Raw genomic sequence first — 113,069 nt, 5'->3', positions numbered from 1 at the left:
GCGGTCGTCGCCTTCGCTCGCCGTCACTGTCATTCGGTCCTGTCGCTCGATCCCTGTTGGTCGGCAGGTAATAAAAAAGAGCGGGACCGGGTGGACCCACTCTTCGTCATACCGACCAAGAATTTGAAGCTGATATAGACGATCATGGTCCTCGTTTCAAGCCCGTCCTGCATGACGGCAAGGCACCGAGTCCGCAGCGCTGCGCCAAATGCATGGCGCCCATGCAGTTATGCCCCTTTGAGCACCGGCCACGCACGACTATCTATGTTGCATTGCACAATTGGAGCGCTCACTGCGCTCGAAAGGGTACGATTATGAACAATCGTGGATTTTTTTCAGCCATAGGCGATGTCTTTAGCGTGTTCGGCAGCGCCGTAGCAGCGTCGCGGGCTGTGGAAAACGGTCGCAAGCCGCGTGCGCATGATCTGCGCAATCTCGGCATGGAGCCGGCAGCCTTCGACAAGATCCGTCGCTTCTGAGCCAAGTGAGCGCCGAGAGCCTTCGGCCGCTCGCCTTTACTCAGCTCTAATTTCCCGCTTATTTCCGCACGAAGGTCAGATAGGCGGGCCGTCGGCCTTCGCGAATGGCCTTGGCCTCATAGCGCGTCCCCGGCCAGCCATCATAGGGCCGATGCCAGTCGGCTGCTTCGTTTGCCTGCCACGTGAAGGCGCCGTGGGCCCGGCAATGCAGCAGCGTCCAGTTCACATAGCTGTCGATGTCGGACGCAAAGTGGAACTTTCCGCCGTGCTTCAGGACGCGCGCGAAGCGGTCGAGATTGACCGGGCTGACGAAGCGCCGCTTCCAGTGCTTCTTCTTCGGCCACGGATCCGGATAGAGGAGGTCAATGCCGTCAAGCGAAGCCTGCGGCAGCCAGTCCAGCAGGCGCGTGGCGTCGTCATCATAGACGCGCAGATTGGCAAGCGGCCGCTCCCGGACCGCCATCATCATCTTGGCCATGCCGTTGACGAAAGGTTCGACGCCGATAAAGCTGGTCGCCTGGCTGGCCGTAGCACGGTGCAGAAGATGTTCGCCGCCGCCAAAACCGATTTCGAGCTGGACAGCGGAAACTCCGGCTTCGAAAAGGCTGCGCAGATCGGCCGGTGGTCCAACCGTCAGATCGAGCTTGTAGGCGGCAAAGCCGCTCTCCAGCGCCGCTGCCTGCTGTGGTCGAATGGTCTTGCCGCGCCGGCGACCGAAAAAGGCCTCGGTCGCACGGCTTGGCCGGTCCTTCGGGTCCATAGGCGCCGCGGTTAGGCGGCGACTGCTTCGGCGACCGGTTCGGCGAGAGCGTCCTTGAGCGCCTTGGCGAGATCGGTCTTCTCCCAGGAGAAGGATCCGTCGCGGCCGGCCTTGCGGCCAAAATGGCCGTAGGACGACGTCTTGGCATAGATGGGCTTGTTGAGATCGAGGTGGCGGCGGATGCCGGACGGCGACAGGTCCATCACGGTGCGCAGTGCACGCTCGAGCTTTGCCTCGTCGACCTTGCCGGTGCCGTGGAGGTCGACGTAGATCGACAGCGGCTGGGCGACACCGATCGCATAGGAAAGCTGGATAGTGCAGCGATCGGCGAGCTTCGCGGCAACCACGTTCTTGGCGAGATAGCGCGCCGCATAGGCGGCCGAGCGGTCGACCTTGGTGGTGTCCTTGCCGGAGAAAGCGCCGCCGCCATGGGGCGCAGCCCCACCGTAGGTGTCGACGATGATCTTGCGGCCGGTCAGGCCGGCGTCGCCGTCGGGCCCGCCGATGACGAACTTGCCGGTCGGGTTGATGTACCAGTTGCAATTGTCGGCGATCTTCAGGTCGCCCAGTGCTTCGCGAATATAGGGCTCGACGACGTTGCGCACCTTCTTCGAATCCCATGTCTCATCGAGATGCTGGGTCGACAGCACGATCTGCGTCACTTCCGCCGCTTTGCCGTCGACATAGCGGACGGTGACCTGGCTCTTGGCATCCGGCCCGAGCCTGCCTGCATCACCGCTGCCTTCATGGCGCGCAGCGGCCAGCAGTTCGAGGATCTTGTGGCTGTAATAGATCGGCGCAGGCATCAGGTCCGGGGTTTCGCGGCAGGCATAGCCAAACATGATGCCCTGGTCGCCGGCTCCCTCCTCACCTTGCCGGTCGGAGGCGTTGTCCACGCCTTGGCCGATATCCGGCGACTGGCCGTGCAGCAGGACCTCGATCTTGGCCGTCTTCCAGTGGAAGCCGGCCTGCTCGTAGCCGATTTCGCGGATTGCCTTGCGGGCGACCGACTTGAACTTGGCCGGGTTGACAATCGGATGGCCGGCCGCATCCTTCAGGACATTGCCCTCCTTGTCCTTCTTGAGCAGCGTCTCGGGGACGCGCACCTCGCCGGCGATGACAACGCGATTGGTTGTCGCAAGCGTCTCGCAGGCAACGCGGACCTTCCACGGGTCCATGCCGGTCTTTCTGGCTTCGCGATAGACGAGATCGACAATCTCGTCGGAGATGCGGTCGCAGACCTTGTCGGGATGGCCCTCGGCAACGGATTCCGAGGTGAAGAAGTAATTGTGCCGCGTCACGGGTGTCCCCTCTTGAAAAAATATCGGCAGGCCGCCGATTTTGGCGCGCCAGTTGTTAACGGTGCCGGGCGCCGGTCGTCAAGCCATGCAGCCGTTCTGGCATGAATTTTGACGTTATTTATCTTTGCATCCCGAGACGGCGGCAGGGCGCACTGCGATCAGCCCTTGCGCCAACAGACTGAGGGAAAACGGCTTCGAGGAAGCGTGTCGAGCAAAATCGATCCGCGCTTTGGCGCATCTGCGGAATGCACATCCCTCGATGCGGGCAAGCGCGAGAAATTGCCTGCCCAGCCACGACGAACTCTACCTCTTTGAACTCTTCGCGAGCCAGTCAATCGACCTCGTCGGTGGAGAGCGACTTCACAAGCTCAATGATCTTACGGCGCACTTTCACGTCGGCGATCTTGACGAAGGCGCGATTCAGCTGGAGCCCTTCCGGGCTGCCGCAGAATTCGACGGCGGAGGTCATCGACGCATCCTCGGCAAATCCACGGTTGCCCACGGGCTCCTGACCGGGCGCATCCTCGAAAAAGAAGGCGACGGGCACGCCGAGTATGGAGGCGATTGCCTGCAAACGGCTGGCGCCAACGCGATTGGTGCCCTTTTCGTACTTTTGGATCTGCTGGAACGTTATGCCGAGGTTTTCGCCCAGTTTTTCCTGGCTCATTCCCAGCATATTGCGGCGAAGCCGGATGCGGCTTCCGACGTGGATGTCGATCGGATTCGGCTTTTTCTTGTTTTCTTCTGTCATTTTGTCCTCGCCGAATTTTTCCGGCTTTTTCTACTTTGCTGCCCAAACGACGCCGCGGCCCGTGCCCCAACAGAACGACCTTATCGACTTCGAAAATTTTCAGGCGCTTACAGTATGAGTTTCTAATGTGTCGGCTGTCAATTCGCCCGTAGCCTTTGCCTTACGTTCAAAATGCATGCCGCTACGGCGAGCAAAAACATGATCAGCATTCCGTTAATGCGTCGTTGGCTGGAGGAAACGATGGCTTGGTTGGAGATCGGCACACGCACATCGATGGCGCCGCGTGCATCGATTGCCAGCGCGTCGACGATGCGACCGTGCGGGTCGACAACGGCCGAAATGCCGTTATTAGCCGCGCGCAACAGGGGCACCCCATTCTCCACCGCCCGGATCTGCGCCTGCCTGAAGTGCTGGTACGGCCCCGGCGTGTCGCCGAACCAAGCGTCATTGGTGACGTTCACAATAAGCGCGGCTGTCGTAGCGTCAACCGCGACGAGATCGGGAAAGATGACCTCATAGCAAATAAACGGCAGCGCCCGCATACCGCCGGGCAGCGCGATCGGGTGCCGCTCATTGCCGGCCGCGAAGGTCATCGGACCGGCAACAAGCTGCTCAAGCCCGAGGCGGCCGAGCAGATCGGCGAAAGGCAGATATTCGCCGAAGGGGACCAGGTGGACCTTGTCCACGGCATCGACGATTTCGCCCCTTTCGTCGATCGCCACGACCGAGTTGTAGTAACGGCTGCGAGCCGCCGAGCCGCCTTCCTCGCGAACGACGCCGGCAAGCAGCATCTGGCCATCGCCAAGCATCTCTCCGATGGCAGGCAAGGCATCCGGACGTTCGGTGAACAGAAACGGCACGGAGGTCTCCGGCCACAGGATCAATTGCGGCCTGTCATGGCCGGGTTCCGGTGCCCTGGCCGAAAGCCCCATCATGGTGGCGAAGATGCGGTCACGCACCGAGGCATCCCATTTTTCCGTGAGATCGACGGCAGGTTGCACGATACGGACGTCGAGGCTATGGGCCGCCGGTTTTTCGGGGGCGGCGAGCCGGATATAGCCGAAGCCGGCATGGGCGGCGACGAGAACGACAAGCAACGCCGCGCCGAGGCGAAGATGCTGGCGCGCCGCAAGCAGCGCCGGCAGCGCGAAGACGAAGACCGCCAGCGCGTTCATGCCGACCATGCCGGTCACCGAGACGCTCTGCATCAGCAAAGGCACCGGCATCGCCGCATAGCCGACGGCATTCCACGGAAAGCCGGTGAACAGGAAGCCGCGCAGCCATTCCGCCAGCGCAAAGCCGAAGGCGAGCGCGGCGATGCGGCCGATGTCGTTGCTCCACAACAGCCGGGCAACCACGGCAGCGAAACCGTAAAAGAAGGCCAGCGCGAGGGGGATGCCGACCACCGCGAACGGCAAGGCCCAGGCAAAGCTGTCGGCCTCGACCAGAAGCGCCGAGCCGACCCACCAGAGACCGGCAAGAAAGTAGCCGAAACCGAACCACCAGCCGACGGCGAAAGCCGGCCGCAAGCGCCGCAGAAAACCGTCCGAGGCTTCGCCGGTCGCGCCATCGAGAAGCCACACCAGCAGTGGGAACGAAACGAAGCAGACGGCGAAGAAATCGTAAGGCGCCTGGGCAAGAACCGCCAGCGCCCCGGCAAGAAACGCCACCAGCGCGCGCCGCCAGCCCCAAAGCAGAATTATCCGGCCGGCCTGGCGCTCCATCAATGCTTCCGAGTCGTGCGAATCAGGACGCAAGATTTATCAGGCCGCGGGCTTGCCTCCAAACAAACCCTAAGCCTGCTCGGTGCGCACGGCGCGGCGCCGCCGCTCGCCCTTCAAGGTCTCGACGATGCGCACGCGCTTGACGCGGCGCGGATCGGCGTCGAGCACATGGAACTCGAAGCCGGGTATGGCCTGCACCACTTCGCCGCGCGCCGGCACCCGGCCAAGCGTATTGAAGATCATGCCGCCGATCGTGTCGACATATTCGCCGTGCTCGCCGGCGGCGAAATCCTCGCCGATCATCTTGGCGACGTCGTCGATCTCGGCCTTGCCGTCGACGATGAAGACGCCTTCGCCGGCCTGGGTGATCATCGGCTCGTCCTCGTCATGCTCGTCCTCGATGTCGCCGACTACCATCTCGACGATGTCCTCGAGCGAGACGAGGCCGTCGGTGCCGCCATATTCGTCGATGACCAGCGCCATCTGGGTGCGCGTCGTCTGCATTCGCCCCATCAGGTCGGAGGCGAGCATCGACGGCGGCACGAACAGCACCGGTCGGATCAGGTTGAGATCGCCGATGGTGCGCGCCAGATCGACCTGGGCGAGATCGAGAACCGTCGCGACCGGGGTTTTCCTGGTCGTCCTGCCCTTTCTGACGCGGGCGACCTTGGTGATATGCGCCAGCACGTCGCGGATATGAACCATGCCGCGCGGGTCGTCGAGCGTCTCCGAATAAACTGGCATGCGGGAGTGGCCGGACTGTTCGAACAGCCCCAGAAGATCGCCGAGCTTCGTCGTGATCTCGACCGCCTCGATGTCGGCGCGCGGCACCATGACGTCCTCGACCCGCACTTCGCGCAGGCGCAGGATGTTGTTGAGCATGGCGCGTTCGCCGGGCGAGAAGGATTCTGCATCGCTCGCCGTTTCGGCAAGCGCACCGGCAATCTCCTCGCGCAGGCTGGTGCCGTTGCGGTGCCTGAAAAGCCCGAGCACGCGATCGAACAGGGAAGGACCGGCAGGCGATGCCTCGCTGGCGAAGCTGCCGGTCGTGGTACTCGGACTCGAGCCCTCTTCCGTCGTTTCGGAAGGCTTGATCACACTGCCGGCGTCGGAGCGGGCGGCAGTCTCTGGTTTGTCGTTCATCATCGTCCGGTCAATTGGTCTTTTGTAATTACGTGTAGGGATCGGGAATGGCAAGCCTCGCAAGTGCTGCGCGCTCTGTCGCTTCCATCAGATCCGCTTCGGCATCCGTTTCGTGATCATAGCCCAGCAAATGCAGCAGGCCATGGATGACGAGATGGGAGATATGGTCCTCGACGGGCTTGTCTTCCAGTGCCGCCTCGCGCGCGACAGTCTCGGCGGCCAGCACGATGTCGCCGAGCATCGGCGGCAGAGGCCCGCCCCTGGTAAAGGGAAAAGCCGGAAAAGACAGGACGTTGGTGGGCTTGTCCTTGCCGCGCCAGCCGGCATTGAGCGTACGGATATGGGCATCGTCGGAGAAGACGATGCTGAGCTCGGAACGGCCGTCCGCACCGGTTTCGACAAAGGCGGCCGATACGGCGTGGTCGACCAGCCGCGTCAGCGTCGTCTCGTCGGGCCAGTCGCCCGCCTCTATGGCGATATCGATCTCGACGGGAAGCGGCCCTCCCGCCTTTTGCTCCTCAGCCATGCGGCCGCATAATCATATCAGCTTTCGACACCTAAGCCCCTGGCCAGCTTGCCGTCACGGTCGTAGGCCTTGACGATCTCGGCGACCAGCGGATGTCTGACGACGTCGCCTTCATTGAAGCGGACCGTCACCATGCCGGTAACGCCGTCGAGAATTCTCAGCGCCTCGACCAGGCCGGACTTGGTGTTCGGCGGCAGATCGATCTGGGTCGGATCACCGGTGACGATCATGCGCGAGTTCTCGCCGAGCCGGGTCAGGAACATCTTCATCTGCATCGGCGTGGTGTTCTGCGCCTCGTCGAGGATGACGGCGGCATGCGCCAGCGTACGGCCGCGCATGAACGCCAGCGGCGCGATCTCGATGACCTCGGCGGCAATCGCCCGCTCGACCTTGTCGGCCGGCATCATGTCGTAGAGCGCGTCATAGAGCGGCCGCAGATAGGGATCGACCTTCTCCTTCATGTCGCCCGGCAGAAAGCCAAGCCGTTCGCCGGCCTCGACCGCGGGGCGCGACAGCACAATGCGTTCGACCATGCCGCGTTCGAGCAGCATTGCCGCGTGCGCCACCGCCAGGTAGGTCTTTCCGGTGCCGGCCGGGCCGATGCCGAAGACGAGTTCCGACCGCTCCAGCGCGCGCATATAGGCGTCCTGGTTCAGCGAGCGGGCATAGATGGTCTTCTTGCGTGTCGATATCTGGGCGGCGGACACCTTGCCCTTGCGCTCCAGCGTCGGCAGCGTCAGCTGGTCGTCGGTGGCGATCGCCATGCGCACCGCGCCGTCGACATCGGACTGGCCGATATCAGTGCCTTTCTGCAGAATGCCGTAAAGATTGTCCAAGGCGCGGCGTGCCTGCTCGGCGGCTGAGGAAGAGCCCTTGATGGTCAATTGGTTGCCACGCGAGCGGATGTCGACGCCGAGCTTCTGCTCGAGCCTGGCCAGATTCTCGTCGAACTGGCCGTAAAGGGCGCTGGCAAGCTTGTTATTGTCGAAAGTCAGTACGATGTGCGCCATATCCGAGGCCCCGGAGGGTAGATTCTGGGGCAGGTTCTTGACTTCAGCAGCGCTCAACCGTCTCTCCTCATCTGCCGAGGCCTTCAGGCCAATTCGGCGAACAGGCTGTTGTAGCCCGCCTTCGTGATTCGTACCTGGATAATGTCACCGATTTCGCCGGCCTTTTCATCAACAATAACCGGCTGCAGCCACGGCGAGCGGCCAACCTTCTGGCCGGCCTGGCGGCCCGGCTTTTCGACCAGCGTGTCGATGGTCCTGCCGACCAGGCTTGCGCCGAAATGCTGCTGCTGTTTCAGAAGCAGCGCTTGCAATCGCTGCAGGCGCTCGTCCTTGACGGCCTCCGGCACCTGATCGTTCATTTCGGCGCCCGGCGTGCCGGGCCGCGGAGAGTATTTGAACGAGAAGGCCGAGGCATAGTTGACGTCTTCCACCAACTGCATCGTCGCCTCGAAATCCGCTTCCGTCTCACCGGGAAAGCCGACGATAAAATCGCCGGACAGTGCGATGTCGTTCCGCGCGGCACGGATGCGGTCGATCAACGTCAGGTAGTCCTTGGCCATATGCCTGCGGTTCATCGCCTTGAGTATGCGGTCCGAGCCGGATTGCACCGGTAAATGTAGATAGGGCATCAGCGCGGGCAAATCACGATGGGCGGCGATCAATTCATCGTCCATGTCGCGCGGATGGCTGGTCGTGTAGCGCAGCCGCGCCAGACCTGGAATCTCTGCGAGCCTGAACAGCAGCCGGCCAAGGCCCCATTCCTCGCTGTCTTCGCCTCTTCCATGCCAGGCGTTGACGTTCTGGCCGAGCAGCGTCACCTCGCGCACGCCGGCATCCGCCAGGCGCTCGGCTTCGGCGACGATCTGTGCCACCGGCCGCGAGACTTCCGAGCCGCGCGTATAGGGTACGACACAGAAGGTGCAGAATTTGTCGCAGCCTTCCTGAACGGTCAAGAACGCCGTCACGCCGCGCCTGATCAGTTCGGCGCGCTTGGGCTGCGGCAGATGCTCGAACTTGTCCTCGACGGCATAGTCGGTCTCGACGATCTTTTCTCCGCTCCGCGCCTTCGCCAGCACACCGGGCAGCCGGTGGTAGGTCTGCGGGCCGATGACCAGATCGACCACCGGCGAGCGACGGATGATCTCGGCGCCCTCGGCCTGCGCCACGCAGCCGGCGACGCCGACCAGCATTTCGCGCCCGGCCTTGGCACGTTCCGCCTTCAACTCACGGATGCGCCCAAGTTCGGAATAGACCTTTTCCGCCGCCTTCTCGCGGATGTGGCAGGTGTTGAGCAGCACCAGATCGGCCTCGCCAACGGCGTCTGTCGCGGCATAGCCGTCGATGGCCAGAGCATCGGTCATGCGCTGCGAATCGTAGACGTTCATCTGGCAGCCATAGGTCTTGACGAAGACCTTCCTGGTCGCGGCAGGCAGAACGACCAGGTCTTCGGCGGCAGCGCCGATGTCGTCGCGTTCTATCGTGTTCAATTCCATTTCGCGGCTTCTAGCGCCTTTCCCTGACAAAAAACAGACGAATCTGGCCGGTACCGAGCAGACTACCGGCTCGGGCGCGGTTCGGCGAGCGCCGCCTGCACCATCTCGCGCACCTGGCGTTCCATCTGCTTTGCCGTCTCCTTGCGGCTGGACCCCTTGGAGAAAGCAATCGCCTCGCCAAAATGCACCTCGACGTCGAGAGCGCCCTCGGCCATCAGCACCTTGAGGTGCGGCATCAGCTCCTCATCGCCGATCCAGGCGGCAACCGGCCGATGCCGGCGGCCGAGTGGCACGCCATGCAGGCGCGTATAAACGATCGCCACCGGCTGGATGAAGACCTGTTCGGCCGCCCCTTCAGCAATCGCCATCGTAGCGGCGCCGAACAGTGTGCTCTTGAACGGCAGGATCATGTTGCCGTCGCCGGTCGAGCCTTCGGCGAACAGCACCATGGCGTCCCCCTTGGCCATCCGGCGGGCGATCTCGCTCGCCTGGTCGCCCGACGAACGTTTGCGCTCACGTTCAATGAAGACGGTGCGTTGCAGCTTCGACAGCATGCCGATCAGCGGCCAGCCGGCCATGTCGGCTCTGGCGATGAACGTCACGTCGACCATCGATCCCAGCACCATGATGTCGGTCCAGGAGATGTGGTTGGCGGCGACCAGCAATGGGCGTTGGCCGGATAGCGCCCCTTTGACATGGATGCGCAGCCCGAGCGCCCTGATGATCATCCTGTGCCAGATCTTCAGGATGAAGGTCTCGCGCCAGAGCCCGGTCTTCATCGACAAGACCTGCAGCGGCACAAGCACCAATGAGCCGACGACAACCAGCCCCAGCGCCAGGAAAATCCTGATTTTTCCGATCATCCGCACCACCCCGGCGTTTGGCTAGCGAAGATCGCGGCGCATGACAAGGGCGCCGGTCGGGCCGTGCTCCGGCGACTTGTAATAGTTGGCGCGCTTGCCGACCTCGCGGAAGCCCAGCCGCCGGTAGAGCGCGATCGCGGCGACGTTGGTCTCGTCGACCTCAAGGAAAAGCGCCTCGGCGCGCTGTGCGTGCAGTTCACGCAGCACCGCATCCATCAATTGCCAGCCGAGCCCCCGGCGCCGGTGCGAGCGTGCCACTGCGACCGTCAGGATCTCCCCCTCGCCGGCGGCCAGCCGCGCCAGGACGAAGCCCACCGGCGGCTTGGCGCCCTGTCCGGTCTCGCGCGCGGCATAGCCGAACACCGTGTCCTGCTCGAGCAGCGCGGCGAATTCGTCGTCGGTCCACGGCCGCGCGAAATCCTCGCGATGCAGCACCGACATGGCCGCGCTGTCGGCAACCGTCAGCGGCTCGATCGCATAGTCCCTGCGACGCGGCTGGAGGAATGGAATACGCATCAGTTTTTTTGCCTGGATAGAACAAAGCCGGCCTGCGGCTTGGCGTCGGCGCCCCGCAGATAAAGCGGTTTCGGCTTTTCGCCCTCGCCGTGTTTACCGGCACCTTGGGCCGCGGCCAGCCGCGCATAGACAGCGATGTCGGCGGTGGCCGCCGTCTCACCGAGATCGAAGCTGCGTCCGGCCGCCGCGGCAATTTGGGTTGCCGCCGTGCCCGCCAGAACCGGAGAGATGTCGATCGCCATGGCTGCGGCGTGCGAGAGCGTGGTCACAGCCGGACCATAGATCAGAACCGACCTCTCATCGTAAAGTGCCGCATGGATCTCCTCGCGGCCTGCATCGAGCGCTGCGATCACGGCGCGGCGGGGAAATATCGCTGCGGTCTCTGCCGCCAGTGCCTCCAGAGTCGTCACGCCGATCGCCGGGATTTTCAGCGCCAGCGCCAGGCCGCGCGCCGCCGAGACGCCGACACGCAGTCCGGTGAAGGAGCCCGGACCGGTTGAAACGGCAATGGCGCCGAGGCTGGCATAATCGCTTCCGGCCGCCTTCAACGCGCCTTCGATGACACCCATCAGATGCTCGGCATGACCCTTGCCGAGATCGAGCACCGAACGGCCGAGTTCTTTCCCGGCCGCCGCGTCGTAGACGCAGGCGGCGCAGAGATTGGCGGCACAGTCGATGGCAAGCAACTTCATGAAGCGGCCGGTTGAGACAGTTTCGAAAACAGCTTCCCTCTGCCCGCCAGAGCTGATCCCCGCAAGGGAATAATGGATAAATCGTCAGGCGACTTGGCTTCGGCGCGGGTCCAAGAATGTAAGTTCCAACGCACGCAATCGCCACAATAGGTATCGGAACTAGCCGACCTGCTCGATACGCAGCAGGTGATTGTCCCAGACATAGTCCGGCTCGGAACGTATCGAGCCACCGGCCTCGACGATTTCGCCGGCGCCGGTCGTCGCCATGAAGCTTTCCCCATCGGGTGCAACGCCGCAGACCTCGACCAGCGCCTTGCTGGCGACGATGCGGCCGCTGGCCGTGTCGATCACGGCAAGCGAATTCCCCTCAGGCGAAGACACGGCGATGGTGCCGGCGGCAGGGTTGGCCGCGACCGAGCCGATATAATTTCTGAAGGCCGAGAGCACGTCCTGCGGCATGTCGAGCAATTTCAAGTCCATGCCGCGCGGCGCGCGGCCGAGCAGTGGGGGACGATCGGTACCCGGCCCCCTGTATTGACAGCCGAACCAGACGGTGCCGGAGCGGTCGGCATCCATATGGCGGATCGACAGTTGGTGCAGCGCTGGCGGCAATTCGTGCTTTTCGGTGAGATCGCCGGTAAGGCGGTCGACCAGAACATAGGAAGGCTTCATCGTTGCGATGTTGAGCTCGGCGCGGCCATAATCCGGATGCGTCTCGATGCCGCCATTGGCCACAGCAATCGTCCTGCCGTCGGAAAGCAGCAAAAGCTCGTGCGGGCCTGTGCCGTAGGTCGGGAACTCGCCGATGCGCTTGAATTTCGCATGCGCGTCATAGACGCCGACGACGCCGTCGGCATTGTCGAAATCGTTCTCGGTTGCGTAGAGCAGCGTGCCATCGGCCGAAAACACGCCATGGCCGAAGAAATGCCGGCCGGCAACGCTGGCAATGGTGTGCGGTTCATCGCGGCCGGTATGGTCGAAGACGACAGCAAAGGTGCCCGGCTGCCTGGCAAACACCACCGAACGCTTAGACACCGGGTCGAAGGTAACGTCGTGGCCCCGATCGGGCAGATCGATCGTGTGCAACAACTTGCCGGCCTCGGACAGGACGGCCGCGCCATAGCTGCCGTCGCGCTTGACGAAAGCCGTGGCGAAGACCGCGTCGGCGTCGAGTGTATTTGCCCAGGCCGACGGCGCCATCGCCGCCACGAAACCAGCGCCCGCGGCCCTCAGGAAATCGCGCCGATCGATCAGCGGCGTCCTCATGATCAGTCGCCATCCAGTGACGAGAACCCGGCGGTCAGGCCGAATTCGGCGGTCAGCCTGGTGCCGATCAGGGTCGTCAGGCTGGATGTCACCAGTGCGAAGTAGTCGAGCTTCTGGCGCAACGTCGGATCGGCTAGTGCCTTGTCGATCGGACCCCTGATCGCCTTGGCGGCCTCGATCCCGTTGGTGAATTGGATGTGGACCGATTCCGCCATCCAGCGTGCATCAGGCGGCAGCGCATCGCCAAGCTGGGAGGCCTGGAACAGCGCATCCATGCCCGCCAGATTGCCGGTCAGCGAGCGTGCGGTGTTCTGCGAGCGCCAATAAATCGCCTGTTTCGGTTTGTCGGCCTCCGGCTTGGCGCCCAGGAAGCCTTTCAGGCGCACGTCGCGAACCATTTCCAACTCGTTGATGAAGACGCCGACCAGTTCGGTCACCGCTTCGGTTCCGTCTTGATAGAGCGCGTTCTGCGGACCGGGATGGGCCCAGAGCGCGGCAAAGCCGTTGGGCTTGTTCCAGGCCTCGCCGACCTCGGCGGCAATCGTCTCGACATTGCCGGCAATGGCTGCACCATAGGCGCAGCGATAGGCGTCGCCCTTGCCGGCCAATTGACCGGCGTCATCGCCGTAGAGCACGAACTCCAATGCGCCGAGCCCTTGCATGGCGACACTCTTTGTCGCCAGTTGGGCCGGATCGGCGGCCGCCGGATCCTTGCCGGCCAGTGCTGCCTGCACCTGCTTCAGGCCGATGCTCTTGCGGTCCGGCCAAAACAGCATGCGCTCAAGCCGGTTGTTTTCGGCGATCGGCCCGAAACGGATGATTTCCACCACCGACCAGGCATCCACGACGCCTGAGAATTCGGCGCGTGCCGCATCGAGAGTATCTTGCGAAGGCGCCTGGCAAAGCGCGTGCATGGTCTTGGCCAAGCTGTCCGCGTGGTCATGCAGCCTGGTATAGGCCGGGCGGACGAAGCCGTCGATCGCCCGCTGGATCACATCCGAAGCCTTCACCGCGGCGGATGCCGGCAGCGCATCGGCGAGGACCAGCATCAGCGCGAGTGCAAGACGCTTCCGCATCAGAGCGACTCCAGAAACTTCATCAGCGCGGCGCGTTCGGCCGCATTGGCAGCGGCAAAGCGGTCACGCGCCTTCTCGCCCTCGCCGCCATGCCACAGGATTGCCTCGGCCAGGCTGCGTGCGCGCCCGTCATGCAGGAAGAAGGTGTTGCCGCTGACGGTCTGGGTGAGCCCGATGCCCCACAGCGGCGGCGTGCGCCATTCGCTTCCCGTGGCCTCGCCCACCGCCTGTCCGTCGGCAAGGCCGGGTCCCATGTCATGCAGCAAGAAATCGGAATAAGGCCAGATCAGCTGGAAGGCGTGCGCTCTGTTCGGGGTTCCGCGACGGGTGACGAATTTCGGCGTATGGCAGGAGATGCAGCCCATATCGTAGAACAGTTTTTTGCCGGCGAGCACATCCGGTCTGTCGAGATCGTGCCGAGCCGGCACGGCAAGGTTTTGCGAATAGAAGGTGACGAGGTCCACGACCGGCGGCGGCGCTTCGACCGGACCGAGGCGCTCCTGTACACCGTTGGGTAGGGCAAGGCAGGTCTTTTCTGCGGCGCTGCAATCGCCCCAGTGCCTCGGCACCTCAGGCGTCGAAATGCCGATATCGCCGGCAAAAGCGTCCGCCGATTGCTGACGGATCGAAGCCGCCTGCGCCTTCCAGCCGAAACGGCCGAGCGTCAGTTCACCGCTGCTGCTGTCGCGTATTATGTTGGGCCTGCCGGAAATCCCGTCACCATCGCGGTCGGTCGCATCGGCATGCGCAAGGATGTCGGCAGGAGCGATCTGCTCCACCAGGCCAAGGCCGATCATCGGCGGTGTCATGCGCGGCGACAGCGTGGTGTGCGGATCGAGCGGCCCGTAGGCGAGACCCTCGACCGAATAGCTCGGCTTGCGCAGCGACACGACGCTGCCGTCCGCCAGTTTTACTTTCTGCTCCTGATAATCGACATGCATCCTGCCTTCGCCCTGCAGGCCGGGAACGGCTAGCTCCTGAAGTTGTGTGCCATAGACCGGGTCGGGAAAGTTGAGCACCTTGTGATCGGCGAGTGCGGCTTTCTCCTCCTCGGTACTGGCTTCCCTTGCCAGGCGCAGGAACATCGAGGTGGTGCCGCTGTCGCCTTCGGGCGGATGGCCGCGGCCGTCCTTCAGATGACAGTTTTGGCAGGCGCGCTCGTTGAACAGCGGACCGAGCCCATCCGAGGCTTGTGTCGAGGATGGCGACGACACCCAGTTCTTGCGGAAAATGGCATTGCCGAGCTTGAAGGTACCCTCTTCCTCGAAGCCGATGTTGGCGGAGGATTGCGAGAAGGCATCCTTGTTGACGTCCTTCTTCGAGGTGCCGGCGCCGCCCTGCATCAATTCGAATTGCTCGGGCTTGGAGAAATCGCTGGTCGGCCTGGTGATCGCGATGACGCGCGCCAGATCCTTCGGCGTCAGATCGGTGCGGCTGGTGGCAAGCCCCGCCGGTTGCGGCGCTCCGGCCAGCGCCGAGGCTGTGAGCGTCGCCACCACGGCAAGAAAAGGGCCGCGAAGGATCCCGTACCGCGGCTTCTTCTGAGGCGGCAGGCCGCAATCTTCGGCCGGCAAGCGGCGCAAGAAATCTAGGGGGCGCCGCATTCCGGCATGTCCTTATTCCGCCTCGTCGGCCGACGCTGCGTTGAGTTGGCCGTACTTTTCCTCGCCGATGGAGGCGAGCAGGTCGAGTTGCGTCTCGAGGAAGTCGATGTGACCTTCCTCGTCAGCCAGCAATTCCTCGAACAGCTTCATCGTCACGTAGTCGCCTGCTTCGTTGCAAACCTCGCGCGAACGCTTGTAGGCGGTGCGCGCGTCATATTCGCCGGCAAGATCGGATTCGAGCACTTCCTTGACATTCTGCCCGATACGCAGCGGCGCCACGGACTGCAGGTTCGGATGGCCCTCAAGGAAGATGATGCGCGCCACGAGCCGGTCGGCATGGTGCATTTCTTCGATCGATTCAGCGCGTTCCTTCTTCGCCAGCTTGGCGTATCCCCAGTCTTCCAGCAGCCGGAAATGCACCCAATATTGATTGACCGCTCCAAGTTCCAGAAACAGAGCCTCGTTAAGCCGCTCTATGATCTGCTGTTCGCCTTTCATGGATTCTGCTCCCGTATTGGACGCGCAGGCCTCTGACGCGATCCAGGTGTGAAACGATGTCCACGCCGCTCGCCGCCGAGCGGGCGTGATAATTTTCGGTGACCCGAATGATCGTTTCGACCACATTTGGGAAGCAGCCGCAACAGCGACCGCGCTTGTGCATGGCATGGTAGACCTTCGCCGGCACGATCAGCTGCCAGGGGTCCTCATCCAGCAGTCCGACGATCGTCTGCTCTATCTCCTTTTCGGTGATGATGTTGCAATGGCAGATCAGCATTTGTCGCTCTGGCTAACGGCGCTCATTGCGCCGCGTGGCTGTTGGTTTCGAAGTTTACTGGAACACCTTGTCCGGTGAATCGAGGCTGTCCGAGCCCTCGAAGGCGATGGCATTGAGCTTCAGGGTGCCGACGGCGCGTTCGATCGACTTGGTCTGATCGACCAGCGCGTCGATCGCCGCCTGCACGGTGGCGTTGCCGTCAGCGTTACCCTCGGCGATCTGCTGGTCATAGGCCTCGCCGGCAAGCGCCCGCGCCTTGATGGCCTCCATCTTGGCGATGGTGATATCCAGTTTAGCCGACAATTCCTTGTCGATCGCCGGATCGGCCGCCTTGACCATGTCGGCCACCGACGGCCCCTCGACGACAGTGCCGTCAAGCCGCGTGTAGCTGCCGTGATAGGCGGCACGGATGCCGATCGCATCGTAGAGATGGGAGTTGTAGGTGTTGTCGGAGAAGCAATCATGCTCCTCTTCCGGATCGTGCAGCAAAAGGCCGAGCTTCATCCGCTCGCCGGCGAGTTCGCCATAGGACAGCGAGCCCATCCCGGTGAAGATGGTCGAAATGGCGGCGTTCGGCTCGCCATCGACAAGGTTCTTGCGGGCGGCGCCGCCTTCCTTCCAGTAGTCGACCATATCCTTTAGATCGGAAACCAGAAGGTCGCTCGCCGATTTCAGGTATCGCGCCCGACGGTCGCAATTGCCGCCGGTGCAATTGGCGAGGTCGTAATCGGTGTAGGGCCGCTCGCCGGCGCCCGGACCGGTTCCGTGCAGGTCCTGACCCCAAAGCAGGAATTCGATGGCGTGATAGCCGGTCGCCACATTGGCCTCGATACCGCCGGCCTCCTGCAGGGTGCCGGAGAGGAACTCCGGCGTCAGATTGGTGGCGTCGACCTTCTTGCCGTTGATCTCGATCGACTTATTGGCGATCACATTGGCGGTGTATAAAGCGTTGGCATCCGACTCGGTGCCGTAGCCCTTGGCGACATAGTCGATCAAGCCCTCGTCGAGCGGCCAGGAGTTCACCTTGCCTTCCCAGTCGTCGACGATGGCATTGCCGAAGCGATAGACCTCGGTCTGCTGATAGGGAACGCGCGATGCCTTCCAGGCCTCGCGGGCGGCGTTCAGCGTCTCGGCCGATGGCTTGGCGAGCAGCGCATCGACAGCCTTGTCGAGCGCCTCGGCCGTGATCAGCGAATCCTCGTATTTGGCGAGCGCGATGTCGGAATAGGTCTTGATGACCGCCTTGGCATCGGTTTGCGCCTTGGCCGGCAGCACGAACACAGCCGCCGTGAGCATCGCGGTGGCCCCGATCGCCGCAAGCCTGCCGCCATACCGTGCCCTGATCATCGTTCTCATGACTGTCTCTCCTCGGGAATCAATGAAATGCCGGCGCCGCGGCGGGCAGCTGCCAGCGGGCAAAGAAGGGTCGCGCCATCGCGCGGTTCGCGGAAGAAAGACACCGAAATGCCTCCAATCGAAAGGGTTCAAGGCCCAGACATCAAAGGGATGCGCTGACGCGCGAGCTTCCATAAAACGGCGAAGACACCGGATGTCAACTGGTGGCGTAGAAAAAATTCAATTGAAACAATAGTTTAGAATTATTCTAAACTAGAACTGTCAACTTTAACACCGATGTATAGGAATGCCGGCGCATGACGCGGTTGACAGGCGGCCGTTCCGGGTGCGACCCGGATCGGCGCTCTTGCGGCGGGACCAGACAATCGCCACCTGGCGTGACATCCTAGATTTGGGTGAGGAATCGGGCTGTTATGAAGATCGGGGTCGTCATTGTCGGTGCGGGTCATGCGGGCGTGCAAGCGGCCGCCAGTCTGCGCGAAGAAGGCTATGACGGGCCGGTAATCCTGATCGGCGACGAAGACGAATTGCCCTACCACAAGCCGCCGCTGTCGAAGACCTTCATCAAGGATCAGCAAGCAAAGCCGCAACCGTTGCGCGGCGAGGCTTTTTATACCGGCAGCGCCATCGACTACCGGCCAGGCCTGCGGGTCGAGCGGATCGACGTCGCCGGCCGCCGGCTGGAGATATCAGGCGGCGTGCTGCCGTTCGACCGGCTGATCCTCGCCACCGGCGCGCGTCCGCGCCTGCTGCCGCTGCCGGGGTCGGAGCTTTCTGGCGTTGTGTCGCTGCGCTCGCTCAGTGATGCCCGCCTGATCCGCGAATTAAGCGCGCAAAGCGAGGAGGTCGTCATCCTCGGCGGCGGCTTCATCGGCCTTGAGATTGCCGCAACGCTCACCGCCGCCGGCCGCAAGGTCACGGTGGTCGAGGCGGTCGACCGGCTGCTCGGGCGCGCCGTCGCGCCGGTCATCGCCGGCCATGTGCGCCAGCGGCTGGAGGCGACCGGTGTGCGCATCCTTACCGGCACCACCATCGAACGGCTGGAGGGCGAGAACGGCCGTGTTTCGGCTGCAATCACCTCATCTGGCGAAAGATTGCCGGCGCAGATGGTCGTCATCGGCATTGGCGTCGTGCCGAATGTCGAATTGGCCGAAGCCGCCGGCATTGCCATCGCCAACGGCATCCGCGTCGACCAGCAGATGCGCACGTCGGTGCCGGAAATCCTCGCCATCGGCGACGCGGCGTCCTACCGGCACTGGTTCACAGGCGGCGACGTGCGGCTGGAATCGGTGCAGAACGCCACCGACCAGGCGCGGCTCGCCGCTCGCACCATTGCCGGCCACACCGACAATTACTCGGCGGTGCCGTGGTTCTGGTCCGATATCGGCGACATGAAGCTGCAGATGGTCGGCCTGATTGCGGGCGGCGACAGCCATCTCGTGCTGGGCGACGTGGCCGAGAACAAATTCTCTATCTACCACTATGCCGGAAGCCGGCTGCTCGGCATCGAATCGGTCAACCGGCCCGGCGACCACATGCTTGGCCGCAAGATGCTCGGCGCCGGCTTTTCGCCGTCGCCGCAGATTGTCGCGACTGGGCCCGACGGGCTGAAGGCGGCGCTCGCCGCCTTCCAGGAAGAAGAGCCTGTCCGCGCTGCGGGATAAGATCAAACCCAATCACCCTGAATGACCTAGTCTAGTTCGACCGGGAGCTGACCTTCAAACATATAGCGAAGTAAAGGAAACAGCGGTATTTTGACCAATTGAAATCGTCGGGGGGTGCTCATGGCTCTATATGTCATTGGCGCAGGCATGGGTCGCACTGGCACATATTCGCTGAAGCTCGCGTTGGAGCATCTTGGGTTCGGGCCGTGTCATCACATGGCAGATGTCCACGCCAATCCCGAGCAGAAGACGCTGTGGCGCGCAGCCGGCCAGGGACAACTCCCGACCTGGGATGCGGCATATGCCCGCTATCTTTCCGCGGTCGATTGGCCAACGGCGCATTTTTGGCGCGAAGTGAGTGACCACTACCCTGATGCGAAGGTTATCCTGACAGTTCGTGACCCCGAAGCCTGGTATGACAGCATGGCGCAAACAATAGGGCTCACGATGGATGCTGCTACCAATGATCCACAGTCCTTTGGTGTGGCGGTGATTGGAAACACTGTCTTTGGCGGTCGATTTGATAACCGTGATTACGCAATCGCTGTCTATGAAGCACATAACGCTTCCGTGAAATCAACGCTGCCACCTGAACGCCTTCTTACTTATCAGGCCTCCGAAGGGTGGGAGCCGCTTTGTGCCTTTCTCGGTGTACAGTTGCCTTCCGAACCGTTTCCACGCACCAATTCGACTGCCGAATTTCGTGCTCGCATAGGGCGTTGAACGGCGGCTTGCCGCCTATCTCGGCCTTCGCCGCAGTTGAATCCCAGGCCATATCCTCGCCGCTCAGGCGGCGCGGGCGTCGCGGATCGAACTTTCCAGGATGTCGAGCGCCTCGTTCATGACGCCGTCCTGGATGGTGATCGGCGCGAGGAAGCGGATGACGTTGCCGTAGACGCCGCAGGTCAGCAGGATCAGACCCTTGTCGAGCGCCTTCAGCCGGACCGCATTGGCGAGTTCCGGCGACGGCAGGCCCTTCGTCACATCGTTGAACTCGACCGCGTTCATAAAGCCGGGGCCCCTGATATCGACGATCTCCGGCGCTTCGTCACGGATCGATTGCAGGCGCTGCTTCAGACGGTTGCCCAGCGTGTTGGCGCGGTCGCAGAGCTTCTCCTCGTCGATGACGTCAAGCACGGCATGCGCCGCGGCGACGCCGATCGGACTGCCGCCATAGGTGCCGCCGAGCCCGCCGGGGTTCGGCGCATCCATGATCTCGGCACGTCCGGTGACCGCCGCCAGCGGAAAGCCGCCGGCAAGGCTCTTGGCCATGGTGGTGATGTCGGCCGCCACCTCGTGGTGGTCCATGGCGAACATCTTGCCGGTGCGGGCAAAGCCGGTCTGCACCTCGTCGGCGATCAGCAGCATGCCATGCTGGTCGCAGATCTTGCGCAATGCGGTCATGAAGTCGCGCGGCGCCTCGTAGAAGCCGCCCTCGCCCTGCACCGGCTCGACGATGATGGCGGCGACGCGGGCCGGATCGACGTCGGCCTTGAACAGCCGGTCGAGCGCCGCCAACGAATCGGCGACCGACACGCCGTGCAGCGCAACCGGGAACGGCGCATGGAAGACATCCGCCGGCATGGCGCCGAACCCGACCTTATAGGGCACGACCTTACCGGTCAGTGCCATGCCCATGAAGGTGCGGCCGTGAAAGCCGCCGGAAAAAGCGATGACCGCCGGCCGGCCGGTGGCGTTACGGGCAATCTTGATAGCGTTCTCGACCGCCTCGGCGCCGGTGGTGACAAAAATCGTCTTCTTGTCGAACTTGCCGGGCAGCATGCCGTTCAGCCGTTCGGCCAGCCGGATATAGCTCTCGTAGGGCACGACCTGGTAGCAGGTATGGGTGAAGCGGTCGAGCTGCGCCTTGACCGCTTCGATCACCCTAGGGTGACGGTGGCCAGTGTTGACGACAGCGATACCGGACGAAAAATCGATATAGCGGCGGCCTTCGACGTCCCAGATTTCCGAGTTTTCGGCGCGATCGGCGTAGATCTGAGTGGTCATGCCGACGCCGCGCGAAATCGACTGGTTCTTGCGTTCGGAAATGGCTGAATTTGTCATCGTATCCCTCACCGGACCGGCGCCCGCTCTCGTTTGATGGCTGTTGAGACTCTTTTGGGCTTATTTCAGGTTTTCCTCAAGTTGGCACCGTCGCCCGGCGATTGGGCCTGTCGATGCCGATGTCGGCAACCGAACGCCCGTCGCTCAAGCCGTCCTGACAAACCCCACGCTCGCCCTCAGCAGATTGCGCGTGTAGTCCTTGGTGACGCGGCGCTCGACGAGGTCGCCGGCGGTGAGGTGCTCGACCGCCTCGCCGTTCTGCATCACCATCAGCCGCTCGCACATATGGGTGATGATGGCGAGGTCGTGGCTGACCATCAGGAACGTCAGCTTGCGCCGCCGCCGGATCTCCTCCAGCAGGTTCAGCACCTCCGCCTGCACCGAAGCGTCGAGCGCCGAGGTCGGCTCATCGAGCAGCAGGATCGACGGTTCGAGGATCAGGGCACGGGCGATTGCCACGCGCTGGCGCTGGCCGCCGGACAATTGATGCGAATAGCGAAAACGGAAGCCGGTGCCCAGGCCGACCTCGTCCAACGCCCGCTGGATGCGCTTTTCGCCGTCAGCAAAGCCGTGAATGGCGAGCGGCTCCTGCAGCAAGCGGTCGACGGTCTGGCGCGGGTGCAGCGAGCCGTACGGGTCCTGGAAGACCATCTGCACCTCGCGGTAGAACGCCTTGTCGCGGCGCGCGCCGAGCCGTTTGCCGTTGACGGCGATGGTGCCCGAAGCGGCCGGCGCCAGGCCGGCGATTGCCCTGAGTAACGTCGACTTGCCGGAGCCGGACTCGCCGACCAGGCCGAAGGATTCACCGGACTCGACTTCAAGGCTGACGCCCTTCAGCGCGCGAAAACGGTCGAAGACCACCTCCAGCCGGTCGACGGAAAGGGCTGCCGTCATGCCGCCCACTCCGGCTTGCGGTCGAGCACCGGCAGCGGGTGACGGTCGGCGCCGATCTTGGGCATGCAGTTGAGCAGGCCGCGCGTATAGGGATGCTGGGCACGGCCGAGCTCCGAGGCTTTGAGCTGTTCGACCACCTTGCCGGCATACATGACGATGACACGATCGCAGAAAGATGAGACCAAGCGCAGGTCGTGCGAGATGAAGATCAGCCCCATGCCGCGCTCGCTGACCAGCCGGTCGAGGATGCCGAGCACGTCGAGCTGCACGGTGACGTCGAGTGCCGAGGTCGGCTCATCGGCGATCATCATCTCCGGCCCGGCGATCAGCATCATGGCGATCATGGCGCGCTGGCCCATGCCGCCGGAAACCTCGTGCGGATGCAGGTCGAAGACACGGGCCGGATCGCGGATCTGCACAGCCTCCAGCATGGCAAGCGCGCGGTCGCGGGCTTCGGCCTTGGAGACTGTCTCATGCGTGCGCAGTGTCTCGACGATCTGGCGGCCGATGCTCATCACCGGGTCGAGCGAATATTTCGGATCCTGCAGGATCATGGCGATACGCTTGCCGCGCAGTGCGCGGCGCTCGCGCGGCGAGGCGGCCAGCAGGTCGATGCCGTCGAAAGCAAGCGTCTTTGCGGTCACCTCGGCCTGCGGCGGGGTGACGCCCATAATGGCGCGGCCGGTCTGCGACTTGCCCGAACCGCTCTCGCCGACGATGCCGAGCCGTTCGCGGCCGAGCGAGAAGGAAACGCCGCGCACTGCCTCGATCAGGCCGGTGCGCGTCGGGAAGGTGACGCGCAGGTCGTCGACTTCGAGAAGCGTGCTCATTGGTCACCGCTTCGCGGATCGAGCGCGTCGCGCAGGCCGTCGCCGAGCAGGTTGAAGCCGAGGCTGACGATGAGGATGGCAAAGCCCGGCGCGCCCGCCACCCACCACTGGTCGAGCACGAAGCGTCGGCCCGACGCGATCATCGCGCCCCATTCCGGCAGCGGCGGCTGCGCGCCGAGGCCGAGGAAGCCGAGGCCGGCGGCGGTCAGGATGATGCCGGCCATGTCGAGCGTCACCCTGATGATCAGCGAGGAGATGCAGAGCGGCATGATGTGGCGAAGCACGATGCGAAACGGCGAAGCGCCCATCAGTTGCACCGCCTTGATATAGTCGGAATTGCGCACCGTCAGCGTTTCGGCGCGGGCAATGCGGGCATAGGGCGGCCACGAGGTGATGGCGATGGCGAGCACCGCGTTTTCGATGCCGGGGCCGAGCGCGGCGACAAAGGCCAGCGCCAGGATCAGCTTCGGAAAGGCGAGAAAGATGTCGGTGATGCGCATCAGGATCGCATCGGTCCAGCCGCCGGCATAGCCGGCAACGGTGCCGACCAGCAAGCCGATGGGCGCGGCGATGATGGCGACCAGAATGACGACATAGAGCGTCCAACGCGAACCGAAGATGATGCGCGAATAGATATCGCGGCCGAGATCGTCGGTGCCGAACCAGTGCGCGGCACTTGGCGCCAGCAGCCGCGAGCCCTTGAGGTCGCCGAATGTCGGCGAATAGGGCGCCAGCACATCGGCGAAGGCCGCGACCACCAGCAGGGCGATGATGATGAGCAGGCCGACAAAGGCCAGCCGGTTGGCGGAAAAGCGCCGCCAGGCTACATAGGCGCGGCCGAGCCTTGCCTGCACGCGCGACGCCGGCCGCTCGCTGAGCAGCCAATCACGGCGGGTTTGAATCGCTTCTGCGCTCATCCTGCCTTGGTCCTCATCCTGCCTTGGTCCTTGGGTCGAGCAGCCGGTAGAGCAGGTCGGACAAAAGATTGATGCCGATGAAGACCGAGCCGATGATGATCGTGCCGCCAAGCACGGCATTCATGTCGGCGTTCTGCAGCGAGTTGGTGATGTAGAGGCCGATGCCCGGCCACGAAAACACCGTCTCGGTCAGCACCGAGCCTTCGAGCAGCCCGGCATAGGACAGAGCGATCACCGTAACCATCGGCACCGCGGCGTTGCGCAGCGCGTGACCCCAGATGATGCGCGTTTCCGACAGGCCCTTGGCGCGCGCCGCCACGATGTATTCCTGGGTGAGTTCGTTCAGCATGAAGGAGCGCGTCATGCGGCTGATGTAGGCGAGCGAGAAATAGCCGAGCAGCGAGGCAGGCAGGATGATGTGGCGGAAGGCATCGGCAAATACGTCCCACTGCCGCTGCCAGAGTGCATCCAGCAGGTAAAAGCCGGTAATCGGCGTGAAGGTGTATTCGTAGACGATATCGAGGCGGCCGGGAAAGGCGACCCATTGCAGCTTGGCGTAGAACAGCACCAGCGCCAGCAGCCCCAGCCAGAAGATCGGCACGGAATAGCCGACAAGACCGATGATGCGCACGATCTGGTCGATGATGCTGCCGCGCCGCACGGCCGCCAGCACACCAAGCGGCACGCCGATCACCGAACCGATCAGCGTCCCCAGTGTTGCCAGTTCCAGCGTCGCCGGAAAGGCGCGGCGGATGTCCGTCATCACCGGATTGGTGGTCAGCACCGAGGTGCCGAAATCACCATTCAAGGCATGTTTGACATAGATGTAGAACTGCTCGACCAACGGCAGGTCGAGACCCATCTCGCGGCGCGTTCGTTCGACGACATTGGTCGGCGCCCGGTCGCCGAGCACCGCCAGCACCGGGTCGATCGGGATCACCCGGCCGATGAAGAAGGTCACCGCGAGCAGACCGAGATAAGTCGTTATCGCGATGACCAGGAACCGGGCGATCGATGAGGCAATGGCAACGGCGCGAGCGCTGCCGCGCCCCGCCGTCGTTTCCCTTTCAGCCAAGCTCATGCGGCGCGTCCGCCGACATCACTCCTTCGAAACCGGGCCGACGAAGTTGGTGTCGAAGCTCGGGCCGAGTGCAAAGCCCTTGAGGTTCTTGCGCAGGCCAGCCACTTCCAGCTGCTGGTGGATGATGACGAAAGGACTGGTATCGAGGATCTTCCTCTGAAGATCCTGGTACATTGCGGCGCGCTTGGCCGAATCCTTCTCGAGCAGGGCAGCTTCGGTCTGCTTGGTCAGGTCCGGGATGTCCCAGGCGTTGCGCCAGGCCAGCGTCTTGGTCTTGCCTTCATCCGAATTGTCCGGGTTGCTGGCAAAGGTCTGGGCATTGGAATTCGGGTCGAAATAGTCCTGGCCCCATTGGCCGATATAGATGTCGTGGTTGCGGGCGCGGTATTTGGTCAGCGTCTGCTTGCCGTCGCCGGGGATGATCTCCAGCTTGATGCCGGCCTGTCCCAGCGTCTGCTGGATCGATTCAGCCATGCCTGTCTCCGGCTGTCTGCTGCGCACGTCCATAGTGACACTGAAGCCGTCGGCGAGGCCAGCCTTGGCGAGCAGTTCCTTGGCCTTGGCGACGTCGAGCTTGAACGGATTCTCGTCCAGCTCGCCGAGCACGCCTTTCGGCAGGAAGGTCTGGTGGATCTCGCCGATGCCCTTGAGGATGGTCGAGCTCAATGCATCATAGTCGACAAGATATTTGAAGGCCTGGCGAACCTCGGGCTTGGCGAGATTCGGGTTCTTCTGGTTGAGGCTGATGTAAAAGACCGTGCCCTTGGGGGCTGAGGTGGTGGTGAGGTCGGCGTTCTTGGCAATGGCATCGAGATCGTTCGGCTCGAGATTGCGGGCAACGTCGATGTCGCCAGCCTCAAGCGCCAGGCGCTGGCCCGAGCTTTCCTTCATGAAGCGATAGATGACGCGGGCAAACTTGGCTTTTTCGCCGTAGTAATTGTCGTTACGCTCCATAACGACGGCCTCGTTGGCCCGCCATTCGCGCAGCTTGAAGGCACCGGAGCCGGCATAGCCGGTCTTCAGCCAGGCATTGCCGAAATCATTGTCCCATTTGTAGTCGGCGCTCGGCGTGACCGCGGCGACATGCTCCTTGACCAGCTTGGCGTCGACGACCGAGGCGACCGTCGCCGACAGGCAGTTCAGCACGAAGCTCGGCGCATAGGCCTTGTCGACGGTGAACTGGAACGTCGTATCATCAACAGCCTTGGCCTTCTCGGTGACGTTGCCGCCGTCGATGCCGAACTGGCCGATAATAAAGGCCGGGGTCTTGTCGAGCTTGATGGCGCGCTCGAACGAATAGGCGACGTCCGCCGCCGTGATCGGATTGCCGGAGGCGAATTTGAGGCCGGGCTTGAGCTTGAACGTGTAGGTAAGGCCGTCGTCGGAAACGCTCCAGCTTTCTGCGAGATCGCCTTTGACCTTCGAGGTGTCGCTGAGGTCGAGGCGCACCAGGAGATCGTAGGTGTTGCCGGTGATTTCGGCGGTCGACAATTCGAATGCCTCGCCCGGATCCATGGAGATGATGTCGTCGATGGCCAAACCCTCGACCAGCGTGTCGGCGGGCGTGACCGCGAAGGCAGGCGCACCGGCCAGGAGCAGCGCGGACATTGCCGCGCCCGCGAGCAAGAAGCGGGTGCCTAGAGCAAACTTTTCCATCATCATTTTAAGTGTTCCCTGTTTTTGTTGACCTGAGTTCCCGGCTCAGGGTTGTGGCATTTCTTGCCGCGTCGAACGGTGATCCCCGGTCCGTCGATCGGCAATTTTTATGCGGTTCCGGCTCACCATATCCGGCGGTTTCGAGCGCGGCAACGAGCATTTGCAGAACGGTTGATTGGGCCAGACCGGCGGTGCGAAAATCCGGCTATTTCAGCGCGGTAACCAGGTCGGCGTCGGGAAAGCAGGTAGCGGAACGGCCGTTGCTGGCCTGCCACTTGCCGATCGAGCGGCGCGTCTTGAAGCCAGGCAGGCCGTCGGCGCTGCCGACATCGTAGCCCTTGGCTTCCAGCGCCCGTTGCAGGGCGGCGATGTCGGAGCGGTAGAGCCCGCCGACCGCGCCCCAATTGCCCGAGAAATTGCTGTCGCCATGGGCGATGCGATCGGCGCCATGGCCGATGAACAGGGCATAGAGATCGCTGGTGTTATACTGCTTTAGCACGTAGAAATTGGGGGTCACGATGAAGGCCGGGCCGCTACGCCCGGCCGGCATCAAAAGAAAGCCCTCGGCTTTCAGTTCGCTCGCCGGGAACGGTTTACCCGACACACGCCTGATGCCAATATCAGCCCATTGGGAAATCTTCTTGCCCTGGTCCGGACCTTCGAGCGAGCACGAGACGCTTTCCGGCACCGTCACCTCGAAGCCCCAGCCACGGCTCCTGACCCAGCCATAATGCACGAGATAATTGGCGATCGATGCCAGTATGTCGGGCGTCGAATTCCAGATGTCGGGGCGGCCGTCGCCGTCGAAATCGGCGGCATGCTTGAGGAACGACGTCGGCATGAACTGCGGCTGGCCGAGCGCGCCGGCCCAGGACGATTTCATCGCACCGACCGGGGCAAGCCCGCGCTCGACGATCTCCAGCGCCGCCAAGAGCTCGGTGCGGAAGAATTCCTTCTTGGTCGACATGAACGCCTTGGTGCCCAGCACCTCGAAGGCGTCAAAAGGCAGCTTCGCTGCGCCGAAGCCGCTCTCGCGGCCCCAGATCGCCAGCAGCACTTCGCCAGGCACGCCGTAGCGTTTCTCGATCGCTGCAAGGGTCCTAGCGTTGGCCGCCTCGCGGGTGCGGCCACCGGCGGTCACAGCACGGACGATCCTTTCGGCGAAATAGGCGCCGGGCGAACCGAACTCGGCCTGATGCTGTTTCCGCGGCGTCACCGCCTTCTCGCCCGGCTTTACCAGGTCGGGCAGCTTGAGGTTCGGCTTGACGCCGTCGAAGGCGGCATCGAAGGTTTTTCTGGAGATGCCTTTGGCGCTGGCTTCGGGCCAGAGGTCGTTGCCAAGCCAGGCGCGGAACTGGTCGTCGATCTTTGCCGCGGAGGCGGGGGTGGCGAGGATGAGGGCAAAGAGGACTGCAAGAAGAAACGCGACGGCTATTTTGCGAAAACAGCGATCCGTCCCACCCCCCTCTGTCCTGCAGAGGGGGGTGGGACGGAGTGCCAGCCTTAAAGAATGCTTAGCAACCATCATCCTCCCCGCAACTCGCCTCAAAACACCGTCCGCGAGCGCAGTGCCGCGGCGAGCGTGCCTTCGTCGAGATAGTCGAGTTCGCCGCCGACCGGAACACCGTGCGCCAGGCGCGTCACCTTGATGTCGAAGCCGGAAAGCTGGTCGGTGAGGTAGTGCGCGGTAGTCTGGCCCTCGACCGTAGCGTTGACGGCGAGGATCACTTCCTTGACCTCGCCGCCGGCGACGCGATCGACCAGCGAACGGATGTTGAGCTCATCGGGACCAATGCCGTCGAGCGGCGACAGCGTACCGCCGAGCACATGATAACGCACGTTCATGGCGGTCGCCCGCTCCAGCGCCCAAAGGTCGGCCACGTCCTCGACGACGATGAGCGTGGTGGGGTCGCGGCGCGGGTCGGTGCAGATCATGCATGGATCGGAGGTGTCGACATTGCCGCAGGTCGAGCAGATGCGCACCTTCTCGACCGCCTCGCCCATGGCGGCGGCGAGCGGCGCCAGCAGCTGCTCCTTCTTCTTGATGAGGTGGAGCGCGGCGCGGCGCGCCGAACGCGGGCCGAGCCCCGGCACCTTGGCCAGCAGCTGGATCAGGCGTTCGATCTCGGGACCGGCGATTCGCTTCGACATCGCTCCGGTTTAGGATTTTTCAACGGGTTTTGGAACAGCGCTGAGGCGCGGTGTTCAGCCTGCAAAGAGGCAATCGCCCGGCGTTGCGCCGCCCCTCATTGCCCTGCCGGGCATTTCTCCCGGTACAACGCGCCGACGCCGGCCGCCTCAGTTTTCCTCCAGCGGCCGGGTCTGGCCGGCGATCATCGCGCCGATGGCGTCGGTGTTCTCGGGCGTCGTCTCGAACGACATTGTCGGCTCTGCCGGCGCCGCCTGGAATGATGTGACCAGCCGGGGGTTCACGGTTCTACCGAAACGGGCCGCGTCCGGTTCGTGCATTGGCTCTTGCAACGCCACAAGGATTGGCTTCTCCGGTGCCGCCCTCGCCGCGGTCGCCATTCCTGCAGTCACCCTTGTCTGCCTTGCTGGCTGCGATGCGGCGGCGGTAACATAGGTTGCCTTGGCGAATGTCGGCTTGACCTCGCGAGCCGGCTCCGCCGAAGCGACAAGTATGGCCTGAGCGGCAGGCGCTTGCGGCTTGGCCTGGGCTATGGCGACCACCGTTTCGTCCGGCAACGGCTGCCAGTTGCGGCCGCGCTTTTCGTAAAAGGCATTGCCGCCGGCGACCATGGTGTAGTGCATGTTCTTGTAGGGGAAGCGCAGGCCGGCGGTGTGGAAATACATGGTGTTCTTCAGCTTGGCTTTGCGCTCGCCCTTGAGAACCGCCTCGGCGGCCTCCTCGACGTCGGGCATCGCCTTCGAATTCATCGGCCGTGTCATGACGCCCGGCGCGAACTGGCCGCGCTCGCCAACCACTTCGCAGATGGTGCTGCCGTGCTTGCCGGACCGCAACCGGTTCATCACCACCGTGCCGACCGCAATCATGCCGTCACGGCTCGACCGGTTGGACTCGAAGAACATCGCCCGCTCCAGGCATTCCTTCTCCTTCGGCGTGGAATTGTAGGAGCGCGAGCTCAGGAAACCCGGCGTAATGGCATCGGTCAGGCTGGACATGCCGTGCGAGGCGGTCTGACTGCAAGCGGCCAAAAACAGCGGTGAGATAACGACGCCGAGCCGCAACGGCGCCTTCCATCGGGTAGAGATCAACAGGTGTCCCCTCATTCTGCTGCCAGCCCGCCCCTGGTTGCGGCAAGAATGAGACACTTTCAGGCAAAAAGATGGCTAAAGCGTTATTAAGTTTGGGGCGTTGCCCAATAGACACAGCTGGCGGGCGAAGAGCGTTGGATCGCTGCCCTCTTCGGTCAGGTGCCGGCATGGTTCCAAGGATTCATGCCGTGACCTTGGAGCGCCGCAATCTCCGCAAGAGGGCTTGCCCAAGCCTGGAGAGATTGGTTCAGTCGACGCGGTAACTGTAAACATAGCTCGAGGTGTGCTGAGATTCAGGTCAGGCCGAGCCGAAAATGGCGGCTTCTGGGAACCGGAGCGGAGCGTACGTTTCGTACGTGAGCACCGGAAGCGCAGGAAGCCGCTGTTTGCAGGCCGGCATCACGTGAATATCAACACACCTTAGAACGGCAGCTTCATTCCCGGCGGGATCGGCAGTCCCGCGGTCAGCGCCTTGGTCTTCTCCTGCATGATCTGCTCGACCTTGGTCCTGGCGTCGTTGTGGGCAGCGAGGAGCAGGTCCTCGAGAATCTCGACCTCGTCCTCCTTGAACAGCGCCGGGTCGATCTTCAGCGACTTCATCTCGAATTTGCCGGTCAGCGTCACGCTGACCAGGCCGCCGCCGGCCTGTCCGGTGGCTTCCAGCGTGGCAATCTCATCCTGCATGGCCTGGAACTTGGCCTGCATTTCCTTTGCCTTGCCCATCAGGCCGAGAAGATCTTTCATCGCACGGTCCTTTGCAGTTGGTGCTGGTTGTTTCAGGTTTCGTCGTCGTCGGCCGGCGGCTCGACCGGCACTTCGGCCTCGTCGGCTTCCGGCGCGTCGGGAATGCGCACGTCGATGATCTTGGCGCCGGGAAAGCGCGCCAGGATGGCGGCGACCGTCGGGTCGCTCTTGGCATCGAGGAAGGCGTTTTCGCGCTTTGTCGATTCCATCTCGGCCAAGGTCTGGCCGCCCTCGTCCTTCGACAGCGACACCAGCCAGTTGCGGCCCGTCCAGGCGCGCAGCTTGGCGGTCAAATCATTGAGCAACATCTTCGGCGCATCGTCGGTCAGGCTGACGTCGATACGACCGGGCTCGATGCGCACCAGGCGCACGCAACGCTTCACCAGCACCTTGAAGGCCATGTCGCGCTGGGCGTCGGCAAGGGCGACAATGTCGGCCAGCGATTTCACCGGCACCGGCGGCGCCTCGACCGCCGGCTCCGGCGGAGCAACGAAGTTGGTCGGCACGGGCTCGGCCTCGACCAGGCGCATCGTCTCGACCAGGCGCATTGTCTGGGCGCCGCCATTGGCCGTCGGCATCCGCGCCTGCGCCACGGCGCCGGCACCACCGCTTGCAGGCGCATGGTTTGCGGGGCCGGGGCTTGCCGGCGTGCCATTCACGCGCGGCGCAGTGCCCGGCAGGGTACCGCCGTTCTCCAGCGATTTCAGCGCCTCGTCCAGCGTCGGCAGGTCGGCGGCATGCGCCAGCCGGATCAGCACCATCTCGGCGGCGCTGACCGGGCGGTTGGAAGTCTGCACCTCGGGAATGCCTTTCAGCAGCATCTGCCATGTCCGCGACAGCACCTTGACCGACAGCGTGCTGGCGAAATCGGCGCCGCGCCGGCGCTCGTCCTCGGACAGCGAGGCGTCGTCGACGGCCGCCGGCACGAAACGCAGGCGGGTGACCAGATGGTTGAACTCGGCAAGATCGGTCAGCACCGCGGCCGGATCGGCGCCGGTATCGTACTGGGCGCGGAATTCGGCGAGCGCGGCGGCGACGTCGCCCTTCATGACATGCTCGAACAGGTCGACGATGCGGGCACGGTCGGCAAGGCCGAGCATGGCGCGCACCGCTTCGGCGCTGACCGCGCCGCCGCCATGGGCGATCGCCTGGTCGAGGATCGACTGCGCATCGCGCATCGAGCCTTCGGCCGCGCGCGCGATCATCGCCAGCGCATCGTCTTCGACTTCGATGCCCTCCAGACCGGCTATCCTGGCAAGGTCGGCCTTGATCATTGCCGCATCGATGCGCCTGAGGTCGAAACGCTGGCAGCGCGACAGGACGGTGATCGGCACCTTGCGGATTTCGGTGGTGGCGAAGATGAACTTGACGTGCGGCGGCGGCTCTTCCAGCGTCTTCAGCAGGCCGTTGAAGGCCTGGTTGGAAAGCATGTGCACTTCGTCGATGATGTAGACCTTGTAGCGCGCCGACACCGGGGCGTAGCGCACACGCTCGATGATGTCCCTGATGTCGTCGATGCCGGTATGCGAGGCGGCGTCCATCTCGATGACGTCGACATGCCGGCCTTCCATGATCGCCTGGCAATGCTCGCCGAGCACGGCAAGGTCGACGGACGGCTGGTCGACGGTCGATGTTTTGTAGTTCAGGGCCCGCGCGAGTATGCGCGCGGTCGTCGTCTTGCCGACGCCACGCACGCCGGTCAGCATCCAGGCCTGGGCGATGCGGCCGGTGGCAAAAGCATTGGTCAAGGTGCGGACCATCGGCTCCTGGCCGATCAGTTCGGAGAAATTCGACGGTCGGTATTTGCGCGCCAGCACGCGGTAGGCGGCAGGCTTGTCCAATTTCCCGGCCTCGTTTCCGGCTTCGCTCATTCGCCCGTTAAGCTCCAAGGGCTGCCACTGGAGGCGGCCGATTCCTGCGCATAGTTTCGCCCGCACGGCTTGGCGCCGTCAATGTCGGGGCAAAAGGCGAAGAGGCGGGAGGCTGGAACAATGACCCGTTCCGGGCTCGTTAGGGCTGCTTCCTTCCGGACCTGACCCGGTTGGCGAGTGGACCGTCCACCACCAACCTCCCAGCCTCCATATCGGCAATCCGGCGATGAAATGCAAGTGCGGATGATAGGGGGCCTTGAGCGACGGCGAAAGCCGAAACCAAAAACCCGCCTCGGCGGGCGGGTCGTTGGTGCGAATAATCACCATAGCGGGATTAGTAGCATAGCTGCCGGCACAAAGCAAGAACAAAATGTGGCCACGATCAAAATCGTCGATCTCGGCGGGGCAGCGCCAACCTGATGCAATTTGCCCGGGCCTTCACTTCTTCGCGCACAATCAGCGCCGCGACGGCCAATGTTGCTTGCTCCCCCTTGCGGCCCTTCGGAAGCCGCTCTAGCGTCGATAGAGTTCAAAAAACGTCCAAAAGTGAGGGAAACGCCGATGCTGCCGGGCCTCAAGGCCGGATTCACGCTTGACGCCCAGCTGGAAGCCGACAGCGAACAGCTGATGTGGCTCGGCCTGTGCGAATTGCGCGTCATGAACGACCGCCGCTGGCCATGGCTGCTGCTGGTGCCGCAGCGGCCGGGCATCGAGGAAATCCACGATATGACGCCGCTCGACCAGGCGATGCTGACCTTCGAGACCAATATGGTGGCGCTGGCGCTGAAGCGGGTGACCGGCTGCACCAAGATCAATACCGGTGCACTCGGCAACATCGTGCGCCAGTTGCATGTACACGTTATTGCGCGCTCGGAAGGCGATCCCGGCTGGCCCGGCCCGGTGTGGGGGCACGGCCTGCGCGAGCCCTATCAGCGCTCCGACCTTCGCAAGTTTGCGGAAAAGATCAAGGCAGCGCTATAAGCCTCCCCCGTGTCCATCTTGAACCTTCCCGAGTCTGCATGAGCTTTCGCCTGTTTGACGCGCCCTTGCGCGAGCCGAGCCAGTTCGTCGGCTTCGCCGGCAACATTATCGACCGGCAGTCCGAAAACCGCGCCGACGATTCCGTTGAAAAGGCGCTCGCCGATCCTTCGGCGCGGCTTTTGCTGATGCGTGGCGGCCGGCTCTATCTGAAGCTTGCGCAAGGCGCATTCGACCCCTGGTTCGGCGTGGCCGAATGCCGGCCGCTCGAAGCATCGCTCGAAAACGGCGTGCTGCTCGGTTTTTCCGAAAGCGGCCCGGTGCTGGCGGTGCCGGCCGGAGTCGAGCCCGAGCAGCTTCCCGAGACGATCAAGGCCATCGACTATCGCTCGGTCTATATGCAGGGGCTGATCGACGAAGCGGCCGCCGGCGCGCTGGCGCAAGGGGCGGCGCTGCTTGCCTGGCATGCCAGCCATCGCTTCTGCAGCAAGTGCGGCACCGAAGCCGAGATGCGGGCGGGCGGTTACAAGCGGCATTGCCCGGCCTGCGGCACGGAGCACTTTCCGCGCACCGACCCGGTGGCGATCATGCTGACGGCGACGCGCGAAAAATGCCTGCTCGGCCGCGGCCGGCATTTCGGGCCCGGCATGTATTCGGCGCTCGCCGGTTTCATCGAACCGGGCGAGACGATCGAGGCGGCGGTGCGCCGCGAAACGCTGGAGGAAGCCGGCATCCGGCTAGGCCGCGTCGTCTACCACGCCAGCCAGCCCTGGCCGTTTCCCTATTCGCTGATGATCGGCTGCTTCGGCGAACCGCTCAACGACGATATCCACCCCGACTTCAACGAGCTGGAAGATTGCCGCTGGTTCTTTCGCGACGAGGTGCTCTCGATGCTGGCCCGCGAGCATCCGGGCGGCCTGGTGACACCGCCGAAGGGGGCGATCGCCTATAATCTCATCCGCGCCTGGGCCGACAGCGCGTGATACGAAGACATCGCAGGAGCAAAAAATGATCCGTCACACCGTCGTGTTCACGCTAAAGCACCCGCCGCATTCGCTCGAGGAAAAAAGGTTCCTCGCCGACGCCAAGACGATCCTCACGGCGATAAAGGGCGTCACGCATTTCGAGCAGTTGCGGCAGGTCAGCCCCAAGAACGACTACCGCTTCGGCTTCTCGATGGAGTTCGCCGATCAGCGGGCTTACTCCGGCTATAACGACCATCCCGACCACGTCGCCTTCGTCCGCGACCGCTGGATCCCGGAGGTCGAGGCGTTTATGGAGATCGACTACGTGCCGCTCGGCTGGGGCTGAGACTGGAAAGCGGCGCTCTAAAAAAATCAATACCCCGCGTCGCGATCCACCACATTTTCCAGCGCTTCGCCGCGCTCGAAGGCGTCCATCTGACGCAGCATGATCGGCGCCAGGTGGACCGGATCGGAAGTTGCCGCCGCGTGCGGCGTCACGAACACTTTCGGGTGACTCCATAGCGGGCTGGTCTTCGGCAGCGGTTCGACCTCGAACACGTCGAGGCTGGCTTCCTTCAGCGTGCCGTCGTCCAGCGCGCGCAAAATGTCGGCGTCCTTCTGCAGCCTTCCGCGCCCGGCATTGATCAGCACCGAGCCGCCGAGGCCATTGCGCTTGCGCAGCTCCTTCAGCACGCCGTGGTTGATGATGCCGTGCGTCTGTGGCGTCAGCGGCAACAGCACCACCAGGATATCGGTGGCATTGAGGAACGGGATCAGGCCGGCCTCGCCCGCGTAAGTCGAGACACGTTCCATCGGCCGATCGCTGCGCGACCAGCCATTAACGGGAAAGCCGAGCGACAACAGTACCGATGCCGCCGCGCGGCCAAGCGTGCCGAGCCCCATAATGCCGACCGAGATGTCGCCGGCCGGCCGCTGCTGCGGCTCGTGCCAGATCTTCTTCTGCTGCTGGGCGCGGTAGAGCATGCCCTGGCGATGGTGGTCGAGCACCCGCCAGACGACGTATTCGGTCATGTACTGGGTAAGGTTGTCGGCGACCACTTTGACGACCGGTACGTCGGGCAAGGTGGGATCGGCGAAAATGTGGTCGACGCCGGCGCCGATCGAGAAGATAGCCCGCAGATTGGGCAGCGACGACAACAGGTTCGGCCTCTGTTTCCACACCACAGCATAGGTGATCGAGGGATCGCCGGCGCCATTCGGCTCGAGCACCACTTCGCGCTCCGCGGACAGCAGTTCGCGCCAGCGCAGCGGATGAATACCGGTGAGGGCAAGCAGGATGCGGCCTTTTTCCATTGCGGATTGTTTTTCCCTTTTACCAACAGCGTTCGCGTCCGGACTCGCAGGGGCGCGGCAGCGTTTTGATTTTGTGCATGATCTCTGGCGAAAATCTACTCGCTGACGATACCGACCGGCGCCGTTTCGATCTTGAAGGCGGCCGAGATCAACGCCTTTGTATAGTCGGTCCGCGGGTTGCCGAAAATCTGTTCGGAAGGACCGGCCTCGACGATCCTGCCATTACGCATGACGATGACTTCGTTGGCGAGCGCGCGGATGACCCTCAGATCGTGGCTGATGAAGAGGTAGGCGAGATCGTGCTTGGCCTGCAGGCTGCGCAAGAGGTCGACGACCTGCGCCTGCACGCTCATGTCGAGCGCCGAGGTCGGCTCGTCCAGCATGACGAAACGCGGGTTGAGCACCATGGCGCGCGCGATGGCGACGCGCTGGCGCTGGCCGCCGGAGAATTCGTGCGGATAGCGGTTGCGCGTCGCCGGATCGAGGCCGACTTCCTTCAGGACGTCGACGACACGCTCGTCGCGCGCATCAGGAGACAGTTTCGGCTCGTGGATCTTCAACCCTTCCTCGATGATCTCGGCGACCGACATGCGCGGACTGAGCGAACCGAACGGATCCTGGAAGACGATCTGCAACTCGCGTCGCAACGGCCGCATTTCGCTGAAGGACAGCTGATCGATGCCGCGTCCGTTGAACTGGATGGTCCCCGTCGACGAGATCATCCTGGCCAGCGCCAGGCCGAGCGTCGTCTTGCCTGAGCCGGATTCGCCGACGACGCCAAGCGTCTGGCCGGCCCGCACGGTGACGTCGATGCCGTCGACCGCCTTCACATTGTCGACGGTGCGCCGGAAGAAGCCCTTCTTGATCGGAAACCAGACCTTGACGTCCTTGCCGACCATCACCGGCTTGGCGGCCTGGTTGGCCGCCGGCGGCTTGCCTTTCGGCTCGGCGGCAAGCAGATGCCGCGTGTAGGCGTGCTGCGGATTGGCGAATATCTCCTTGGTCGGGCCGGTCTCGACGATCTTGCCCTTGGTCATCACGCAGACCCGGTCGGCGATCTTCCTGACGATGCCGAGATCGTGGGTGATGAACAGCATCGACATGTTCTTGCGGCTTTTCAGGCCGGCCAGCAATTCGAGGATCTGCGCCTGGACGGTGACGTCGAGCGCGGTCGTCGGCTCGTCGGCGATCAACAGTTCAGGCTCGTTGGCGAGCGCCATGGCGATCATGACGCGCTGGCGCTGGCCGCCGGAAAGCTGGTGCGGATAGGCGTCGAGCCGTTTTTCCGGTTCGCGGATGCCGACCTCGTGCAGAAGTTCCAGCGTGCGCGCCTTGGCGTTGCGATCGCCCAGGCCCTGGTGCAGCTTCAGCACCTCGACGATCTGCTGCTCGATCGTGTGCAGCGGGTTGAGCGAGGTCATCGGCTCCTGGAAGATCATGGTGATCTTGTTGCCGCGCACGCGGCGCAAGTCTCTCTCGTCCGCGGCAAGCAGGTCGGCGCCGAGGAACAGGATCTTTCCCGACGGGTGGCTGGCGGTCGGATAGGGCAGCAGCTTCAGCACCGACAGCGCGGTGACCGACTTGCCGGAGCCGGATTCGCCGACCAGCGCCACCGTCTCGCCCTTGGCGAGGTCGAAGGAGATATGGTCGACGGCGACCGACTGGCTGCCGCCTTGCGTGAAGGCGACGCTGAGATCCTGGACCGAGAGGAGAGGGGGGGTCATAGCTCAACTTCCGCGACAACCCTGTCCAAGGCGGAAATTTCCGGTCGTATGATCGAAATTTTGGCTGCCATTTGAGGGGGGACGAGACGATTTGGTGCGATAGAATAGGTCTCTTTCAACCTCGTGTCCGCGGTCAGAAATTGGGTGCAGCCGAAGTGCATCGCTGTGGAAAGATGGATCGCGTCTGGTAATCTCAACGAAAGGAATTCCGAACGTAACTGTGCTGCGTGCCAGAGAACGTCGCGAGTTATCGTCCCAATTGAGATGAAGGCATTGCCGATTGAAATATTGTCGTAGAGCTCGATCAGTCGCTCATTGTTCTTTCTCAAGGGATCGACCATCAACTCCGCGAGCACGATCTCACTCGTCGCCAGGAAAGGCTGCTTTCTGCCCTCGTTCAGTGAAATGAGCTGAAGCAGTTTGTTTGCAAGCGCATCATTGTTTTCAAAGGCATAGATGAAAATGTTGGTGTCGACATAAAGCCGGACTGCAGCCATCAATCCTCCCACTCATCGCGGAGGGCACGAACACGCGCGACAGCCTCGTCGAGGCTTGTTCCCGGCGCGTTGGCCTGAGCATCCCGCATGAGTTCAAGCAATTGTTCGCGGCCAAGGGGCCTGTTGGCCTCCTCCTCCACTGTCACTCTGACCGAGGCGCTCGGCGCTATGCCTTTTCGCAGTTCATCCGGGAGCTTCGATGCCGGGTAGTGTTCAAGGATGATCCTATTCATAACCCTTCCTTCCCCAACGTGCGGATTGACGGACTGCACGGACGCCAACACACCGTCATGGCTCCGGGTTCGCTCATATCGGCCAATTTGCTCTCCAGTGATCGAGCGATGGCTGCCACTGGTGTTTCACCGATCAAAGCCGCCGGTCACTTGAGGGTACGTCCGCTTTTGTCCGGATTGCCATTTCCGGAATATAACATGCCGAATGCCAGCCTGCATCGCCCTCATCTGAACGTCTTGCGCGGATCGAAGGCGTCGCGGGTGGCCTCGCCGACGAAGACCAGCAGCGACAGCATCAGCGAGATGACGACGAAGCCGGAAATGCCGAGCCAGGGGGCGTTGAGGTTGCGCTGCGCCTGCTTCAACAGTTCGCCCAGCGAGGCGGAGCCGGGCGGCAGGCCGAAGCCGAGATAGTCGAGCGAGGTCAGCGTCGAGATCGAGCCGCTGAGCAGGAAGGGCAGGAAGGTCAGCGTCGCCACCATGGCATTGGGAAGCAGATGCCGGAACATGATGGTGATGTTGGGCACGCCGAGCGCGCGCGCCGCATTGACATATTCGAAATTGCGGGCGCGCAGGAACTCGGCCCGCACCACGCCGACCAGCGCCACCCAGGAGAACAGCAGCATCAATCCGAGCAGGATGAAGAAGCCGGGCGGCAGGATGGCGGCGACGATCAAGAGCAGGTACAGCACTGGGATCGCCGACCAGATCTCGATGAAGCGCTGGAAAAGAAGGTCGGTCCAGCCGCCGAAATAGCCCTGCAAGGCGCCGGCCGCCACGCCGATCAGCGCCGAGCCGGCGGTCAGGATCAGGCCGAACAGCACCGATATCCTGAAGCCGTAGATGACGCGCGCCAGCACGTCGCGGGCCTGGTCGTCGGTGCCCAGCCAGTTCCAGTTGCCGACGTTGCAATTGGGGTCCGCTTCGCCTTTCGGATACTGGTTGCATCGCGTCTTCTTGTCGTAGAGCCAGGACGGCTTGGTCGGTGCTGCTTCGGGAATGGCGTTGTTGACGGTCTGGTAGGAGTAGCGCACCGGCGGCCAGACCATCCAGCCATTGGCATTGATCTCGTCCTGGATGACCGGGTCGCGGTAGTCGGTGACCGCATAGAAGCCGCCGAACTTCTCCTCGGGATAGGCGACCAGGACCGGAAACAGGATCTCGCCCTTGTAGGAGGCGATGATCGGCTTGTCGTTGGCGATCAGTTCGGAAACCAGCGACAGCACGAACAGGAACAGGAAAATCCACAACGACCAGTAGCCGCGCCTGTTGGACTTGAAGTTCTGCAGGCGCCGCTGGTTGAGCGGCGACAGAAAGGGCCGCGCGATCCGAGGCGGCGCCGTTTCGGCTGTCGCCTGCTCCATCAGACGTCTCTCCGCTCGAAGTCGATGCGCGGATCGACCCAGGTATAGATCAGGTCGGACAGCAGCCCGACGAACAGGCCAAGCAGCGAGAAGATGTAGAGATTGGCGAAGACCACCGGATAGTCGCGCTGCACCACCGAGTTGAAACCAAGCAGGCCGAGGCCATCGAGCGAAAAGATGTTCTCGATCAGCAGCGACCCGGTGAAGAATGCCGAGATGAAGGCACCGGGGAAACCCGCGATGACGATCAGCATGGCGTTGCGGAAGACGTGGCCATAAAGCACCTGCCGCTCCGACAGGCCCTTGGCGCGGGCTGTGACCACATATTGCTTGCGTATCTCCTCAAGGAAGGAATTCTTGGTGAGCAACGTCGTCGTGGCGAAGGCCGACAGCACCAGCGCCGTCAGCGGCAGGGTCATGTGCCAGAAATAGTCGACGATCCGCTGCGGCCACGACAGCTGGTCCCAATTGTCGGAGGTGAGGCCGCGCAGCGGAAACCAGTCCCAGAACGAGCCGCCGGCAAACAGCACCATCAGCAATATGCCGAACAGGAAGCCCGGAATGGCGTAACCGACAATGACGACGCCGCTGGTCCAGACGTCGAAGGTGGAGCCGTCCTTGACTGCCTTGCGGATGCCGAGCGGGATCGAGATCAGATAGGACAAGAGTGTGATCCACAGTCCGATCGAGATCGACACCGGCATCTTTTCCAGGATCAGGTCGAGCACCGAGATGTCGCGGAAATAGCTGTCGCCGAAATCGAAGCGGAGATAGTTCCACAGCATCATGCCGAAGCGCTCGAGCGGCGGCTTGTCGAAACCGAACTGCTTCTCCAGCTTCTTGATGAATTCCGGGTCGAGCCCTTGCGCGCCGCGGTATTTCGAGCCGACGTCGCCGGCGACATCGAAATTGGCGCCGCCGGCATCACCGCCGCCGCCGCCTAGGCGATCGCTGCCGCCCTGGTTGGTCAGCCTGGCGATGACCTGCTCGACCGGCCCGCCCGGCGCGAACTGGATGACGGCGAAGGATACCGCCATGATGCCGAACAGGGTCGGGATCATCAACAGGATGCGGCGCAGTATATAGGCGCCCATCAGGTTCCCTGCCTCGCTTGTGCGAAAATCTCAGCCTTTGCCAATCTTTGCCGCCTTGTCTTTGTCGAACCACCACGACGTCTCGACCGGAAAGTCGTAATCCGGCTTTTGAGCGGGAAAGCCGAACATGTCCCAGAAGGCTGCTCGGTGATTCGCCAGATGATATGTTGGAATCCAGTCTAGCCGCGCGCGCAAGACCCGATCGAGCGCGTTGAGCGCGGTTACGAGTTCGATCCGGCTCTGCGCCTTGCCGGCTGCCTCGATCAGCGCGTCGATGGCTTTGCTTTCCGTACCCGGATAGTTGCGCATCCCCGGCGTTTTCGCCATTTGGGAAGCGTAGAGAATCTCCAAACCGTCGGCGGTGGGCGTCGCTCCGATCGACCATGCGAGCATGTTGAAGTCGAAGTCGAAATTGCTCTGCCGCGCTTCAAATTGCGTCGAGTCGACCTGCCGGATCGAAGCGTCGATGCCGATCGCCTTCATATTCTCGGACCATGGCGCGAAAATACGAACGAGACCCTCGTCCTCGGCAAGCATTTCCACGCGCAGGCGCTCGCCTTTGTCGTTGAGGACGAAATTGCCCGCTCGCTTCCAGCCGCCTTCGGCAAGCAGCCTCGAAGCCTCGCGCAGCAGCTTACGGTCGTGCCCGGAACCGTCGGAGACGGGTTGCATCACCGGTTCGCCGAAGGTCTCCGGCGGCAACTCGGCTCGAAACGGCTCCAGCAGGGCCAACTCCTTGGGTGAGGGCAGGCCCTTGGCCTTGTAATCCGATCGCTCGAAGTTCGATTGCGAACGCTCGTAGGAGTCGAAAAACAGAACCCGCCTGGTCCATTCGAAGTCGAAGCAATAGGCGATTGCCCGTCTCACGCGAATGTCGCGGAACTGCGGACGGCGCTGGTTCAGCGCGACAGCCTGCATGGATGGCGTTTTCTCGCCAGGAAATTCGCGTTTGACGACCCTGCCATCCTTCAGTGCTGGAAAGTCGTAGCCGGTCGCCCATACCCGCGAGGTGAACTCCTCGCGAAAATGCGTATCCCCTTTCTTGAATGCTTCAAAGGCTGCCTGGCGATCAAGGTAGAAATCGATACGGATGCGGTCGAAATTATGACTGCCGCGGTTCACGGCCAGATCGCGGCCCCAATAGTCGGCGACGCGTTCATATTCGACAGTCTGCCCGGCCACCACCCGTCCAACCCTGTATGGTCCGGAGCTGAGCGGTGGCGTCATCGTCGAGGCGTCGAAATCATTGGCGGTGTAGAACGCTTTCGACACGATCGGCATTACGACGATCGCGAGGATATTCTGCGCGGACTGTTGGCCGTTGAAGGTAAGGTTGACTGTAAGCGGATCGATTGCGACCGCTTCTGTCATGTGCCGCAGCGCTTGGGAAAGGTTCGGATGTCCCCGGTCTTTGTAGAGGTTCAAGGCGAAGGCAATGTCGTCGGCGGTCAGCGGCGACCCGTCATGGAAGCGCGCTTGTGGCCGCAGGCTGAAGCGGTAGCCATTGCGATCCTGCGACAAGGTAACGGATTCGGCAAGCAGGCCGTAGACCGCATCCGGTTCGTCGACTGCCCTTGCCATCAGCGAATCGAAGCAGAGCTCGGTGCGCGGCGGCGAATCCCCCTTCAACACCAGTGAGTTCAGTGTGTTGAAAGTCAGGAAGCTCTGATTGAGGGTGGAGTTCGGCGGGGCGAAATTCATCCGGCCGCCCTTGGGAGCGTCCGGATTGACACAGTCGAAATGCGTGAAATCCGGCCCGTATTTGAGATCGCCAAAAGCCGACAACCCGTGCAGTTTCACGCCGGTTGGAATGGCCGCGAAAGCCCGGCCGGGCAGCAGCGCTGCGGCCGCGGCGGCACCGCCCAGGGCGAGGAAGTCGCGACGGGGCAGCGCCGCCATCAATTGCCGCTCTTGTATTTGGCCGCCAGCGCCTTTTCCTTGGCCGGGTCGATCCACCAGGAATTCTGGTCGACGCCGCTATAGGCGGGCTGCTTTTCCGGCATACCGAACTTGTTCCAGTAGGCGAGCCAGACCACGGCGCGGTAATATTGCGGCACGACGTAGAAATTCCACAACAGCACCCGGTCGAGCGCATGGGTGGCGGCAACGAGATCGTCGCGGTCGGTGGCATAAATGATCCGATCGACCAGCGCATCGACGACCGGATTCTTGATGCCGGCGTAATTGCGCGATCCCGGCGAATCGGCGGCCTTGGAGCTCCAGAAGTCGCGCTGTTCGTTGCCGGGAGAGTCCGACTGGCCGAGTTGCCATATGATGACGTCGTAATCGAAATGCTTGACGCGGTTGATATACTGGGTCTGGTCGATCAGGCGCAGCGTCGCGTCGACGCCGATCTTGCGCAGATTGGCGATATATGGGCTGGCGATGACCTGGTCGGTGTCGTTCCAACCGAGGATCTCGAATTTGAACGGTTCGCCGGTCTTGGCGTTGACCATCTTGCCGCCCTTGATCACCCAGCCGGCCTTGGCGAACAGATCGACCGCGGTCTTCAGGTATTTGCGCTCCGCCTGCGGCGTGTCGTAGACCGGCAGCTTGAATTCCTGGGTGAAGACTTCGGGCGGCAGCTTGTCGCGGTACTGCTCCAGGATCTCCAGTTCCTTGCCTTGCGGCAGGCCGCTCGACGCCAGTTCCGTGCCCTGGAAATAGCTGCTGGTGCGGGTGTTGGAACCGAAGAACAGGGTCCGGTTCATCGTCTCGAAGTCGAACGGGTACATCAGCGCGGCGCGCACCAGGCGATCTTGGAACAGCGGGCGCCTGGTGTTGAGCATGAAGGCCTGCATCGGTTCGGGCGACGCGGTCTTGAATTCCTTCTTGATGACGTCACCGGCCTTGACTGCCGGAAAATCATAGAATGTGTTCCAGCGCCTCGAACTGTTCTCCGGCTTGATGTCGTCCAAGCCGCCCTTGGTAAAGGCCTGCCAGGCGGCGTTGTCGTCCAGAAAATAGCTGAAACGCTGCCTGTCGAAATTCTCGCGGCCGATTTTTACGGGCAGCTTGGCCGCCCAGTAATCGGGTACGCGCTGCCAGATGATTTCGGACCCCGGCTTGAAGCTGGCGATCTTGTAGGCGGCCGATCCCAGCGGCGGCTCCAATGTCGATTTGGTGACGTCGCGTTTCTTGCCGCTGGCGTCCGTGCCTTCCCACCAGTGCTTGGGCAACACGACGAGGTCGCCGATGATCTTCGGTAGCTCCCGGTTGCCTTTCTGACTGAAGTGGAACTCGACCTCGCGGTCGGAGATGGCGACGGCGTCGGTGACGTTTTCGAAATAGCGGCTGTACATCGGGCTGTTGGCCTTCAGTACCTGGAACGACCAGATCACGTCGTCCGTGGTGATCGGCTGGCCGTCATGCCATTTCGCCCGCGGGTCGAGCCGGTAGGTCGCCGAGGAATAGTCGGCCGGATATTTATAGGCGTCGGCGATCAGCGGATGGCTGGTGCTGCCCTCGTCGGTCGCCTGCTCCATCAGCGTGTCGTAGAGCAGGCCGCCGCCAAACTGCGCGAAGCCGGCGGCCGGCGAACCCTGCACGATGTAGGGATTGAAGCTGTCGAACGTGCCCAGCACAACCGAATTCAGCGTGCCGCCCTTCGGTGCATCCGGATTGACGTAATCGTAATGCTGGAAATTGTCGCCGTATTTGGATTCGCCGATCAGCGACGAGGTCGTGCGCCATTCGTCCGCGAAGGCCGCCTGCAGGCCGCCGGCAAAAGCAGCCAGCATCAGCACTGATTTCAGAAGCATCCGCGCTCGGCCAACCGTCATGCGTTCTCCTCTTCGCGATATAGCGCCGTCACCATAGCGTCTGGGCTCAATCTAGATCATTTGGCGGCGCTGAAAACCGCAACCGAGAAGCTTTGTCGCCGCATATGCATTTTTCCTAAGCAAAAAGCCGGGCTGAACCCGGCTTTTTCAAGGATTATGTCATTACGGTTTTGTTATTTTGCGGGTGCGGCCGGAGCGGCGGGCGCCGCGCCTTCTGCCGGCTTGGCAGGGGCTGCGCCTTCGGCCGGCTTGGCGGGCGCGTTTTCGGCCGAGGCGCCGGGCGCCGGCAGCGGCTTCGGATTGTCCGACAGCGTGCGCAGATAGGCGATGACGTTGGCGCGGTCCTCATCCTTCGGCAGGCCGGCGAAGCCCATCGCCGTGCCCTTCACGAACTTCTTCGGCGAGGTGATGAAGTGGTTGAGATTGTCGTAGGTCCACTTCTCGCTGCCGCCCTTGGAGAACTCCTTCATGCCGGCCGAATAGGCAAAGCCCTCATGCTCGGCGACCGGACGGTCGATGATGTCCCACAGATCGGGGCCAACCTTGTTGGGGCCGCCTTTTTCGCCGGAGTGGCAGGCCTGGCATTTCTTGAAGATGGCGGCACCCGCTTCGGCATTGGCGGTGGCCAGCAGCTCGGCGATCGGCTTGGCCTCCGCGGCTGGAGCGGCCGGGCCGCCTTCGGCGGGCTCGGTCGCCTCGATGGCGAAGCCGGGCTTTTCCGGCGTCGGCGAGGCAAACAGCGCGTCAGATACGATGCCAACGGAAAAGACGATGAACACCGTGCCGAGGAAACCGGCGAGGAGCTTGTTGACTTCGTTGGAATCCATACGCCCCAGGCTCCCTTTTCCGGCGGACCGATCCGTCCACTCCGTCCGTCGGTATCGTGAACCACCCTGCGAGGCGGTCAAATCGCGCGGAAACTAGGTCTTTTGCTCCAGCGTTGCAACACCTATAAGGGCGCTGCCAGTGAGACCTTTTGCCACTTTTGTCCCCCTCTTTTTCGAGCCCCTGCCCGCCTCATGTCCACGCTCATCCTGATCCCGGCCCGCATGGCCTCGACCCGCCTGCCGGGCAAGCCGCTGGCCGACATTGCCGGCACTCCGATGATCGTCCACGTCGCCCGCCGTGCTGCCGAGGCGGGGCTCGGCCGGGTGGTCGTCGCCACCGATACGCAAGGCGTTGCGGAGGCGGTGCGCGCGCATGGTTTCGAGGCGGTGATGACGCGGGCGGACCACGAAACCGGTTCCGACCGCATCTTCGAAGCCCTGACCATTCTCGACCCCGGCAAGACGGTCGAGACGATCGTCAATGTGCAGGGCGATCTGCCGTCCATCGACCCCCTTGTTATCGGTGCCGCGCTGAAGCCTTTCGAGAACGCGGCGGTGGATATCGCCACGCTCTGCGTCGAGATCGTCCGCGATGAGGAAAAGACCAATCCGAACGTCGTCAAGCTGGTCGGCTCGCCACTCTCGACGACGCGGCTCAGGGCGCTCTATTTCACCCGCGCCACCGCCCCTTGGGGCGAAGGCCCGCTCTACCATCATATCGGCCTCTATGCCTATCGCCGCGCCGCGCTCGAACGCTTCGTTGCGCTAAGGCCATCGCCGCTGGAGCGCCGCGAGCGGCTCGAGCAGTTGCGGGCGCTGGAGGCTGGCATGCGCATCGATGCGGAGATCGTGCAGTCGGTGCCGCTTGGCGTCGATACGCCGGACGATCTCGAACGCGCCAGGGCGCTCCTTTCCAACTAAGAAATTCTTCCCCCAATTCCCGAGACTCCGCGCATGCCTGAAAAGACCAACAAAATATCCTTCCAGGGCGAGCCGGGCGCCAATTCCGACACCGCCTGCCGCAACATGTTCCCGTCGATGGAGCCGTTGCCGTGCCCGACCTTCGAGGACGCCTTCAACGCCGTCGAGACCGGCAAGGCCGATCTGGCCATGATCCCGATCGAGAACACCATTGCCGGTCGCGTCGCCGACATCCATCACCTCTTGCCGGAATCGAAGCTGCACATCATCGGCGAATACTTTCTGCCGATCCACTTCCAGCTGATGGTGCTGCCCGGCGTCAGGCGCGACGAGATCAGGACCGTGCACAGCCACATCCACGCGCTCGGCCAATGCCGCAAATACATCCGCAAGAACGGCTGGAAGGCGGCGGTTGCCGGCGATACCGCGGGCGCCGCCAAGATGGTCGCCGCGATGAAGGACCGCACCATGGCCGCGCTGGCGCCGGCGCTGGCCTCGACCCTCTACGGACTCGACATCATCGAGGAGAATGTCGAGGACACCGACAGCAACGTCACCCGCTTCGTGGTGCTGACCAAGAACAAGCAATGGGCCGAACGTCCCTCGGCCGACGCCAAGATGATGACGACCTTCATCTTCCGCGTCCGAAACGTGCCGGCGGCGCTCTACAAGGCGATGGGCGGGTTTGCCACCAATGGCATCAACATGACCAAGCTGGAAAGCTACCAGCTCGGCGCGTTTACAGCGACGCTGTTCTACGCCGACATAGAGGGCCATCCCGACGATCCGCTGGTGAAGCTGGCACTCGACGAGTTGCGCTTTTTCTCGCGCGAAATGCGCATTCTCGGCGTCTATCCCGCCAGCGCCTCGCGCGAGCAGTGGAAGGTGGCGGATTAGGATCCGGTCAGGTCAGGCCGAGCTTGTTCTTTTTGGCCGGCTTGCCGCATTCGCGGCGGGCAATCGACCGGTTCATGGCGTCGATCTTGCCGCTTGCCTGGTCGGCGTCGCGCTTGGCTTTTGAGCGAATATCCGGCGTGAACGGGCCAAAGCCCGTCGCCGGGTTGGAGAAGGACGGCTTGGCGTCCACCGGCAGATGATATTGCTGCGCCAGGCCGTTTCGTTGCGCCAGCAATTGATCGCAAGGCACCTTGTCATACAGCAGCGAGGACTGGACGTTTTCGTCCTGCCGTTCGGACATCGAATTGCCGACGCAGCCGGCCATCGCCAGGCAAGATGCCAAGACCGTCATGTTCCAGCGCATGAACGTGCTCCTTGTCTTTCGCCGCTGCGGCTTCTCATGCGCAGCGGCAGAAGTCTTAGCCAGATTTTACGCTGCCGGAAAGCAAGCTTGCCACTACGGCCAGCCCTTCGACCGGTTCGCGGCGATCCTGCCGGATGATCGTTGCCTGCAGCGACAGGACCGAAAAGCCGTCGGCATCCAGAACCCGCTCTATATAGCCTCGCGAATGCGCGTAGCGGCGCGACGGCTGCAGGGCGAAGCCGGCACTGTCAGACGATTCTCCGCCCGGGAGCGTCTCGACGGAGAACGCAAACAGACCGCCGCCGGCAAGCATTCCGGCAATCTTGTTCACCACCCTGTCGAGTGCGCCGACATAGATAAACACATCGGCCGCCGTCACCAGATCGGCTTTCGGGCCAGAATAGCAAAAATCCTGCAGGTCCGTCTTGACGAGCAGATCGTAGAGGCCTTTGGCGCGCGCCTGCCTCAGCATGCCGGCCGAGATGTCGTAACCCTCCAGCCGATCGGCGATTGGCCGCAGCTTCTGGCCCATGAGGCCGGTGCCGCAGCCGAGATCGAGCGCCAGCGAAAACCGGCCCGGCCGTGCTGCCCGGATGGCGCGGTCGAGGCATTCGGGCAGACGGTAGCCGAGCCTGTCGACCAGCTCACCCTCGAAGCTTTCGGCATAGTGGTCGTAAAGCGTCTCGACAAAGGCGCTGGGCGGCGCCTGGGCAGCCGCTGCCCTGCCGATCAATTGCAGCTTGAGCACCGCGCCGAGCCTGTCCGCCGGGTCGAGCCGCAGTGCCGTCGTCCAGGCCTGCGCGGCACGATCGGGCGCGCCCGCCGCTTCCTGCATCTCGCCGAGGCGGAACCAGCCGGCTGGCCATTGCGGCGCCAGTTCGAGCGCGCCGAGCAGCAATTCCGCGGCTGCCGCATGATCGCCGGATGCATAGAGCATTTCGGCATAGTCGGCGCGGCGGTCGGCGGTCAAATCGCCGGACGAGGTCTGGAGCGGTTTCATCGTGATCGAGTTCCGCCGGGTGTTTGCAGCCCGGCTTGCGCTCTATGCTGGAGTCAGCAGTGACTTACAACAGGCTTCCCGCGCCGGAATTAGCGCCTATCTTGGGGCCATGCGCGCCAGCGACCTGCTTCATCCCCGGCCGGAAGGGTTGTATTGCCCGCCCGGCGATTTCTTCATCGACCCGGTGCGGCCGGTCAACCGGGCGCTGATCACGCATGGCCATTCCGACCATGCCCGCTCCGGCCACCGCTCGGTAATGGCGACGCAGCAGACGCTCGATATTATGGGTCTGCGTTACGGCGAAGGTTTTGCCGGAACGACGCAAGCCGCCGTGCTCGGCGAGACGATTGCGCTTGGCGGTGTGGCCGTCAGCTTTCACCCGGCCGGCCATGTGCTGGGCTCGGCGCAGATCAAGGTCGCGCATCAGGGCACATGCATCGTCGCGTCCGGCGACTATAAACGCCAGAACGACGCGACCTGCGACCCGTTCGAGCCGCTCCAGTGCGACGTCTTCATCACCGAGGCGACGTTCGGCCTGCCGGTGTTTCACCATCCACCCGATTCCGAAGAGATCGCCCGGCTGCTGAAATCGACCGAACAGTTTCCCGAGCGCACGCATCTGGTCGGCGCTTATGCGCTGGGCAAGGCGCAGCGTATCATGCGGCTGCTGCGCCATGCCGGCTACGAAAAGCCGATCTACATCCATGGTGCGCTGGCCAAGCTCAGCGAATATTACCAGAGCCAGGACATAGATCTCGGCACATTGGAACCGGCGACCGTCGAGACCGGCCAAAAAAGCGACTTTGCCGGCGCCATCGTCATCGGCCCGCCATCCGCCTTCGCCGATCGCTGGGCGCGGCGCTTTCCCGATCCGATGTCGTGCTTCGCCTCAGGCTGGATGCGCATCCGCCAGCGCGCCAAGCAGGGCGGCGTCGAGCTGCCGCTGATTATCTCCGATCACTCCGACTGGGACGAGCTGACAGCGACGATCAAGGAGACCGGCGCGGAAGAAATCTGGGTGACGCATGGCCGCGAGGAGGCGCTGGTGCGCTGGTGCGAACTCGAAGGCATCGCCGCCAGGCCGCTGCATCTCGTCGGCTATGAGGACGAGGGCGATTGATGGCAATTGTTGAACCACCAATCGCGGGCGCCGCGATCCTTCACACCCCCCTCTGGCCTGCCGGCCATCTCCCCCGCAAGGGGGGAGATTGGCTTCTTCGCCGCCGCGCTCATTCCAGCGACGTTCGAGATTGGCGAAACCAGTCGCGACATCCGATCTCCCCCCTCGTGGGGGAGATGTCCGGCAGGACAGAGGGGGGCGCGAAGGATCGCAAACTTCCCCCCTTGGCGCTCCGCTCATGAACCGCTTCGCCGAGCTTCTCGACCGGCTGGTGCTGACGCCGTCGCGCAACGGCAAGCTGACGCTTTTGACCGACTATTTCCGCAGCGTCGAGGATCCGGATCGCGGGCTGGCGCTGGCGGCCATTACCGGCGATCTTTCCATCGCCGCGGTCAAGCCGGCAATGCTGCGCACGCTGGTGATCGAGCGCATGGATCCCGTGCTGTTCGGCTATTCCTACGACTATGTCGGCGACCTGGCCGAGACCGTGTCGCTGGTCTGGCCGCAAGCGCCTCTCGATATTGCGAACCACGCGCCGACGCTGGCCGAGGTAGTGGCCAAGCTGCAAGCGGCAAGCCGTTCCGACGGGCCACAGGTGCTGGCCCGGCTGCTCGACAGCGCCAGCACGTCTGCGCGCTTTGCCATCATAAAGCTGGTCACCGGCGGCCTGCGCATCGGTGTCTCGGCGCGGCTCGCCAAGCAGGCGCTGGCCGATTTCGGCAAGGTCGATATCGCCGAGATCGAGGAACTCTGGCACGGGCTGACGCCGCCTTATGCGGCTCTGTTCGCCTGGCTGGAGGGCAAGGCGGAAAAACCCAGGAAGACGGCGCTGGCGCTGTTCAGGCCAGTGATGCTGTCGAACGCCGTCGGCGACGGCGACCTCGAAAAGCTCGACCCGGCCGACTACGCGGCCGAATGGAAATGGGACGGCATCCGCGTCCAGGCGGTTTGCGAAGGCGGCATTCGCCGGCTCTATTCGCGCACCGGTGACGATGTCTCCGGCGCCTTTCCGGATCTTGCCGAGGCGATGGATTTTTCAGGCGCCCTCGACGGCGAGCTTCTGGTCGGTGACCCCAGGCAGGCGACGGGCACGTTCTCGGACCTGCAGCAGCGGCTGAACCGCAAGAGCGTGTCACCCAAGATCCAGCAGCAATACCCCGCCTTCATGCGCTGCTACGATGCGCTGCAGATTGGTGACGAGGATGTGCGGGGATTGCCCTTCCGCGAACGACGCGGCCGGCTCGAGGCCTTCGTCAGGACGCTCGATCCGGGTCGCTTCGATCTGTCGCCGCTGGTCGAATTCACCACCTGGCGGGCGCTGGAGGAATTGCGCCGCAAGCCGCTGCATCCGGTCATCGAAGGCGTCATGCTAAAGCGCTGGGATTCGCCCTATGTGGCCGGGCGGCCGAAGGGGCCGTGGTTCAAATGGAAGCGCGATCCGCACACGGTCGACGCCGTGCTGATGTACGCCCAGCGCGGCCACGGCAAACGCTCGAGCTTCTATTCCGACTACACATTCGGTGTCTGGTCCGGGCCGGAAGGATCGGAGGAGCTGGTGCCGGTGGGAAAGGCCTATTTCGGCTTCACCGACGAGGAACTGAGGCAAATCGACAAATATGTCCGCGACAACACGATTGAGCGCTTTGGCCCGGTGCGCTCGGTACGGGCCGACCGCAGACAGGGCCTGGTGCTGGAGGTGGCGTTCGAAGGGCTCAACCGTTCGACGCGGCACAAATCCGGCGTCGCCATGCGCTTTCCGCGCATTTCGCGGCTGCGCTGGGACAAGCCGGCCGCGGAAGCCGACCGCATCGAGACGCTGCAGGCGCTGCTCGATAGTTAATGCATGTCGCGCAAAAAGCGTGCAGCGGTTTTGCGCGACATGCGCCAAACAAGAACCTAAACTGCGTCGCATGAGGCCCGTCCGAACGCGACGTGCTTTACGGAACGACCGAGACGCGAATCTCGTAGATGTCGACCGACTTGCCCTGCTTGTCGAAGTCGGAATTGATGGCGATGGTGCCGGCAGCACCCGGATGCTTGTCGGGAAAGCGCACGTCGAACAGATATTCATTGCGCTCGCGACCGACGGCATAGCGCTTGCGGCCGCAGTCGCCGAGTTCGCCGAAATTGCAATCGACGGAAATCTGCGTCTCCTGGCCCTCCTCGGAGCGCGCGATGATGTCGAATGTGGCATGCTTGCCGGCGAGTTTTTCCAGCACGCCTTGCCCGACGTCGAAGCTGATGGCCGAACCGGATGCACCCGAGCGGATGCGCAGGAAGGAACCGCTTTCGTCCTGGATAACGTCGGCCTTGGCGTCCGACGGTGCATTGACCTGCGTCGGGTCACCCGGCGAAAACACGTTGATCCAGTCGCGCGCCTGGTCCGCCTCGCCCTGCTTTGGCGGCGAAGCGGTGTCGTCCGGCGTGAAATCATCGCCGTCGACCGTTGGCGGCGCTTCCGGCGGCGCCGTGTCGAGTTCGGTCGCCGATTTGAAGACGCCGGTCTGGTTGGCGAAATAAAGGCCGATGCCGGCGGCTGCGAGCAGCGTCACGCCGAAGAAGATCGCGGTCAAAGGCAGGCGCCGCCGCCTCGCCCGCCGGTCGTCGCGGTCGGGCGTCACTTCCGCGTCGTCGGTTTCGGCTTCGGTCGGAGCCGAGGCTCCCATGTCGATCACCGGCGCCTCGGGAACAGGCGCATCGGGCATTATGTCGGGGACGACCGGCAGGACGCGCGACCGGGGCGCATCGGATTCGGGCGGCTGCGCCGGACCGTCAACGACGACATCGGGCGACGGCGCGGGCTCGGCTTCGGCCGGAGGCTCCACCTCCGGTGCTGCCTCCAAACTGTCGGTCGGCGCGGCGACGTCGGTAACCGCCGGCAGGAATTCCGATTCGATTTCGGTGATCTTCGCCTGGACCGCCTTGCGGCGCTTGATGGCGACCTCCACCGTGACGTTTGGATTGGCCTGCAGGGCACGGTCGAGTGCCGCGAAAGCCGATCGATAGACCCGCTCGCGAAACGCCCGGTCGTCGGCATTGCCTTTCTCGAAGGCATTGCGGATCGCTTTTTCGATCGCGTCCAAGCGAATTCCCTCTGCAATTTCATTCACATTGCCATGATCGTTAGCCGCAGGCGACCAATCAATCAACAAGCGAGCGGCCGCATTCTGCCTTGCCGAGGGGCACAAAGCTCATTTCGGCGGTTTTCGGTAAAGGAATCAACATTTTTCGCTGATTTTCCCGGTCACGGCCAACGTGGCGGTCGCGCGGCGTGCCGATGCGGCATCACGCGGCCAATGGTAGATCCGCGCGGCGGCGGCCCTTGCGCCCGGCCGGAGGCGGCACGAATTGCCTCGTCCTGAAATCGCGACTGCCATCTTGAATTCGCGGCCGGTTGCGTCTATCACGCAGCCCATCCTGGAAGCTCGGCTTCCCGGGCCGCTTTAGCTCAGTTGGTAGAGCACATCATTCGTAATGATGGGGTCAGGTGTTCGAGTCACCTAAGCGGCACCAAAACTTCCATTTGTTTTCAGTGGCTTCCTTTGGCCTAATTGTTTTTCCCCTTGGCCTAAGGGGTATTCTGATCTGGTCTGACAAGAAACGATCTATCCAAATCTATCATTTTTTCAGAAAAAGCCTCAATTTTTTCAGTTACTTGCCTGAGTGCTGAGGGGACCACAGTACTGAGAATATTAGGCTCTCTCGCGAGATTAGAGGTCGGCGCGGCTTGCAAAAGCCCACCGAAAAACCAAATCGACACGCGGACGCAGTGCTCTCTTGCCGGAGGCACCTGACTCGGCGGATAGCGCTTTAGGGAGCCAGAATATGAAGTTTGAGAAGCCCATCGCGGCGAACTTAGAGAGTGAGCGAGACGTCGAGGATAAACTTCTCTATCCGCTATTGGTGGGCGACACCCCGTCCGGGTTAGGAATTAACCCATCGCAGGTAAGGGGTCAGAAAAACCTGCGAAGCTTTGTCATCGGAAAGGGTAGCGATCAGAAGAGCTACATTCCCGACTATGTGGTAGTTCACGGCTCACTTCCAGTGATGGTTGCCGAGGGGAAAAAGCCTGGTGCGGACATCCTCGGAGCCTTTCGAGAAGCGAGACTATACGCGAGCGAGCTTAATGCGCTGCATCCTAGTGGGCTGAACCCTGTCACACGAGTGCTCGCAACCGACGGTAACCGACTTGTTGCTGGTTGGCACGACCAAGCTAATCCTGTGCTTGACCTTCCATTCGACGAAATCGACCCCTACTCCACAAAGATGAGCGAGTTGGTGAATCTCTTCGGAGCCGAGACCTTAAATCGGTACTATCTTTCGCTTCTGCCGCACTTCAAGCCAGTGCGATACTGGAAGCCAGTAAAGCTCGTGGGAGGCCTATCCAAGCAGAAAGAGCAGCTCCCAATCAACTCGTTTGCAACGACAATCACCGCAGATTTCGGTCACTTGTTCAATCCACAACTCGGGAGGAACGACGATACATAGCTCGCCATGCGTACATCAGTTCTAAACGCCGCGAGCGATATATTGAACCTATCGACAGGGTTATTCGCGCGGCCACTCCTGCCTCAGTAACAGATTCCAAGACCCTCGATGATACCGAGAAGCCGTCAGAAATCATAAAGCCATTTCGTGCTTCACGCTCTCTCGAACAAAAGATAATGCTCCTGATAGGAAGTGCTGGTGCAGGTAAGTCGACCTTTGTCGATTACCTACAAGAGATAGCACTTCCAGCAGACATTCGATCTAAGACGCTGTGGATTCGAATAGACATGAATCCTGCCCCGATCTCTCGGGATGAAATCTATCCTTGGTTGCGTGAGGAGATCATCAAGGGCTGTCTCACTGCACAACCAAAGATTAATTTTTCCGATCTGGATATCTTAAAAGCGGTGCATTCGGTGGAGGTTAACGAGTTTCGGAAAGGCGAGGGGCGGCTTTACCAAAACACTCCGGGTTTGCACGATTCGAAGCTTGGAGACCTACTCGGCAGTCTAAAACGAGATCGTCATAAGGTGGCAGTCAACACTGCTCGTTACAGCACGAACGAGCGGGGCATTCTGTTGGTTATTGTCCTCGACAACTCCGACAAGCGCTTAAGAGAAGAGCAATTGCTGATGTTTGAGGCTGCACAGTGGCTTCAACGCGAGTTCCGTGGGTTGATAATTTTACCCTTGCGAGAAGAGACTTATGACAATCACAGAAACGAGCCGCCTCTCGACACGGCTCTAAAGGACCTTGTCTTCAGGATCGAGCCACCACTCTTCCAGAGGATTCTAGCCAGCCGAGTTAATTTGGCACTCCGCGAGCTTACGCAGAAAGGCCAGAAGCTTCTTAGGTATAATCTCCCAAATGGAATGCAGGTGGAATATCCTTCATCCGACCAAGGCTTCTATTTTTCCTCTATTCTTTTGTCTATATTCGAGCACGATCGATATGTACGTCGGCTCATCGTTGGCTTATCTGGCCGCAATATGCGCCGGGCTCTAGAGATTTTTCTAGATTTCTGCAAGAGTGGCGCCATATCGGATCTGATGAGATTACCAAAATTCGGCTCTCTGAGGGTCGCTATGTTCTTCCCATTGGTCTTGTAACCAACGTTCTACTTCGTGCAAGCCAGCGGTACTATGACAGCGACACCTCTTATCTAAAGAACCTGTTTTCTTGTGATATTCGCGACCTGCACCCGAATTTCTTCTCTCGGCTTGTAATTCTACAGACCCTGAAGAGGCATTACGACGCACCCGGAAACGAGCGCCTGAAGGCCTATTTACGCGTGAAGGACTTGCGTTCGATCGTTGAAAGATTCGGTGTAGATGCGGATATCTTTGATCGCGAGCTAGAATATCTCGTCAAAGGTTTCTGCGTCATCTGTGAGGATTTTCGGCAATCAAATATTACCGATTCAGATCTAGTTTCTATTGCTCCAGCAGGCCATGTCCATTTGGAGGTCTGCATGGATCAATATTACCTTGCGGCGATCGCTGAAGATAACTGGTTCACCAGTGAAGCGCGCGCGCAAGGCATCGCACAGCGCATAACCGATACGAGACGACATTACACCAACGCAACGATTCTGGACAACGCCGAGGACGTTCTCGATGAGCTTGAGATGCTCCAGGCAAGGGAGGTGGCAGCCTATAGAGCGATGTTCAACAATGATGAGCTTGCAGACTTGATCAGTCTGTCCAAGGCGAGGAGTCGCTTAAGTCGTTTTGAAAGTGAGGTGGTCGGCGGTCCGTGGGTAGGGGCTAACAAGCGCCATCCAGTCGGGACGGTGTCTCGATGCAAGGTATCCGGCTCTGCCGCCTTTGGGGTGTTCGTCGAGCTAGAGCGGGATTTTAATGGACTGATACACTCGTCGAGATTGCCCCAGAACTTTGCTTCCGATCCCCGCCTTAAACGTGGCGAGGAGATTGAAGTGAGGGTGCTAAACGTGGATAGGGTTGAGCGGCGTGTCGAACTTGAATGGATTAGGTAGACACTCCGGGTTGCCCTCAATCGCTAATTTTCGAATCCTTGCAGAGTGGCGATGATGCGACCGACAATGGGCAATCGCGCGATGGGCACGTCAAAAGAAGCCAAGTTCATCGCCACCCATCGTCGGCCGTTCCGGCCTGGCGTTCAACAGGGGGAGAAAATTATGGAAGAGGAAGACGACATCCTAAGCGACCTGAGCTATGTCGCCGAAAATTTCGACGATGTGGCGAAGGAAACGATCGTCCTGGTGCTGGAGGCTGCGATCGCCGAGATCATCGGCCTGAGAATTGCCGTGCAGACTGCCGCGTCGAAGGCGACACGGACGACAGACTGAGTTGTCGCCGGGTCGAACGAGCGCCTCAGCTCGGCGAGGTGTCGCCCAGCGACGCCACGGTCTTCAGCGCGCCGTCGAGCATGTCGCCCTTTTCGTCCTTCAGCGCCGCTTCGCGCAGGCGCCGGATCCAGTCGGCGGCGTCCGGACGGCCCTTGACCAGGTCGAGCGCCGACAGCACCCGGTCGAATTTCGACTGCGCGCGGGCGTGGGTGTCGCTGTAGCCCTTGATCAGCCGGCGGCAGTTGAGGATCTCCGTGCCAAGCGCGTAGTCCTGGCCGACATGGCCGAGCGCCAGCGCATACCAGCGCTCGAGATGGGCGGTCTCGACCTTGTGGCGCAGCAGCCGGCGGCGCCAGCGGCGCAGGCCGCCGATGAACCACAATGCGGCAAAGCCGGCAAAACTGTCGGTGCGGATATGGCGGCCGCGGTTGATGCGGCGGTCGAGGAAGGCGGCGAGCTTCGGCCGCGCCTCGATGTAGCTGCCGAGCCCAGCCGGCAGCGTGCCGCAGAATTCCTCGATGCGCGGATGGAAATATTCGGTCACCTGCAGGACCGAGCCGTCCTTGACGCCAACCTCACGGCGTACGCGTCGGTCGCGGCTAGAGCGCGTCTTCAGGTCGGCGACGCGGATCATGTCGTCGTAGCACATGGCGTTGGCCAGATGCTTGGCGGCGGCGATCGACAGCGCGTAGGCGTGTTCGGCATCGTCCAGAGCGACGGCCCGGTCGAGCCGGTCGAGATACTCGCCGCCATAAGCAACGTCCTGATAGTCGACCACTTTTTTCAGGCCGCGAAGCGCCATGTCGCGCACGGGTACAGGCAGCATGGCGACGCGCGCCGCCAATTGTTGCCAGCCCTTCAACAGGCTTTCCGGGCCGCTGACTTCTGTCGCGGCGCCCGAGCCGGTTTCAGCGGCCGCCGGCCCTGCAGTCTTGTCGCCCGAAGGCGCACTCGCGATGCCGCGCGCCCGATCGTAGGCGGCGCCGAAGGCGGCGAGGCTGGCCTTGACACCACGGCCGCCGGCACTGACCGCCTGCTCATAGCTTTCGCGACTGAACGGCAAGGCGTCGGAGCCGGCCAGCGCGCCGAGCAGGCTGGCCGAGATCATCGAGCCATTGTCGGCGGCGATCTTCTCCATGTCGAAGGCAATGAAGCGCTTGGCCGCGGCTTCCGCCGTGGCATGCACCTTGGAGGACGAGGCGCGGCCGTCGCCGGGCTCGATCTTCTCCGAGACCGCGGCGATGCGGTGCGACGAGGCGATCAGCGTGGTGCGCTCGGGCGTGACGAAGCCGCGGATGATGGCGCGGCCGGCCTCCATCAGTTCGGCGGCGATCAGAATGTCGACGTCGCCCTGCGACGGCGACAGCGCGAAGACCGGCAGGCGGCCGGTGTCGCGGCACATTTCGACATAATAGATGGTGGCGCCGGTGCGCTGGGCGACGCCGGCGACCGAGGTCGATTGCGCGACGTAGCCGTTGCGCTCGGCGACGTCGGTGATCCAGTCGGCCAGCACGCCACCGCCCTGGCCACCGACCGCCAGCACGGCAAGCTTGATGACGCGCTCGTCGTCCGGCGCGCCGGCCTTTGAACGGGTTGATGGAACGGCGTCAAGCATCGGCGAATATCAGGCGCCGGCTTTCACGGCGCCGCTGCAAGCGGCCGATCGTGGCGCGGCGCGCGGCTTCAAGGAAACGGTCCCAGCGGCTCGGATTGTGCACGACATCGGCGCGGTAGAAGGACGGGCAGAGCACCGCCGCATCGGCGACCTCGCCGCAATTGCCGCAACCGACGCAGCTTTGGTCGATATGCGCCACCGGATCGTCGCGCAACGGATCGTCGAGCGACTTCACCGAAAGCGACGGACAGCCGGACAGCCGCATGCAGGCATGGTCGCCGGTGCAGATATCTTCGTCGACACCGAATTTCGGCTTGACTATGCGCGTCCCGCCCTTGATCGCCTTGTCGACCAGCGGCTTTTCGCGGCGCTGCCGGTTGAGCATGCATTCGGACGAGGCGACAATGACTTTCGGGCCCTTCTCGTCCGTCGTCAGCGCCTCGCGCAGCGTGTCTTGCATCTTGGTCACGTCGTAGGTGCGGTCGATGTGGCGCAGCCATTTGACGCCCATGCCCTTCACCGCCTCGGTGATCGGGTGCTTGGTCGACTTGGTCTTGTTGCCGGCGCGGGACGACAGGATGTCCTGCCCTCCGGTCGCGGCCGAATAGAAATTGTCGACGATGACGATGACGCCGTCATTCTTGTTGAACACGGCATTGCCGACCGAGGAGGTCAGGCCGTTGTGCCAGAAGCCGCCGTCGCCGACGAAGGAGATCGAGCGGCGCCTGGCATCGGGCGAATTGAACGCCGAGGCGGAAGCCGGCCCCAGCCCGTAGCCCATGGTAGTGGCACCTAGCTCGAAAGGCGGCATGATCGAGAACAGGTGGCAGCCGATGTCGGAGGCGATGTGGTGCTTGCCCAGCTCCTGCTCGACCAGCTTGGTGGCGGCGAAGATCGGCCGCTCCGGGCAGCCGACGCAGAAGCCAGGCGGCCGGCCCGGGACGACGTTGATCAGGTCGGCGGTGTCGAGCCCGTCGCCGATCCTGTTCGGCGCGCGGACCTCGCTTGGCAGCAGATGCGGGATGGTGGCACGCAGGAACGATCCGATGCCGTCGAGCATCACCTGGCCGGTATATTCGCCGGCCATAGGCAGATGTTCCTTGCCGACGAGCCTGGTGCCGCGGCCGGCCTTGTGCAGCATCGCGGCAAAGGCCTGTTCGATGTAGTTGGGCTGGCCTTCCTCGACGACGAGGACGGCGTCCTTGCCTTCGCAGAAAGACAGGAACTCGTCGTCGACTAAGGGATAGACGGCGTTGAGCACATAGAGCGGCACGTCGGTGTCGCCATAAGTGTCGGCGAGGCCGAGCCGCTGCAGCGCCCGGATGACCGAATTGTACATGCCGCCCTGCATGACGATGCCGACCGAGCCGTGCTCCGGGCCGAATAACTCGTTGATCTTGTTGGTGCGGATGAAATCCACCGCCGCCGGCCAGCGTTTCTGCACCTTTTCCTTCTCGTGCAGGAAGGACGCGGGCGGCAGCACGATGCGGCCGGTGTCGCGGCGCGGCGCCTCGAGCGCATCGGCCACAGTCATTGCCGGGCGCTTGTTGTCCTTGGCGATGAAATGGCCGTGGACATGGCAGCAGCGAATACGGACCTGCAGCATGACTGGCGTGTTGGAAACCTCGGACAGCTCGAAGCCGTCCTCCACCGCCTTGACGATCGACGGCAGGTTCGGTCGCGGGTCGAGCAGCCAGACCTGGCTCTTCATGGCAAAGGCGTGGCTGCGCTCCTGCATGATCGAGGAGCCTTCGCCGTAATCCTCGCCGACGATGATCAATGCACCGCCGGTGACGCCGCCGGAAGCGAGATTGGCGAGCGCGTCGGAGGCGACATTGGTGCCGACCGTAGACTTGAAGGTGGCCGCGCCACGGATCGGATAGTGCACCGATGCCGCCAGCATGGCGGTGGCGGTCGCTTCCGAGGCGCTCGCCTCGAAATGCACGCCGAGCTCGCCCAGGATATCCTGCGCGTCGGCCAGCACGTCCATCAAATGGCTGATCGGCGCGCCCTGATAGCCGCCGACATAGCCGACGCCGCATTGCAGCAGCGCCTTGGTGATGGCGAGAATGCCTTCGCCGGAAAACTCCTCGCCGGCGCCGAGCCTGAGCTTTTCGACTTCCTTGGCAAAAGACCGTTCGGCCATTTTGGGCTCCTTCCGTTACCGCCCCGATGGCGGCGCGTAAGATCAGATGTCGTGCTTGCGAATGTTCTTCAGCATCTTCTGCAATGTCGCGATCAGCGCCGCGTATTCGGCATCGTCGACATCGTCGAACATTGCCTCGAAAGCGTCGTGCATGGCCGGCCAGGCGCGCGCGAACTCGGCGCGGCCATCGTCGGTCAGGAACACATGGCGGATACGGCTGTCGGTGACCCCCTGCTCGCGCCGCACAAACCCTTGCCCCTCCAGCGTGTCGAGCGTGCGGCTCAAGGTCGACTGCTCGATGACGGTATAGACCGAGAGATCGTTGACGGTGACGCCATCGGTGACCGACAACACGGCCAGCGTACGCACCTGCGGAATGGTCAGGCCCTGCTTGCGGAAATTGTCACGCAAGGTGGCGTTGTAGCGGCCCATGATGCGGTTCATCAGATAGGGCGCGAATTGCTGCAGGCCGATCTGGCCCAAAGTCGAGATGCGCTGGCGCTTTTCAACCTTCTGTTCCATCACAGCCTCCCCGCCAGGAGAAAGCCGGAGCCGCCGCCCAAGCCAGCACCCGGATGGGTCGAGGCACCGATGTGGTAGAGACCCCTGACCCCGGTGGCGTGATTGCGGCTCGTCTTGAACGGCCGCCACAGAAACGACTGGTCGATAGCCGAGGAACCGCCATAGGGGTCGCCGCCGACCAGATTGATGTTCATCGCTTCCAGGTCGGCCGGCGAACAGGCGCGGCGTGCGATGACGCTGTCCTCGAACCCATCGATATGGCTGGCAAGGATCGCTTCGGCGCGGTCGGCATAGGCTTCGCGCAGCGCCTCGGTCCAGCGACCGTCTGCCGGTGTTTGCAGTTTGCCGGCGGCATCGCCCTTGATATGCCGTGGCGCCTCGGGCAGTTGCAGCCACAGGACCGCCTTGCCGTCCGGGCAGCGCGATGGGTCGAGCGCGTGCGGCTGGCCGATGCACATGGTCGGCACCTCCGGCAGCATGCCGCGCACGGCTTCGTTGCAGGCCTTCGAGACGCCGTCGAGCCCCGGCGTCAGATGCAGCAGCGCGACCTTGTCCAGGCCCTCGCCGCGCCATGCCGGCGGCTTGTCCAAGGCATAGTGGATCTGGAAATTGCCCTTGCCGTAGCGGTATTTTTGCGCTGCCTCGACGTCTGCTTTCGGCGCCGCGTCGCCGAGCAGCCGCTCGTAGAGCTGGGTCGGCGTGACCGAGCAGATGACGCTCTTGTTCACGTTGATCGTTTCGCCCGAAGCCAGCCGCACGCCGGCGGCGCGGCCTCCGCTTTGGACAATAGCCGCGACGTCGGCGCCGGTGCGGATTTCGCCGCCACGTTCCCTGATCAGGGCCTCGAAGGCGGCCAGCAGATTCCTGGCACCGCCCTTGACGATCGGCGCGCCGGCCGCCTCAAGCGCGAAGGCGATGACCTTGGCGATCTGGCCGGAGAACGCGTCCTCAGGCCCGAGGCCGGCATGCAGCACCCAGGGCGCCCACAGCGCGCGCATGGTTTCCGACTGGTAGGTGCTTTCCAACCAACCGCGCGCCGGCACCAGCGCGCTGCCGACAAAGGCGGCAAGGCCGCGCGGGCCGCGCCGCCAGGCTTCGCCCGCCAGCAGCTTTGCCGTCGGGTAAGACCACAGGCTTCCGCCGAGCAGACCGAACAGCAGGCCAGCATTGCGCTCGATCTCGCCGACATCATTTGCGTGCCGGTCGCCGTCGCCCGCGGCAAGCGCATTGGCCGCCGTGACATTGGCGATACGATCGGTGCGCAGGATGGCGTGGCTGCCGTCCGGGCGCAGCACGCCGGTCGGCGTGGAGGTGTTGCAAAACTCCAGGCCGTGCCGCGCCAGATCCTTGCCCAGCGCCGCATAGGCCGGCGAGGTGATGAACAGGACAAAGGTCGTCGCCATCACGTCGTGGATGAAGCCGGGCGCGGTGATTTCTTCGGTGCGCATGCAGCCGCCGATGCGGTTGTTGCGCTCGAGCACCAGCACCTTCGCCTCCTTGCCGCCAAGCATCGCCGCGCAGACCAGCGCGTTGATGCCGCTGCCGACGATGATGTGATCGATATCGCTCATCGAGGGTTGCTCCGGGTGAGCGGAAGGTGGAATTCATTTGCGTGAATTGCCGTTCCCTCGCGCCCCCCTCTGTCCTGCCGGACATCTCCCTCACTTGGCGGGAGAACGGCTGTCACCGCGGCCTTCGACACTCTCCTACGTCGCAGGAATGAGCGAGGCGCCGAAACTGCCAATCTCCCCCCAAGTGAGGGAGATGTCCGGCAGGACAGGGGAGGGCGCCGTAGAGCCGCAGCCTTGCAAGACTGCCGCTCCCAACCCGTCACCACAGCATTGCCTGCAAGCATGATCTTCTCCCGAAGACCGCCAGTTGCCCTATTGTCTCGGCACGAGCGCCAGTGCGCGGATCGGGCTGCCGGTGCCGTGCTCGATCTTGAGCGGTGCGGCGATCAGGATCGCGCCCTTCGGCGGCAGCCGGTCGAGGTTGCACAGGCTGGCGAGCCCATAGCGGTTGGCCTTGTGCATCAGGCTGTGCGCCGGGAATGGCGGCTCCATTCCCCCTGCTTTGCCAGCATCCGTGCCGATCGTCTCGCTGCCCCAGCCCTTGATGTCCTTGCTGATCAGATACTGGATGGCCTCGGCCGTCGGTCCGGGCGTGTGCGGTCCGGTCTCATTGGCGTTGAGGAACTCGGCTTCCGAGCCGTTGCGCTTGTACCAGTCGGTGCGCATCACCACCCATTCGCCCGCGTTGATAGCGCCATGTTTGGCTTCCCAGGCCTTGATGTGGTCGACGGTGAGCAGGAAGTCGTGATCGGCGGCGGCTTGCTTCGAGCAGTCGATGACATTGACCGGGCCGACGAAATTCTGAACCGGAATGGTGTCGGTGGCACCGTCCGGATAATCCTTGCCGGTGATCCAGTGCTGCGGCGCGTCGAAATGCGTGCCCGAGTGTTCGCCGAGCTTCAGCCAGTTCCAGGCCCACCACGGACCGTTCTTGTCATAGTGGGAGATGGCGTGGATCTCGACCTTCGGCGTGTCCACCGCCAGCTCCGGCGGCAGCTTAATCAGCGGCGTGTTGGGCCCGAGCGGCGCCGTCAGGTCGACCACCTGGATGGCGCCTGAAAGAAGCTGGCCGGCGACGTCGCCGAGGAGTTGTTGTGTGTCCATGGTCTCTGTTCCCTCTTTCTCGATGGTTCTGAAGGCTCTCGCGGCCCTTAATATCCTACTAGACGAAAACATATGCATCTGCAATTATCTTTAAGCATAAAGGAAATGGGACGGGGCGTGAGCGAGTTCGACGCCATATTTGTCGGGGCAGGCCACAACAGTCTGGCATGCGCCGCGCATCTGGCGCTCAAAGGCTGGAAAACAGCGGTTTTCGAACGCAATCCAATGATCGGCGGCGCCATCCAGACGCGCGAATTCACGCTTCCAGGCTTCCGGCACGATTTCGGCGCAATGAATCTGGGCCTGTTCGCCGGCTCGGCCTTTCACAAGAAATATGCAAATGAATTGAAAACCTACGGGCTGGAATTCGTGCCGGTGGCCGACTGTTTTGCCAGCGCCTTCCCCGACGGTCGCTGGTTCGGCGTCAGCAGCGACCTGGAGAAGACCACTGGACGGATGGCCGCCTTCTCCGCGACCGACGCAGCCACATGGCGCCGTCTGGTTGCGGCATTCCCGGCGGAGGCCGAGCATCTGTTCCGGCTGCTGGGCTCGCCGATGAGTGGGCGTGCGCTCGCCGGCACGGCCTGGAAGCTCTGGCGCAAGAAGGGTATTGGCGGCGCGCTCGATACCGGCCGATTACTGCTTTCCTCACCCCGCGCGTGGCTCGAGCAGACTTTCGAGTCACCGCATGTCAGGGCGACGCTGGCCATCTGGGGCATGCATCTCGATTTCGCGCCTGACATCGCTGGCGGCGCGGTATTTCCTTACCTCGAATCCATGGCCAACCAGTGCTTCGGCATGCTGCTCGGCAGAGGCGGCGCCGACACGATCATCCGCGCTTTGTCGGGCATGCTCACGGCCGCCGGCGGCAAGATCGTCACTGGGGCTGATGTCGCCGAGATCACGGTTTCGGCTGGCAAGGCGACCGGCGTGCGGCTCGCTTCCGGCGAGACTCACACCGCCACCAGGGCCGTCATCGCCGGTGTCGCGCCCAAGGCGCTGCCCGGGAAACTGTTGCCTAATGGATCGGGCGACGCCGGCTTCGACACGGCCATGAAAAAATTCCGCCACGCGCCGGGCACGATGATGATCCATCTGGCACTCGACGATTTGCCGGACTGGCGCGCCGGCGCCGAGCTTCGGCAGTTCGCCTATGTGCATCTCTCGCCTTCGCTCGACGCCATGTCGCGAACCTATCAGCAGGCGATGGCAGGCATGCTGCCGGACGAGCCGGTGCTGGTCGTCGGCCAGCCGACGGCGGTCGATCCGTCGCGCGCGCCCGACGGCAACCATGTGCTCTGGGTGCAGGTGCGCATGCTGCCGGCCGAGATTGTGGGCGATGCGGCGGGCATGATCGCGCCGGCCCACTGGGACGAGGCTAGGGAGCACTACGCCGAGCGCGTCCTCGACATTATCGAGCGCTATGCGCCCGGCCTTCGCCGGAAGATCCTCGGCCGCGCCGTGTTCTCGCCCATCGACCTCGAACGCGAGAATCCCAACCTGGTCGGGGGCGACCAGGTCTGCGGCAGCCATCATCTGGTGCAGAATTTCCTGTTCCGGCCGGCGCGCGGTTACGCCGGCTGGAACACGCCGATCGGCAATCTGCACCTGACCGGGGCGGCAACATGGCCGGGCGCCGGCACCGGGGCGGCGTCGGGCTTCATGCTCGCACAACAACTTGGCGGGAGGTAGGCTCCATTTTTCATCCAGGGTGAAGGAGGACAAGGCGCGGTTGCCCAAGGAGCCTGAACCCACCGATTGACAACGACACCGCGCATAAAAGCAACAGGGGAACGACCATGACAATCAACAGACGAGAATTGCTCGGATACGGCGCGGCCGCACTTGGCGCCACGGCGCTCGGCCTGCCGCGAATCGCCAAGGCTGCCGGCGAACTGACTATCGCCTACAACGTCAACCTGCCGTCCTGGGACCCGACCACCGGGCCTTCGGCGGTCAACCCGACCATCCAGGGTCTCTACCAATCGGTGTTCGACCAGTTCATCCCGCAGAAGCCGGATCTTTCTTTCGCGCCCGGCCTGCTCACCGAATGGGGCTGGAACGAGGATCGCAGCAAGATCATGATGACGGTGCGCGAGGGCGTCACCTGGCATGACGGTTCGCCATTCACGGCCGAAGACGTGGTCTGGTCGCTGCAGCGGGCGGGCGATGAAAAGACCGGCAACCCGATCCAGTTCGTCTGGAAGAACGTCAACAACTTCAAGATCGACGGCAACAAGATCACCGGCGACGTCGTGCAATTCGACCCGGTGTATTTCAAATGGATGTCGTTCCTCACCGGCTACATCATGCCGAAGGCCTATTACGAAAAGGTCGGCGCCGAGGGTTTTGAGAAAGCCCCGATCGGCACCGAGCCCTATATGGTCGACAAATTCGAGCGCAACGCCTTCCTGCGGCTCAAGGCCAACCCGAACTACTGGGGCGGCAAGCCGGCCTTCGAAAACGTAACCATCAAGTTCGTCACCGATGCGGCGAGCCGCGTCGCCGAGATCGAGTCCGGCTCCTCGCAGGTGACTCTCGAAATCCCCTATGAGGAATATGACCGCCTGATCGCCAAGGACGGACTTACCGGCTCATGCAAGAATGTTTCCGACATCGGCATGATCTTCTTCAACGACATCGACGTGATGCTGGACAAGAACGTGCGCCAGGCAGCGGTGATGGCGGTCGATAAAAAGCTTTTGGTCGACCGGCTGCTGCGCGGTTACGGCCAGCCCATCGATACGCTGGAGACGCCGGAATACGCCGCCTACGATGCGTCGATCAAAGCCGAGCATAACCCGGAAAAGGCCAAGGAATTGCTGGCCGCCTCCGGCTATTCGCCGGAAAAGCCGGTCAAGTTCACGATACAGACGACCAAGGGCTTCAAGCCCAAGGACTACGAGATGATCCAGGCGATCGTAGGCATGTGGCGCAAGGTCGGCATCGAGGCGACGATCGAGGTCTACGAGATCGCCAAGCACTATGAGTTGCGCGCCGCCGACAAGCTGGCGCCGGCCGCCTTCTACAATTGGGGCAACGCCATCGGCGACCCGACCACCTCGACCGGCTTTGCCATGTATGGCCCGAGCCCGCATTCGGTGTGGGACAGTCAGGATCTGATCGACATGATCAACCCGCTGTGGGGCGAGAAGGACGAGGCCAAGCGCATTGCCGGCTGGAAGGCCGTCGACAAGTACATTGCCGAGCAGGCCTATGTCCTGCCGCTGATCCAGTATGCGCAGCCGATCGTGCATGCCAAGGGCGTCAATGTCGTGCAGCATGTGTCGGGCGCGCTGTTGCCGGCGCTGATGAGCCCGGCCTGAGACAGTCTTCGGCTTGCCGCGCGCCGTCCGGAATGACGGCGCGCATTTTCTGTCACGGGCGACCATGCTGCTGCAAAGATTCCTGATCCGTCTTCTGACGATGGCGATCACGCTGTTCGGCGTGGCCGTCGTCGTCTTCGTCGTCATCCGTGTCGCGCCAGGCGATCCGATCGCGATGATGCTGCCGCCCGGTGCAACCGATGCCGACATCGCGCGTCTGCGCGCGCTTTACGGGCTGGACAAGACCATCGTCCAGCAATTTTTCATCTGGCTGGCAGGTGTCGTCAGGGGCGATTTCGGCACCTCGATTTCGCTCCGGCAGGATGTTCTGGGCCTGGTCCTCAACCGCCTGCCGGCGACGCTGGAACTCGCGATCGTCGCGCTCTTGATGGCGCTGGCAATCGGCGGCACGACGGCGATCCTCGGCGCGCGCGAACGCGGCACCGCAGTCGAGGCTGGCATCGACATCGCCAGCGGTGCGGCGCTCTCGATTCCCGATTTCCTGTGGGGTTTGGTGCTGATCCTTCTGTTCGGCGTGCTGGTGCCGGTTTTCGACATTTCCGGCCGGGTGTCGCCGCAGCTCGATCTGCCCTTCGTCACGCAGTTCTATTTGTTCGAGAGCATCGTGCGGCTGCGCTTCGACCTGACCAAGGACCTGCTGGCGCATATGCTGATGCCGGCCGTGGCTTTGGCGCTGCCACTCGCCGCAATCATCTCGCAGCTGCTGAAACAGTCGTTGAAGGAAGTGCTCGACCTCGACTATGTCGTGTTGGCGCGGGTAAAGGGCTTTTCGGAAACGCAGGTCATCCTGCGCGAGGCGTTGAAGAACGCCGCCCTGCCGACGCTCACTCTGGTCGGCGTGCAGTTCACCTTCCTGATCGGCGGCACGGTCATCGTCGAGCGGCTATTTTCCTATGAGGGTCTCGGCAACATGGCGATCGATGCCGTCATCAACCGCGACCTGCCGCTGATCCAGGGCATCGTGCTGGTGTTCGCGCTGTTGTTCGTGCTGATCAACCTCAGCGTGGACATGATATATGCGCTGCTTAATCCGAGGCTGCGCCGTGGATGAGGCCCGCATTTCAAGACATGGCTCGCGGGCACGCCTGTGGCTGGCCGGCGGTTGGCTGCTGATTGCGCTGCTGGCCGCGATTTTTGCGCCGTTGGTCGCGCCGCAGGACCCACTGGCGCAGGATTTGATGCTGGAGCGGCTGCCGCCGTTCTGGCTGAGCGATGCTGAGCCCGGCTACTGGCTCGGCACCGACAGCCTCGGCCGCGATCTTCTGTCACGGCTGATCTTCGGTGCCCGCATCGCCTTCATCGTCGCCTTCGCGGCAGCCCTTGCCGCCTGCCTGGTCGGCTCGACGCTGGGGCTGATCGCCGGCTATTTCGGCGGCTGGGCCGACCGCATCATCTCGCGTATCGTCGATGTCTGGATGGCGTTTCCCCCGGTGCTGTTTGCCATCCTTCTGGTCGCAGTGCTCGGCACCGGCTTGAGCTCGGTTATCATTGCCATTGCCGTCATCGACTGGACGCGCTTCTGCCGGGTGATCCGCGCCGAGACGATGGGCCAGTCGCGCATGGACTATGTCGAGAACGCCCGCATCGCCGGTTACGGCCGCATCGGCATCATGCTGCGCGAAGTGCTGCCCAATGTGGTGCCGTCGATCGTGGCGCTGCTGTCGCTGGAGATGGGCATTGCCGTCATCGTTGAGGCGATCCTGTCCTTCGTCAATCTGTCGATCTCGACCGACGACCCGACCTGGGGCGGCATCATCGCAGAGGGTCGCTTGTCGGTCCATCAGGCCTGGTGGGTGCTGGTGTTCCCGCTGGTCACCCTGATCCTTACGGTGCTGTCGTTCAGCCAGTTCGGCGAAGGTCTCAGGGCACGTTTCGATCCGGTGCTGCGATGAACGCGCTGGCGAAATCCTGCCTCGACATACGCGACCTTAGCGCGGTGCTGCCTAATGGCTTGCGCGTGTTGCGCTCGGTATCGCTTTCCGTTCAACCCGGCGAGGTCCGCGCGCTGGTCGGCGAGAGCGGCGCCGGCAAGACGATGATCGGCAAGGCGGTGCTCGGCGTGCTGCCACCCAGCGTGCGCATTGTCGAAGGCGACATGCTGCTCGAGGGCGAGGACCTCGGCAAGCTTCAGCCGAAGGCAAGGCGCCCGTTGATCGGCGCGCGCACCGCGCTGATCCCGCAGGACCCGCTGACCGCGCTCAATCCGTCACGGCGAATCGGCCCACAGATGACCGACCGGCTGGTGCGCATCCTCGGCTGGAGCGGTGAGAAGGCCGATACACGCATCCGCCAATTGCTGGACGAGGTGCAGATCCGCGACCCCGAGCGTGTCCTCAAATGCTATCCGCACGAGCTGTCCGGCGGCATGCGCCAGCGCGTGCTGATCGCCGCGGCGTTCGCAGCCGAACCAAGGCTGATCGTCGCCGACGAGCCGACCACGGCGCTCGACGTGACCGTGCAGAAGCAGATCTTGCGGCTGATCGCGCAATTGCAGCGCGAGCATGGTACGGCGATCCTGTTCGTTACCCACGATCTCGGCGTCGTCGCCAAGATAAGCCAGAAAGTTTCAGTGCTCTACGCCGGCAAGGTGGTGGAGGAGGCCGAGACGGCTGCTCTCTTCGCTGCCCCGCAGCACCCCTATACGCGGGCGCTGATGGCCGCGACGCCGCGCTACACCGATCCCCTCGCTTCGCTGAAACCCGTGGACGAGGCGGTACTGGCCGGGCTAGCCGCGGAGATCGCCGCCGCCGATCAGGCCTGGAGGCACCCGCATGGCTGAGCCGCTGTTTTCCGTGCGTGGGCTGAAGGTTGCCTTACCCGACATGACGCGCAAGCCGTTGTTTGGCCGCGCTCCGCTGGCCGAGATCCTGAAAGGCCTGGACTTCGATCTGCCCAGGGGATCGGTGACCGGCATCGTCGGCGAATCCGGGTCGGGGAAATCGACGCTCGGCCGCGCGCTGGTGCGTCTGCTGGAGCCCAGCGCCGGCAGCGTCAGCTTCGACGGCCGCGACATCACGCATCTGCCTGAGGCGGAGCTACGGCCCGTCCGCCGCGATCTGCAGATGATCTTCCAGGACCCGATGTCGTCGCTTAACCCACGCCGCACCATCGCCAGCATCATCGCCGCACCACTCAAACAGAATGGCCTCGGCGACAATCTGAAAGCCCGAGTTGCTGAAGCGCTTCAGCGCGTCGGCCTGCCTCAAGGCTTCGCCAGCCGCTATCGTCATGAATTGTCGGGCGGCCAGCGCCAGCGCGTCGGCATTGCCCGCGCGCTGGCGCTGTCGCCGAAATTCGTGCTGGCCGACGAAATCGTCTCAGGCCTCGACGTGTCGACGCAGGCACAGATCCTGACGCTGCTGGAAAAACTCGCCGCCGAGATGGGCCTGACCGTTGCGTTCATCAGCCATGACCTGTCAGTGATCCGGCGGCTCTGCCGGCAAGTGATCGTCATGCGCGAAGGCGCGATCGTCGAAGCCAGTGCGACGGATACTTTGTTCGAGAAGCCGCAGCAGGCTTACACGCGCGACCTCCTCGCCGCCATTCCGCTGCCCGAGATCGATGACGCCTGGCTGCTTCCCGCCGCAAAGGCGCCGGCATGAACACATTCCTACTCGCACGCCGAAGAGCGGGCCCCCGACGTGCGCCGACAAGTCAGCTCGCGAAACGGAGGAGAACTGGAATGAAATACGCAATCAGAAACACGATGCTTGCGGCCGCTCTGGCCGGCTCGATGGGAGCAGCCTCGGCTGATTCGATACCCGGCATGCGTGGCCACGACCACACCGGCGTCACCGTCCCCGACATGCAGCAGGCCGTCGAGTTTTTTATCAAGGTGGTCGGCTGCAAGAAGGCGATGTCGTTCGGCCCGTTCGCCGACGACAAGGGCACGTTCATGCAGGATCTGCTGGGCGTCGATCCTAGGGCAGTGATCGAGGAGATCACCCTGGTCCGCTGCGGACACGGGTCGAACATCGAGCTGTTCAAATACACCGCGCCGGACCAGAAGGACCTGACGCCTCGCAACAGCGACATAGGCGGCTTCCACATCGCCTTCTATGTCGACGATATCGCCGCCGCAAAAGCCTATCTTGACGGCAAAGGCGTCAAGACGCGGATGGGGCCGCTGCCGGTTACCGAAGGCCCGGCCGCCGGCCAGACCATCCTCTACTTCCAGGCGCCCTGGGGCTTGCAGTTGGAAGCGATCAGCTATCCCAATGGCATGGCCTATGAAAAAGATGCGGAGACGGTGCTGTGGAGCCCGAAGAACCCGGAGAAATAGCCCGGAGCTTCCCTGGCCAGCGCAAGCCGACTGCCGGCAAGCTTGGTTTCTGAGGCGGATTGTTTCAATCCTGAAACTTCAAGGTTGAATTAATCTGCTTCAGGCGTAAACTCGACAAACAGAAGCGAAGAGGAGATCGCACGATGAAAGTTGCGGTTCTCGGTGGCGGACCAGCCGGGCTCTACTTTGCAATCTCGCTGAAGCTCAGGGATGCCGCGCATGAGGTCACGGTATTCGAGCGCAACCGTGCCGATGATACGTTCGGCTGGGGCGTCGTGCTGTCGGCCGAAACGCTGGAGAACCTGACCAAAAACGACCCGGTCAGCGCCGTCTGGATCCGCAAGCATTTCGCCTATTGGGACGACATCGCCGTCATCCATGACCGCGTGCGAACGGTCTCGACCGGTCATGGCTTTTGCGGCATCGGCCGCAAGCGGCTGCTCACCCTGCTGCAACGGCGGGCGCGCGAGCTCGGCGTCAAGCTGGTCTTCGAAACCGACATCGCCGATCCAAAGCCGTTTATGGAGACGCACGACCTGGTTGTCGCCGCCGACGGGCTGAACTCGAAAGCGCGGGGCACCTTCGTCGACGTGTTCAAGCCCGATATCGACATCCGTAAATGCAAGTTCGTTTGGCTCGGCACCCACCAGAAATTCGACGACGCCTTCACGTTCATCTTCGAGAAAACCGAGCATGGTTGGGTGTGGGCGCATGCCTACCAGTTCGACAGCGATACCGCGACCTTCATCGTAGAATGCAGCGAGCAGACCTGGCAGCGCTTCGGCTTCGGCGCGATGTCGCAGCAGGAATCAATCGCCGTCTGCGAGCGCATCTTTGCCCGTCATCTCGGCGGCCACGCGCTGATGACCAACGCCAATCATATCCGCGGCTCGGCGTGGATCAATTTCCCGCGCGTCTTGTGCGAACGCTGGTCCTACAAGAACCTGGCGCTGATGGGCGACGCGGCGGCGAGCGCGCATTTCTCGATCGGTTCCGGCACCAAGCTGGCGCTGGAAAGCGCGGTGGCGCTGGCCGACTATGTCGAGTCCGAACCGGACCTCGAAGCAGCCTTCCGCAAATATGAGGACGCCCGCCGCACCGAAGTGCTGAAGCTGCAGTCGGCGGCGCGCAATTCGCTCGAATGGTTCGAAGAGGTCGAGCGCTATCTCGGCCTCGATCCGGTGCAGTTCAACTATTCGCTTTTGACGCGTTCGCAGCGCATCAGTCACGAGAATTTGCGGCTGCGCGATGCCGAATGGCTGGCCGGCGCCGAGGAATGGTTCCAGCGTCAGGCCGGCGCCGGCGGCAACAATCTGCGTCGCGCGCCGATGTTCGCGCCGTTCCGGCTGCGCGGCATGGCGCTGCAGAACCGCGTCGTCGTCTCGCCGATGGCGCAGTACAAAGCGGTCGACGGCTGTCCGACTGACTGGCATTTCGCCCATTACGCCGAACGGGCCAAGGGCGGCGCCGGTCTCCTCTACATCGAGATGACCTGCGTCAGCGCGGAGGGCCGCATCACGCCTGGCTGCCCCGGTTTCTATGCGCCCGAGCATGAGGTCGCCTGGAAGCGGCTGGTCGAGTTCGTCCATGCCGAAACCGAGGCCAAGATCTGCGCCCAGATCGGCCATTCCGGTGCCAAAGGGTCGACCAGGCTCGGCTGGCAGGGAACCGACGTGCCGCTGCCCTCAGGCAATTGGCCGGTCATGGCAGCCTCTTCCGTGCCGTGGTCGCCGGAAAACCAGGTGCCGAAGGCGATGGACCGCGCCGACATGGATATGGTGCGCGACCAGTTTGTCGCTTCGGCCGAGATGGCGGCGCGGTGCGGCTTCGACATGCTCGAAATCCACGCCGCGCACGGCTATCTCCTGTCCTCCTTCATCACGCCCTTGACCAACCGGCGCACCGACTCCTATGGCGGCTCGCTGGAAAACCGCATGCGCTATCCCTTGGAAATCTTTCATGCGGTGCGCGCCGCATGGCCGGCCGAGAAGCCGATCTCGATGCGCATATCCGCCAATGACTGGCTGGGTATCGAAGGCGTGACGCCGGCCGACGCCGTAGAGATCGCGCGGCTGCTGCATGAGGCCGGCGTAGACATCTGCGACGTATCGGCCGGCCAGACTTCGGCCGTGGCAAGACCGGTCTATGGCCGCATGTTCCAGACGCCGTTTTCCGATCGCATCCGCAACGAGGTCGGCATGGCGACGATGGCGGTCGGCAATATCTATGAGCCGGACCACGTCAACTCGATCCTGATGGCGGGCCGCGCCGATCTCGTCGCACTGGCTAGGCCGCATCTTGCCGATCCGTACTGGACACTGCACGCGGCCGTCACGCTTGGCGACCGCGGCGTCAAATGGCCGGATCCCTATCTGCCCGGCCGCGACCAGCTCTACCGGCTGGCCGAGCGCGAAGCGGCAGCGGGGTTGAAAGTATGAGTGCCGTGGCGATGATTTCGGGACGTCATGCGCTGGTCACCGGCGGCGGCTCCGGCGTCGGCCGCGCGATCGCGCTGGCGCTGGCCGGCGCGGGCATTAACGTGACCATCTGCGGCCGGCGCGTGGAGCCGCTTGCCGAGGTTGCCGCCGAGAACAAGCGCATCTTCGCAGTTGCCGCCGACGTCACCGACGAGGCATCGATGACGGCACTCTACGAGGCCGCGGAAGCGGCACACGGAGCGTTCGACATCGTCGTTGCCAATGCCGGAATGTCCGGCAGTGCTCCGGCGCAGCGGACCTCGCTGGCAGACTGGCAGCGCACGCTCGACGTCAACTTGACCGGTGCGTTCCTGACGGTGAAGCCGGCGCTGGCCGGCATGGCAGTGCGCAAGACTGGCCGTATCATCTTCGTCGCTTCCACCGCCGGACTGAAAGGCTATCCCTATGTCGCAGCTTACGTTGCCGCCAAGCATGGCGTCGTCGGCCTGATGCGGGCACTCGCCGTCGAGACCGCCAAGTCCGGCATAACAGTGAATGCCGTGTGCCCAGGGTTTGTCGAAACCGAGATGCTGGAGAGCACCGTCCAGCGCATCGTCCAAACGACCGGCCGCTCGTCCGAGCAGGCACGGACAAGCCTAGCCGCGACCAACCCGCAAGACCGCTTCATCCAGCCGGAGGAAATTGCGGCCGCGGTACTTTATCTGTGTGGCGACGCCGCCCGGTCGATTACCGGGCAGACGATTTCGATCTCCGGAGGTGAGACATGGTAGCCGGTCCCCTACCCGCCCCGTCCGGACCCGGCAAGGACCGCCTGCGGCTGTGGATTCGCCTGCTGCGCGCCTCGCGCACCATCGAGGCCGAACTGCGCGAACGACTGCGGCAAGAGTTCAACACAACGCTGCCACGCTTCGACGTGATGGCCGCGCTCTACCGCGCGCCGGAGGGCATGCTGATGAGCGATCTTTCGCGCTTCCTGCTGGTGTCCAACGGCAATGTCACCGGCATCATCGACCGGCTGGTCTCGGAAGGGCTGGTGATGCGGGCCCGACGCAATGGCGACCGCCGCACTTCGATGGTGCGGCTGACGGAAGAGGGATCGAAGACTTTCGCCGTGATCGCCGCCGCGCATGAAAAATGGGTCGGCGAGTTGCTGGGCAATGTGAGCGAGGACGAGGCGCGCCGGCTGACCGGCATGCTGACCTCCTTCCGCAGCAATTGGGAGGGACGGGAATGACGAAGCTGGCCGGCCGCAAGCCGAAGCATTTCCTCTGGCAGGTCGAAGGCAAGATCGCAAAGATCCGGCTCGATCGACCGGAGCGCAAGAACCCGCTGACCTTCGACGGCTATGCCGAATTGCGCGACATATTTCGCGACCTTGTCTACGCCGATGATGTCGATGCTGTGGTGTTCCTGCCCAATGGCGGCAATTTCTGCTCGGGCGGCGATGTCCACGAAATCATCGGCCCACTGGTCAAGATGGACATGAAGGCGCTGCTCGCCTTCACCCGCATGACCGGCGATTTCGTCAAGGCGATGCTGAATTGCGGCAAGCCGATTATTGCGGCGGTCGATGGCGTGGCGGTCGGCGCCGGCGCGATTATCGCCATGGCCTCCGATATTCGCATCGCCACGCCCCAGGCCAAGACAGCATTCCTGTTCACCCGCGTCGGCCTTGCCGGCTGCGACATGGGGGCCTGCGCGATCCTGCCGCGCATCATTGGCCAGGGCCGCGCCGCCGAGCTGCTCTATACCGGCCGCACGATGAGTGCCGAGGAAGGCGAGCGCTGGGGCTTCTACAACCGGCTGGTCGATACCGCAACGCTTGAGGCCGACGCGCTCGACATGGCCGCGCGCGTCGTTTCCGGCCCGACCTTCGCCCACGGCATGACCAAGACGCAGCTGAATCAGGAATGGTCGATGGGGCTTGACCAGGCTATCGAATCGGAAGCGCAGGCGCAGGCGATCTGCATGCAGACACGCGATTTCGAACGGGCGTACGAGGCTTTCGTCGCCAAGGAAAAGCCGGTGTTCGAGGGGAATTGAGGATGTTTTCTTCGATAAAGACCGACAGGTTCGCGGGACAGCGCCCCCCTCTGTCCTGCCGGACATCTCCCCCTCAAGGGGGGAGATCGACTTTGGTTCCCACCTTAGCCAATCGCAACCGCCGCAAGATGCGGGCGGACGCCGGAGCTGCCAATCTCCCCCCTAGAGGGGGAGACGGCCGGCAGGCCAGAGGGGGGCGCCGTAGAGCGCGAGGCCCGAAGCATAGCGGAGGCAGAAATGCCTGACCGCTCTTTCCTCAACTGGCCGTTCTTCGAGGACCGCCATCGTGAACTGGCCGAGCGGCTGGACGCATGGTGCTCCAAGACCCTGCCGGTCGCCCATGACGATGTCGACGCCGCTTGCCGCGAGCTGGTGGCCAAGCTCGGCCGGGACGGCTGGCTGAAGCCGACGGCGCTCGACACCGAAAACCCCTCGCCGCTCGACGTGCGCACGCTCTGCCTCACGCGCGAGACGCTGGCCCGGCATGATGGGCTGGCCGATTTCGCCTTCGCCATGCAAGGGCTCGGCACTGGCGCGCTCAGCCTGTTCGGCTCGCCCGACCAGCAGAGCTGGCTGGCGAAGACACGGGCCGGCAAGGCGATTTCGGCTTTCGCGCTGTCGGAGCCGCGCTCGGGCTCGGACGTCGCCAATATGGAAATGACGGCCATGCGTGACGGCGACAGCTATCTCCTATCCGGCGAAAAGACCTGGATCTCCAACGGCGGTATCGCTGACTTTTATGCTGTCTTTGCCCGCACCGGCGAAGCGCCCGGCGCCAAGGGGCTTTCCGCCTTTGTCGTGCCTTCCGACACCGAGGGGCTGATCGTTGCCGAGCGGCTGGAGGTGATCGCGCCGCACCCGCTCGCCCGGCTGTCCTTCGACAATGCACGCATTCCAGCCTCGGCGCTGATCGGCAAACCCGGTGACGGTTTTCGCATCGCCATGTCCGTGCTCGACGTGTTCCGTTCGACCGTCGGCGCAGCGGCGCTCGGCCTTGCCCGGCGCGCGCTGGACGAAAGCATCACAAGAGTGGCCGAGCGCAAGCTGTTCGGTGCACCGATGGCCGAGCTGCAGATGGTGCAGGGCCATATCGCCGACATGGCGCTGGATGTCGATGCCGCCGCCTTGCTGGTCTACCGCGCCGCCTGGACCAAGGACATGGGCGCGGCCCGGGTTACCCGCGAAGCCGCCATGGCCAAGCTGTTCGCTACCGACAAAGCGCAGGAGGTGATCGACAAGGCTGTACAGCTGCATGGCGGCGACGGCGTCCGCAAGGGCCATATCGTCGAAAGACTGTATCGCGAGATCCGGGCACTGCGCATCTACGAGGGAGCGTCCGACGTGCAGAAGGTGGTGATTGCACGGCAGGTGATGGGGGCGGCCTGAGACGGAGTTGTGTGGAAGAATTGATTGTCTTTGAGTTTTAAGCGACCGGATTTGAGCATTGGGAGGTTTTGACATGCACACCATCCTGCAGCCGGAAGGCTGGGCGAAACCCGTCGGCTACGCCAATGGCGTCGCCGCGCGTGGACAGCTTGTCTTCGTCGGCGGGCAGGTCGGCTGGAACGGACAGGGCCGCTTCGAGACGGATGATCTTGTCGGCCAGGTGCGGCAGACGCTGGCCAATATTGTCGCCGTGCTCGCCGAGGCCGGCGCCACGCCTGAGCATATCACCTCGATGACCTGGTACTTTACCGACAAGGCGGAATATCTGGCCAATCTCAAGGGGATCGGCGAGGCCTATCGCGAGGTGATCGGCCGGCATTTTCCGGCGATGGCCGCTATCCAGGTGATGGCGCTTGTCGAGGACCGCGCCAAGGTTGAGATCCAGGCCACGGCGGTTATTCCGGAGTGACGGCAACACGCGGCAAATTTTTTAAGCTTAAAACTTTCGCCTTGAAAAGCGCGGTACTTTGGATAGCATCCGATCTTACGACTGCCGTGCCGGGAGGGCTTTCCGGCAGTCCGGTCACTTGGCGTATCAAAGCCGTGCGGGGCCAACCCGTCCGATCACAACCAGAGGGAACGAAAATGAACTTCACCCGTCGCAACCTGCTGCTTCTTGCTGCCGCCATCGGCATCGCCGGCGGCCCGGCCTATGCCGAAGGCACGCTGAATGTCGGCGCCTATCCGACCAATCCGCCTTTTGAATACAAGAACGAGAGCGGCACGTTCGAGGGTTTCGAAGTCGACATCATCAATGAGGCGGCAAAGCGTATCGGCATGACCACTGATATCGCCGACCTCGGTTTCCAGGCGCTGTTCGCCGCCACCACCTCGAAGCGCATCGACGTCGCCATCTCGTCGATCACCATCACGCCGGAGCGGCTGAAGTCGCAGTCGTTCACGCAGCCCTACTATGATTCCGACATGGGCATCGCCGCGAAGGCCGACAGCCCAATCAAAGCCGAGGCCGACCTCAAGGGCAAGATCGTCGGCGTGCTGTCCGGCTCGACCGGCGAAGCCTGGGTCAAGGCCCACCAGGAAGCGGACGGGTTCAGTGACGTCAAAGGCTACGACACGCAGCAGAATTTGCTGCTCGACCTCAGCTCCGGCCGCGTCGATGCGGCGGTCAGCGATATTCCGGGCCTGGAATATTCTTTCACCAGGATGAAGGATCTCGCCGTAAAAGAGCGCATCAAGACCGGCGAGCAGTACGGTCTGATGATGACCAAGGACCACCCGCTGCTCGGCAAGCTGAACGACGCGCTGACCGCGATGAAGAAGGACGGCACGCTGGCCGCGATCCACAAGAAGTGGTTCGGCAGCGACGCACCGGCCGATTCCTCGACCGTCAAGGACATGCCTATGCCGAAGGCCTGAGCGGCAGTTCGCGCTTAAATGTCGTGCCGGCTTTCGTGCCGGCACGATTTCGGATTTCGGGCTCGGGCTCGAGCGTCGCGGGACGCCAAACGTTTCGGGAATGCTGCGATGTCGCTGCTGGACACCTTCTTCAACGCCGACGTCATGGTCTCCAGCCTGCCGGCGCTGCTGCGCGGTTTCCTGAACACCCTGCTGCTTGGAATCATGAGCATCGGCATCGGTATTCCCGTCGGCCTCGCGATCAGCCTAGTGCGGCTCTATGCGCCAAAGCCGCTTCGGCTGCTGGCTGTCGGCTACATCGACATTTTCCGGGCGATGCCGGTGCTGGTGGTGCTGATCCTGATCTACTATGCGCTGCCGTTCCTCGGCATTCGCCTGTCATCGTGGACTTCCGCGGTGATGGCCTTCGCCATCATCATGGCGGCCTATTCGGCCGAGGTGTTCCGCTCCGGCATAGAGAGCATTCCGCGCGGCCAGTTCGAGGCGGCGCAGGCGCTCGGCCTGCCGTTCTTGCTGACCTTGCGCAAGGTAGTGCTGCCGCAGGCGATCCGCGTCGTCATTCCGCCAATGACCAGCAATTGCGTGTCGATGTTCAAGGACACCTCGCTCGCCTCCACGGTAGCATTGCCTGAACTGCTGAAGGAAGCGACCAACGCGCAATCGCTCTATGCCAATCCCTCACCGCTGATCGGCGCGGCGCTGGTCTATCTGATCTTTCTCTGGCCGATGGTCCGACTCGTCAGCCTCCTGGAACGCCGCTTCCAGACCGAAAAGACCCGCTGAGGTCGCCAACGATTTCCGTCCGCCAATTCCCCGAATATCAACTTCCGTTAGGCACTTCGCAGGAGACGAGCTTGAACCAGCATCAGATTTCGAAAACCGGCGATGCCGCAGCTTTCCCGGTCGAGACGATCCGCGCCATGTTTCCCGCCTTGCAGCAAGCCGGAGACTTCGTCTTCATGGACAATGCCGCCGGCGCGCAGATCCCGCAAAGCGTGCTCGATGCGGTCACCAACCATTTGGTCGCGCATAATGTGCAGCGCGGCGGCCGCTATGGCCGCAGCGTCACCGTCGATCAAGCAGTGGCCGGCGCGCGCGAAAGCGTGGCCTTGCTGATCAACGCTACCAACCCGGCGGAGATCTGCTTCGGCATGAACGCCACTTCGTTCATCCGCCTGGTCAGCCTCGGCATCGGCCAGATGCTTTCCGAGCGCCCAAACGGGGAGCGTGACGAGATCGTCATCACCGACATGGATCACGACGCTAATATCGCGACGTGGCTGGCGCTGGCGCCCGCCGGCGCCAAGTTCAAATGGTGGCGGATGCGCGAGGACGGCAATCTGCATGTCGACGATTTGCGCCCGCTGGTCTCAGAGCGCACCCGGCTCGTCGCCTGCACGGTGACGGCGCATTCGATCGGCTCGATTGTCGACGTTGCTTCCGTGGCTAGGATTGCGCATGCGGCAGGCGCCGAAGTGTTCCTAGACTGCGTGCATTACGGCCCGCACGGGTTGATCGATGTGCAGGCCTGGGATTGCGATTATCTGGTCTGCTCCGGCTACAAGAATTTCTCGCCGCATATGGGCTTCCTGTGGGGCCGCTTCGAAACACTGAAGCGCTTGCCGACCTTCCGCGAGGATTTCATCCCCGACGAGCCGCCTTACAAGATCGAGGCCGGTACCTTCATTTACGAGAACGTCTCCGGCATGGATGCCGCGGTGCGCTATCTCGAGTCGATCGGCCGCAATTTCTTGTCCGAGAATAACCGGTCGCGTCGCGACAACATCGTCGCCGGCATGAATGCCATCCGCGATTACGAGCAGGTGCTGGCGCGCGAAATGCTGGCGGTGCTCAAGGGTTGCGGCGCGACGATCTATGGTGTCGCCGACGAAGCACGCCTCAGCGAGCGCGTGCCGACTTTCTGTTTCAACATCGGCACGCTGTCGCCGCAGAGGATCGTCGAGGAAATGGCCGAGATGCAGATCGGCATTCGCGACGGCCATATGTATGCGCCGCGCCTGATGAAGCGGCTCAACTTAAGCATGGACAGCGGCGCCGTCCGCGCCTCGCTGGTGCATTACAATACGATTGAGGAAGTTCGGCGTTTCGGCGAGGCGCTGCGTACCGTCATCGCCCGGCTGTCCTGATCGGGCTGTCCGGCTGCGCTTGCGCCGTTCTGGTGGAGCGCGAAAGCGGTTGCACCCGGGCTCTCCAGGCCGGGGCGCAACTGCATGCTTGGGATCAGGTAATCGCCGCCATTCTGCTGCCGATAAGGAATGGGCCGGATTGTCTCGAGCGTCCGCATCCTCTCGCGCAGCCGCTCCGCGACAGGCTCGAAATCGGCTTCCCCAAAACGGTCCACCCTGTAAACCACGAACGGCGGAAGCACGTCGTAGCCCGGATAATAGAGAATTCCGTGATTGATCGGGAACAGCACGTCGTCGATCGGGCCGTTGACGCCGCGGGCAGAATAATGCTCCTCCCAGCCGCCGGTGGTCACGATCAGCATTGCGCGCTTGCCGGCGAGCGTTCCCTCACCAAAGCGGTCACCCCACCGCTTGTCGCTGTGCTCGCCAACGCCATAGGCGAAGCCGTAGGCGTACACGCGATCGACCCAGCCCTTGAGGATCGCCGGCATGGCGTACCACCACAGCGGGAACTGGAGGATCAGGGTGTCGGCCCATAGCAGCTTGTCGATCTCGGCTTTGACGTCATCGGTCAGAGTGCCGCTCGCAAAAGCTTTTTTGGAGGCGCCGGCCGGCAGGAAACGTGCTTCCGGCGGCCACGACGGAAAGTCGGCACGGTCCACCTCGGATTTCCAGCCATCGGCATAGAGGTCGGACACCCGCACCTCGTGGCCCTGGGCCTGGAGTTCCCTGATGGCGACGTCACGCAGCGCGCCGTTGAGCGAACGCGGCTCAGGATGAGCAAAAACAAGCAGGACTTTCATGGGTCTACTCCGAAGAAGGACGATAGACACCAAAGATAGCCAGCCGCGGGCGGATCCACTATATGTAGGAAATGTATAAGATTATGCCGAATAATGGATAGATCGGACGTCACTCTCGAGCGCATGCGCACCTTCGTTCGCGTCGCCGAGCGCGGCAGCCTCTCGGCGGTGGCGCGCGAGCTCGGAGTTGGGCAGTCGACGGTCACACGGCATTTGCGAGAACTCGAGGAGGCCGTCGGCGTGCCCTTGCTCAGCAGGACCACCCGGCGTGTGACGATGACCGATGAAGGCAGCCGTTACTATGCCGACAGCGTCCAGATCCTGCGCCTCGTTGAGCAGGCCGGCGATGAGGCGCGGGGCACGCGCGGCGCGTCGGCCGGCACGATCCGGATATCCTGCACGGCGGCGCTCGGGGTCTTGCACGTCAGCCGGTTGATCTTCGCCTTTCAGGACCGCTATCCCGATATCGGCATCGATCTTAGCCTCACCGACGAGCGCATCGACCTTGTGCGGGAGGGCGTCGACATTGCGCTTCGCCTGGGTCCGCTCACCGACAGCTCGATGAAACTGCGGGCGCTCGGGCAATCCCGGCGTCTGCTGGTGGCGGCGCCGGCCTATCTGGCGGCGCGGGGCAGACCGGCTGTCCCGCAGGGTCTGCCTGGCCATGAAGGCATCCGGATGTCGAACATCGCGGGAAGCGACACACTCACCTTGCAGGGGCCAGGCGGCGAGACCTTTGCGGTGCCCTTTGGCGGTCGATTTCGAGTCGACCATGGGCTTGCCGCGCGCGAAGCCCTTGTCGCCGGACGCGGCATCGCACCCGCCCACCATTGGCTTGTCGACGATCTCCTGACGGCCGGCCGGCTGGAAGTGGTCCTGCCGGGCTGTTTTCCGCCCCCCGTCCCGCTGAGCATGCTGATCGTCCCGGAACGCGCCGGCATTGCCCGGGTGCGGCTGCTGGTCGACTTTCTCGTCGAGCAGATCTCCAGCATTCCGGGGATCGAGAAGCCGTAGCCGGCCGGCAAACCTCGCCGGATCAGGCGGCCTTCTTTTTCGCCAACCTTGCCTTGATGCTGGCGACGTCGGCACGCGGCGTCGCCGCGAACAGCGTCCTGGTGTAGCTGTGCTTGGGGTCGGCGAAGACCTCGTCGCGCGAGCCGTATTCGACCGCCTCGCCGAAATACATCACCATCACGTCGTCGGCGATATAGCGTACCACCGACAGGTCGTGGCTGATGAAAACATAGGTCAGCTGAAACTCATCCTGCAGGTCGGCGAGCAGGTTCAGCACCTGCGCCTGCACCGAAAGATCAAGTGCCGAGACGGGCTCGTCCAGCACCAGAAGGCTGGGGTTGAGCATCAGCGCGCGGGCAATGGCGATCCGCTGGCGCTGGCCGCCCGAAAACATATGCGGGTAGCGATTATAGTGCTCGGGGCCAAGACCGACCTTCTTCAGCATCTTCATGGCGAGATCGCGCCGTTCGTCGGCCGTGCTGTCGGTGTTGATGAGCAGCGGCTCGCCAAGCACGTCGCCGATCTTCTGGCGTGGATTGAGCGAACCATAGGGGTTCTGGAAGACGATCTGCACCTTGCGGCGCATTTCCTTCGACAGACCATCCCTCGCGATGTCGACGTTCTTGCCGTCGATGAAAAGCTCGCCGGAGGTCGCCGGGTCGATCAGGGTGATGATGCGGGCGAGTGTTGACTTGCCGCAGCCGCTCTCGCCGACGATGGCCAGCGTCTTGCCCTTGTCGACGCTGAACGAAACACCCTTGACCGCATGAACCGTACGGGAAGGGCGGAAAAGCCCGCCGCCGACATGATAGTCGCGCACGATGTTCTTGCCTTCGACTACCGTCACGCTCATGAGGCGGTTCCTCCTGCGGATCGGGCTGCGACTACAGATGGGGCCGGCTCGAACAGCATGTCGGAAACAGTCGGCAACCGGTCGCCGACGGCGTTTTCCGGCAGCGCCGACAGGAGCGCGCGCGTGTAATTGCTCCTGGGGGATTCGAACAGCGACAGCACGTCGGCCTCTTCCATCTTGCGGCCCTTGTACTGGACGATGACACGGTCGGCGGTCTCGGCAACCACCCCCATATTGTGGGTGATCATGATCAGGCCCATGCCGTATTTGGCCTGCAGGCCGACCAGCAGATCGAGGATCTGCTTCTGGATGGTGACGTCGAGTGCCGTGGTTGGCTCGTCGGCTATCAAAAGCTTCGGATTACAGGCGATGGCGATGGCAATCATGACGCGCTGGCACTGGCCGCCCGACATCTGATGCGGGAACGAGCCCAGCCGTTCCTCGGGGTCGGCGATGCCAACGAGCTTCATCAGTTCAATGGCGCGCGCCCGGCGCTGAGCACGGTCCATGCCCATATGAAAGCGCAGCACCTCCTCGATCTGGAAGCCGACGGTGAAGCATGGGTTGAGGCTGGCGACCGGTTCCTGGAAGATCATCGAAATGTCCTTGCCGACGATCTTGCGCCGCTCGGATGGGCCGAGCTTTAGCAGGTCGATGCCGTCGAAGGCCATGCGGTCGGCCCTCACCGTCGCCGTGTTGGGCAAGAGCCCCATCACCGCCAGCATCGCCACCGATTTTCCGGAACCGGATTCGCCGACGATCGCCAGCACCTCGCGCGGTTCGACCGACAGGTCGATGCCTTGTACCGCCATGAATGGTCCGGCGGCGGTGTCGAAGGAAACGGTCAGGTTCTTGATCTCGAGAAGAGGCATTGGATCATGACCTCTTCAGCTTGGGGTCGAAGGCATCGCGCAGGCCGTCGCCGATCAGATTGATTGCAAGCACAGTGATCAGGATGGCAAGGCCGGGGAAGGTCACCACCCAAGGCGCGCGCAGGATGAATTCGCGCGCCGAAGCGAGCATCGTGCCCCATTCCGGCGTCGGCGGCTGCGCACCGACACCGAGGAAGCCGAGCGCCGCAGCCTCAAGAATAGCGTTGGAGAAGGACAGCGTGGCCTGCACGATCAGCGGTGCCAGGCAGTTCGGCAAGATCGTCCTCACCATCAAGCGAAGATGACCGGCGCCGGCCACCTTGGCGGAGATCACATATTCGCGGTTCTTTTCGGCCATCACGGCGGCGCGGGTGAGGCGTGCGAAATGCGGCTGCAGCACCAGTGCGATCGCCAACATGGCATTGAACAGGCCCGGGCCGAGGATCGCCACCAGCACCAGCGCCAGAAGCAGCGACGGGAAGGCCAGGATGATATCCATGATGCGCATGATCAGCGTGTCGACCCAGCCGCGGAAATAGCCTGCGAGCACGCCAAGCACGATGCCGCTGGTGAGTGAGAAGACGACGACCACCAGGCCGATGAAAAGAGAAAAACGTGCCCCGAAGATCAACCGCGAAAGCATGTCGCGGCCGACGGCATCGGTGCCGAGCAGGAACATCGATTTGCCGCCTTCCTGCCAGGCAGGAGGCGCCAGCAGTGCATCGCGAAACTGCTCGTCGGGCGAATGCGGGGCGACGAACGGCGCAAAGATCGCGACCAGCACCAGCGCCGAAAACACGACAAGACCGATGACGGCCCCGGTGTTCATCGAGAAGTAATGCCAGAACTCGGCAAACGCCCTTTGCCTGCCGCCTGTCGGGATGGAGGCAGCGGTGGCTTCGGCGGCGGATTCGTCGGTCATCTCACTGCACCCGGATGCGCGGATTGATGACCGCGTAGAGCACGTCGACGATCAGGTTCACCGCCATGACGATCAGCGCGATGATCAGCAATCCGCTCTGCACGACGACATAGTCGCGCTTGCCGATGGCGTCGATCATCCATTTGCCGATGCCTGGCCAGGAAAAAATGGTTTCGGTCAGAATGGCGCCTGCCATCAACGTGCCGACCTGCAGTCCAATGGTGGTGACCACCGGGATCAGCGCGTTGCGAAAAGCATGCAGCCCGATGACACGGCGCGGCGCCAGGCCCTTGGCACGCGCGGTGCGGACATAGTCCTCGCCCAGCACCTCAAGCATCGCCGAGCGCGTCTGGCGCGCTATGACGGCGAGCGGGATCGTCGCCAGTACGATCGATGGCAGGATCAGATGGCTGACGGCGGATTTGAAGGCGCCGCTCCTGCCGGAGATCAGGCTGTCGATGAGCATGAACCCGGTCGTGGGCCTGAAGAAATACTGCAGGCCGATACGGCCGGAAACCGGCGTCCAGCCGAGATAGCCGGAGAAGAAGATAATGAGCAGCAGCCCCCACCAGAAGATCGGCATCGAATAGCCGGTCAGCGCGACACCCATCGTCGCCTGGTCGAACCAGGAGCCGCGCTTGACCGCGGCGAAAATGCCGGCGGGGATGCCAAGCAGGATGGCGATGAGCAACGCCACCGTCGCCAGTTCCAGCGTGGCCGGAAACAGCGCCTGGAATTCGCCGAGCACTGGCCGCTTGGTGGCAATGGATATGCCGAAATCGCCGGTGAGGACCCTGCCGATATATTCCAGGTACTGGATGACATAGGGCCGGTTGTAGCCAAACTGCTCGATGAGCTGGGCGTAGCGTTCGGGGCTGACGCCGCGCTCGCCGGCCAGGGCCAGGATGGGATCGCCGGGCAGAAGCCGGACGAAAGCGAACGCCGCCAGCGATATGCCGAACACGGTCGGGATGATCAAAGCGAGCTTGTGGAGGAGATAACGGAGCATCTTGCTTCATAGAACGGCGGCGCGGGAAGTCCAGCGCCGCCGTTCAATTTCTCAGGACTTATTCGGTGACGTCGACGCCGTCAAACCGATGAATGCCGAGCGGGTCCATAACGAAGCCCGACACCTTCTTGTTCATCGGCATGAAGACCTTGGAGTGGGCGATGGTCAGCCACGGAGCCTCACGCTTGAATACCACCTGAGCTTCCTCGTAGATCTTGGTGCGCTCGGCGACGTCCGTCGTTGCCTTGCCTTTTTTCAGCAAGGCTTCAAATTCCTGGTTGCACCAGATCGCATAATTGGACTGGCCGATGGCATCGCAACCGAGCAGGAAAAAGAAGTTGTCCGGATCGCCATTGTCACCGGTCCAGCCCAGTTGGAAGGCGCCATCGCGATCCTTGGCCTTGCCGCGCTGGCGATACTCGGTCCATTCGTAGCTGACGATCTCCGCCTTGACGCCGACGGCGGCATAGTCGGCCTGGATCAACTCGGCAACGCGCTGGGCGTTCGGGTTGTAGGGGCGGCTGACTGGCATAGCCCAGATCTTCATCGACAGATCCTTGACGCCGGCGTCGGCCAGCATTTTCTTGGCCGCCTCTGGATCATAGGGATCGTCCTTGATGTCCTTGTTATAGGACCACATGGTCGGCGGGATCGGGTTGATGGCCGGCGTGCCGGCACCCTGATAGACCGCGTCGATGATTGCCTTCTTGTTCACCGCCATGTTGAGGGCCTTGCGGACCTCGACCTTATCGAAGGGCGGCTGCGTTGTGTTATAGGCCATGTAGCCGATATTCAGGCCTTCTTGCTCATCGACCTTGAGGTTCGTGTCGGCCTGCAGTCCGGCAATGTCGGCTGGCGCCGGGTACGACATGATATCGCATTCGCCCGCCTTCAGCTTCTGCGCGCGCACGGCGGGATCGGGCGTGATGGCGAAGATCAGATCGTCGATCTTCTGGCGGCCGCCATAGTAGCCGTCCCATGCCGCGTAGCGGATGACCGCGTCGACCTGGTAGTCGACGAACTGGAACGGACCGGTGCCGACCGGCTTCTGGGTGAACTGCTGCCTGGTGCCGGCCTTGTCGAGCTGGTCGGCATATTCCTTGGAAACGATCGAGGCGAAATCCATGCCGAGGTCCGGCAGGAACGCTACTTCAGGCTTGTTCAGCACGAATTTCACCGTCAGGTCGTCGACCTTGACGATTTCCTTCAGGAGATCGGGGAAGCCCATGCCGGTGAAATATTCCCAGCCGGTGCCTTCCAGATAGCTGTACCACGGGCTTTCTTTCTTCCACTGGCGTTCGAAGGAAAAGATCACGTCGTCGGCGTTGAGGTCGCGCGTCGGTGTGAAATAATCGGTCGTCTGGAATTTCACACCCGGGCGAAGCTTGAAGGTGTATTCGAGACCGTCGTCGGAAACCGTCCAGCTCTCTGCCAGGCCGGGCGAGATGGTGGTCTTGCCATGCTCGAACTCGACCAGGCGCGAATAGATGGTGCGCGATGAGGCGTCGAAGTCGTTGCCGCCGCTCCATGGCGACGGGTCGAAGCCGGCCGGCGAAGCCTCCGAGCAATAGACCAGTTGTTTTGCATTGGCCATGCCGCCGAGGACGCTTGCAGCCAGCAACGCGGCTGCAAAAGTCAGTTTCTTTTTCATTGAGCACTCCCTGATGTTCTTCCAAGCCCCTCTATCAGGCTCGCGAAGGCCGCATATAAGCACCGTTTTTCTAGCTTTGGAACTGCTTGTTTGCCTAACCCACGGGAAGCAGAAAAAAATTCCGGCACGCGGCAAATTGTGGAAAAAACGAGCCGAATCCGCAGATCACGACATTATTAGCGACTTCAATTTTTTGTTGATCGGCGATGCCGCCAATTGTGGGAATCGAGCCTTTCGGTTCAAGAGACCCGCGTCCGAAAACCGGTCGCGGCCTAGAGGTTTGACGGCAAGTCTTACCGCACTCCTGGTGGCGAAGGCTTGCATGGCCGCCGCTTGTGGCAATACATAGATAGATGGGCAGCGTGCCGGATTTTCCCGGGTTTCGGGCATCGCGGCAAGCGTTGGGATATCTTTGTTGATCAGGGCGGTGGTGGCGCGCAAGCATGCCGAAACAATAAGAAACGATTGAGGGAGCGACAGGTGGCAAAACCGGCAAAGACAACCAGCGCGGCGAAAGCAAAGGCCGAGGCAACATCGAAAGCAGTCAAGTCAAAAGCGGCCGACGCCAAGCCGGCGGCTACCGCGAAGGCAAGCGCGAAGCCGGCGGCGAAGACCACGGCTGGAACGGCTGCTAAACCGGCAACCCGCAAGATGGCGCCTGCTGCAAAGTCTGCCGCCAAGCCGGCGGCGAAGGCAGTGCCGACAGCGCCCCGACCGTCGGCAGGTCCGGCCAAGAGATTACCAAAGGCGATCATGTCGCTGGCCGCCGGCCTGCCGGAAAAACCGTGGCTCAAGAGTTATCCAAAGATCGTGCCGGCCGAGATCGGCGCTCTGCCCTCCAGCTCGATCGGCGACTTTCTCGTCACCGTGTGCAAGCAGTTTGCGAATCGGCCGGCCTTCGTCTGCATGGGCAAATCGATCACCTATGCCGACCTCGAGCGACAGTCGGCCGCCTTCGGCGCCTATCTGCAATCAACGGGGCTGCAGAAGGGCGCGCGCGTCGCACTGATGATGCCGAATGTGCTGCAATATCCGGTGGCGATCATGGCAGTGCTTCGCGCCGGCTATGTCGTGGTCAACATCAATCCGCTCTACACGCCGCGCGAGCTGGAGCACCAGCTCAAGGATTCCGGCGCTCAAGCCATTGTCATCCTCGAAAATTTCGCTTGCACCCTGCAGGCGGTGATCGCCAGGACCGCGGTCAAGCATATCGTGGTCGCCTCGATGGGCGACATGCTCGGTGGGATCAAGGGACCAATCGTCAACTTCGTTGTACGCCGCGTCAAGAAGATGGTGCCGGCATGGTCGCTGCCCGGCCATGTCAAATTCAGCGCCGCGCTGAAGGCAGGCGCCGGCATGGCCTTCAGGCCCGCAAAGGTCGCGGCCGACGACATCGCCTTCCTGCAATACACAGGCGGCACGACCGGCATCTCCAAGGGCGCGATGCTTTTGCACAGCAACATTTTGGCGAATGTCGCGCAGAACGCGCTGTGGGCCGAAGACGCCTTTACCGTCAAGCCTAAGCCGGCGCATCTGAACTTCCTCTGCGCGCTGCCGCTCTATCACATTTTTGCGCTGACGGCGAACGTGCTGGTAGGCATGCAGCAAGGCGCACAGAATGTCCTCATCCCCAATCCGCGCGACATTCCCGGCTTCGTCAAAGAGCTGCAGAAATACCCGATCCACATCTTTCCGGGCCTCAACACGCTGTTCAATGCGCTGCTCAACAATGAGGATTTTCGCAAGCTCGATTTCAAGCCGCTGATCCTGACGCTGGGTGGCGGCATGCCGGTGCAGAGGGCCATCGCCGAACGCTGGAAGGCGCTGACCGGCTGCCCGATCAGCGAGGCCTACGGGCTTACCGAAACCTCACCGGGGACAACCATCAACAAATTCAGCGACGGCGTTTACACCGGCACGATCGGCCTGCCGCTGCCCTCGACCGAGATCGCCATCCGCGACGACGACGGCAACAATTTGCCGCTCGGCGAAGTCGGCGAAATCTGCATCCGCGGACCGCAAGTGATGGCCGGCTACTGGAACCGGCCGGACGAGACCGCCAAGGTGATGACCGAGGACGGCTTCTTCAAGTCGGGCGACATGGGCTTCATGGACGAGCTTGGCTATACCAAGATCGTCGACCGCAAGAAGGACATGATCCTGGTTTCCGGCTTCAACGTCTATCCGAACGAACTCGAGGAAGTGGTGGCGCAGCATCCGGGCGTACTCGAAGTGGCGGCGATCGGCGTGCCGGACGAGCATTCGGGTGAAGTGCCGAAGCTGTTCGTCGTCAAGAAGGACCCTGGGCTGACCGCCGAAGTGCTGGCGGCTTATTGCAAAGAGAACCTGACCGGCTACAAACGCCCCAGGCATATCGAGTTCCGCACCGAGCTGCCCAAGACACCGGTCGGCAAGATCCTGCGACGGGCGTTGCGGGGCTAAGGCGCAGCTTGAGCGATTGCATCGCCGGCGCCAACGTGGTGGGCATAGGTTCGCGCCCAGACCCGGCAGAGTTCATCCGGGCGAACATGCGGGTCGCGGCAGTACCTGCGATTCCCGAAATTCGGCTTTACACCGCCCATCCGGAAAGCGGGCTCAGGCGGCTTGTCGAGTGGAACCAACACGCTACCGAAGAAGACGGACCTGAACCGGAGCCACCGTATTGGGCCTATGTCTGGGCCGGCGGCGCGGTGCTCGCCCGCCATATTTTCGACCGGCCGGAGACCGTGACCGGCCGTCGCGTGCTCGACCTCGGCGCCGGCTCGGGCCTCGTCGGCATCGCAGCGGCAAAAGCCGGCGCAAGCGCGGTGATCGCGGCCGAGATCGACCGCAACGGCGTTGCCGCGATCGGCCTCAATGCGATGGCGAACGGCGTTGTGATTGCGACGATCGGCGGGGACATAACCAGCGGTCCGCCGCCACCGGTGGATGTCGTGGTGGTCGGCGACCTGTTTTACGCCCATGATCTTGCCGGCCGGGTCGTTCCCTTCCTCGACCGCTGCCTCGCTGCCGGCATCGAGGTGCTGGTCGGCGATCCGGGCCGCGCCTATCTGCCCCGCTCGCGGCTTCGCCTGCTGGCCGAATACGAGGTGCCGGATGTCGGCGAAGGCAGGAATGCGGCGATGAAACCGAGTGGCGTGTTCTCGTTCGGACAGTTTAGCTGCGAGTCTAGACCGTCTCGCTGACTCGGGCCGCAAGAAAATCGGGCAGATCGGCAACTGAATCGAGGATGACGTCGGCGATCTGCGACAGCGATTCCCGTGTGCCGGTGCCGGACAGCACGCCGATCGCCAGGCCACAGCCGCCGGCCCGCGCCATCTCCAGATCGTGGCGATTGTCGCCGACCATTGCGATCGTCGCCGGCCTGAGCCCTGTCAGATCCGAGAAGGCAAGGATCGTATCCGGCGCCGGTTTTGGATTGGCCACCGCATCGTAACCATAGGCGGCGTCGAAAAGCTGCGCGACGCCCAGAGTGACCAAGGTCTTTTCCGCGCCGCTGGTCGAGTCGTTGGTGGCGACGCCAAGCCGGTAGGATTTTCTGTGAAGCAGGCCAAGCGTCTCGACCACGCCCGGTAGCGCCACTGCCATTGCCGATCCCTGCGCCGAAGTGATGGCGTTGAAGCGGGCGACGGCAAGCATCTGGTCCTCGTCGGACAGCCGTGGAAACCACAGCTCGACGACGTCCATGTTGGTCCCCGAGGCAAAAATCGAATCCGGCTTGAAGCGCTTGCTGGCGAAGTCGAAGCCCGCCGCCGCAAGCAGCCTGTCTGCTTTCCAGCGATCGCCTTCGGCCGCATCCATCGCCATGAAGTCGGCGATGCCCAGCCATGTCGCGTTGAAATCTACGAGCGTGCCGTCCTTGTCGAACAATATTCCCTTGATGTCCGCCAAGCTTTTCACTCCAGGCCGCGCAAGCGGTGGATGTATTCCACCAGTCCGGCAGTCGAGGCGTCCCGCTTTGCGGCGTTCTCCTTGCCTTCAACGACGGGCAGCAGCCCGGTCGCCAGTTCCTTGCCGAGTTCGACGCCCCATTGGTCGAAGGAGTTGATGTTGAACAGCGTGCCTTCGACGAAGACGCGGTGCTCGTAGAGCGCAATCAGCCGTCCGAACGTGTGGGGGTCGAGCTTTCTGTAGAGGATCGTCACCGAGGGGCGGTCGCCGGAGAAGACGCGGTGCGGAGCAATCCTGTCGACATCAGCCGGCTTCATGCCTTTCGCCAGCATCTGTGCGCGGGCTTCCTCCAGCGTGCGGCCCTTCATGAAGGCTTCCGACTGCGCCAGGCAATTGGCAAGCAGAAGGTCGTGGTGATGCTTCAGTTCCGGCTCGTGGCCTACGGCAGCGGCGAGGAATTCGACCGGAATGAAATCGGTGCCCTGATGCAGAAGCTGGAAGAAGGCGTGCTGGCCATTGGTGCCGGGCTCACCCCAGACCAGCGGGCCGGTCGGCGTCGTCACAGCGCCGCCGTCCAGGGTGACGCTCTTGCCGTTCGATTCCATGTCGAGCTGCTGCAGATAGGCCGGGAGCCTGGACAGACGCTGATCGTAAGGGATGACGGCGCGAGCGGGGTATTTGCAGATCACGCGGTGCCACCAGCCGATCAGCCCCATCAGCGCCGGCAGGTTCCTCGCCAGCGGCGCGGTGCGGAAGTGCTCGTCCATTTCATGGGCGCCTTCGAGAAAGGCGCGAAAATCCTTCGGGCCGAGGGCGATCATCACCGGCAGGCCGATCGCACCCCAGACGGAATAGCGGCCGCCGACCCAGTCCCAGAAGCCGAAGACGCGATCGGGCGCGATGCCGAACTTGGCGACCAGGTCGAGCGCCGTCGAGACGGCGGCGAAGTGCTTGCCGACCGCTTCCTTGCCGAGCGCCTTCTCGACCCATCCGCGCGCGGTCTCGGCATTGGTCATAGTCTCGACCGTGGTGAAGGTCTTGGAGGCGATGATGAACAGGGTGGTTTCGGCGGAAAGTCCCTTCAGCGTGTCGTGGATATGCGCACCGTCGATATTGGATACGTAATGCGCGCGCGGCCCGTCATGATAGGGCGCCAGCGCCAGCGTCGTCATGGCAGGGCCGAGATCGGAGCCGCCGATGCCGATGTTGACGATGTCGGTGATCTTCTTGCCGGTCGCGCCGGCCGCCTTGCCGGAACGCACCGCGTCGGCGAAGGCACCCATCGCGTCGAGTACGGCAAGGACTTCCGCCTTCACGTCCTGGCCGTCGAGCACGATGCCCTTGCCGGTCAGGTTGCGTAGTGCCGTGTGCAGCACGGCGCGGCCTTCGGTGACATTGATCTTCTTGCCGGCAAACATCGCGTCGCGCCGGCCTTCGAGGTCGGCGGCCTCGGCCAGCTTCTCCAGCAACTCCATCGTCCGCGCATCGACCGCACATTTCGACCAGTCGAGCAGCACGTCGCCGTCGCTGGCGGAGAATTTCTCGAAGCGCTGCGGATCGGCGGCGAAAGCCTCGCGCATCGAGCCCGATTTGGCCGCACGATGATCGCGCAACGCGCCGAGCTGCTTTTGAAAGGACGGTTGATCCACTGCCTCGCTCCGGTTCTTGAGGTGCATCTTATCAGGCCGGATGTTTCCGGCGCGTGTCGTCGCGGCAAACTATCGGGTCGAATTCCATCTGTTTCAATGCGCAGCGATGCCGCAGCGCAGCGCGGGCCGGCGCAAAGGATCACTGGCATAAATCCCAGCGATCAGAAAAATTGATTGGCGCAACACCTTGTGCCACCGGTACATTCGACTGGTCCAGCCAAGTGAAAAAAGCTGGCCATCGAGGAACATCTCCCATGCCACAGCGAAACGACACGGCCATATGGTCCGGCCTGTTCCGGATTTCGGCGGACTCCGGTCAGACCCTGCAGGCGCAGATCCGCCAGGCGATCGTCGCCGCCATCCTCGACCGGCAGATCGCGGCTTCGATGCCGCTTCCGTCCTGCCGGATTCTTGCGGAAAAACTCGGCGTAGCGCGCGGCACCGTGGTGCTGGCGTTCCAGCAGCTGGTCGACCAGGGCTTTCTGGTGGCGCGCGAGCGCCGCGGCCATTTTGTCAATCCCGAGGTGCTGGCGACGCCGGCCAAGCCGCACCAGAAGGCGCCCGACCAGGCCAACGAGATCGACTGGAAGGCGCGCCGGCAGATCGCAGCGAGCGACATGCCACCGCCGGCCAAGCACGACAACTGGATCAAGTCGTCCTACCCCTTCGTCTACGGCCAGTTCGACCCGGCGCTGTTCCCGACCGCCGAATGGCGCGAGTGCAACCGCATGGCGCTGGCGGTGCTCGAAATCCGCAACTGGGCATCCGACATGGTCGACCGCGACGATCCGCTCCTGATCGAGCAGATCCAGGCCCGGCTGCTGCCGCGGCGCGGCATCTTCGCCAATCCGGACGAGATCATCGTGACGCTGGGCGCGCAGAACGCGCTTTACATGCTGGCCACGCTGTTGATGACCAAGGGCTCCAAGGTGGCGATGGAAGACCCCGGCTATCCCGATGCACGCTCGATCTTCCGGCTGGCCGGCGCCGATATTCAGCCGGTTCCAGTCGACCACTCCGGCATCGTAACCTCTGCTATTCCCACTGATTCCGGCTTCGTCTTCGTCACGCCCAGCCACCATTGCCCGACCATGGTGCCGCTGTCGGCGGAGCGGCGGCAGGATCTTCTGGCGCGCGCCAACCGGCACAACCAGATCATCATCGAGGACGGCTATGACAGCCAGCTCCTGGACGAGGCGCCGCAGCAGGCGCTGAAGAGCCTCGATCGGTCCGGCCGCGTCGTCTACGTCGGCTCGATGTCGAAGACGCTGGCTCCCGGCCTCAGGCTCGGCTACATCGTCGCCTCGGCCGGGCTGATCTCCGAGCTTCGGGCGCTACGCCGCTTCATGCTGCGCCATCCGCCGGCCAACAACCAGCGTGCCGTGGCGCTCTTCCTGTCGCTCGGCCATCACGAGGCGCTGGTGCGACGGCTGTCGAGCGCCTTCGACGAGCGGCGCAAGCGTCTGGTCCATGCGATTTCCGCCTTCCTGCCTGAGTGGCGCTCGACCGATTCGGCCGGCGGTACGTCGCTCTGGCTCGAGGGGCCGCGCGGCACCGATTCGCGCGGACTGGCGGAGGCCGCGGCCTCGCGCAGCGTCATCATCGAGCCCGGCGACCGCTTCTTCGACCGCACCGAAAAGCCTTCGCGTTTCATGCGCTTGGGCATTTCATCGATCGCGCTGCAGCACATCGAACCCGGCATCCGCGAACTGGCGACGGCAGCTGGACGCAGGCCGGCAGCGGCTTGATCACCCTTCCCCGACCGGAGCCGGCGCATGTGGCGCGGCTCCGGTTCTTTAGCACCTTGGCATATGCGACGGGATCGGCTGGCACATAGGCTGTGCCAATGCCGGCGGCATAGTCGGAGTATAGGGGACGAAGCAGGCAGATGGTGGACCAACCGCCGCGCCCGCTCCGCAGCTAAAGTTGGAGTGCCTTCATGCCAATGGCCCATGAGAAGCAGGACGTGTCCGCAGACCAGCGTTCGCGGCGGTCCGGCGGGCGCGAGGCGCGCCGCGCCATGCGGGCGGCACCGCTTGCCGACGACGTCAAGCCGGTGCGCGCCGGCCTCGAAGGCGGGAGCTACAGCCCGCTCAGCGGCAATGATTGCGAACGTATCCACGAGGCCGTGCTTACCCTTCTGGAGACGGTCGGCTTCGCTAATGCCATCCCCTCCTGCATCGAGGCACTGACCAAGGCGGGTGCGACCCTCGGTGAGGACGGCCGCCTGCGCTTTCCTCGCGGCCTTGTGCTCGACACCATCAAGAAAGCGGCGCGGCATTTCACCCTGCACGGCCAGTATCCGAAGCACGACATGGTGATCCAGGGCAAGCGTGTGCATTACGGCACGGCTGGTGCTGCGGTGCATCTGGTCGATGTCGAAAAGCGTGAGTATCGCGAGTCGCTGCTGCAGGACATTTACGATGCCGCGCGCCTGGTCGAAGGGCTCGACAACATCCATTTCTTCCAGCGGCCGATGGTGCCGCGCGACATTCCCGACCCGCTCGATATGGATTTCAACACGCTCTACGCCTGCGTCTTGGGTACGTCGAAGCATGTCGGCACCTCGTTTACCGTGCGCGAGAACGTCAAGCCGGCGCTCGATATGCTCTATGCGATCGCGGGCGGCGAAGCGAATTTTCGCGCCCGGCCTTTCGTCTCCAATTCGAACTGCTTCGTCGTGCCCCCAATGAAGTTTGCCGAGGACGCCTGCGGCGTTCTCGAAGCCTGCGTCGAGGGCGGCATTCCGATCCTGCTGCTGTCGGCAGGACAGGCGGGTGCGACGGCACCGGCGGCGATTGCGGGCGCCGTGGTGCAGGCAGTCGCCGAAGTGCTCGTCGGCCTTATCTATGTCAACGCGATCAAGCCCGGCCATCCGGCGATCTTCGGCACCTGGCCGTTTGTCTCGGATCTCAGGACCGGCGCCATGTCGGGGGGTTCGGCCGAGCAGGCGGTGCTGACCGCGGCCTGCGCGCAGATGGCGCAATTCTACGACCTGCCGGGCGGTTCGGCCGCCGGCATGACAGATTCGAAACTGCCTGACATTCAGTCCGGCTACGAAAAGGGCATAACCGACGTGATGGCCGGTCTCGCCGGCCTCAACCTGGTCTATGAGTCGGCCGGCATGCATGCCTCGCTGCTCGGCTTCTGCCTGGAGAGCCTGATCATCGACAATGACATGCTCGGCCACTGCCTGCGCTGCGTGCGCGGCATCGAAGTGACGGACGAGTCGCTGTCGATCGACACCATTGCCGATGTCTGCCTGAAAGGGCCGGGCCATTATCTGGGCAACGAGCAGACGCTGCGGCTGATGCAGACCGAATATTTCTATCCGGCCGTCGGCGACCGCTTTTCGCCGAAGGAATGGAATGAGAAAGGCAGGCCCGATATCCTGCAACGGGCGATCATCGAGAAGAAACGCGTGCTTGCCGAACGCTTCCCGCGCCATGTGCCAAAACCGGTCGACGACAAATTGCGCGCCCGCTTCGGCGATATGATCAAGCTGCCGCGCGACAGAATGGGCGGCTGAGCGTTACCCGCTCGCCGCCAGCAACAACACACCGGCCAGCGCCGATCCGGCAAGCGTCGGCAGCATGCCGATCTTCAGCTTCAGGATGGCGATCATCGAGGCACAGGAAAGCAGCGCCGCGCGCCAGTCTATCGATGAAAGCACCGGCACGTCCATTCCAAGCCCGACATTGCGCACTTCGCCGAAGATGACGTGCAAGCCGAACCATAGAGCGAGGTTCATGATGACGCCGACGACGGCGGCGGTGATCGCACCGAGCGCCGCCGACAGTGCCTTGTTGCCGCGCAGCGCTTCGATGTAAGGCGCGCCAAGGAATATCCACAGGAAACATGGGGTAAACGTCGCCCACAGCGTAAGCAGCGCTCCAAACAATCCGGCAAGAAGCGGCGCGAGCGCGCCGGAGTGGCGGAAGGCGGCGACGAAGCCGACAAACTGCAAGACCAGGATCAACGGGCCGGGCGTGGTTTCGGCAAGCCCAAGGCCGTCGACCATTTCACCGGGTGCCAGCCAGCCGAAGGACTCGACCGCTGCCTGCGCGACATAGGCAAGCACGGCGTAGGCCCCACCAAAGGTGACGACCGCCATGACACTGAAGAAGCCACCGATTTGCGTCCAAACGCTGGCAGGGCCGGTGACAGCCCAGACGAGCAGAACAGGCCCGAGCCAGATCGGCAGCCAGATCGCCAAAGTGCGCGGCGCATGCCATCGCGTCGGCCTGACGTGGGTCAGTTCGCCGCGCTCGAACATCAGATCGACCGCGCCCTTGATGTCGGGAACATCGCCCTTGCCCTGTGGTGCGCCGGAAAAAAATGCCGGCGCACTACGGTTGCCGATCCAGCCTGCCAGGCCGGCAAGCAGCACGATCAGCGGAAACGGCACGTTCAATGCGTAGATGGCGATGAAGGCGGCGAGTGCGATCGACACCATGACCGGGTTTTTCAGCGCGCGTCTGCCGATCCGGATCACCGCCTCGATGACAATGGCGAGCACGGTTGCCTTGACCCCGAAAAACAGCGCCGCGACGAGTGGTACATCGCCATAGAGCGCATAGAGGCTGCTCAGGACGAGCATTACAAGCGCGCCCGGCACGACGAAGAGAATGCCGGCAACAAGGCCGCCGACCGTTTCGTGCAGCAACCATCCGATATAGATGGCAAGCTGCTGGGCCTCGGGGCCAGGCAGCAGCATGCAGTAGTTCAACGCATGCAGGAAGCGCTGTTCGCCGATCCAGCGCCGTTCCTCGACCAGTTCCTTGTGCATGAGCGCGATCTGCCCGGCCGGGCCGCCAAAGCTGAGCACCCCGATTTTCGCCCAGACCTTCACGGCCTGCCGGAAGCTCGGCACAACCGGCTCCCGGATCTCCGCCGGCTTTTTCGAAAGGACGGCGCTCACGATGGTTTGCCCTTGCCGAGACTGACTGCGCCGGCGGCCGGCCAGTTATGCGTCTCCTCGGTGGCATCGCGGCACCAGCGGAAGAACGCATCGTAGAGCAGCATGCCGGCCTCGAGCTGCTCCAGATCGTCGCGAAACATCCGTGACAGGCCAAGCGAGGCGGCCAGGAACCCGGCCGCCTGTGGAACAAGATCGAGGCTCGCAGTATCGGCAGCGCGTATGATCGTGGCCAGGCGATCGAGCGCTTGGGATTTAAGCCCGAACTCCTGGATCATGGTGTCGAAGGTGCAGCGTTCGCCGCGGTGGCTCCAGAACACGTTCTCGATGTCGAAAGGCACGGCCTGAAAGCGATCGGCGACGGCCGACACTTCAGCCGGCTCGACGAAGAGAAAGACCGCGTGAGGATCGATGAAGCGCCGGATCAGCCAGGGGCAGGCGATGCGGTCGACCTTCGGGCGCGTACGCGTCACCCAAACGGTGCGGCCCTTGGCGTCGGCGGGCGGTATCTTGTCGGCGTGAACGAGAAGGCCCTTGGCATCGCGCCATGCTTCAAACCCGCCGTCGAGCGATTCGGCGGCTATGCCCTCGTGGCGCAGCCATGCGGCCACGCCTTGCGAGAGCTTTTTCCCCTGCTGGCAGACGACTGTCACTTGCCTGCCGGCGAAGTCGGCAGCCCAGTTCGAGACAGTCCTGAAATCACGCCAATCCGACCCCGGCAGCAGGCGCGGATCGGCGTTGTAGTCATCATCGATGCGGACGTCGATGATTGCGGGTGCACCCGGCAGCCCAATCAGACGGGACAGTTGCGATACAGTGATAGCGGTTGTTGACGGCATGGCGTCCACCTCCTTGAAAGAGAAGCTTGGACGCGAACGTTGGGCTGACGCCTCACGGGGTCGTCGCGATGCACCCCTTGCGATGATCGTGGATTTGTCACGCTCGCTTGTCAAGCATTTGTCCCTGCTATCGCAGGACAATCGTTTTTGACAAACGATCGCGTCCAACTCTGTGCCGGGCATTTCTCCCCGTTAGCGGGCTGTTAACGGGGAGAAATGAGGAGACCGCAACACCGGCGACCTGACGGCTGGCCCGTGCGATGGACCCTGGTCAGTGATTGTCCCTCGGCACGCCGCTTGTATGAGCCACATCCTGGTATTTCACCGCCGGCTTCAGCACCATGCCTTCGGAAAACTGGTCGACCATGCCGCGCTGGATTTCCTGCCAGGGCGTCTGGTGCTTCGGATAGTGATAGCCGCCATTGTTCTGCAGCTCGGCGCGGCGCCGCGCGATCTCGTCGTCGCTGACGAGGATGTCGGCGGTGCCCTTGCGCAGGTCGATGCGGACGCGGTCGCCGGTCTTCAGCAGCGCCAGGCCGCCGCCGATGGCGGCTTCCGGCGAGGCGTTGAGGATCGACGGCGAGCCCGACGTGCCCGACTGACGACCGTCGCCGATACAGGCCAGCGCGTGGATGCCCTTTTTGATCAGATAGGCAGGCGGCTGCATGTTGACGACTTCGGCGCCGCCGGGATAGCCGATCGGACCGGCGCCGCGCATGAACAGGATGGTGTGCTCGTCGATGCCCTGTGCCGGGTCGTCGATGCGGGCGTGATAGTCCTCGGGGCCGTCGAAGACCATGGCGTTGCCCTCGAAGGCTTCGGGGTCCTTCGGGTTCGACAGATAGCGCTCGCGGAACTCGGGCGAGATGCCGCTGGTCTTCATGATCGCCGAATCGAACAGATTGCCCTTGAGATTGATGAAGCCGGCATTGGCTTTCAGCGGCTCGGCAACCGTGCGGATGACGTCGAGGTTCTCGTTAACGGCGCCGCGGCAATTGTCGCCGATGGTCTTGCCGTTAGCGGTCGTGGCTTCCGGATAGGGCAGCAGACCGCCCTTCATCAGTTCGGCGATCACGGCCGGCACGCCGCCGGCATGGTGATAGTCCTCTCCGAGATATTCGCCCGTCGGCTGCAGATTGACGATGAGCGGTATGTTGAGGCCGACCTTCTGCCAATCGTCATTGTCGAGCGGCACGCCGAGATGGCGGGCGATGGCGTTGAGGTGGATCGGCGCATTGGTCGAGCCGCCGATCGCCGAGTTGACGACGATGGCGTTCTCGAAGGCCTTACGGGTCATGATGTCGGAGGGCTTCAGATCCTCATGCACCATGTCGACGATGCGCTTTCCGGTCTCGTAGGCGATCTGGCCGCGTTCGCGATAGGGGGCGGGGATAGCGGCCGAGCCCGGCAATTGCATGCCGAGCGCCTCGGCCAGCGAATTCATCGTGGTGGCGGTGCCCATCGTGTTGCAATAGCCGGTCGACGGCGCCGAGGAGGCAACGATATCCATGAACTCGTCATAGCCAATCTCGCCGGCCGACAGGCGCTGGCGCGATTCCCAGACGATAGTGCCGGAGCCGGTGCGCTTGCCCTTGTGCCAGCCGTTGAGCATCGGCCCGACCGAAAGCGCGATAGCAGGGATGTTGACGGTGGCCGCGGCCATCAGCATGGCCGGCGTCGTCTTGTCGCAGCCGATGGTGAGCACCACACCGTCGAGCGGATAGCCGTAGAGCACCTCCACCAGGCTGAGATAGGCAAGGTTGCGATCAAGTGCAGCAGTCGGCCGTTTGCCGGTCTCCTGGATCGGGTGGCAAGGGAACTCGAAAGGGATGCCACCCATCGAGACAATGCCTTCGCGCACGCGCTTGGCCAGTTCGATGTGGTGGCGGTTGCAGGGCGACAGGTCCGAGCCGGTCTGCGCGATGCCGATCAGCGGCTTGCCGGACATCAGTTCGGCCCGCGTCAGCCCGTAATTCAGGTAACGTTCCAGATAGAGTGCCGTCATGCCCGGATTGTCGGGATTGTCGAACCACTCCTGCGAGCGAAATTTTTTCTTGCTGGTGGGGGCGCCTGCCATCGTGGTCTCCGTATTTGTATGACAAATCGATATGACAACGCGCGGGAGCAGGCAAGGGGCACGCGCCATCCGAATCCGCACTTTGGTGCGATAGACACACATCTGCCTCCGCGCTAGTCGGGATCGTGGTTTGTCAGCCCGCTATCCCGGAAAAGCTGGAACGTGTCGCCGCGGACCTACCCGGCCGTTCCGGCCGCCCTCCCCTCAAGGTCCCCTTGGGGGAGGACATCCGCATCACTCGAACACGATGCTCGGCACTGCAGCCTCGGCCGCGCCGCGCTCTTCATTGACGCGGTCCCAAACCTTGGCGGCGATGTCGCGGTAGATTTTCGCCTCGGCGCCATCGGGTTTCGAGACCACCACCGGCGTGCCAGCATCCGAGCTTTCGCGGATGCCCATCTCGAGCGGCACCTCGCCAAGGAAGGTGACCCCGAGACGCTCGGCCTCGCGGCGCGCGCCGCCATGGCCGAAGATGTCGTAGCGTTTTCCCGTATCGGGGGCGAGAAAATAGCTCATATTTTCGACGATACCCAATAGGGGCACGTCGACCTTTCTAAACATGTTGAGGCCTTTGCGCGCATCGATCAGGGCCAGGTCCTGTGGCGTCGAGACGATGACGGCGCCGGCCAGCGGCACCTGTTGGGCCATGGTCAGCTGGGCGTCGCCGGTGCCGGGCGGCATGTCGACGACGAGCACATCGAGCGGTCCCCATTCGACCTCGCGCAGCATCTGCGTCAATGCCGACATCACCATCGGCCCGCGCCAGATCATCGGCGTCTCCTCATCGACGAGAAAGCCCATCGACATGACCTTGAGGCCATAATTCTGCATCGGTTTCAGGATCTTGCCGTCGACGGTCTGCGGCCTGCCACGAATGTTGAGCAGACGCGGCATGGAAGGGCCATAAATATCGGCATCGAGCACGCCGACCCGCAGCCCGTTGGCGGCAAGCCCAAGGGCGATATTGACCGCGGTGGTCGACTTGCCGACGCCGCCCTTGCCGGAAGCGACGGCGATGATGGCCTCGATGCCGGGTACGCCGCGCTTGCCCTGGCTGTGCGAGGCAGGCGCCTGTGGGGCGGGACGGGCAGGTGCGGCTGGTGGAGCGGGCCTCTGAGCCGGTCTTTGCGGAACCGGCGCCTCCATGCCGCCGCCCTTCTTTTCCGCCGTCAGCGCGACCACGGCGCCGGCGACACCGGGGATCGCCTTGACGACACGTTCGGCCGCCGCACGCAGCGGCTCCATCTCCTGGGCACGGGCAGCGGGAACGGTGATCGAGAAGAACACCTTGGCATCGGCAATGAAAATCTCGGAAACCATGCCGAGATCGACGATATTGCCGGTGAAATCCGGCCCATTGACCGTCTTCAGGCGCTCGATAACCATTTCCTTGGTCACGTTTTCATGGGCGGCGGGCATGAGTTTTTCCTCTACTTTTCCGCTCCAGATAATGCAGTTCCGGAACAGAACCAAGCGATGGACCAACAGTTGCAGCGGCGTATTGGGGGAGGAAGCGACCATACGACAGCATTTCCAGCGGGAGTGGCCGTCGCCAAATCGTCAACGCAACCTATTTCAGTGGACATGGAATGACCGCCAGGGAAGGAGACGAATCATGCTCGCAAACAGCAACGCAACGGCCAATCTCGCTGTGAAGGACCTGGCCAAGGCCAGGGCTTTTTACGAAGGAACGCTCGGCCTGAAAGAGGTGCACAATGAGGGTGGGGAACTGATCGTCTATGAAAGCGGCGATACCGCCATCAACGTCTACCGTTCGAACTTCGCTGGGACCAACAAGGCCACGGCTGTGACCTGGACGGTCGGCGACGAACTCGGCAAAATCGTCAAGGCGTTGAAATCGAAGGGCGTCGCCTTCGAGCACTACGATATGCCCGGCCTGGCGCTGGAGGGCGATGTCCATGTCGGCCAGGGCATGAAGGTCGCGTGGTTCAAGGATCCGGACGGCAACATCCTGAACCTTGTGGACAGGTAGTCGCCGCGCCAGAGGCGGCTCCAGGCGCTGGCCCGTTCGCATCACTTTGCCAGGCCGACCGCGAGGTAGGTGAGAGCCGCGATGGCCGCGGTTGCCGGCAAGGTGACGATCCATGCCACCACGATGTTGCCGGCAATGCCCCAGCGAACGGCGGAGACGCGGCGGGCGGCGCCGACGCCGATGATGGCGCCGGTGATCGTGTGCGTGGTCGATACAGGAATACCGAGCCAGGTGGCGGCGAACAGGGTAATCGCACCGCCGGTCTCGGCGCAGAAACCCTGCATCGGGTTCAGCCGGGTGATCTTAGAGCCCATGGTGTGGACGATGCGCCAGCCGCCGAACAATGTGCCCAGCGCCAGCGCCGACTGACAGGTGATGACGACCCACAGCGGCACGTAAAAATTCGCGCCGAGCATGCCTTGCGAATAGAGGAGCACGGCGATGATGCCCATGGTCTTCTGCGCGTCGTTGCCGCCATGGCCGAGCGAATAGAGCGAGGCGGAAAAGAACTGCATGACGCGGAAGGTGCTGTCGACGGCAAACGGTGTCTGCCGCAGGAACAGCCAGGAGACCGCGAGGATCAGGACGAGCGCCAGCAGAAAGCCTGCCGCCGGCGATAGCACGATCGCCGCCGTGGTCTTGCCCAACCCGGCCCAGACGATGGCGCCGGTGCCTGCCTTGGCGACGCCGGCGCCGACCAAACCGCCGATCAGCGCGTGCGAACTGCTGGACGGGATGCCGACGAGCCAGGTGACGATGTTCCAGACGATGGCGCCGACAAGTGCTGCGAAGATCACTGCCGGCGTGACGATGCTGGCGTCGATGATGCCGGTTCCGAGCGTCTCCGCCACGTGGAGACCGAAGAACATGAAGGCGATGAAATTGAAGAAGGCCGCCCAGAACACCGCATAATGCGGCCGCAGCACCCGGGTGGAGACGATCGTGGCGATGGAGTTGGCGGCATCGTGCAGGCCGTTGAGGAAATCGAAGAACAGCGCGACGACGACAAGGCCGACCAGCACGGGAAAGGCTATCGCGGCTTCCACTATACGTTCTCGATGACGATGCCGCTGATTTCGTTGGCAACGTCCTCGAAGCGGTCGACCACCTTCTCCAGCTGGCCGTAGATCTCGCTGCCGATCAGATAGGCCATCGGGTCGCTGCGGCCATGCCGCTTGAACAGGTCCTTCAGGCCTTGCTCGTGCAGGTCGTCGGCCCGGCCTTCGGCGCGCATGACTTCCTCGGCGATGGCATTGAGGCGCACCGTGTGCGCCCCGACCTTGCCGAGCAGCGGGATCGCCTCGGCCACCAACTTGGCGGCCTCGACGATGACGCCTCCCATTTCCTGCATCAGCGGGTCGAATTCCTTCTTCTCGAACAGCCTTACCGTCTTGACGGTCTTGTGCATCATGTCGATGGCATCATCCATTGACTGGATCAGGTCCTTGATGTCGCCGCGATCGAAGGGCGTGATGAAGGAGCGCCGCACCGCAAGCAGCACCTCCGCGGTGATCTGATCGGCTTCGTCCTCGAGATCGATGATCGTCTGACACCAGCGATCGATGTCGTTCCCCTGCAGAAGCTGCTGCAGTGCCTCGGCGCCACCGACCACGGTGCGGGAATGCCGCTCGAACAGGTCGAAGAAGCGATCTTCGCGCGGCAAAAGCTTGCGGAACCAGCCCAGCATGTTCGGTCTCCCGTCGTGTCCAGTCCACGACCCCGTCTGATCCACATAGCGCCGCATTCCATTGCGGGAAACAGTAAGCCGGCTGAAAGATGTGGATGCGGACGATTTACACAGGCGGCTTGCGGCCGAAGGCGATTTCCACGACCTTGCGCGCTACGATAGGACATATCGTCCGTGACAGGCTCCCGACGGCATGATCGACAAGCTGGAATTCTTCATAGCACTTGCCAAGGAAGAGCATTTCGGCCGGGCGGCCGAAGTATGCGGCGTCACCCAGCCGACACTTTCGGCCGGCATCAAGCAGCTGGAGGGCCAGCTCGGCGTGATGCTGGTGCTGCGCGGCTCGCGTTTCCAGGGACTGACGCCGGAAGGCAAACAGGTGCTGGTGTGGGCGCGCCGCATCGTCGGCGATAGCAGGACCATGCGCGAGGAGATGCGGGCGGCGCGTCACGGCCTGTCAGGGCGTATCCGCATCGCGGCGATCCCGACGGCGCTGGCCATGGTGGCGCGATTGACGACGCCGTTTCGGGCAAAACACCCCGGCGTCACCTTCTCGGTGCTGTCGCGGACCTCGATCGAGGTGCTGTCGCTGCTCGGCAATTTCGATATCGACGCCGGCATCACCTATCTCGACAACGAGCCGCTCGGACGCGTCACCAGCGTGCCGCTCTACGACGAGCGCTATCAGCTGATCACCGCCGTCGGGAACCCGTATTTCGACCGCGACAAAGTGACATGGGCCGAGCTCAGTCAGCTGCCGCTCTGCCTGCTGACGCCGGACATGCAGAACCGCCGCATCATCGACCAGCATCTGGCCGAAGCCGGCGTGCAGGTGCGGCCGACATTGGAATCCAACTCGATGATCGTGCTGTTCTCGCATATCCGCACCGGCAAATGGTCGTCCATCATGCCGCTTAACCTTGCGGAAACGTTCGGCTTTTCCGAGCCGATCCGGGCTATCCCGATCGTCGAGCCGGATGCCAGCCACACCGTCGGGCTGGTGGCGGCGCCGCGCGAACCGCACACGCCGCTGGTCTCGGCGCTGTTGGACGAGGCAATGGCGCTGGCGGACGATTTCCGCACCCGTCGCTAGGCTAGACAATGCTGGTGACCGCGAACGATAGAAAATTTCTATCGAGCAACGGATCGGCTTTATTGATTTAACGGGTTTCCTCTGATTTCCTAAGCACTTAGCGGAAGACCGCCACGACCAGGGAGGGCGCTGCATGACGATGCAGCCTGCAAGTACCGAGATCGCATCGCGCACCGCGGCGATCATCCACGAGCTGAAAGGCCTCGAAGGCCCGCTGTTGCCGATCCTGCACGGCATACAGGAAGAGTTCGGCTATGTGCCGCAGGGTGCGCTGCCGGTCATCGCCGAGGCGCTGAACATCTCCAGGGCCGAGGTGCATGGCGTCGTCACCTTCTATCACGATTATCGCAGCCAGCCGGCCGGCCGGCATGTGCTGAGGCTCTGCCAGGCGGAAGCCTGCCAGTCTATGGGTTCGGATGCGATTGCCGCCAGGCTCAAAGCATTGCTGGGCATAGGCTTCCACGAGACAACCCGCGACGGTTCGGTGACGCTGGAGCCGGTCTATTGCCTCGGCCTTTGCGCCTGCTCGCCGTCGGCGATGCTGGACGGCGAGGTGATCGGGCGGCTCGACGACGAAAAGCTCAATGAAATCGTTGCCGAGGTGCGCTCATGATCCCGCGTATCTATATTCCCGGCGATTCCGGCGCGCTGGCGCTGGGTGCGGAAAAGGTTGCCAAGGCGGTTCGGGCGGAATTGGCCGAGCGCGGCATCGAGGCCAAGATCGTGCGTAACGGCTCGCGCGGTGCCTATTTCCTCGAGCCGATGGTCGAGGTGGCAACGGCCAATGGCCGTGTCGCCTATGGGCCGGTGAAGCCATCCGACGTCAAAAGCCTGTTCGACTGCGGCTTCCTCACCGGCGGTCACCACAAGCGCTGGCTCGGCGCTCCCGACAAGATCCCATTCCTGGCGAGGCAGACGCGGCTGACCTTTGCGCGCTGCGGCGTCACCGATCCGCTGTCGCTCGATCACTACAAGGCGCATGGCGGGCTGAACGGCCTGCAGAATGCAGTGGCGATGACGCCGGCCGAAATCGTCAAGCAGGTGACCGAGTCCGGGCTGCGCGGTCGTGGCGGCGCCGGCTTCCCGACCGGCATCAAATGGAAGACGGTGCTCGATACGTCGGCCGACCGCAAATATATCGTCTGCAATGCCGATGAAGGCGATTCCGGCACGTTCGCCGACCGCATGATCATGGAAGGCGACCCTTTCGTGCTGATCGAAGGCATGGCGATCGCCGGCATCGCCACCGGCGCGACCAAGGGCTTCATCTATATCCGCTCCGAATATCCGCATGCGGTGGCGGTGATGCAGAAGGCCGTCGAGATCGCCCGCAAGGCCGGCGTGCTCGGCGTCAATGTGCTCGGCTCGGCCAATTCATTCGACATGGAAGTCCGCGTCGGCGCCGGCGCCTATGTTTGCGGCGAGGAGACGGCGCTGCTCGACAGCCTCGAAGGCAAGCGCGGACAGGTGCGGGCCAAACCGCCACTGCCGGCGCACAAGGGCCTGTTCGGCAAGCCGACGGTGATCAACAACGTCATCTCGCTGGCCTCGGTGCCGGTGATCATGGACAAGGGCGCCGCCTTCTACAAGGATTTCGGCATGGGCCGTTCGCGCGGCACCATCCCGATCCAGATTGCCGGCAACGTCAAATATCCCGGTCTCTATGAGGCGGCGTTCGGCATGACGTTGGGTGAGATAGTCGACGATATCGGCGGCGGCACGGCGACCGGGCGTCCGGTCAAGGCTGTGCAAGTGGGTGGCCCGCTCGGCGCCTATTTCCCGCGCGCCCTGTTCGACACGCCATTCGACTACGAAGCGTTTGCCGCCAAGGACGGGCTGATCGGCCATGCCGGCATCGTCGTTTTCGACGACAGCGCCGACATGCTGAAGCAGGCACGCTTTGCCATGGAATTCTGCGCTATCGAAAGCTGCGGCAAGTGCACGCCGTGCCGCATCGGCTCGACGCGTGGCGTCGAGGTGCTGGACCGGCTCGCCCAGAACATCGAACCGGAAAAGCAGATCGCACTGGTCACCGACCTTTGCAACACGATGAAGTTCGGCTCGCTTTGCGCTCTCGGCGGCTTCACCCCATATCCAGTGATGAGTGCACTCAACCATTTCCCGGACGACTTTCGGCCGACGCCGGTCGCCGAAGCAGCGGAATAGGAGCGGACAAGGCATGAACGCGGCATTCGACATCAAATCGCTGGTCCAGGAAATCGACTACGGCACACCCGCCTCCGAAGCCGAACAGCAGGTAACGCTGACAGTCGACGGCAAGTCGGTGACGGTGCCGGCGGGCACCTCGATCATGCGCGCTTCGATGGAAGCGGGCGTTGAAATCCCGAAGCTGTGCGCGACCGACATGCTGGATTCGTTTGGCTCCTGCCGGGTCTGCCTCGTCGAGATCGACGGGCGCGGCGGCACGCCGGCCTCGTGCACGACGCCGGTCGGCGAGGGCATGGTCGTGCACACACAGAGCGACCGGCTGAACGCCATTCGCCGCGGCGTGATGGAACTCTACGTCTCTGACCACCCGGTGGCGTGGGGCGAGAAGGCCGGCACCGGCGCCAGCGAGTTCGACAAGGTCGTCAGGACGGTCGGCCTGACCGAGAACCGCTATGGCGTGGACGGGCGCAACCACGTCAAGCAGGAAAACGGCGTGGCGCCCGGCCATGGCTCGCTGACCATCGACTATATCGCCCGCGATGAATCCAACCCCTATTTCACCTACGATCCGGCGCAATGCATCGTCTGCTCGCGCTGCGTGCGCGCCTGCGAGGAGGTACAGGGCACGTTCGCGCTGACCATCGAGGGCCGCGGCTTCGAATCCAGGGTCTCGGCCGGCCTGCACGAGGCGTTCGTCGATTCCGAGTGCGTCTCTTGCGGGGCCTGCGTGCAGGCCTGCCCGACCGATGCGCTGAGGGAGAAGACCGTGCTGGCGAAAGGCCTGCCCGAGCGCTCGACCGTCACCACCTGCGCCTATTGCGGCGTCGGCTGCTCGTTCAAGGCCGAGGTCAAGGGCGACGAGGTCATCCGCATGATGCCCTACAAGGCAGGCAAGGCCAACCACGGCCACTCCTGCGTCAAGGGCCGCTTCGCCTATGGCTATGCGACGCACAAGGACCGTATCCTGAAGCCGATGATCCGCGAGCGGGTCAGCGATCCGTGGCGCGAAGTGTCGTGGGAAGAGGCGCTCACCCACACGGCGAATGAATTCCGCCGCATCCAATATCAGTACGGCCGCACCTCGATCGGCGGCATCACCTCCTCGCGCTGCACCAACGAGGAGACCTACCTCGTCCAGAAGCTTGTCCGGCAGGGCTTCCGCAACAACAATGTGGACACCTGCGCCCGGGTCTGCCATTCGCCGACCGGCTATGGTCTCGGCCAGACCTTCGGCACCTCAGCCGGCACGCAGGATTTCGATTCGATCGAGCAGACGGACGTGATCCTGCTGATCGGCGCCAATCCGACCGATGCGCATCCGGTGTTCGCTTCGCGCATGAAAAAGCGCATGCGCGAGGGCGCCAAGCTGATCGTGCTCGATCCGCGCCGCACCGACATCGTGCGCTCGGCCCACGTCGAGGCGCAGTTCCATCTGCCGCTGAAGCCGGGCACCAACGTCGCCATGCTGACCGCACTTGCCCATGTCATCGTCACCGAGGGCCTGTTCGACGAGGCCTTCATCCGCGAGCGCTGCGACTGGGACGAGTTCCAGGACTGGGCATCGTTCGTGGCGCTGCCGGAAAACAGCCCGGAAGTGATCGGCCAGCTTGCAAATGTCGATCCCGACGACATACGCGGCGCGGCGCGGCTCTACGCCCGCGGCGGTAACGGCGCGATCTATTACGGCCTCGGCGTGACCGAGCACAGCCAGGGCTCGACCACCGTCATCGCCATTGCCAACCTCGCCATGGCGACCGGCAATATCGGCCGGCCGGGCGTCGGCGTGAACCCGCTGCGCGGCCAGAACAATGTGCAGGGCTCTTGCGACATGGGCTCGTTCCCGCACGAGCTTCCCGGCTATCGCCACATTTCAGGCGACGCGGTGCGCGCCATCTATGAGAGCCTGTGGGGCGTCAAGCTCGACGACGAGCCCGGCCTGCGCATCCCCAATATGCTGGATGCGGCCGTCGACGGCTCGTTCAAGGGGCTCTATGTGCAGGGCGAGGACATCCTGCAGTCGGACCCCGACACCAAGCATGTCGCCGCCGGTCTCGCCGCGATGGAATGCGTCGTCGTGCACGACCTCTTCCTCAACGAGACGGCCAACTACGCGCATGTGTTCCTGCCCGGCTCGACGTTCCTCGAGAAGGACGGCACCTTCACCAACGCCGAGCGCCGCATCAACATGGTGCGCAAGGTAATGGAGCCGAAATGCGGCTATGCCGACTGGGAAGCGACGCAGGAGCTCGCCAAGGCGCTCGGCCTCGGCTGGACCTACACGCATCCGTCGCAGATCATGGACGAGATCGCCAAGACGACGCCGAGCTTCGCCGGCGTTTCCTTTGACCTCCTCGACAGAGTGGGCTCGGTGCAGTGGCCCTGCAACGAGAAGTCGCCGGAGGGCACGCCCATCATGCATATTGGCGGCTTCGTGCGCGGCAAAGGCAAGTTCATCCGCACCGAATACGTCGCGACCGACGAAAGGACCGGGCCGCGCTTCCCGCTGCTGCTGACCACCGGCCGCATCCTATCGCAATACAATGTCGGCGCGCAGACCCGGCGTACCGAGAACGTGGTCTGGCATAGCGAGGACCGGCTGGAGATCCATCCGCACGACGCCGAAAATCGCGGCCTGCGCGACGGCGACTGGGTGCGGCTGACCAGCCGCTCCGGCGAGACGACGCTGCGCGCGCTGATCACCGAGCGGGTGTCGCCAGGCGTCGTCTATACGACCTTCCACCATCCCGACACCCAAGCCAACGTCATCACCACCGACTTCTCCGACTGGGCGACCAACTGCCCGGAATACAAGGTGACCGCGGTGCAGGTGGGCGCATCCAACGGCCCGTCGGAATGGCAGCGCGACTATGACGAGCAGGCAAAGCAAAGCCGCCGCATCGCGAAGTTGGAAGCGGCGGAGTAGTCCTTGACCGCGCGCCGCAAAGCCATTGCGCAGATCTCGCGGCTGGCGCGCCGCGCGGGCGGCACCGCGGCCGCCAACCGGATGGTGCCGGAAGAGACACCGGTGGCGTTCTCCTTTGCCGGCACCACGCATGCGGTGATGATGGCAAGCCCGGCTGATTTCGAGGATTTCGCGCTCGGCTTCTCGCTGACCGAAGGCATCATTGCCTCGCCGGACGAAATCGAAGCGATCGAGGTCGAGGATCACGGTGCCGGCATCGACATCCAGATCCGGCTGAAGGACAGCGCCAACACCCGCTTCGAAGCGCGTCGCAGACGGCTGGCCGGCCCGGTCGGCTGCGGGTTGTGCGGCATCGAATCGATCGAGGAGGCGATGCGCTCGGTAAACCCGGTCGGTGCGTCGCAACTTACACTTCAGGCCGATGACATCGTCCGCTCGGTCAAGCTTTTGTCGAAGCTGCAGCCGCTGCACGCCGAGACCGGTGCCGTCCACGCCGCCGGTTTTTACCTCCCCGGCAAGGGCATCGTCATGGCGCGTGAGGATGTCGGCCGCCACAACGCGCTGGACAAGCTGGCTGGCGCGCTGGCCAAAGCCGGTATCGACGGCAGGTCGGGGGCCGTCGTCGTCACGTCGCGCGTTTCGGTCGAGATGGTGCAGAAGACCGCGGCGATCGGCTCGGCCGTCATCATCGCCGTCTCGGCGCCGACCGCACTTGCCATCCGCACCGCGGACGATTCCGGCATGACGCTGGTGGCGCTGGTGCGCGGCGACGATTTCGATATTTTCACCCATCCTGACCGCGTGGTTTCCGGAGTTGCCAAGCATGTCGCATGACGAGGGCCACCTCATGAGCACCAGCGAAAAGCTGGTTCGCATGGCCAACCAGATCGCCGCCTTTTTCCACTCCAAGCCGCGCGAGCAAGGCATTGCTGGCATCGCCGAGCACATCAACAAGTTCTGGGAGCCGAGGATGCGCCGGCAATTGTTCGAGATGCTGGACAGCGGGCGCGAGGGGTTCAACGAGCTTGTCGTCGCGGCCGCGCCCAGGATCAAGCGGCCGGGTGCGCCGGAGGGCGCAGGTTTCAGCGCTGGCGGAGCGAACACCGAGACGACCGCCGCGTCACAGAAGTAGGCGCCGCGGGCCCACATTCACGCTCTCTAAAGTTTCACCTGCCGCAAGCTGCGCGCCTCTGCTATGATCCGGCGATAAGAAATCGTCGGGTCGGGCGGACAACTCGTGAGGCTGATCGAAACTCGATACGCGCTCAGTGGCGACGTGCGGATCGCCTATCAGGTGGTCGGCCAGGGATCGTTCGATCTCGTCTTGGTGCCGGGCTTCATTTCCAATCTCGATCTGCACTGGGAAGACGAGGGCTACAGCCGGCTGCTGAAGCGGCTTTCCGCGTTCTCACGGCTGATCCTGTTCGATAAGCGCGGCACCGGTCTGTCCGATCGCGTCGATGCCCACCATCTGCCCAGCCTCGAAACCCGCATGGACGATGTGCGCGCGGTGATGGATGCCGCAGGCAGCGGCCGCGCCGCCTTGCTCGGGGCTTCGGAAGGCGCGCCGATGGCAATGCTGTTCGCCGCCACCTACCCGGAGCGGACGCGGGCGCTGGCGCTTTATGGCGGCTATGCGCATTTCCACAAATGGGTGATGCCGCCGGAACGCCTTGAGGCGTTCATCGCGACGGCGGAGACCGCATGGGGCACCGGCGCCACCCTGCCGCATTTCGCGCCCGGCCGCGTCGACGATCCGCGTTTCGCCACATGGTGGGCGCGCTTCGAGCGGCTGTCGGCGAGCCCGACCGCGGCAATCGCCCTGGCCCGCATGAATGCGGCTATCGACGTGCGCGGCGTGCTGGCGGCGATCAGCGCACCGACGCTGCTGGTCCATCGCCGCAACGATGCGCGCGTCGACCCGGAGGCCAGCCGCTTCCTGGCAAGGAAGATCCCGAATGCGCGGCTGGTCGAGGTGCCCGGGCGCGACCACCCGATCTGGACCGGCGATGTCGACCGGGTGGCCGATCTGATCGAGGAATTCCTGACCGGAGCGCGCGCCGTTGCCGAGGCCGAGCGCGTCCTGGCTGCACTGCTGGTCACCCGGATCTACGACACGGCGCGGCTTGGCGACCGCATGTGGAGCGAGCGCAGCCGACGTTTTCAGGAAACATGGCGGCTTACGGTCGGGCGCCATGGCGGCCGACCGGCCGGCACGCATGGCGAGCTGTTGATGGCGCGCTTCGACGGCCCGGCGCGGGCCGTACGCTGCGCGGCGGCGCTGCGCGATGCGGCGCAGGAGATCGGCATCGCCAGCGCGCAGGGCGTGCATGTCGGCGAGGTCGAGTTGCGTGGGCCGCCGACGGGGTTGACGGCTCGCGTGACGATGCAGCTTGCCGCGCATGCCGGGCGCGGCGACATCCTCGCTTCGCGGCTGGTCGCCGACCTCGCCGCCGCTTCAGGCCTTCATTTCAATGA

General features: G+C 63.1%; 105 protein-coding genes, 1 tRNA gene and 1 other RNA gene (1 of these 107 running past the window's edge). 44 read left to right on the top strand and 63 right to left on the bottom strand.

The genetic code is table 11. The features are described from left to right. Positions 1-33, bottom strand: the 5' portion of a protein-coding gene (rimP, locus tag NKJ84_RS08720) for a ribosome maturation factor RimP (protein WP_254816265.1). It extends 600 nt beyond the left edge of the window; only the first 33 of its 633 coding nucleotides appear in the window; it begins with the start codon at positions 31-33; its stop codon lies off the left edge, out of view. Positions 34-314: 281 nt separating this feature from the next. Between rimP and NKJ84_RS08715 the strand changes: the two genes are divergently transcribed. After that, complete coding sequence (locus NKJ84_RS08715; RefSeq protein WP_254816264.1) at positions 315-479, top strand: hypothetical protein; 165 nt, start codon at positions 315-317, stop codon at positions 477-479. 58 nt (positions 480-537) lie between these two features. Here the strand turns inward: NKJ84_RS08715 and trmB are convergent, their stop codons facing one another. The 17 genes from trmB to NKJ84_RS08630 form a co-directional block, all read right to left on the bottom strand. Then, positions 538-1,239, bottom strand: a complete 702-nt coding sequence (gene trmB / locus NKJ84_RS08710) for a tRNA (guanine(46)-N(7))-methyltransferase TrmB (RefSeq protein ID WP_352506139.1) — start codon at positions 1,237-1,239, stop codon at positions 538-540. An 11-nt stretch (positions 1,240-1,250) separates the two neighbouring features. Beyond that, positions 1,251-2,540: a methionine adenosyltransferase gene (gene metK, locus NKJ84_RS08705; RefSeq protein WP_023719567.1), complete on the bottom strand. Its 1,290-nt coding sequence runs from the start codon at positions 2,538-2,540 to the stop codon at positions 1,251-1,253. 331 nt (positions 2,541-2,871) lie between these two features. Then, positions 2,872-3,291, bottom strand: coding sequence for a helix-turn-helix domain-containing protein (locus tag NKJ84_RS08700; RefSeq protein WP_023676895.1), 420 nt, complete (start codon positions 3,289-3,291; stop codon positions 2,872-2,874). 137 nt (positions 3,292-3,428) lie between these two features. Beyond that, a complete protein-coding gene (gene lnt, locus NKJ84_RS08695) occupies positions 3,429-5,015 on the bottom strand; it encodes an apolipoprotein N-acyltransferase (RefSeq protein WP_352506138.1) in 1,587 nt (528 codons plus the stop codon). A gap of 69 nt (positions 5,016-5,084) precedes the next feature. Continuing rightward, positions 5,085-6,158: a hemolysin family protein gene (locus NKJ84_RS08690; protein WP_352448597.1), complete on the bottom strand. Its 1,074-nt coding sequence runs from the start codon at positions 6,156-6,158 to the stop codon at positions 5,085-5,087. A gap of 28 nt (positions 6,159-6,186) precedes the next feature. Next, entirely contained in the window at positions 6,187-6,684 is a 498-nt protein-coding gene (gene ybeY, locus NKJ84_RS08685; protein ID WP_352506137.1) for an rRNA maturation RNase YbeY, read from the bottom strand. 17 nt (positions 6,685-6,701) lie between these two features. Next, positions 6,702-7,694, bottom strand: coding sequence for a PhoH family protein (locus NKJ84_RS08680; protein WP_352464821.1), 993 nt, complete (start codon positions 7,692-7,694; stop codon positions 6,702-6,704). An 83-nt stretch (positions 7,695-7,777) separates the two neighbouring features. After that, complete coding sequence (gene miaB, locus NKJ84_RS08675; protein ID WP_352506136.1) at positions 7,778-9,187, bottom strand: tRNA (N6-isopentenyl adenosine(37)-C2)-methylthiotransferase MiaB; 1,410 nt, start codon at positions 9,185-9,187, stop codon at positions 7,778-7,780. Between the two features lie 62 nt (positions 9,188-9,249). Next, the gene (gene olsA / locus NKJ84_RS08670) at positions 9,250-10,050 is read right to left on the bottom strand and encodes a lyso-ornithine lipid O-acyltransferase (protein WP_352506135.1); all 801 of its coding nucleotides are present in this window, start codon (positions 10,048-10,050) and stop codon (positions 9,250-9,252) included. Between the two features lie 21 nt (positions 10,051-10,071). After that, positions 10,072-10,566, bottom strand: coding sequence for a ribosomal protein S18-alanine N-acetyltransferase (rimI, locus tag NKJ84_RS08665; protein WP_254816257.1), 495 nt, complete (start codon positions 10,564-10,566; stop codon positions 10,072-10,074). Beyond that, a complete protein-coding gene (gene tsaB, locus NKJ84_RS08660; protein WP_352506134.1) occupies positions 10,566-11,258 on the bottom strand; it encodes a tRNA (adenosine(37)-N6)-threonylcarbamoyltransferase complex dimerization subunit type 1 TsaB in 693 nt (230 codons plus the stop codon). Before tsaB ends, rimI begins: the two co-directional genes overlap by 1 nt. A gap of 159 nt (positions 11,259-11,417) precedes the next feature. Then, on the bottom strand, positions 11,418-12,524 hold the full coding sequence (locus NKJ84_RS08655) for a DUF1513 domain-containing protein (protein WP_352506133.1): 1,107 nt from the start codon (positions 12,522-12,524) through the stop codon (positions 11,418-11,420). Between the two features lie 2 nt (positions 12,525-12,526). Then, on the bottom strand, positions 12,527-13,600 hold the full coding sequence (locus NKJ84_RS08650; RefSeq protein WP_352506132.1) for an imelysin family protein: 1,074 nt from the start codon (positions 13,598-13,600) through the stop codon (positions 12,527-12,529). Beyond that, entirely contained in the window at positions 13,600-15,204 is a 1,605-nt protein-coding gene (locus NKJ84_RS08645) for a di-heme oxidoreductase family protein (protein WP_352506131.1), read from the bottom strand. Before NKJ84_RS08645 ends, NKJ84_RS08650 begins: the two co-directional genes overlap by 1 nt. Before the next feature lie 12 nt (positions 15,205-15,216). Beyond that, positions 15,217-15,702: a bacterioferritin gene (gene bfr / locus NKJ84_RS08640; protein WP_023676883.1), complete on the bottom strand. Its 486-nt coding sequence runs from the start codon at positions 15,700-15,702 to the stop codon at positions 15,217-15,219. Further along, positions 15,668-15,979 (bottom strand): (2Fe-2S)-binding protein, encoded by a 312-nt coding sequence (locus tag NKJ84_RS08635; RefSeq protein WP_352506130.1) that lies wholly within the window; start codon positions 15,977-15,979, stop codon positions 15,668-15,670. The genes bfr and NKJ84_RS08635 overlap by 35 nt, the downstream gene beginning before the upstream one ends. Positions 15,980-16,033: 54 nt before the next feature. Beyond that, positions 16,034-17,326: an imelysin family protein gene (locus tag NKJ84_RS08630; RefSeq protein WP_352506229.1), complete on the bottom strand. Its 1,293-nt coding sequence runs from the start codon at positions 17,324-17,326 to the stop codon at positions 16,034-16,036. A gap of 422 nt (positions 17,327-17,748) precedes the next feature. Between NKJ84_RS08630 and NKJ84_RS08625 the strand changes: the two genes are divergently transcribed. Both NKJ84_RS08625 and NKJ84_RS08620 read left to right on the top strand, forming a co-directional pair. Beyond that, positions 17,749-18,999 (top strand): NAD(P)/FAD-dependent oxidoreductase, encoded by a 1,251-nt coding sequence (locus NKJ84_RS08625; RefSeq protein WP_352506129.1) that lies wholly within the window; start codon positions 17,749-17,751, stop codon positions 18,997-18,999. A 120-nt stretch (positions 19,000-19,119) separates the two neighbouring features. Continuing rightward, positions 19,120-19,722 carry a sulfotransferase family protein gene (locus NKJ84_RS08620; RefSeq protein WP_352475990.1) on the top strand — a complete coding sequence of 201 codons (603 nt, stop codon included), beginning with the start codon at positions 19,120-19,122 and terminating at the stop codon, positions 19,720-19,722. 63 nt (positions 19,723-19,785) lie between these two features. On the opposite strand, the gene NKJ84_RS08615 is transcribed toward NKJ84_RS08620, so the two are convergent. The 12 genes from NKJ84_RS08615 to ffs form a co-directional block, all read right to left on the bottom strand. Further along, on the bottom strand, positions 19,786-21,063 hold the full coding sequence (locus tag NKJ84_RS08615; protein WP_352475991.1) for a 4-aminobutyrate--2-oxoglutarate transaminase: 1,278 nt from the start codon (positions 21,061-21,063) through the stop codon (positions 19,786-19,788). Positions 21,064-21,207: 144 nt separating this feature from the next. Continuing rightward, on the bottom strand, positions 21,208-21,957 hold the full coding sequence (locus tag NKJ84_RS08610; protein WP_352506128.1) for an ABC transporter ATP-binding protein: 750 nt from the start codon (positions 21,955-21,957) through the stop codon (positions 21,208-21,210). After that, positions 21,954-22,787, bottom strand: coding sequence for an ABC transporter ATP-binding protein (locus NKJ84_RS08605; RefSeq protein ID WP_352506127.1), 834 nt, complete (start codon positions 22,785-22,787; stop codon positions 21,954-21,956). Before NKJ84_RS08605 ends, NKJ84_RS08610 begins: the two co-directional genes overlap by 4 nt. Then, the gene (gene nikC / locus NKJ84_RS08600) at positions 22,784-23,704 is read right to left on the bottom strand and encodes a nickel transporter permease (protein ID WP_254816191.1); all 921 of its coding nucleotides are present in this window, start codon (positions 23,702-23,704) and stop codon (positions 22,784-22,786) included. Before nikC ends, NKJ84_RS08605 begins: the two co-directional genes overlap by 4 nt. Before the next feature lie 13 nt (positions 23,705-23,717). Continuing rightward, positions 23,718-24,785, bottom strand: a complete 1,068-nt coding sequence (locus NKJ84_RS08595) for an ABC transporter permease (RefSeq protein WP_352506126.1) — start codon at positions 24,783-24,785, stop codon at positions 23,718-23,720. An 18-nt stretch (positions 24,786-24,803) separates the two neighbouring features. Further along, a complete protein-coding gene (locus NKJ84_RS08590) occupies positions 24,804-26,447 on the bottom strand; it encodes an ABC transporter substrate-binding protein (RefSeq protein WP_352506125.1) in 1,644 nt (547 codons plus the stop codon). 199 nt (positions 26,448-26,646) lie between these two features. Further along, a complete protein-coding gene (locus tag NKJ84_RS08585) occupies positions 26,647-27,966 on the bottom strand; it encodes a lytic murein transglycosylase (RefSeq protein WP_352506124.1) in 1,320 nt (439 codons plus the stop codon). Positions 27,967-27,986: 20 nt separating this feature from the next. After that, a complete protein-coding gene (recR, locus tag NKJ84_RS08580; protein ID WP_352506123.1) occupies positions 27,987-28,592 on the bottom strand; it encodes a recombination mediator RecR in 606 nt (201 codons plus the stop codon). A gap of 147 nt (positions 28,593-28,739) precedes the next feature. Then, positions 28,740-29,678, bottom strand: a complete 939-nt coding sequence (locus NKJ84_RS08575) for a cell wall hydrolase (RefSeq protein WP_352506122.1) — start codon at positions 29,676-29,678, stop codon at positions 28,740-28,742. Between the two features lie 420 nt (positions 29,679-30,098). After that, complete coding sequence (locus NKJ84_RS08570; RefSeq protein WP_254816197.1) at positions 30,099-30,422, bottom strand: YbaB/EbfC family nucleoid-associated protein; 324 nt, start codon at positions 30,420-30,422, stop codon at positions 30,099-30,101. Positions 30,423-30,454: 32 nt separating this feature from the next. Then, positions 30,455-32,293 (bottom strand): DNA polymerase III subunit gamma/tau, encoded by a 1,839-nt coding sequence (locus NKJ84_RS08565; protein ID WP_352506121.1) that lies wholly within the window; start codon positions 32,291-32,293, stop codon positions 30,455-30,457. Between the two features lie 104 nt (positions 32,294-32,397). Next, positions 32,398-32,494: signal recognition particle sRNA small type (ffs, locus tag NKJ84_RS08560), an RNA gene on the bottom strand. 360 nt (positions 32,495-32,854) lie between these two features. Here ffs and NKJ84_RS08555 point away from each other — a divergent pair. The 3 genes from NKJ84_RS08555 to NKJ84_RS08545 are packed head-to-tail and all read left to right on the top strand — an operon-like array spanning position 32,855 to position 34,582. After that, positions 32,855-33,274, top strand: a complete 420-nt coding sequence (locus NKJ84_RS08555; protein WP_023676868.1) for an HIT family protein — start codon at positions 32,855-32,857, stop codon at positions 33,272-33,274. A gap of 38 nt (positions 33,275-33,312) precedes the next feature. After that, on the top strand, positions 33,313-34,254 hold the full coding sequence (gene nudC / locus NKJ84_RS08550) for an NAD(+) diphosphatase (protein WP_352506120.1): 942 nt from the start codon (positions 33,313-33,315) through the stop codon (positions 34,252-34,254). A 25-nt stretch (positions 34,255-34,279) separates the two neighbouring features. Then, positions 34,280-34,582: a Dabb family protein gene (locus NKJ84_RS08545; RefSeq protein WP_254816201.1), complete on the top strand. Its 303-nt coding sequence runs from the start codon at positions 34,280-34,282 to the stop codon at positions 34,580-34,582. A gap of 26 nt (positions 34,583-34,608) precedes the next feature. On the opposite strand, the gene NKJ84_RS08540 is transcribed toward NKJ84_RS08545, so the two are convergent. The 9 genes from NKJ84_RS08540 to NKJ84_RS08500 all read right to left on the bottom strand — a co-directional run bounded on the left by NKJ84_RS08540 (position 34,609) and on the right by NKJ84_RS08500 (position 45,071). After that, positions 34,609-35,550, bottom strand: a complete 942-nt coding sequence (locus tag NKJ84_RS08540; protein ID WP_352506119.1) for a 2-hydroxyacid dehydrogenase — start codon at positions 35,548-35,550, stop codon at positions 34,609-34,611. Between the two features lie 95 nt (positions 35,551-35,645). Next, on the bottom strand, positions 35,646-37,274 hold the full coding sequence (locus NKJ84_RS08535; protein ID WP_352506118.1) for an ABC transporter ATP-binding protein: 1,629 nt from the start codon (positions 37,272-37,274) through the stop codon (positions 35,646-35,648). Next, entirely contained in the window at positions 37,271-37,771 is a 501-nt protein-coding gene (locus NKJ84_RS08530) for a type II toxin-antitoxin system VapC family toxin (protein WP_352506117.1), read from the bottom strand. The genes NKJ84_RS08535 and NKJ84_RS08530 overlap by 4 nt, the downstream gene beginning before the upstream one ends. Further along, a complete protein-coding gene (locus NKJ84_RS08525; RefSeq protein ID WP_352506116.1) occupies positions 37,771-38,004 on the bottom strand; it encodes a hypothetical protein in 234 nt (77 codons plus the stop codon). Before NKJ84_RS08525 ends, NKJ84_RS08530 begins: the two co-directional genes overlap by 1 nt. A gap of 224 nt (positions 38,005-38,228) precedes the next feature. After that, positions 38,229-39,368 (bottom strand): ABC transporter permease, encoded by a 1,140-nt coding sequence (locus tag NKJ84_RS08520; protein WP_352506115.1) that lies wholly within the window; start codon positions 39,366-39,368, stop codon positions 38,229-38,231. Continuing rightward, a complete protein-coding gene (locus tag NKJ84_RS08515) occupies positions 39,368-40,462 on the bottom strand; it encodes a microcin C ABC transporter permease YejB (protein ID WP_254816205.1) in 1,095 nt (364 codons plus the stop codon). Before NKJ84_RS08515 ends, NKJ84_RS08520 begins: the two co-directional genes overlap by 1 nt. Before the next feature lie 30 nt (positions 40,463-40,492). Beyond that, positions 40,493-42,361, bottom strand: a complete 1,869-nt coding sequence (locus NKJ84_RS08510; protein WP_352506114.1) for an extracellular solute-binding protein — start codon at positions 42,359-42,361, stop codon at positions 40,493-40,495. Further along, positions 42,361-44,244, bottom strand: a complete 1,884-nt coding sequence (locus NKJ84_RS08505; protein WP_352506113.1) for an extracellular solute-binding protein — start codon at positions 44,242-44,244, stop codon at positions 42,361-42,363. The genes NKJ84_RS08510 and NKJ84_RS08505 overlap by 1 nt, the downstream gene beginning before the upstream one ends. A gap of 173 nt (positions 44,245-44,417) precedes the next feature. Then, on the bottom strand, positions 44,418-45,071 hold the full coding sequence (locus tag NKJ84_RS08500; protein ID WP_352476004.1) for a c-type cytochrome: 654 nt from the start codon (positions 45,069-45,071) through the stop codon (positions 44,418-44,420). A 192-nt stretch (positions 45,072-45,263) separates the two neighbouring features. On the opposite strand from NKJ84_RS08500, the gene NKJ84_RS08495 reads away from it, so the two are divergent. Together NKJ84_RS08495 and NKJ84_RS08490 are read left to right on the top strand one after the other, a co-directional pair. Beyond that, on the top strand, positions 45,264-45,992 hold the full coding sequence (locus NKJ84_RS08495; RefSeq protein WP_352506112.1) for a 3-deoxy-manno-octulosonate cytidylyltransferase: 729 nt from the start codon (positions 45,264-45,266) through the stop codon (positions 45,990-45,992). Between the two features lie 33 nt (positions 45,993-46,025). Beyond that, on the top strand, positions 46,026-46,889 hold the full coding sequence (locus NKJ84_RS08490) for a prephenate dehydratase (RefSeq protein WP_254816209.1): 864 nt from the start codon (positions 46,026-46,028) through the stop codon (positions 46,887-46,889). A gap of 7 nt (positions 46,890-46,896) precedes the next feature. Here NKJ84_RS08490 and NKJ84_RS08485 read toward each other — a convergent pair whose 3' ends face one another. Further along, entirely contained in the window at positions 46,897-47,253 is a 357-nt protein-coding gene (locus NKJ84_RS08485; protein ID WP_352506111.1) for a hypothetical protein, read from the bottom strand. A gap of 55 nt (positions 47,254-47,308) precedes the next feature. Continuing rightward, a complete protein-coding gene (locus NKJ84_RS08480; protein ID WP_352506110.1) occupies positions 47,309-48,253 on the bottom strand; it encodes a methyltransferase domain-containing protein in 945 nt (314 codons plus the stop codon). 109 nt (positions 48,254-48,362) lie between these two features. Between NKJ84_RS08480 and NKJ84_RS08475 the strand changes: the two genes are divergently transcribed. Then, positions 48,363-49,373, top strand: a complete 1,011-nt coding sequence (locus tag NKJ84_RS08475; protein WP_352506228.1) for a ligase-associated DNA damage response exonuclease — start codon at positions 48,363-48,365, stop codon at positions 49,371-49,373. Between the two features lie 238 nt (positions 49,374-49,611). Then, positions 49,612-51,213, top strand: coding sequence for a cisplatin damage response ATP-dependent DNA ligase (locus NKJ84_RS08470; RefSeq protein WP_352506109.1), 1,602 nt, complete (start codon positions 49,612-49,614; stop codon positions 51,211-51,213). Between the two features lie 97 nt (positions 51,214-51,310). Here the strand turns inward: NKJ84_RS08470 and NKJ84_RS08465 are convergent, their stop codons facing one another. Next, on the bottom strand, positions 51,311-52,456 hold the full coding sequence (locus NKJ84_RS08465; RefSeq protein WP_352506108.1) for a hypothetical protein: 1,146 nt from the start codon (positions 52,454-52,456) through the stop codon (positions 51,311-51,313). 354 nt (positions 52,457-52,810) lie between these two features. Here NKJ84_RS08465 and NKJ84_RS08460 point away from each other — a divergent pair. From NKJ84_RS08460 to NKJ84_RS08440, 5 genes are all read left to right on the top strand, one after another. Next, a tRNA-Thr gene (locus NKJ84_RS08460) sits at positions 52,811-52,886 on the top strand. Between the two features lie 312 nt (positions 52,887-53,198). Beyond that, a complete protein-coding gene (locus NKJ84_RS08455; RefSeq protein ID WP_352506107.1) occupies positions 53,199-53,861 on the top strand; it encodes a hypothetical protein in 663 nt (220 codons plus the stop codon). 176 nt (positions 53,862-54,037) lie between these two features. After that, on the top strand, positions 54,038-54,970 hold the full coding sequence (locus NKJ84_RS08450; protein WP_352506106.1) for a hypothetical protein: 933 nt from the start codon (positions 54,038-54,040) through the stop codon (positions 54,968-54,970). Positions 54,971-55,152: 182 nt separating this feature from the next. Beyond that, the gene (locus NKJ84_RS08445) at positions 55,153-55,857 is read left to right on the top strand and encodes a S1 RNA-binding domain-containing protein (protein WP_352506105.1); all 705 of its coding nucleotides are present in this window, start codon (positions 55,153-55,155) and stop codon (positions 55,855-55,857) included. 162 nt (positions 55,858-56,019) lie between these two features. Next, the gene (locus NKJ84_RS08440) at positions 56,020-56,190 is read left to right on the top strand and encodes a hypothetical protein (protein ID WP_352506104.1); all 171 of its coding nucleotides are present in this window, start codon (positions 56,020-56,022) and stop codon (positions 56,188-56,190) included. A 25-nt stretch (positions 56,191-56,215) separates the two neighbouring features. Here the strand turns inward: NKJ84_RS08440 and NKJ84_RS08435 are convergent, their stop codons facing one another. The 5 genes from NKJ84_RS08435 to NKJ84_RS08415 all read right to left on the bottom strand — a co-directional run bounded on the left by NKJ84_RS08435 (position 56,216) and on the right by NKJ84_RS08415 (position 63,148). Further along, positions 56,216-57,805: an indolepyruvate oxidoreductase subunit beta family protein gene (locus NKJ84_RS08435; RefSeq protein ID WP_352506103.1), complete on the bottom strand. Its 1,590-nt coding sequence runs from the start codon at positions 57,803-57,805 to the stop codon at positions 56,216-56,218. Beyond that, positions 57,798-59,951, bottom strand: coding sequence for a thiamine pyrophosphate-dependent enzyme (locus NKJ84_RS08430; RefSeq protein WP_352506102.1), 2,154 nt, complete (start codon positions 59,949-59,951; stop codon positions 57,798-57,800). The genes NKJ84_RS08435 and NKJ84_RS08430 overlap by 8 nt, the downstream gene beginning before the upstream one ends. Positions 59,952-59,993: 42 nt before the next feature. Next, the gene (locus NKJ84_RS08425; protein WP_352455076.1) at positions 59,994-60,473 is read right to left on the bottom strand and encodes a MarR family winged helix-turn-helix transcriptional regulator; all 480 of its coding nucleotides are present in this window, start codon (positions 60,471-60,473) and stop codon (positions 59,994-59,996) included. Then, complete coding sequence (locus tag NKJ84_RS08420) at positions 60,473-62,044, bottom strand: phytoene desaturase family protein (protein WP_352506101.1); 1,572 nt, start codon at positions 62,042-62,044, stop codon at positions 60,473-60,475. The genes NKJ84_RS08425 and NKJ84_RS08420 overlap by 1 nt, the downstream gene beginning before the upstream one ends. Before the next feature lie 312 nt (positions 62,045-62,356). Beyond that, complete coding sequence (locus tag NKJ84_RS08415; RefSeq protein ID WP_352506100.1) at positions 62,357-63,148, bottom strand: cyclase family protein; 792 nt, start codon at positions 63,146-63,148, stop codon at positions 62,357-62,359. Between the two features lie 117 nt (positions 63,149-63,265). On the opposite strand from NKJ84_RS08415, the gene NKJ84_RS08410 reads away from it, so the two are divergent. The 16 genes from NKJ84_RS08410 (at position 63,266) to NKJ84_RS08335 (ending at position 80,228) form a co-directional block, all read left to right on the top strand. Then, entirely contained in the window at positions 63,266-64,840 is a 1,575-nt protein-coding gene (locus tag NKJ84_RS08410) for a phytoene desaturase family protein (protein ID WP_352506099.1), read from the top strand. A gap of 107 nt (positions 64,841-64,947) precedes the next feature. Next, a complete protein-coding gene (locus NKJ84_RS08405; protein WP_352506098.1) occupies positions 64,948-66,474 on the top strand; it encodes an ABC transporter substrate-binding protein in 1,527 nt (508 codons plus the stop codon). A gap of 64 nt (positions 66,475-66,538) precedes the next feature. Next, the gene (locus tag NKJ84_RS08400) at positions 66,539-67,546 is read left to right on the top strand and encodes an ABC transporter permease (protein WP_352506097.1); all 1,008 of its coding nucleotides are present in this window, start codon (positions 66,539-66,541) and stop codon (positions 67,544-67,546) included. Next, a complete protein-coding gene (locus NKJ84_RS08395; RefSeq protein ID WP_352506096.1) occupies positions 67,539-68,387 on the top strand; it encodes an ABC transporter permease in 849 nt (282 codons plus the stop codon). Before NKJ84_RS08400 ends, NKJ84_RS08395 begins: the two co-directional genes overlap by 8 nt. Then, on the top strand, positions 68,384-69,274 hold the full coding sequence (locus tag NKJ84_RS08390; RefSeq protein WP_352506095.1) for an ABC transporter ATP-binding protein: 891 nt from the start codon (positions 68,384-68,386) through the stop codon (positions 69,272-69,274). Before NKJ84_RS08395 ends, NKJ84_RS08390 begins: the two co-directional genes overlap by 4 nt. Next, positions 69,267-70,097, top strand: a complete 831-nt coding sequence (locus tag NKJ84_RS08385; protein ID WP_352506094.1) for an ATP-binding cassette domain-containing protein — start codon at positions 69,267-69,269, stop codon at positions 70,095-70,097. The genes NKJ84_RS08390 and NKJ84_RS08385 overlap by 8 nt, the downstream gene beginning before the upstream one ends. A gap of 80 nt (positions 70,098-70,177) precedes the next feature. Further along, positions 70,178-70,777 carry a VOC family protein gene (locus NKJ84_RS08380; RefSeq protein WP_352506093.1) on the top strand — a complete coding sequence of 200 codons (600 nt, stop codon included), beginning with the start codon at positions 70,178-70,180 and terminating at the stop codon, positions 70,775-70,777. 143 nt (positions 70,778-70,920) lie between these two features. Further along, positions 70,921-73,215 carry a bifunctional salicylyl-CoA 5-hydroxylase/oxidoreductase gene (locus NKJ84_RS08375; RefSeq protein WP_352506092.1) on the top strand — a complete coding sequence of 765 codons (2,295 nt, stop codon included), beginning with the start codon at positions 70,921-70,923 and terminating at the stop codon, positions 73,213-73,215. Then, the gene (locus NKJ84_RS08370) at positions 73,212-73,985 is read left to right on the top strand and encodes an SDR family NAD(P)-dependent oxidoreductase (protein ID WP_352506091.1); all 774 of its coding nucleotides are present in this window, start codon (positions 73,212-73,214) and stop codon (positions 73,983-73,985) included. Before NKJ84_RS08375 ends, NKJ84_RS08370 begins: the two co-directional genes overlap by 4 nt. Next, entirely contained in the window at positions 73,979-74,449 is a 471-nt protein-coding gene (locus NKJ84_RS08365) for a MarR family winged helix-turn-helix transcriptional regulator (RefSeq protein WP_254816232.1), read from the top strand. The genes NKJ84_RS08370 and NKJ84_RS08365 overlap by 7 nt, the downstream gene beginning before the upstream one ends. After that, complete coding sequence (locus NKJ84_RS08360; protein WP_352506090.1) at positions 74,446-75,258, top strand: enoyl-CoA hydratase family protein; 813 nt, start codon at positions 74,446-74,448, stop codon at positions 75,256-75,258. Before NKJ84_RS08365 ends, NKJ84_RS08360 begins: the two co-directional genes overlap by 4 nt. Before the next feature lie 237 nt (positions 75,259-75,495). Continuing rightward, the gene (locus NKJ84_RS08355) at positions 75,496-76,644 is read left to right on the top strand and encodes an acyl-CoA dehydrogenase family protein (protein WP_352506089.1); all 1,149 of its coding nucleotides are present in this window, start codon (positions 75,496-75,498) and stop codon (positions 76,642-76,644) included. Positions 76,645-76,717: 73 nt separating this feature from the next. Next, positions 76,718-77,113: a RidA family protein gene (locus NKJ84_RS08350; protein ID WP_352506088.1), complete on the top strand. Its 396-nt coding sequence runs from the start codon at positions 76,718-76,720 to the stop codon at positions 77,111-77,113. A gap of 176 nt (positions 77,114-77,289) precedes the next feature. Further along, positions 77,290-78,081, top strand: coding sequence for an ABC transporter substrate-binding protein (locus tag NKJ84_RS08345; RefSeq protein ID WP_352506087.1), 792 nt, complete (start codon positions 77,290-77,292; stop codon positions 78,079-78,081). A 108-nt stretch (positions 78,082-78,189) separates the two neighbouring features. Further along, complete coding sequence (locus NKJ84_RS08340; protein ID WP_292656040.1) at positions 78,190-78,864, top strand: amino acid ABC transporter permease; 675 nt, start codon at positions 78,190-78,192, stop codon at positions 78,862-78,864. A 71-nt stretch (positions 78,865-78,935) separates the two neighbouring features. After that, positions 78,936-80,228 carry a cysteine desulfurase-like protein gene (locus tag NKJ84_RS08335; protein WP_352506086.1) on the top strand — a complete coding sequence of 431 codons (1,293 nt, stop codon included), beginning with the start codon at positions 78,936-78,938 and terminating at the stop codon, positions 80,226-80,228. Here NKJ84_RS08335 and NKJ84_RS08330 read toward each other — a convergent pair. Next, positions 80,159-81,031, bottom strand: a complete 873-nt coding sequence (locus NKJ84_RS08330) for an NAD(P)H-dependent oxidoreductase (RefSeq protein ID WP_352506085.1) — start codon at positions 81,029-81,031, stop codon at positions 80,159-80,161. The genes NKJ84_RS08335 and NKJ84_RS08330 overlap by 70 nt on opposite strands. 93 nt (positions 81,032-81,124) lie before the next feature. Between NKJ84_RS08330 and NKJ84_RS08325 the strand changes: the two genes are divergently transcribed. Further along, a complete protein-coding gene (locus tag NKJ84_RS08325; protein ID WP_352506084.1) occupies positions 81,125-82,045 on the top strand; it encodes a LysR family transcriptional regulator in 921 nt (306 codons plus the stop codon). 22 nt (positions 82,046-82,067) lie between these two features. On the opposite strand, the gene NKJ84_RS08320 is transcribed toward NKJ84_RS08325, so the two are convergent. The 6 genes from NKJ84_RS08320 to NKJ84_RS08295 form a co-directional block, all read right to left on the bottom strand. Next, positions 82,068-82,898 carry a dipeptide ABC transporter ATP-binding protein gene (locus NKJ84_RS08320; protein WP_352506083.1) on the bottom strand — a complete coding sequence of 277 codons (831 nt, stop codon included), beginning with the start codon at positions 82,896-82,898 and terminating at the stop codon, positions 82,068-82,070. After that, positions 82,895-83,770, bottom strand: coding sequence for an ABC transporter ATP-binding protein (locus NKJ84_RS08315; RefSeq protein WP_352506082.1), 876 nt, complete (start codon positions 83,768-83,770; stop codon positions 82,895-82,897). Before NKJ84_RS08315 ends, NKJ84_RS08320 begins: the two co-directional genes overlap by 4 nt. 4 nt (positions 83,771-83,774) lie before the next feature. Continuing rightward, entirely contained in the window at positions 83,775-84,692 is a 918-nt protein-coding gene (locus NKJ84_RS08310; RefSeq protein WP_023676823.1) for an ABC transporter permease subunit, read from the bottom strand. Position 84,693: 1 nt separating this feature from the next. After that, entirely contained in the window at positions 84,694-85,701 is a 1,008-nt protein-coding gene (locus NKJ84_RS08305) for an ABC transporter permease subunit (RefSeq protein WP_352506081.1), read from the bottom strand. Between the two features lie 58 nt (positions 85,702-85,759). Then, positions 85,760-87,352 (bottom strand): ABC transporter substrate-binding protein, encoded by a 1,593-nt coding sequence (locus tag NKJ84_RS08300; RefSeq protein ID WP_254816244.1) that lies wholly within the window; start codon positions 87,350-87,352, stop codon positions 85,760-85,762. A 165-nt stretch (positions 87,353-87,517) separates the two neighbouring features. Continuing rightward, a complete protein-coding gene (locus NKJ84_RS08295) occupies positions 87,518-87,793 on the bottom strand; it encodes a hypothetical protein (RefSeq protein ID WP_352506080.1) in 276 nt (91 codons plus the stop codon). Positions 87,794-87,832: 39 nt separating this feature from the next. Here NKJ84_RS08295 and NKJ84_RS08290 point away from each other — a divergent pair, with 39 nt between their 5' ends. Both NKJ84_RS08290 and NKJ84_RS08285 read left to right on the top strand, forming a co-directional pair. Further along, a complete protein-coding gene (locus NKJ84_RS08290) occupies positions 87,833-89,794 on the top strand; it encodes a long-chain fatty acid--CoA ligase (protein ID WP_352506079.1) in 1,962 nt (653 codons plus the stop codon). An 86-nt stretch (positions 89,795-89,880) separates the two neighbouring features. After that, entirely contained in the window at positions 89,881-90,537 is a 657-nt protein-coding gene (locus NKJ84_RS08285; RefSeq protein WP_352506227.1) for a class I SAM-dependent methyltransferase, read from the top strand. Here the strand turns inward: NKJ84_RS08285 and NKJ84_RS08280 are convergent. From NKJ84_RS08280 to NKJ84_RS08270, 3 genes are all read right to left on the bottom strand, one after another. Beyond that, positions 90,521-91,243, bottom strand: a complete 723-nt coding sequence (locus tag NKJ84_RS08280) for an HAD family hydrolase (RefSeq protein WP_352506078.1) — start codon at positions 91,241-91,243, stop codon at positions 90,521-90,523. The two genes, NKJ84_RS08285 and NKJ84_RS08280, sit on opposite strands and share 17 nt — an antisense overlap. A gap of 5 nt (positions 91,244-91,248) precedes the next feature. Then, the gene (gene pgi / locus NKJ84_RS08275) at positions 91,249-92,892 is read right to left on the bottom strand and encodes a glucose-6-phosphate isomerase (RefSeq protein ID WP_352506077.1); all 1,644 of its coding nucleotides are present in this window, start codon (positions 92,890-92,892) and stop codon (positions 91,249-91,251) included. A gap of 93 nt (positions 92,893-92,985) precedes the next feature. Beyond that, entirely contained in the window at positions 92,986-93,141 is a 156-nt protein-coding gene (locus tag NKJ84_RS08270) for a hypothetical protein (RefSeq protein WP_254816186.1), read from the bottom strand. 5 nt (positions 93,142-93,146) lie between these two features. Between NKJ84_RS08270 and pdxR the strand changes: the two genes are divergently transcribed. Both pdxR and NKJ84_RS08260 read left to right on the top strand, forming a co-directional pair. Further along, complete coding sequence (pdxR, locus tag NKJ84_RS08265) at positions 93,147-94,640, top strand: MocR-like pyridoxine biosynthesis transcription factor PdxR (protein ID WP_352506076.1); 1,494 nt, start codon at positions 93,147-93,149, stop codon at positions 94,638-94,640. Between the two features lie 191 nt (positions 94,641-94,831). Next, complete coding sequence (locus tag NKJ84_RS08260; protein ID WP_352506075.1) at positions 94,832-96,421, top strand: trimethylamine methyltransferase family protein; 1,590 nt, start codon at positions 94,832-94,834, stop codon at positions 96,419-96,421. A 3-nt stretch (positions 96,422-96,424) separates the two neighbouring features. On the opposite strand, the gene chrA is transcribed toward NKJ84_RS08260, so the two are convergent. The 4 genes from chrA to NKJ84_RS08240 all read right to left on the bottom strand — a co-directional run bounded on the left by chrA (position 96,425) and on the right by NKJ84_RS08240 (position 102,145). After that, a complete protein-coding gene (chrA, locus tag NKJ84_RS08255; protein WP_352506074.1) occupies positions 96,425-97,813 on the bottom strand; it encodes a chromate efflux transporter in 1,389 nt (462 codons plus the stop codon). Continuing rightward, on the bottom strand, positions 97,810-98,649 hold the full coding sequence (locus tag NKJ84_RS08250; protein ID WP_352506073.1) for a chromate resistance protein ChrB domain-containing protein: 840 nt from the start codon (positions 98,647-98,649) through the stop codon (positions 97,810-97,812). The genes chrA and NKJ84_RS08250 overlap by 4 nt, the downstream gene beginning before the upstream one ends. 271 nt (positions 98,650-98,920) lie before the next feature. Then, positions 98,921-100,726 carry an IlvD/Edd family dehydratase gene (locus NKJ84_RS08245; RefSeq protein WP_352506072.1) on the bottom strand — a complete coding sequence of 602 codons (1,806 nt, stop codon included), beginning with the start codon at positions 100,724-100,726 and terminating at the stop codon, positions 98,921-98,923. 234 nt (positions 100,727-100,960) lie between these two features. Then, positions 100,961-102,145: an Mrp/NBP35 family ATP-binding protein gene (locus tag NKJ84_RS08240; RefSeq protein WP_352476039.1), complete on the bottom strand. Its 1,185-nt coding sequence runs from the start codon at positions 102,143-102,145 to the stop codon at positions 100,961-100,963. A 196-nt stretch (positions 102,146-102,341) separates the two neighbouring features. Between NKJ84_RS08240 and NKJ84_RS08235 the strand changes: the two genes are divergently transcribed. After that, on the top strand, positions 102,342-102,719 hold the full coding sequence (locus tag NKJ84_RS08235; RefSeq protein WP_352506071.1) for a VOC family protein: 378 nt from the start codon (positions 102,342-102,344) through the stop codon (positions 102,717-102,719). 41 nt (positions 102,720-102,760) lie between these two features. On the opposite strand, the gene NKJ84_RS08230 is transcribed toward NKJ84_RS08235, so the two are convergent. Further along, positions 102,761-103,765: an inorganic phosphate transporter gene (locus NKJ84_RS08230; RefSeq protein ID WP_352506070.1), complete on the bottom strand. Its 1,005-nt coding sequence runs from the start codon at positions 103,763-103,765 to the stop codon at positions 102,761-102,763. Continuing rightward, the gene (locus NKJ84_RS08225) at positions 103,765-104,406 is read right to left on the bottom strand and encodes a DUF47 domain-containing protein (RefSeq protein ID WP_254816177.1); all 642 of its coding nucleotides are present in this window, start codon (positions 104,404-104,406) and stop codon (positions 103,765-103,767) included. The genes NKJ84_RS08230 and NKJ84_RS08225 overlap by 1 nt, the downstream gene beginning before the upstream one ends. Before the next feature lie 193 nt (positions 104,407-104,599). Between NKJ84_RS08225 and NKJ84_RS08220 the strand changes: the two genes are divergently transcribed. The 7 genes from NKJ84_RS08220 to NKJ84_RS08190 all read left to right on the top strand — a co-directional run. Continuing rightward, positions 104,600-105,499: a LysR family transcriptional regulator gene (locus NKJ84_RS08220; protein ID WP_254816176.1), complete on the top strand. Its 900-nt coding sequence runs from the start codon at positions 104,600-104,602 to the stop codon at positions 105,497-105,499. Between the two features lie 133 nt (positions 105,500-105,632). After that, on the top strand, positions 105,633-106,112 hold the full coding sequence (locus tag NKJ84_RS08215) for a formate dehydrogenase subunit gamma (RefSeq protein ID WP_352506069.1): 480 nt from the start codon (positions 105,633-105,635) through the stop codon (positions 106,110-106,112). Then, positions 106,109-107,665 carry a formate dehydrogenase beta subunit gene (locus NKJ84_RS08210; RefSeq protein ID WP_352506068.1) on the top strand — a complete coding sequence of 519 codons (1,557 nt, stop codon included), beginning with the start codon at positions 106,109-106,111 and terminating at the stop codon, positions 107,663-107,665. Before NKJ84_RS08215 ends, NKJ84_RS08210 begins: the two co-directional genes overlap by 4 nt. A gap of 13 nt (positions 107,666-107,678) precedes the next feature. Continuing rightward, positions 107,679-110,591: a formate dehydrogenase subunit alpha gene (gene fdhF / locus NKJ84_RS08205; RefSeq protein ID WP_352506067.1), complete on the top strand. Its 2,913-nt coding sequence runs from the start codon at positions 107,679-107,681 to the stop codon at positions 110,589-110,591. Between the two features lie 3 nt (positions 110,592-110,594). Beyond that, positions 110,595-111,425, top strand: a complete 831-nt coding sequence (gene fdhD, locus NKJ84_RS08200) for a formate dehydrogenase accessory sulfurtransferase FdhD (protein WP_352455049.1) — start codon at positions 110,595-110,597, stop codon at positions 111,423-111,425. Further along, the gene (locus NKJ84_RS08195; protein ID WP_352506066.1) at positions 111,415-111,723 is read left to right on the top strand and encodes a formate dehydrogenase subunit delta; all 309 of its coding nucleotides are present in this window, start codon (positions 111,415-111,417) and stop codon (positions 111,721-111,723) included. Before fdhD ends, NKJ84_RS08195 begins: the two co-directional genes overlap by 11 nt. 105 nt (positions 111,724-111,828) lie before the next feature. After that, positions 111,829-113,069: alpha/beta fold hydrolase (locus NKJ84_RS08190; protein WP_352506065.1), on the top strand; the 1,241-nt coding region annotated here is incomplete at its 3' end.

This window comes from Mesorhizobium sp. M0048 (assembly GCF_040323405.1).
GTDB lineage: Bacteria > Pseudomonadota > Alphaproteobacteria > Rhizobiales > Rhizobiaceae > Mesorhizobium.
Note: the sequence above shows the minus strand (reverse complement) of the source record. Positions and strands in the feature narration are given on the sequence as shown.

Excerpts from the sequence above, each read along its gene's own strand:
- NKJ84_RS08715 (WP_254816264.1), top strand. The coding sequence starts at position 315 with ATGAACAATCGTGGATTTTTTTCAGCCATAGGCGATGTCTTTAGCGTG.
- trmB (WP_352506139.1), bottom strand. The coding sequence starts at position 1,239 with ATGGACCCGAAGGACCGGCCAAGCCGTGCGACCGAGGCCTTTTTCGGT.
- NKJ84_RS08700 (WP_023676895.1), bottom strand. The coding sequence starts at position 3,291 with ATGACAGAAGAAAACAAGAAAAAGCCGAATCCGATCGACATCCACGTC.
- lnt (WP_352506138.1), bottom strand. The coding sequence starts at position 5,015 with ATGGAGCGCCAGGCCGGCCGGATAATTCTGCTTTGGGGCTGGCGGCGC.
- NKJ84_RS08690 (WP_352448597.1), bottom strand. The coding sequence starts at position 6,158 with ATGAACGACAAACCAGAGACTGCCGCCCGCTCCGACGCCGGCAGTGTG.
- ybeY (WP_352506137.1), bottom strand. The coding sequence starts at position 6,684 with ATGGCTGAGGAGCAAAAGGCGGGAGGGCCGCTTCCCGTCGAGATCGAT.
- NKJ84_RS08680 (WP_352464821.1), bottom strand. The coding sequence starts at position 7,694 with ATGGCGCACATCGTACTGACTTTCGACAATAACAAGCTTGCCAGCGCC.
- miaB (WP_352506136.1), bottom strand. The coding sequence starts at position 9,187 with ATGGAATTGAACACGATAGAACGCGACGACATCGGCGCTGCCGCCGAA.
- olsA (WP_352506135.1), bottom strand. The coding sequence starts at position 10,050 with ATGATCGGAAAAATCAGGATTTTCCTGGCGCTGGGGCTGGTTGTCGTC.
- rimI (WP_254816257.1), bottom strand. The coding sequence starts at position 10,566 with ATGCGTATTCCATTCCTCCAGCCGCGTCGCAGGGACTATGCGATCGAG.
- tsaB (WP_352506134.1), bottom strand. The coding sequence starts at position 11,258 with ATGAAGTTGCTTGCCATCGACTGTGCCGCCAATCTCTGCGCCGCCTGC.
- NKJ84_RS08655 (WP_352506133.1), bottom strand. The coding sequence starts at position 12,524 with ATGAGGACGCCGCTGATCGATCGGCGCGATTTCCTGAGGGCCGCGGGC.
- NKJ84_RS08650 (WP_352506132.1), bottom strand. The coding sequence starts at position 13,600 with ATGCGGAAGCGTCTTGCACTCGCGCTGATGCTGGTCCTCGCCGATGCG.
- NKJ84_RS08645 (WP_352506131.1), bottom strand. The coding sequence starts at position 15,204 with ATGCGGCGCCCCCTAGATTTCTTGCGCCGCTTGCCGGCCGAAGATTGC.
- bfr (WP_023676883.1), bottom strand. The coding sequence starts at position 15,702 with ATGAAAGGCGAACAGCAGATCATAGAGCGGCTTAACGAGGCTCTGTTT.
- NKJ84_RS08635 (WP_352506130.1), bottom strand. The coding sequence starts at position 15,979 with ATGCTGATCTGCCATTGCAACATCATCACCGAAAAGGAGATAGAGCAG.
- NKJ84_RS08630 (WP_352506229.1), bottom strand. The coding sequence starts at position 17,326 with ATGATCAGGGCACGGTATGGCGGCAGGCTTGCGGCGATCGGGGCCACC.
- NKJ84_RS08625 (WP_352506129.1), top strand. The coding sequence starts at position 17,749 with ATGAAGATCGGGGTCGTCATTGTCGGTGCGGGTCATGCGGGCGTGCAA.
- NKJ84_RS08620 (WP_352475990.1), top strand. The coding sequence starts at position 19,120 with ATGGCTCTATATGTCATTGGCGCAGGCATGGGTCGCACTGGCACATAT.
- NKJ84_RS08615 (WP_352475991.1), bottom strand. The coding sequence starts at position 21,063 with ATGACAAATTCAGCCATTTCCGAACGCAAGAACCAGTCGATTTCGCGC.
- NKJ84_RS08610 (WP_352506128.1), bottom strand. The coding sequence starts at position 21,957 with ATGACGGCAGCCCTTTCCGTCGACCGGCTGGAGGTGGTCTTCGACCGT.
- NKJ84_RS08605 (WP_352506127.1), bottom strand. The coding sequence starts at position 22,787 with ATGAGCACGCTTCTCGAAGTCGACGACCTGCGCGTCACCTTCCCGACG.
- nikC (WP_254816191.1), bottom strand. The coding sequence starts at position 23,704 with ATGAGCGCAGAAGCGATTCAAACCCGCCGTGATTGGCTGCTCAGCGAG.
- NKJ84_RS08595 (WP_352506126.1), bottom strand. The coding sequence starts at position 24,785 with ATGAGCTTGGCTGAAAGGGAAACGACGGCGGGGCGCGGCAGCGCTCGC.
- NKJ84_RS08590 (WP_352506125.1), bottom strand. The coding sequence starts at position 26,447 with ATGATGATGGAAAAGTTTGCTCTAGGCACCCGCTTCTTGCTCGCGGGC.
- NKJ84_RS08585 (WP_352506124.1), bottom strand. The coding sequence starts at position 27,966 with ATGGTTGCTAAGCATTCTTTAAGGCTGGCACTCCGTCCCACCCCCCTC.
- recR (WP_352506123.1), bottom strand. The coding sequence starts at position 28,592 with ATGTCGAAGCGAATCGCCGGTCCCGAGATCGAACGCCTGATCCAGCTG.
- NKJ84_RS08570 (WP_254816197.1), bottom strand. The coding sequence starts at position 30,422 with ATGAAAGATCTTCTCGGCCTGATGGGCAAGGCAAAGGAAATGCAGGCC.
- NKJ84_RS08565 (WP_352506121.1), bottom strand. The coding sequence starts at position 32,293 with ATGAGCGAAGCCGGAAACGAGGCCGGGAAATTGGACAAGCCTGCCGCC.
- NKJ84_RS08555 (WP_023676868.1), top strand. The coding sequence starts at position 32,855 with ATGCTGCCGGGCCTCAAGGCCGGATTCACGCTTGACGCCCAGCTGGAA.
- nudC (WP_352506120.1), top strand. The coding sequence starts at position 33,313 with ATGAGCTTTCGCCTGTTTGACGCGCCCTTGCGCGAGCCGAGCCAGTTC.
- NKJ84_RS08545 (WP_254816201.1), top strand. The coding sequence starts at position 34,280 with ATGATCCGTCACACCGTCGTGTTCACGCTAAAGCACCCGCCGCATTCG.
- NKJ84_RS08540 (WP_352506119.1), bottom strand. The coding sequence starts at position 35,550 with ATGGAAAAAGGCCGCATCCTGCTTGCCCTCACCGGTATTCATCCGCTG.
- NKJ84_RS08535 (WP_352506118.1), bottom strand. The coding sequence starts at position 37,274 with ATGACCCCCCCTCTCCTCTCGGTCCAGGATCTCAGCGTCGCCTTCACG.
- NKJ84_RS08530 (WP_352506117.1), bottom strand. The coding sequence starts at position 37,771 with ATGGCTGCAGTCCGGCTTTATGTCGACACCAACATTTTCATCTATGCC.
- NKJ84_RS08525 (WP_352506116.1), bottom strand. The coding sequence starts at position 38,004 with ATGAATAGGATCATCCTTGAACACTACCCGGCATCGAAGCTCCCGGAT.
- NKJ84_RS08520 (WP_352506115.1), bottom strand. The coding sequence starts at position 39,368 with ATGGAGCAGGCGACAGCCGAAACGGCGCCGCCTCGGATCGCGCGGCCC.
- NKJ84_RS08515 (WP_254816205.1), bottom strand. The coding sequence starts at position 40,462 with ATGGGCGCCTATATACTGCGCCGCATCCTGTTGATGATCCCGACCCTG.
- NKJ84_RS08510 (WP_352506114.1), bottom strand. The coding sequence starts at position 42,361 with ATGGCGGCGCTGCCCCGTCGCGACTTCCTCGCCCTGGGCGGTGCCGCC.
- NKJ84_RS08505 (WP_352506113.1), bottom strand. The coding sequence starts at position 44,244 with ATGACGGTTGGCCGAGCGCGGATGCTTCTGAAATCAGTGCTGATGCTG.
- NKJ84_RS08500 (WP_352476004.1), bottom strand. The coding sequence starts at position 45,071 with ATGGATTCCAACGAAGTCAACAAGCTCCTCGCCGGTTTCCTCGGCACG.
- NKJ84_RS08495 (WP_352506112.1), top strand. The coding sequence starts at position 45,264 with ATGTCCACGCTCATCCTGATCCCGGCCCGCATGGCCTCGACCCGCCTG.
- NKJ84_RS08490 (WP_254816209.1), top strand. The coding sequence starts at position 46,026 with ATGCCTGAAAAGACCAACAAAATATCCTTCCAGGGCGAGCCGGGCGCC.
- NKJ84_RS08485 (WP_352506111.1), bottom strand. The coding sequence starts at position 47,253 with ATGCGCTGGAACATGACGGTCTTGGCATCTTGCCTGGCGATGGCCGGC.
- NKJ84_RS08480 (WP_352506110.1), bottom strand. The coding sequence starts at position 48,253 with ATGAAACCGCTCCAGACCTCGTCCGGCGATTTGACCGCCGACCGCCGC.
- NKJ84_RS08475 (WP_352506228.1), top strand. The coding sequence starts at position 48,363 with ATGCGCGCCAGCGACCTGCTTCATCCCCGGCCGGAAGGGTTGTATTGC.
- NKJ84_RS08470 (WP_352506109.1), top strand. The coding sequence starts at position 49,612 with ATGAACCGCTTCGCCGAGCTTCTCGACCGGCTGGTGCTGACGCCGTCG.
- NKJ84_RS08455 (WP_352506107.1), top strand. The coding sequence starts at position 53,199 with ATGAAGTTTGAGAAGCCCATCGCGGCGAACTTAGAGAGTGAGCGAGAC.
- NKJ84_RS08450 (WP_352506106.1), top strand. The coding sequence starts at position 54,038 with ATGCTCCTGATAGGAAGTGCTGGTGCAGGTAAGTCGACCTTTGTCGAT.
- NKJ84_RS08440 (WP_352506104.1), top strand. The coding sequence starts at position 56,020 with ATGGAAGAGGAAGACGACATCCTAAGCGACCTGAGCTATGTCGCCGAA.
- NKJ84_RS08435 (WP_352506103.1), bottom strand. The coding sequence starts at position 57,805 with ATGCTTGACGCCGTTCCATCAACCCGTTCAAAGGCCGGCGCGCCGGAC.
- NKJ84_RS08430 (WP_352506102.1), bottom strand. The coding sequence starts at position 59,951 with ATGGCCGAACGGTCTTTTGCCAAGGAAGTCGAAAAGCTCAGGCTCGGC.
- NKJ84_RS08425 (WP_352455076.1), bottom strand. The coding sequence starts at position 60,473 with ATGGAACAGAAGGTTGAAAAGCGCCAGCGCATCTCGACTTTGGGCCAG.
- NKJ84_RS08420 (WP_352506101.1), bottom strand. The coding sequence starts at position 62,044 with ATGAGCGATATCGATCACATCATCGTCGGCAGCGGCATCAACGCGCTG.
- NKJ84_RS08415 (WP_352506100.1), bottom strand. The coding sequence starts at position 63,148 with ATGGACACACAACAACTCCTCGGCGACGTCGCCGGCCAGCTTCTTTCA.
- NKJ84_RS08405 (WP_352506098.1), top strand. The coding sequence starts at position 64,948 with ATGACAATCAACAGACGAGAATTGCTCGGATACGGCGCGGCCGCACTT.
- NKJ84_RS08400 (WP_352506097.1), top strand. The coding sequence starts at position 66,539 with ATGCTGCTGCAAAGATTCCTGATCCGTCTTCTGACGATGGCGATCACG.
- NKJ84_RS08390 (WP_352506095.1), top strand. The coding sequence starts at position 68,384 with ATGAACGCGCTGGCGAAATCCTGCCTCGACATACGCGACCTTAGCGCG.
- NKJ84_RS08385 (WP_352506094.1), top strand. The coding sequence starts at position 69,267 with ATGGCTGAGCCGCTGTTTTCCGTGCGTGGGCTGAAGGTTGCCTTACCC.
- NKJ84_RS08380 (WP_352506093.1), top strand. The coding sequence starts at position 70,178 with ATGAAATACGCAATCAGAAACACGATGCTTGCGGCCGCTCTGGCCGGC.
- NKJ84_RS08375 (WP_352506092.1), top strand. The coding sequence starts at position 70,921 with ATGAAAGTTGCGGTTCTCGGTGGCGGACCAGCCGGGCTCTACTTTGCA.
- NKJ84_RS08370 (WP_352506091.1), top strand. The coding sequence starts at position 73,212 with ATGAGTGCCGTGGCGATGATTTCGGGACGTCATGCGCTGGTCACCGGC.
- NKJ84_RS08365 (WP_254816232.1), top strand. The coding sequence starts at position 73,979 with ATGGTAGCCGGTCCCCTACCCGCCCCGTCCGGACCCGGCAAGGACCGC.
- NKJ84_RS08360 (WP_352506090.1), top strand. The coding sequence starts at position 74,446 with ATGACGAAGCTGGCCGGCCGCAAGCCGAAGCATTTCCTCTGGCAGGTC.
- NKJ84_RS08355 (WP_352506089.1), top strand. The coding sequence starts at position 75,496 with ATGCCTGACCGCTCTTTCCTCAACTGGCCGTTCTTCGAGGACCGCCAT.
- NKJ84_RS08350 (WP_352506088.1), top strand. The coding sequence starts at position 76,718 with ATGCACACCATCCTGCAGCCGGAAGGCTGGGCGAAACCCGTCGGCTAC.
- NKJ84_RS08345 (WP_352506087.1), top strand. The coding sequence starts at position 77,290 with ATGAACTTCACCCGTCGCAACCTGCTGCTTCTTGCTGCCGCCATCGGC.
- NKJ84_RS08340 (WP_292656040.1), top strand. The coding sequence starts at position 78,190 with ATGTCGCTGCTGGACACCTTCTTCAACGCCGACGTCATGGTCTCCAGC.
- NKJ84_RS08330 (WP_352506085.1), bottom strand. The coding sequence starts at position 81,031 with ATGAAAGTCCTGCTTGTTTTTGCTCATCCTGAGCCGCGTTCGCTCAAC.
- NKJ84_RS08325 (WP_352506084.1), top strand. The coding sequence starts at position 81,125 with ATGGATAGATCGGACGTCACTCTCGAGCGCATGCGCACCTTCGTTCGC.
- NKJ84_RS08320 (WP_352506083.1), bottom strand. The coding sequence starts at position 82,898 with ATGAGCGTGACGGTAGTCGAAGGCAAGAACATCGTGCGCGACTATCAT.
- NKJ84_RS08315 (WP_352506082.1), bottom strand. The coding sequence starts at position 83,770 with ATGCCTCTTCTCGAGATCAAGAACCTGACCGTTTCCTTCGACACCGCC.
- NKJ84_RS08310 (WP_023676823.1), bottom strand. The coding sequence starts at position 84,692 with ATGACCGACGAATCCGCCGCCGAAGCCACCGCTGCCTCCATCCCGACA.
- NKJ84_RS08305 (WP_352506081.1), bottom strand. The coding sequence starts at position 85,701 with ATGCTCCGTTATCTCCTCCACAAGCTCGCTTTGATCATCCCGACCGTG.
- NKJ84_RS08300 (WP_254816244.1), bottom strand. The coding sequence starts at position 87,352 with ATGAAAAAGAAACTGACTTTTGCAGCCGCGTTGCTGGCTGCAAGCGTC.
- NKJ84_RS08285 (WP_352506227.1), top strand. The coding sequence starts at position 89,881 with ATGCGGGTCGCGGCAGTACCTGCGATTCCCGAAATTCGGCTTTACACC.
- NKJ84_RS08270 (WP_254816186.1), bottom strand. The coding sequence starts at position 93,141 with ATGTTCCTCGATGGCCAGCTTTTTTCACTTGGCTGGACCAGTCGAATG.
- pdxR (WP_352506076.1), top strand. The coding sequence starts at position 93,147 with ATGCCACAGCGAAACGACACGGCCATATGGTCCGGCCTGTTCCGGATT.
- NKJ84_RS08260 (WP_352506075.1), top strand. The coding sequence starts at position 94,832 with ATGCCAATGGCCCATGAGAAGCAGGACGTGTCCGCAGACCAGCGTTCG.
- NKJ84_RS08250 (WP_352506073.1), bottom strand. The coding sequence starts at position 98,649 with ATGCCGTCAACAACCGCTATCACTGTATCGCAACTGTCCCGTCTGATT.
- NKJ84_RS08245 (WP_352506072.1), bottom strand. The coding sequence starts at position 100,726 with ATGGCAGGCGCCCCCACCAGCAAGAAAAAATTTCGCTCGCAGGAGTGG.
- NKJ84_RS08240 (WP_352476039.1), bottom strand. The coding sequence starts at position 102,145 with ATGCCCGCCGCCCATGAAAACGTGACCAAGGAAATGGTTATCGAGCGC.
- NKJ84_RS08235 (WP_352506071.1), top strand. The coding sequence starts at position 102,342 with ATGCTCGCAAACAGCAACGCAACGGCCAATCTCGCTGTGAAGGACCTG.
- NKJ84_RS08225 (WP_254816177.1), bottom strand. The coding sequence starts at position 104,406 with ATGCTGGGCTGGTTCCGCAAGCTTTTGCCGCGCGAAGATCGCTTCTTC.
- NKJ84_RS08220 (WP_254816176.1), top strand. The coding sequence starts at position 104,600 with ATGATCGACAAGCTGGAATTCTTCATAGCACTTGCCAAGGAAGAGCAT.
- NKJ84_RS08215 (WP_352506069.1), top strand. The coding sequence starts at position 105,633 with ATGACGATGCAGCCTGCAAGTACCGAGATCGCATCGCGCACCGCGGCG.
- NKJ84_RS08210 (WP_352506068.1), top strand. The coding sequence starts at position 106,109 with ATGATCCCGCGTATCTATATTCCCGGCGATTCCGGCGCGCTGGCGCTG.
- fdhF (WP_352506067.1), top strand. The coding sequence starts at position 107,679 with ATGAACGCGGCATTCGACATCAAATCGCTGGTCCAGGAAATCGACTAC.
- NKJ84_RS08195 (WP_352506066.1), top strand. The coding sequence starts at position 111,415 with ATGTCGCATGACGAGGGCCACCTCATGAGCACCAGCGAAAAGCTGGTT.